The 115343-nt window shown below is 37.5% G+C and carries 118 protein-coding genes (1 of these 118 only partly in view); 73 read left to right on the forward strand and 45 right to left on the reverse strand.

Annotation, left to right across the window (positions count from 1 at the left end):
- The first annotated feature begins 111 nt into the window (after positions 1-111).
- The 4 genes from ACM40_RS17820 to ACM40_RS17835 all read left to right on the forward strand — a co-directional run bounded on the left by ACM40_RS17820 (position 112) and on the right by ACM40_RS17835 (position 3133).
- Positions 112-693: a nucleosidase gene (locus tag ACM40_RS17820; RefSeq protein ID WP_048504150.1), complete on the forward strand. Its 582-nt coding sequence runs from the start codon at positions 112-114 to the stop codon at positions 691-693.
- Positions 694-729: 36 nt separating this feature from the next.
- Positions 730-1524, forward strand: coding sequence for a helix-turn-helix domain-containing protein (locus ACM40_RS17825; protein WP_048504151.1), 795 nt, complete (start codon positions 730-732; stop codon positions 1522-1524).
- A 67-nt stretch (positions 1525-1591) separates the two neighbouring features.
- Positions 1592-2602 (forward strand): S41 family peptidase, encoded by a 1011-nt coding sequence (locus ACM40_RS17830; protein WP_048504152.1) that lies wholly within the window; start codon positions 1592-1594, stop codon positions 2600-2602.
- A 9-nt stretch (positions 2603-2611) separates the two neighbouring features.
- Positions 2612-3133, forward strand: coding sequence for a GNAT family N-acetyltransferase (locus ACM40_RS17835; RefSeq protein WP_048504153.1), 522 nt, complete (start codon positions 2612-2614; stop codon positions 3131-3133).
- 248 nt (positions 3134-3381) lie between these two features.
- Here ACM40_RS17835 and ACM40_RS17840 read toward each other — a convergent pair whose 3' ends face one another.
- Positions 3382-4479, reverse strand: a complete 1098-nt coding sequence (locus ACM40_RS17840; protein WP_048504154.1) for a TauD/TfdA family dioxygenase — start codon at positions 4477-4479, stop codon at positions 3382-3384.
- 216 nt (positions 4480-4695) lie between these two features.
- Here ACM40_RS17840 and ACM40_RS17845 point away from each other — a divergent pair, with 216 nt between their 5' ends.
- Genes ACM40_RS17845 through ACM40_RS17885 form a run of 9 tightly spaced genes read left to right on the forward strand, consistent with a single transcriptional unit; the run spans position 4696 to position 18398 of the window.
- Entirely contained in the window at positions 4696-6222 is a 1527-nt protein-coding gene (locus tag ACM40_RS17845) for a pyridoxal phosphate-dependent decarboxylase family protein (protein ID WP_053077128.1), read from the forward strand.
- On the forward strand, positions 6194-8620 hold the full coding sequence (locus ACM40_RS17850; protein ID WP_048504155.1) for a GNAT family N-acetyltransferase: 2427 nt from the start codon (positions 6194-6196) through the stop codon (positions 8618-8620). The genes ACM40_RS17845 and ACM40_RS17850 overlap by 29 nt, the downstream gene beginning before the upstream one ends.
- On the forward strand, positions 8613-9929 hold the full coding sequence (locus ACM40_RS17855) for a lysine N(6)-hydroxylase/L-ornithine N(5)-oxygenase family protein (RefSeq protein ID WP_048504156.1): 1317 nt from the start codon (positions 8613-8615) through the stop codon (positions 9927-9929). The genes ACM40_RS17850 and ACM40_RS17855 overlap by 8 nt, the downstream gene beginning before the upstream one ends.
- A gap of 6 nt (positions 9930-9935) precedes the next feature.
- Complete coding sequence (locus ACM40_RS17860; protein WP_048504157.1) at positions 9936-11750, forward strand: IucA/IucC family protein; 1815 nt, start codon at positions 9936-9938, stop codon at positions 11748-11750.
- Entirely contained in the window at positions 11747-13150 is a 1404-nt protein-coding gene (locus tag ACM40_RS17865; protein WP_048504158.1) for an MATE family efflux transporter, read from the forward strand. The genes ACM40_RS17860 and ACM40_RS17865 overlap by 4 nt, the downstream gene beginning before the upstream one ends.
- A gap of 1 nt (position 13151) precedes the next feature.
- Positions 13152-13397 (forward strand): acyl carrier protein, encoded by a 246-nt coding sequence (locus tag ACM40_RS17870; protein WP_048504159.1) that lies wholly within the window; start codon positions 13152-13154, stop codon positions 13395-13397.
- Between the two features lie 4 nt (positions 13398-13401).
- A complete protein-coding gene (locus ACM40_RS17875) occupies positions 13402-14790 on the forward strand; it encodes an AMP-binding protein (protein ID WP_048504160.1) in 1389 nt (462 codons plus the stop codon).
- Positions 14777-17215, forward strand: coding sequence for a TonB-dependent receptor (locus ACM40_RS17880; protein ID WP_083996899.1), 2439 nt, complete (start codon positions 14777-14779; stop codon positions 17213-17215). Before ACM40_RS17875 ends, ACM40_RS17880 begins: the two co-directional genes overlap by 14 nt.
- Position 17216: 1 nt before the next feature.
- On the forward strand, positions 17217-18398 hold the full coding sequence (locus tag ACM40_RS17885) for a PepSY-associated TM helix domain-containing protein (RefSeq protein WP_048504161.1): 1182 nt from the start codon (positions 17217-17219) through the stop codon (positions 18396-18398).
- Positions 18399-18490: 92 nt separating this feature from the next.
- Here ACM40_RS17885 and ACM40_RS17890 read toward each other — a convergent pair whose 3' ends face one another.
- Positions 18491-19987 (reverse strand): PLP-dependent aminotransferase family protein, encoded by a 1497-nt coding sequence (locus ACM40_RS17890; protein ID WP_048504162.1) that lies wholly within the window; start codon positions 19985-19987, stop codon positions 18491-18493.
- Positions 19988-20195: 208 nt separating this feature from the next.
- Here ACM40_RS17890 and ACM40_RS17895 point away from each other — a divergent pair, with 208 nt between their 5' ends.
- The 5 genes from ACM40_RS17895 (at position 20196) to bioA (ending at position 24991) form a co-directional block, all read left to right on the forward strand.
- Positions 20196-20819, forward strand: coding sequence for a hypothetical protein (locus ACM40_RS17895; RefSeq protein ID WP_048504163.1), 624 nt, complete (start codon positions 20196-20198; stop codon positions 20817-20819).
- Complete coding sequence (locus ACM40_RS17900) at positions 20812-21912, forward strand: aminotransferase class I/II-fold pyridoxal phosphate-dependent enzyme (RefSeq protein ID WP_048504164.1); 1101 nt, start codon at positions 20812-20814, stop codon at positions 21910-21912. Before ACM40_RS17895 ends, ACM40_RS17900 begins: the two co-directional genes overlap by 8 nt.
- Positions 21913-21997: 85 nt before the next feature.
- Complete coding sequence (gene bioD, locus ACM40_RS17905) at positions 21998-22612, forward strand: dethiobiotin synthase (protein ID WP_048504165.1); 615 nt, start codon at positions 21998-22000, stop codon at positions 22610-22612.
- Between the two features lie 2 nt (positions 22613-22614).
- Positions 22615-23607 (forward strand): biotin synthase BioB, encoded by a 993-nt coding sequence (gene bioB, locus ACM40_RS17910; RefSeq protein ID WP_048504166.1) that lies wholly within the window; start codon positions 22615-22617, stop codon positions 23605-23607.
- A gap of 73 nt (positions 23608-23680) precedes the next feature.
- Entirely contained in the window at positions 23681-24991 is a 1311-nt protein-coding gene (bioA, locus tag ACM40_RS17915; protein WP_048504167.1) for an adenosylmethionine--8-amino-7-oxononanoate transaminase, read from the forward strand.
- On the opposite strand, the gene ACM40_RS20315 is transcribed toward bioA, so the two are convergent.
- Positions 24909-25262, reverse strand: a complete 354-nt coding sequence (locus tag ACM40_RS20315) for a winged helix-turn-helix transcriptional regulator (protein WP_083996900.1) — start codon at positions 25260-25262, stop codon at positions 24909-24911. The genes bioA and ACM40_RS20315 overlap by 83 nt on opposite strands.
- Positions 25263-25354: 92 nt before the next feature.
- Between ACM40_RS20315 and ACM40_RS17920 the strand changes: the two genes are divergently transcribed.
- Both ACM40_RS17920 and ACM40_RS17925 read left to right on the forward strand, forming a co-directional pair.
- Positions 25355-26119 carry an MBL fold metallo-hydrolase gene (locus tag ACM40_RS17920; RefSeq protein ID WP_048504168.1) on the forward strand — a complete coding sequence of 255 codons (765 nt, stop codon included), beginning with the start codon at positions 25355-25357 and terminating at the stop codon, positions 26117-26119.
- 63 nt (positions 26120-26182) lie between these two features.
- Entirely contained in the window at positions 26183-26890 is a 708-nt protein-coding gene (locus tag ACM40_RS17925; RefSeq protein ID WP_048504501.1) for a DUF421 domain-containing protein, read from the forward strand.
- A 30-nt stretch (positions 26891-26920) separates the two neighbouring features.
- Here ACM40_RS17925 and ACM40_RS17930 read toward each other — a convergent pair whose 3' ends face one another.
- Positions 26921-28123: a CynX/NimT family MFS transporter gene (locus ACM40_RS17930; RefSeq protein WP_048504169.1), complete on the reverse strand. Its 1203-nt coding sequence runs from the start codon at positions 28121-28123 to the stop codon at positions 26921-26923.
- 73 nt (positions 28124-28196) lie between these two features.
- On the opposite strand from ACM40_RS17930, the gene ACM40_RS20790 reads away from it, so the two are divergent.
- Together ACM40_RS20790 and ACM40_RS20795 are read left to right on the forward strand one after the other, a co-directional pair.
- Positions 28197-28550 (forward strand): AraC family ligand binding domain-containing protein, encoded by a 354-nt coding sequence (locus ACM40_RS20790; protein ID WP_228376212.1) that lies wholly within the window; start codon positions 28197-28199, stop codon positions 28548-28550.
- 9 nt (positions 28551-28559) lie between these two features.
- The gene (locus ACM40_RS20795; RefSeq protein ID WP_228376213.1) at positions 28560-28979 is read left to right on the forward strand and encodes a helix-turn-helix domain-containing protein; all 420 of its coding nucleotides are present in this window, start codon (positions 28560-28562) and stop codon (positions 28977-28979) included.
- 66 nt (positions 28980-29045) lie between these two features.
- Here ACM40_RS20795 and ACM40_RS17940 read toward each other — a convergent pair whose 3' ends face one another.
- Complete coding sequence (locus tag ACM40_RS17940) at positions 29046-29390, reverse strand: mannan-binding lectin (protein WP_048504170.1); 345 nt, start codon at positions 29388-29390, stop codon at positions 29046-29048.
- A gap of 429 nt (positions 29391-29819) precedes the next feature.
- On the reverse strand, positions 29820-30422 hold the full coding sequence (locus ACM40_RS17945) for a Crp/Fnr family transcriptional regulator (protein ID WP_048504171.1): 603 nt from the start codon (positions 30420-30422) through the stop codon (positions 29820-29822).
- Between the two features lie 322 nt (positions 30423-30744).
- Between ACM40_RS17945 and ACM40_RS17950 the strand changes: the two genes are divergently transcribed.
- The 3 genes from ACM40_RS17950 (at position 30745) to ACM40_RS17960 (ending at position 34473) form a co-directional block, all read left to right on the forward strand.
- A complete protein-coding gene (locus tag ACM40_RS17950) occupies positions 30745-31353 on the forward strand; it encodes a hypothetical protein (RefSeq protein ID WP_048504172.1) in 609 nt (202 codons plus the stop codon).
- A gap of 215 nt (positions 31354-31568) precedes the next feature.
- Positions 31569-33374, forward strand: a complete 1806-nt coding sequence (locus ACM40_RS17955; RefSeq protein ID WP_048504173.1) for a hypothetical protein — start codon at positions 31569-31571, stop codon at positions 33372-33374.
- Positions 33375-33528: 154 nt separating this feature from the next.
- Positions 33529-34473 carry an aldo/keto reductase gene (locus tag ACM40_RS17960; RefSeq protein WP_048504174.1) on the forward strand — a complete coding sequence of 315 codons (945 nt, stop codon included), beginning with the start codon at positions 33529-33531 and terminating at the stop codon, positions 34471-34473.
- Positions 34474-34596: 123 nt separating this feature from the next.
- On the opposite strand, the gene ACM40_RS17965 is transcribed toward ACM40_RS17960, so the two are convergent.
- Complete coding sequence (locus ACM40_RS17965) at positions 34597-36444, reverse strand: chloride channel protein (protein WP_048504175.1); 1848 nt, start codon at positions 36442-36444, stop codon at positions 34597-34599.
- A gap of 237 nt (positions 36445-36681) precedes the next feature.
- Positions 36682-38280 (reverse strand): tetratricopeptide repeat protein, encoded by a 1599-nt coding sequence (locus ACM40_RS17970; protein ID WP_048504176.1) that lies wholly within the window; start codon positions 38278-38280, stop codon positions 36682-36684.
- A gap of 300 nt (positions 38281-38580) precedes the next feature.
- Between ACM40_RS17970 and ACM40_RS17975 the strand changes: the two genes are divergently transcribed.
- Complete coding sequence (locus ACM40_RS17975) at positions 38581-39009, forward strand: transposase (RefSeq protein WP_048504177.1); 429 nt, start codon at positions 38581-38583, stop codon at positions 39007-39009.
- Between the two features lie 12 nt (positions 39010-39021).
- The gene (locus tag ACM40_RS17980) at positions 39022-39342 is read left to right on the forward strand and encodes a helix-turn-helix domain-containing protein (RefSeq protein WP_048504178.1); all 321 of its coding nucleotides are present in this window, start codon (positions 39022-39024) and stop codon (positions 39340-39342) included.
- A 42-nt stretch (positions 39343-39384) separates the two neighbouring features.
- On the opposite strand, the gene ACM40_RS17985 is transcribed toward ACM40_RS17980, so the two are convergent.
- The 5 genes from ACM40_RS17985 to ACM40_RS18005 form a co-directional block, all read right to left on the reverse strand.
- Entirely contained in the window at positions 39385-40188 is an 804-nt protein-coding gene (locus ACM40_RS17985; protein ID WP_048504179.1) for an SDR family oxidoreductase, read from the reverse strand.
- A gap of 45 nt (positions 40189-40233) precedes the next feature.
- Positions 40234-41892 carry an FAD-binding dehydrogenase gene (locus tag ACM40_RS17990; protein ID WP_048504180.1) on the reverse strand — a complete coding sequence of 553 codons (1659 nt, stop codon included), beginning with the start codon at positions 41890-41892 and terminating at the stop codon, positions 40234-40236.
- A gap of 174 nt (positions 41893-42066) precedes the next feature.
- The gene (locus tag ACM40_RS20405) at positions 42067-42234 is read right to left on the reverse strand and encodes a lmo0937 family membrane protein (protein WP_040995092.1); all 168 of its coding nucleotides are present in this window, start codon (positions 42232-42234) and stop codon (positions 42067-42069) included.
- A 219-nt stretch (positions 42235-42453) separates the two neighbouring features.
- Positions 42454-42846: a DoxX family protein gene (locus ACM40_RS18000; protein ID WP_048504181.1), complete on the reverse strand. Its 393-nt coding sequence runs from the start codon at positions 42844-42846 to the stop codon at positions 42454-42456.
- A gap of 11 nt (positions 42847-42857) precedes the next feature.
- Entirely contained in the window at positions 42858-43835 is a 978-nt protein-coding gene (locus ACM40_RS18005; protein ID WP_053077135.1) for a polysaccharide deacetylase family protein, read from the reverse strand.
- 90 nt (positions 43836-43925) lie between these two features.
- Here ACM40_RS18005 and ACM40_RS20425 point away from each other — a divergent pair, with 90 nt between their 5' ends.
- Both ACM40_RS20425 and ACM40_RS18015 read left to right on the forward strand, forming a co-directional pair.
- Positions 43926-44768 (forward strand): AraC family transcriptional regulator, encoded by an 843-nt coding sequence (locus tag ACM40_RS20425; RefSeq protein WP_048504182.1) that lies wholly within the window; start codon positions 43926-43928, stop codon positions 44766-44768.
- Positions 44769-44809: 41 nt separating this feature from the next.
- Complete coding sequence (locus ACM40_RS18015) at positions 44810-45274, forward strand: NUDIX hydrolase (protein ID WP_048504183.1); 465 nt, start codon at positions 44810-44812, stop codon at positions 45272-45274.
- A gap of 4 nt (positions 45275-45278) precedes the next feature.
- Here the strand turns inward: ACM40_RS18015 and ACM40_RS18020 are convergent, their stop codons facing one another.
- Positions 45279-45770, reverse strand: a complete 492-nt coding sequence (locus ACM40_RS18020; RefSeq protein ID WP_048504184.1) for a hypothetical protein — start codon at positions 45768-45770, stop codon at positions 45279-45281.
- 131 nt (positions 45771-45901) lie between these two features.
- Positions 45902-46291, reverse strand: coding sequence for a Fur family transcriptional regulator (locus ACM40_RS18025; protein WP_048504185.1), 390 nt, complete (start codon positions 46289-46291; stop codon positions 45902-45904).
- An 88-nt stretch (positions 46292-46379) separates the two neighbouring features.
- Here ACM40_RS18025 and ACM40_RS18030 point away from each other — a divergent pair, with 88 nt between their 5' ends.
- Both ACM40_RS18030 and ACM40_RS18035 read left to right on the forward strand, forming a co-directional pair.
- Positions 46380-46718 (forward strand): MerC domain-containing protein, encoded by a 339-nt coding sequence (locus tag ACM40_RS18030; protein WP_048504186.1) that lies wholly within the window; start codon positions 46380-46382, stop codon positions 46716-46718.
- 118 nt (positions 46719-46836) lie between these two features.
- Positions 46837-48234 (forward strand): alkaline phosphatase, encoded by a 1398-nt coding sequence (locus ACM40_RS18035; protein WP_048504187.1) that lies wholly within the window; start codon positions 46837-46839, stop codon positions 48232-48234.
- A gap of 35 nt (positions 48235-48269) precedes the next feature.
- On the opposite strand, the gene ACM40_RS18040 is transcribed toward ACM40_RS18035, so the two are convergent.
- The 4 genes from ACM40_RS18040 to ACM40_RS18055 all read right to left on the reverse strand — a co-directional run bounded on the left by ACM40_RS18040 (position 48270) and on the right by ACM40_RS18055 (position 50211).
- Complete coding sequence (locus ACM40_RS18040; protein ID WP_048504188.1) at positions 48270-48878, reverse strand: DNA-3-methyladenine glycosylase; 609 nt, start codon at positions 48876-48878, stop codon at positions 48270-48272.
- 137 nt (positions 48879-49015) lie between these two features.
- Positions 49016-49582, reverse strand: a complete 567-nt coding sequence (locus ACM40_RS18045; RefSeq protein WP_048504189.1) for a ferritin-like domain-containing protein — start codon at positions 49580-49582, stop codon at positions 49016-49018.
- A 162-nt stretch (positions 49583-49744) separates the two neighbouring features.
- Positions 49745-49975, reverse strand: coding sequence for a hypothetical protein (locus tag ACM40_RS18050; protein WP_048504190.1), 231 nt, complete (start codon positions 49973-49975; stop codon positions 49745-49747).
- Between the two features lie 8 nt (positions 49976-49983).
- The gene (locus ACM40_RS18055) at positions 49984-50211 is read right to left on the reverse strand and encodes a hypothetical protein (RefSeq protein WP_048504191.1); all 228 of its coding nucleotides are present in this window, start codon (positions 50209-50211) and stop codon (positions 49984-49986) included.
- Between the two features lie 172 nt (positions 50212-50383).
- On the opposite strand from ACM40_RS18055, the gene xth reads away from it, so the two are divergent.
- Positions 50384-51157, forward strand: a complete 774-nt coding sequence (gene xth / locus ACM40_RS18060) for an exodeoxyribonuclease III (protein ID WP_048504192.1) — start codon at positions 50384-50386, stop codon at positions 51155-51157.
- Positions 51158-51163: 6 nt separating this feature from the next.
- Here the strand turns inward: xth and ACM40_RS18065 are convergent, their stop codons facing one another.
- From ACM40_RS18065 to ACM40_RS18075, 3 genes are all read right to left on the reverse strand, one after another.
- Entirely contained in the window at positions 51164-51775 is a 612-nt protein-coding gene (locus ACM40_RS18065) for an alpha-ketoglutarate-dependent dioxygenase AlkB family protein (RefSeq protein WP_048504193.1), read from the reverse strand.
- Positions 51776-51794: 19 nt separating this feature from the next.
- Positions 51795-52577, reverse strand: a complete 783-nt coding sequence (locus tag ACM40_RS18070) for an XRE family transcriptional regulator (RefSeq protein ID WP_048504194.1) — start codon at positions 52575-52577, stop codon at positions 51795-51797.
- Positions 52578-52661: 84 nt separating this feature from the next.
- Positions 52662-55553 carry an AsmA-like C-terminal region-containing protein gene (locus tag ACM40_RS18075; protein ID WP_048504195.1) on the reverse strand — a complete coding sequence of 964 codons (2892 nt, stop codon included), beginning with the start codon at positions 55551-55553 and terminating at the stop codon, positions 52662-52664.
- Positions 55554-55898: 345 nt separating this feature from the next.
- Between ACM40_RS18075 and ACM40_RS20665 the strand changes: the two genes are divergently transcribed.
- The 12 genes from ACM40_RS20665 to ACM40_RS20675 all read left to right on the forward strand — a co-directional run bounded on the left by ACM40_RS20665 (position 55899) and on the right by ACM40_RS20675 (position 67394).
- On the forward strand, positions 55899-56183 hold the full coding sequence (locus ACM40_RS20665; protein ID WP_040995064.1) for a bacteriocin-like protein: 285 nt from the start codon (positions 55899-55901) through the stop codon (positions 56181-56183).
- A gap of 167 nt (positions 56184-56350) precedes the next feature.
- Positions 56351-57028 carry a response regulator transcription factor gene (locus ACM40_RS18085; RefSeq protein ID WP_048504196.1) on the forward strand — a complete coding sequence of 226 codons (678 nt, stop codon included), beginning with the start codon at positions 56351-56353 and terminating at the stop codon, positions 57026-57028.
- 9 nt (positions 57029-57037) lie between these two features.
- Positions 57038-58324 (forward strand): sensor histidine kinase, encoded by a 1287-nt coding sequence (locus ACM40_RS18090; RefSeq protein WP_048504197.1) that lies wholly within the window; start codon positions 57038-57040, stop codon positions 58322-58324.
- Between the two features lie 155 nt (positions 58325-58479).
- Entirely contained in the window at positions 58480-59280 is an 801-nt protein-coding gene (locus ACM40_RS18095; RefSeq protein WP_048504198.1) for a CPBP family intramembrane glutamic endopeptidase, read from the forward strand.
- A gap of 180 nt (positions 59281-59460) precedes the next feature.
- Entirely contained in the window at positions 59461-60726 is a 1266-nt protein-coding gene (locus ACM40_RS18100; protein ID WP_048504199.1) for a TolC family protein, read from the forward strand.
- Positions 60727-60729: 3 nt separating this feature from the next.
- Positions 60730-61656 carry an efflux RND transporter periplasmic adaptor subunit gene (locus tag ACM40_RS18105; protein ID WP_048504200.1) on the forward strand — a complete coding sequence of 309 codons (927 nt, stop codon included), beginning with the start codon at positions 60730-60732 and terminating at the stop codon, positions 61654-61656.
- Between the two features lie 4 nt (positions 61657-61660).
- Positions 61661-64693, forward strand: a complete 3033-nt coding sequence (locus ACM40_RS18110) for an efflux RND transporter permease subunit (RefSeq protein ID WP_048504201.1) — start codon at positions 61661-61663, stop codon at positions 64691-64693.
- Positions 64694-64857: 164 nt separating this feature from the next.
- A complete protein-coding gene (locus tag ACM40_RS18115; RefSeq protein ID WP_048504202.1) occupies positions 64858-65442 on the forward strand; it encodes an HD domain-containing protein in 585 nt (194 codons plus the stop codon).
- A 47-nt stretch (positions 65443-65489) separates the two neighbouring features.
- Positions 65490-66266 (forward strand): phosphatase PAP2 family protein, encoded by a 777-nt coding sequence (locus tag ACM40_RS18120; RefSeq protein ID WP_228376214.1) that lies wholly within the window; start codon positions 65490-65492, stop codon positions 66264-66266.
- A 21-nt stretch (positions 66267-66287) separates the two neighbouring features.
- On the forward strand, positions 66288-66704 hold the full coding sequence (locus tag ACM40_RS18125; RefSeq protein WP_048504203.1) for an EamA family transporter: 417 nt from the start codon (positions 66288-66290) through the stop codon (positions 66702-66704).
- Positions 66705-67034: 330 nt separating this feature from the next.
- Entirely contained in the window at positions 67035-67193 is a 159-nt protein-coding gene (locus tag ACM40_RS20670; RefSeq protein WP_165579322.1) for a hypothetical protein, read from the forward strand.
- A 42-nt stretch (positions 67194-67235) separates the two neighbouring features.
- Complete coding sequence (locus ACM40_RS20675) at positions 67236-67394, forward strand: hypothetical protein (RefSeq protein WP_165579323.1); 159 nt, start codon at positions 67236-67238, stop codon at positions 67392-67394.
- Between the two features lie 235 nt (positions 67395-67629).
- On the opposite strand, the gene ACM40_RS18130 is transcribed toward ACM40_RS20675, so the two are convergent.
- The gene (locus ACM40_RS18130) at positions 67630-67980 is read right to left on the reverse strand and encodes a winged helix-turn-helix transcriptional regulator (protein ID WP_048504504.1); all 351 of its coding nucleotides are present in this window, start codon (positions 67978-67980) and stop codon (positions 67630-67632) included.
- Positions 67981-68068: 88 nt separating this feature from the next.
- Here ACM40_RS18130 and ACM40_RS18135 point away from each other — a divergent pair, with 88 nt between their 5' ends.
- Genes ACM40_RS18135 through ACM40_RS18145 form a run of 3 tightly spaced genes read left to right on the forward strand, consistent with a single transcriptional unit; the run spans position 68069 to position 69649 of the window.
- Positions 68069-68893 (forward strand): SDR family NAD(P)-dependent oxidoreductase, encoded by an 825-nt coding sequence (locus tag ACM40_RS18135; RefSeq protein WP_048504204.1) that lies wholly within the window; start codon positions 68069-68071, stop codon positions 68891-68893.
- Between the two features lie 10 nt (positions 68894-68903).
- Entirely contained in the window at positions 68904-69296 is a 393-nt protein-coding gene (locus ACM40_RS18140) for a DoxX family protein (protein WP_083996901.1), read from the forward strand.
- Between the two features lie 23 nt (positions 69297-69319).
- Positions 69320-69649, forward strand: coding sequence for a DUF2845 domain-containing protein (locus ACM40_RS18145; RefSeq protein ID WP_048504206.1), 330 nt, complete (start codon positions 69320-69322; stop codon positions 69647-69649).
- An 81-nt stretch (positions 69650-69730) separates the two neighbouring features.
- On the opposite strand, the gene ACM40_RS18150 is transcribed toward ACM40_RS18145, so the two are convergent.
- The 6 genes from ACM40_RS18150 to ACM40_RS18170 form a co-directional block, all read right to left on the reverse strand.
- Positions 69731-71959: a TonB-dependent receptor domain-containing protein gene (locus tag ACM40_RS18150; protein WP_048504207.1), complete on the reverse strand. Its 2229-nt coding sequence runs from the start codon at positions 71957-71959 to the stop codon at positions 69731-69733.
- 282 nt (positions 71960-72241) lie between these two features.
- A complete protein-coding gene (locus ACM40_RS20680; protein ID WP_165579324.1) occupies positions 72242-72403 on the reverse strand; it encodes a hypothetical protein in 162 nt (53 codons plus the stop codon).
- Positions 72404-72433: 30 nt separating this feature from the next.
- Entirely contained in the window at positions 72434-72604 is a 171-nt protein-coding gene (locus ACM40_RS20685; protein WP_165579325.1) for a hypothetical protein, read from the reverse strand.
- A 218-nt stretch (positions 72605-72822) separates the two neighbouring features.
- The gene (locus ACM40_RS18160; RefSeq protein WP_083996902.1) at positions 72823-73962 is read right to left on the reverse strand and encodes a serine hydrolase domain-containing protein; all 1140 of its coding nucleotides are present in this window, start codon (positions 73960-73962) and stop codon (positions 72823-72825) included.
- Positions 73963-74018: 56 nt separating this feature from the next.
- The gene (locus tag ACM40_RS18165) at positions 74019-75146 is read right to left on the reverse strand and encodes a P1 family peptidase (RefSeq protein WP_228376215.1); all 1128 of its coding nucleotides are present in this window, start codon (positions 75144-75146) and stop codon (positions 74019-74021) included.
- 139 nt (positions 75147-75285) lie between these two features.
- Entirely contained in the window at positions 75286-76170 is an 885-nt protein-coding gene (locus ACM40_RS18170; RefSeq protein ID WP_048504211.1) for an alpha/beta fold hydrolase, read from the reverse strand.
- 139 nt (positions 76171-76309) lie between these two features.
- Here ACM40_RS18170 and ACM40_RS18175 point away from each other — a divergent pair, with 139 nt between their 5' ends.
- The 4 genes from ACM40_RS18175 to ACM40_RS18190 all read left to right on the forward strand — a co-directional run bounded on the left by ACM40_RS18175 (position 76310) and on the right by ACM40_RS18190 (position 79000).
- Positions 76310-76753 (forward strand): Lrp/AsnC family transcriptional regulator, encoded by a 444-nt coding sequence (locus ACM40_RS18175; RefSeq protein ID WP_048504212.1) that lies wholly within the window; start codon positions 76310-76312, stop codon positions 76751-76753.
- 312 nt (positions 76754-77065) lie between these two features.
- Entirely contained in the window at positions 77066-77638 is a 573-nt protein-coding gene (locus ACM40_RS18180) for a Crp/Fnr family transcriptional regulator (RefSeq protein WP_048504213.1), read from the forward strand.
- A 37-nt stretch (positions 77639-77675) separates the two neighbouring features.
- Positions 77676-78149, forward strand: a complete 474-nt coding sequence (locus ACM40_RS18185) for a PaaI family thioesterase (protein WP_048504214.1) — start codon at positions 77676-77678, stop codon at positions 78147-78149.
- Positions 78150-78235: 86 nt separating this feature from the next.
- Positions 78236-79000: a creatininase family protein gene (locus ACM40_RS18190; RefSeq protein ID WP_048504215.1), complete on the forward strand. Its 765-nt coding sequence runs from the start codon at positions 78236-78238 to the stop codon at positions 78998-79000.
- A gap of 220 nt (positions 79001-79220) precedes the next feature.
- Here ACM40_RS18190 and ACM40_RS18195 read toward each other — a convergent pair whose 3' ends face one another.
- Positions 79221-80408, reverse strand: coding sequence for an MFS transporter (locus tag ACM40_RS18195; protein ID WP_053077131.1), 1188 nt, complete (start codon positions 80406-80408; stop codon positions 79221-79223).
- Between the two features lie 88 nt (positions 80409-80496).
- On the opposite strand from ACM40_RS18195, the gene ACM40_RS18200 reads away from it, so the two are divergent.
- Positions 80497-81342, forward strand: coding sequence for an AraC family transcriptional regulator (locus ACM40_RS18200; RefSeq protein ID WP_048504506.1), 846 nt, complete (start codon positions 80497-80499; stop codon positions 81340-81342).
- 807 nt (positions 81343-82149) lie between these two features.
- Here the strand turns inward: ACM40_RS18200 and ACM40_RS18210 are convergent.
- Positions 82150-83127, reverse strand: a complete 978-nt coding sequence (locus tag ACM40_RS18210) for a helix-turn-helix domain-containing protein (RefSeq protein ID WP_048504217.1) — start codon at positions 83125-83127, stop codon at positions 82150-82152.
- A 206-nt stretch (positions 83128-83333) separates the two neighbouring features.
- On the opposite strand from ACM40_RS18210, the gene ACM40_RS18215 reads away from it, so the two are divergent.
- The 4 genes from ACM40_RS18215 to ACM40_RS18230 all read left to right on the forward strand — a co-directional run bounded on the left by ACM40_RS18215 (position 83334) and on the right by ACM40_RS18230 (position 86384).
- Positions 83334-83963, forward strand: a complete 630-nt coding sequence (locus ACM40_RS18215) for a hypothetical protein (RefSeq protein WP_131705389.1) — start codon at positions 83334-83336, stop codon at positions 83961-83963.
- Between the two features lie 116 nt (positions 83964-84079).
- Complete coding sequence (locus ACM40_RS18220; RefSeq protein WP_048504219.1) at positions 84080-85345, forward strand: hypothetical protein; 1266 nt, start codon at positions 84080-84082, stop codon at positions 85343-85345.
- A gap of 232 nt (positions 85346-85577) precedes the next feature.
- On the forward strand, positions 85578-86000 hold the full coding sequence (locus tag ACM40_RS18225; RefSeq protein WP_048504220.1) for a transposase: 423 nt from the start codon (positions 85578-85580) through the stop codon (positions 85998-86000).
- A 57-nt stretch (positions 86001-86057) separates the two neighbouring features.
- The gene (locus ACM40_RS18230) at positions 86058-86384 is read left to right on the forward strand and encodes a hypothetical protein (RefSeq protein ID WP_048504221.1); all 327 of its coding nucleotides are present in this window, start codon (positions 86058-86060) and stop codon (positions 86382-86384) included.
- Between the two features lie 13 nt (positions 86385-86397).
- On the opposite strand, the gene ACM40_RS20920 is transcribed toward ACM40_RS18230, so the two are convergent.
- The gene (locus ACM40_RS20920) at positions 86398-86499 is read right to left on the reverse strand and encodes a hypothetical protein (RefSeq protein WP_083996911.1); all 102 of its coding nucleotides are present in this window, start codon (positions 86497-86499) and stop codon (positions 86398-86400) included.
- A gap of 264 nt (positions 86500-86763) precedes the next feature.
- On the opposite strand from ACM40_RS20920, the gene ACM40_RS18235 reads away from it, so the two are divergent.
- From ACM40_RS18235 to ACM40_RS18270, 8 genes are all read left to right on the forward strand, one after another.
- Positions 86764-87174, forward strand: a complete 411-nt coding sequence (locus ACM40_RS18235; protein WP_048504222.1) for a helix-turn-helix transcriptional regulator — start codon at positions 86764-86766, stop codon at positions 87172-87174.
- A 28-nt stretch (positions 87175-87202) separates the two neighbouring features.
- Positions 87203-88498 (forward strand): AbiH family protein, encoded by a 1296-nt coding sequence (locus ACM40_RS18240; RefSeq protein ID WP_048504223.1) that lies wholly within the window; start codon positions 87203-87205, stop codon positions 88496-88498.
- A gap of 120 nt (positions 88499-88618) precedes the next feature.
- Positions 88619-88945, forward strand: a complete 327-nt coding sequence (locus ACM40_RS18245; RefSeq protein ID WP_040995027.1) for an ArsR/SmtB family transcription factor — start codon at positions 88619-88621, stop codon at positions 88943-88945.
- A gap of 181 nt (positions 88946-89126) precedes the next feature.
- Positions 89127-89594 carry an SRPBCC domain-containing protein gene (locus ACM40_RS18250; protein WP_048504224.1) on the forward strand — a complete coding sequence of 156 codons (468 nt, stop codon included), beginning with the start codon at positions 89127-89129 and terminating at the stop codon, positions 89592-89594.
- A 111-nt stretch (positions 89595-89705) separates the two neighbouring features.
- The gene (locus ACM40_RS18255) at positions 89706-90284 is read left to right on the forward strand and encodes a YdeI/OmpD-associated family protein (protein WP_048504225.1); all 579 of its coding nucleotides are present in this window, start codon (positions 89706-89708) and stop codon (positions 90282-90284) included.
- A gap of 17 nt (positions 90285-90301) precedes the next feature.
- The gene (locus tag ACM40_RS18260; RefSeq protein ID WP_048504226.1) at positions 90302-90703 is read left to right on the forward strand and encodes a DoxX family protein; all 402 of its coding nucleotides are present in this window, start codon (positions 90302-90304) and stop codon (positions 90701-90703) included.
- 53 nt (positions 90704-90756) lie between these two features.
- The gene (locus ACM40_RS18265) at positions 90757-91314 is read left to right on the forward strand and encodes a DUF4256 domain-containing protein (protein ID WP_048504227.1); all 558 of its coding nucleotides are present in this window, start codon (positions 90757-90759) and stop codon (positions 91312-91314) included.
- A 290-nt stretch (positions 91315-91604) separates the two neighbouring features.
- Positions 91605-92105, forward strand: a complete 501-nt coding sequence (locus tag ACM40_RS18270) for a hypothetical protein (protein ID WP_048504228.1) — start codon at positions 91605-91607, stop codon at positions 92103-92105.
- A 68-nt stretch (positions 92106-92173) separates the two neighbouring features.
- Here ACM40_RS18270 and ACM40_RS18275 read toward each other — a convergent pair whose 3' ends face one another.
- Positions 92174-93205 (reverse strand): threonine aldolase family protein, encoded by a 1032-nt coding sequence (locus ACM40_RS18275; RefSeq protein ID WP_048504229.1) that lies wholly within the window; start codon positions 93203-93205, stop codon positions 92174-92176.
- Positions 93206-93290: 85 nt separating this feature from the next.
- Between ACM40_RS18275 and ACM40_RS18280 the strand changes: the two genes are divergently transcribed.
- Together ACM40_RS18280 and ACM40_RS18285 are read left to right on the forward strand one after the other, a co-directional pair.
- On the forward strand, positions 93291-93944 hold the full coding sequence (locus ACM40_RS18280) for a metal-dependent transcriptional regulator (RefSeq protein ID WP_048504230.1): 654 nt from the start codon (positions 93291-93293) through the stop codon (positions 93942-93944).
- An 81-nt stretch (positions 93945-94025) separates the two neighbouring features.
- Positions 94026-95315, forward strand: coding sequence for a hypothetical protein (locus ACM40_RS18285; protein ID WP_048504231.1), 1290 nt, complete (start codon positions 94026-94028; stop codon positions 95313-95315).
- A gap of 57 nt (positions 95316-95372) precedes the next feature.
- On the opposite strand, the gene ACM40_RS18290 is transcribed toward ACM40_RS18285, so the two are convergent.
- The 4 genes from ACM40_RS18290 to ACM40_RS18305 all read right to left on the reverse strand — a co-directional run bounded on the left by ACM40_RS18290 (position 95373) and on the right by ACM40_RS18305 (position 99684).
- Positions 95373-96548, reverse strand: a complete 1176-nt coding sequence (locus ACM40_RS18290) for an aminotransferase class V-fold PLP-dependent enzyme (protein ID WP_048504232.1) — start codon at positions 96546-96548, stop codon at positions 95373-95375.
- A gap of 70 nt (positions 96549-96618) precedes the next feature.
- Positions 96619-97758: a hypothetical protein gene (locus tag ACM40_RS18295; RefSeq protein ID WP_048504233.1), complete on the reverse strand. Its 1140-nt coding sequence runs from the start codon at positions 97756-97758 to the stop codon at positions 96619-96621.
- 27 nt (positions 97759-97785) lie between these two features.
- On the reverse strand, positions 97786-98688 hold the full coding sequence (locus ACM40_RS18300; RefSeq protein ID WP_048504234.1) for a TssN family type VI secretion system protein: 903 nt from the start codon (positions 98686-98688) through the stop codon (positions 97786-97788).
- 54 nt (positions 98689-98742) lie between these two features.
- A complete protein-coding gene (locus ACM40_RS18305; RefSeq protein WP_048504235.1) occupies positions 98743-99684 on the reverse strand; it encodes a type VI secretion system baseplate subunit TssG in 942 nt (313 codons plus the stop codon).
- Positions 99685-100059: 375 nt separating this feature from the next.
- Between ACM40_RS18305 and ACM40_RS18310 the strand changes: the two genes are divergently transcribed.
- The 4 genes from ACM40_RS18310 to ACM40_RS18325 all read left to right on the forward strand — a co-directional run bounded on the left by ACM40_RS18310 (position 100060) and on the right by ACM40_RS18325 (position 103317).
- Positions 100060-100851, forward strand: a complete 792-nt coding sequence (locus ACM40_RS18310) for a S1/P1 nuclease (protein ID WP_048504236.1) — start codon at positions 100060-100062, stop codon at positions 100849-100851.
- Between the two features lie 296 nt (positions 100852-101147).
- Positions 101148-102014 (forward strand): RNA polymerase sigma factor RpoD/SigA, encoded by an 867-nt coding sequence (locus ACM40_RS18315; RefSeq protein ID WP_002979276.1) that lies wholly within the window; start codon positions 101148-101150, stop codon positions 102012-102014.
- Positions 102015-102077: 63 nt separating this feature from the next.
- Positions 102078-102710, forward strand: a complete 633-nt coding sequence (locus ACM40_RS18320) for a hypothetical protein (protein WP_048504237.1) — start codon at positions 102078-102080, stop codon at positions 102708-102710.
- Positions 102711-102720: 10 nt separating this feature from the next.
- A complete protein-coding gene (locus tag ACM40_RS18325) occupies positions 102721-103317 on the forward strand; it encodes a hypothetical protein (protein ID WP_048504238.1) in 597 nt (198 codons plus the stop codon).
- Between the two features lie 6 nt (positions 103318-103323).
- Here ACM40_RS18325 and chrA read toward each other — a convergent pair whose 3' ends face one another.
- The 6 genes from chrA to kdsA all read right to left on the reverse strand — a co-directional run bounded on the left by chrA (position 103324) and on the right by kdsA (position 111831).
- On the reverse strand, positions 103324-104448 hold the full coding sequence (gene chrA, locus ACM40_RS18330) for a chromate efflux transporter (protein WP_048504239.1): 1125 nt from the start codon (positions 104446-104448) through the stop codon (positions 103324-103326).
- Between the two features lie 161 nt (positions 104449-104609).
- Entirely contained in the window at positions 104610-107384 is a 2775-nt protein-coding gene (locus ACM40_RS18335) for a multicopper oxidase domain-containing protein (protein WP_228376216.1), read from the reverse strand.
- A gap of 88 nt (positions 107385-107472) precedes the next feature.
- On the reverse strand, positions 107473-107946 hold the full coding sequence (locus tag ACM40_RS18340; RefSeq protein ID WP_048504240.1) for a DUF3347 domain-containing protein: 474 nt from the start codon (positions 107944-107946) through the stop codon (positions 107473-107475).
- A 115-nt stretch (positions 107947-108061) separates the two neighbouring features.
- On the reverse strand, positions 108062-108442 hold the full coding sequence (locus tag ACM40_RS18345; RefSeq protein ID WP_228376217.1) for an HYC_CC_PP family protein: 381 nt from the start codon (positions 108440-108442) through the stop codon (positions 108062-108064).
- Between the two features lie 196 nt (positions 108443-108638).
- Positions 108639-110843: a TonB-dependent receptor plug domain-containing protein gene (locus ACM40_RS18350; RefSeq protein WP_048504241.1), complete on the reverse strand. Its 2205-nt coding sequence runs from the start codon at positions 110841-110843 to the stop codon at positions 108639-108641.
- 178 nt (positions 110844-111021) lie between these two features.
- Positions 111022-111831 carry a 3-deoxy-8-phosphooctulonate synthase gene (gene kdsA, locus ACM40_RS18355; protein WP_048504242.1) on the reverse strand — a complete coding sequence of 270 codons (810 nt, stop codon included), beginning with the start codon at positions 111829-111831 and terminating at the stop codon, positions 111022-111024.
- Between the two features lie 120 nt (positions 111832-111951).
- Between kdsA and ACM40_RS18360 the strand changes: the two genes are divergently transcribed.
- From ACM40_RS18360 to budA, 3 genes are all read left to right on the forward strand, one after another.
- A complete protein-coding gene (locus ACM40_RS18360) occupies positions 111952-112854 on the forward strand; it encodes a helix-turn-helix domain-containing protein (RefSeq protein ID WP_053077132.1) in 903 nt (300 codons plus the stop codon).
- A 71-nt stretch (positions 112855-112925) separates the two neighbouring features.
- Positions 112926-113708 (forward strand): SDR family NAD(P)-dependent oxidoreductase, encoded by a 783-nt coding sequence (locus tag ACM40_RS18365; protein ID WP_048504243.1) that lies wholly within the window; start codon positions 112926-112928, stop codon positions 113706-113708.
- Position 113709: 1 nt separating this feature from the next.
- A complete protein-coding gene (gene budA, locus ACM40_RS18370) occupies positions 113710-114543 on the forward strand; it encodes an acetolactate decarboxylase (protein WP_228376218.1) in 834 nt (277 codons plus the stop codon).
- 57 nt (positions 114544-114600) lie between these two features.
- On the opposite strand, the gene ACM40_RS18375 is transcribed toward budA, so the two are convergent.
- Entirely contained in the window at positions 114601-115128 is a 528-nt protein-coding gene (locus ACM40_RS18375; protein WP_048504244.1) for a DUF1697 domain-containing protein, read from the reverse strand.
- A 113-nt stretch (positions 115129-115241) separates the two neighbouring features.
- Positions 115242-115343: the 3' portion of a hypothetical protein gene (locus ACM40_RS18380; RefSeq protein ID WP_048504245.1), read on the reverse strand. The gene runs 1386 nt beyond the window's last position; the window shows 102 of its 1488 coding nt (coding positions 1387-1488); the start codon falls outside the window, past its right edge — the gene reads right to left on this strand; it ends in the stop codon at positions 115242-115244.

The following is a 115343-nucleotide window of genomic DNA, read 5'->3' on the forward strand; positions in this document are numbered from 1 at the left end:
ACATAGAACACCTCCATTAGAGGTGTTTTGTTATTTAAACCCCGAATAATAAACGAAAGATCCTCCTATTTATCCATTCAATGCTTATTTTTGTTCAAATATTTATATTCCATGATAAAAATAAATGCTGAATCTCAATATCCCGTTTCAGAAACCCTGTTTGTCTTTGCTCTGGATTCAGAAGCAGGAAAAGCATTTGAGGGGAAAAATAAACTGGTAACAGGAATCGGGAAAGTGAATGCAGCCATAGAACTGACAAAAGAAATTCATACCAGAAAGCCAAAACTGATCATTAACCTTGGATCTGCAGGAAGTAAAAGCTTCAGTAAAGGCGAAGTAATCTGCTGTACAAAGTTTATCCAGCGCGATATGGATGTAAGAGGGCTTGGCTTCAGTCTTTACGAAACGCCACTGTCCGGAATTCCTCCTGTTCTGGAATACGGTCTTGAGATGAATGGCCTGGAGCAGGGAATCTGTGGCAGCGGCGACAGTTTTGAAATGAATCATTCCGAAACAGATTACAACATTGTAGATATGGAGGCTTATCCGCTGGCTCTTATTGCCCAAAAAGAAAATATTCCGTTTTTATGCCTTAAGTATATTTCAGATGATGCAGGAAGTGATGCTGCGGACGATTGGTCGGTTCAGGTACATCTGGCTTCTGAAGCGTTTAAAAAGATATTATTTTCATAGGATGATTTCTGCTTGAAATTTGAGATCGCAGTTCTTATGAAAGTTACCTTTTATCATCCCCTGCATCCTGTACTTCAAAAATATATTGAAGGATATTATTTTGTAGACAAGGATGACAGCCACCAGCCCGTAAGATACCTTACCTTTCCGGACAATTACTTTATTGTATCAGCCTGTCAGGACGTGTCTATTACTCAGGATAAGGGTTGGGTAGAGATTCACAGATCATTATCGGAAAACCTGGTGATTGATTTTGTTTCCAGATGCTCTGTTCCTACTGAAATTTGTTACCGGCAATCTGTAAACGAAGTTACGGTTTACTTTAAGCCATTGGGAATGTATCATTTTTTTGAGGTAGATGAAAGTTCAGCTTTAAAGGAAGTTCTTCATCTTTCAAATTTTAATGAAATCATGAATGCTGTTTTAAAAGAAAAGGATAGGAAGCAGCAAATTGAATTGCTGGAAAATTACTGGCTTTCAAAATTCCAACAGAAAAATCTAACCTTAGCCTACAATATTCTGGCTGATTTTGATACTGAGCTGATCATCGAAGAAATTGCTGAAAAAAACGGAATTACAAGACAGTATCTGAATAAAATTTCAAACCGATATCTGGGCAAACCCGCATCAGAATTCAGAAAAATCCAGAGATTCCGTAAAGTCCTGATTTCAAATAAAAAAACCAGAAACCTCACGGAACTTTCATATGAAAATCTTTTTTATGACCAGTCTCATCTTATTAAAGATTTTAAAGAACTAACAAAAATAAGCCCGGGAAAATTCTTTGAAAATGTAGATACGCAACAAAATAATATCTGGTTATTTATCTGAGTTTCCATTTTTACAATTTATATGATTTTCATTGAGATACTTTTGCTGAAACATTATGCCTGTTTCAATGAAAAAAATAATAGCCGGAGTTTTATTTTTACACTCCTTATTCTCTTATGCACAGAGAAACGAAAATACAGCGGTACTTGCTGACATCACAGAAAAAGTAAAGCAATATTACATCGATAAAGATGCCTACAAAAGAGTGGATTCTTTATTTCAGAGTGAATCTGGAAAAGGGACTTTTAATGATTTGAGCAAAAAAGATTTTGCAGCACTGCTCACTCAAAAGCTGCGGACTGATATAAAAGACAAACATTTCTTTGTTAAGTATCTTGAAAACTACAGTCCGGAAAAGCCAATCGATGAAAAGGAAAGAGAAAAGCAGGATAATTTTCACAACAGTCTTGAAAATTTTGGTTTTGAAAGTGTTCAACGTTTGCAGGGCAATATTGGCTATATAGATTTCAAAGGTTTTGCTCCCCCTGAATCCAGCGCAAAAACACTGGCCTCTGTAATGGATTTTGTGGCCAATACCCATTCCTTAATCATTGACCTTAGAGAAAATGGAGGCGGAGATAATGGAATGCTTATGCTATTCTGCAGTTACTTTTTTGACAAAAAAACGAACCTTTACACTACTTATTTAAGACATACGGGCCAGACGATACAAAATATAACACAATCTGAAGTTTCCGGACAGAAATACCTCCATAAAAATATTTATATCCTTACCAGTAAAAGAACTTTTTCCGCAGGGGAGGCAGTCGCTTACTTCTTACAGGAACATCAACTGGCCGAAGTAATAGGTGAAAAAACCGAAGGAGCCGCCAATCCTGTAGATCATTTTATCATCCAAAATCAATACTTACTGCTTGTTCCGGCAGGGAAAATTACTTCTGCCAGGAGTCATAAAAACTGGGACCATATTGGGATAACCCCTGATCAGGAAGTAAAAGCCGAAGATGCATTAAAGACGGCCCATCTTAAAATTTTAAAAAACATTTTAAAAACAGGAACAAAAACAGAACTGAGCATACCCCAAATAAAAAATCTTATTAATAAATTAGAACAATAAATACGCATTATGTCATCAATAACAATTTTGAAAGCTGGAATAAATGACCTTGAAACTATTCAGAATATTGGAATACAGACTTTTTCCGAAACCTTTTCCGAAAGCAACCCAGAGGAAGCTATGAAAAATTATCTCGAAAAAAGTTTCAGTACGGAAAAAGTAAAATCAGAATTGAACCACGCAGATTCCCATTTCTATATTGCATGGGAAGAGGACATTGCTGTAGGCTATCTCAAATTAAATTCAGGATCTGCACAAACAGAACTGCAGGATGATACGGCTATGGAAATAGAGAGGATATATGTTAAAAAAAGCCACCACGGTCAGAAAGTAGGGCAGTTGCTGTATGATCAGGCCTTGGAAACAGCAAAAAGTTTTAACAAACAATACCTTTGGCTTGGGGTCTGGGAAAAGAATCCAAGAGCGATTAGATTTTATGAAAAAAACGGTTTTGAAGTATTCGGAAGCCATACCTTCAGGTTGGGAGATGATGAACAGACTGATCTGATGATGAAAAAAATCCTGAAATAATTTAAAAATTAAATTTTTGTTGCTGAGTTTTTTGAAACATTAAGAACATTGAAGCAATTAAGGAAAGTTAAGATTAAAATCAGAAGATTTCTTAAGTATAGTATTTACTTAAAGCGAAGCTCACCTTAATAATCTTAAAAATTTATTAAATCTTAATGGTTTAAAAATAGTTTAATTAAAAAAATCCTTTTAAGCACAAGTCTTAAAAGGATTTATCATGATTGATTAATAAACGTTATCGAAATAATTTAAATATTTTCAAAGTTTTTTCCCAAATGTTCTTCAATCACAAAGAATGGGTCTTCAGTAAGCGTATGGGCTCTCATGTCCATTAAACTTACTTTACTCATCATACGGAGCATAATTCTTCTCTGGCAACGGTATTCCATCCCGTCAATGTTTCTCACGCCGGCACGAAAAGCTGATCTTCCGTGAGCACATAAATGATTATTGACCAATATAACATCTCCGGCCTGTGGCGTAAATCCTGAATAAATCAGATCTCTTGCCTCTTCCCAGAATTCATTCAGATGATATTGAGCATCATCACTTTGCTTAATGCTTGGATTGAATAACTGTTCTGCTGCGTCAAATCGCATGAAAGGAAGTTCATAATTCCCATAAAGAATGGCATCCAGCACTTCTTCTTCATCAGTTGCTGTTTCAAGATTGGCATCTTTTGGAATCTTGTACATGCGCTCAAAAAGAGGTCTGAATTTTTCACCGATAGATTCATGGGAACGAATGGAATACAAGGTAGAAGGTACCTGCTCTTCATTTCTGATATACATAAAGCTCAAAAAGTCAGCCTGATGTTTCAGAAAGGCATCTTCCGTATGCACATAAAGATCCGTTGAAGATCCTGATCCGGTCTGGGTTTCACGCATTTTTTCATCAGGGATGATTGCATGCATTAACCCACCGCCTTTACGCTGAGAATAATACTGTACCGGCTTCGATGGAAGCGCTCCATGCATCAAGGCACAGGCAAAACCGTAAAGATTGAACTTGGAATAATCTGCAGACTGCCAGTTGGCTGGGGTAGTACCGATACTTTCCTGATCAATATCCATCAATCCCCTGAATGCGATAGCTCCGTACTGATCTTTTGAAAAGTCGCTGGCAAAATCAGCGGCTATATGCAGAATTCTTTCCGGTAAAAAATAAGAGGCCAGCTGGTGAACATGGGTGATAAATTCCCTGTTTTCATAGCTGCCATATTTTCTCTCAAGATGCGCCGCTGCATCTTGTATCATTCTTCTTTCCTGAGAGGTAATCTCAATGATGGCGGGAAGCAGTTTTACCGCAGTAATACTGTCGTTATCTAAAATTTCTGGCGAATTCATTAAAAAAATATTTGGTGTGTGAATTAAATTTCTATATTTGTTTTTAATTATTCTAAATAACAATTGAAAGTTCAAATTTATGAATAATTTATCATCTACCAAATAAAAAGTAAAAAAATGTAAAAATTAAAAACTTGACTGTCAGGTATATACATCTATATATCATATCACTTTACACAACTTATTGATTTTAAAAACCACCTTAGAATACCTTATATGAACAACAATCAAATGCCCGTCGGAGACATCCTGGGCGCTTCCTTACCTCACATTTCGGGGAATTTTGGAAATATTTTTCATTCTGATAATTATGATCATTATCGTTCCGCTGTTAAAGAAACTTTAGATCTTGTGGGAACATTCCTTCACAGAAACGACAAACCCTTCAGCGGAATAGAAGCCAAAGAAATGAAAGGCATGGTACAGCAGATAGACCTTAATCAAAAACTGTCTTCTTACCAGGAACTTCTTCAGGAAGTAGATACTATATATGTAAAGCACGCTACTGCTTTTCACTTACCACAATATGTAGCACACCTTAACTGCCCGATCGTTATCCCAGCTCTTGCGGGAGAAATTCTTGTGAGTGCCATCAATTCTTCCCAGGACACCTACGACCAAAGCGCCGGAGGAACATTCATGGAAAGAAAACTGATCGACTGGACTGCTGAGCAGTTAGGATACAGTGCGGAAACCAGCGACGGTGTTTTCACTGCCGGAGGATCACAGAGTAACCTGATGGGACTTGTGATGATGCGCGACTGCTTTTCTCAGAAAAGATACAATCATAATATCAAATTAGATGGACTACCACAGGAAGCAGGACGTTTCAGAATCTTTGTTTCTGATAAATCCCACTTCAGCAACTTAAAGAATGCCTCAATTATGGGATTGGGCGAGAAATGCATCGTTAAAGTTCCTACGGACGACAGATTCTGTATGGATATCACTTTGCTGAAAAAATACATTAAGAGGGAAGAACAGCTGGGGAATATTCCTATTGGAATTGTAGCCACTGCCGGAACTACAGACTTTGGAAATGTAGATCCGCTGGAAGATATCGCCAATATTGCAGAGCAGTACAACATCTGGATGCATGTGGATGCAGCCTACGGATGTGCTTTGTTATTGAGCGAAAAATACCGCTATCTCCTGAACGGCATTGAAAGAGCGGATTCGGTGACAATAGATTATCACAAATCATTCTTCCAGCCGATCAGCAGCAGTGCTTTCATCGTTAAAAACAAGAGGGAGTTAAGAATCCTGAAGCACCATGCAGATTATCTGAACCCTGCCGAGATGGATGAAGAGGAAATTCCTGCACAGATCAACAAATCCATTATTCAGAGTACACGAAGATTTGATGCTTTGAAACTATGGTTTACTTTAAGAATGATGGGGAAAGAACAGCTTTCCGAGTATACAGATACTGTAATCGACCTGACTAAAGATGTAGCAGCAATGATTCAGGAAAATGCTGATTTCGAACTACTTTCCGATACAGACCTGAGCGTTCTGGTTTTCCGTTATATAAGAGAAGACATTGAAGATCTGAACGCTCTAAACCAATACATCAAAATGAAACTGTTCTACAGTGGGGAAGTGCTGGTTGCCAGTACAAAAGTAGACGGGAATTTCTACCTGAAATTTACTTTCCTTAATCCTATTACGACCACAGAAGACGTACATCAAATTTTAAACAAAATAAAAACTCATGGAGAAGACTTTGGTACAGAAGACTAAGTACACAAAACAGGCGCAGGAAATTACAGTCCGCATCCTGCTGAACGGAATGCTCCGTGAGCTTGGAAACGGAAAATTTTATCAGGGAGTTCCAAAATATGATACCTTAACAGCCAGTGCGGTGCAAAACAGTATTTATCCGCTCCACATCAGGTTTGACCTGAAAAAAAGCGAAGTTTTCTTATTTGCCCCTGTTTCCTATCGTTCCGAAAGTACTTTTCATAACTATGCAATGTCCTTATGGATTGTGGATCACAAAAATCAATCGGTTTCTGAAGCTGATATTGATCAATTGACCGCTTTGGTGTACCAGGAGCTTTCTGAAGGACCTACCCAACAGGGGCAGGAACTTTTCACCAAAAGAATTCAAAACAGCTTCAGGAATCTTCAGATGATCATGAACGAAGGATTAAAAGATAAAGATGCATTAACATATTCTTTCCTTGAATCTGAACAGCAGCTTCCTGTAGGTCACAACCTTCATCCTTTTACAAAAGCAAGAATGGGATTCTCCAGAGAGGAGCAGCTTCTTTACGGTCCGGAATTCAACAAAGGAATCCAGCTTGAATATTTTCTGGTTCATAAAAACTGTGTAAAAGAAAACTCAGTGCTGGATATTTCCTATGAAGAATTTCTAAAAACTCTGATTTCATTACCGGAAAACCTTGAAGAGAAATATCTGAATGAAGGCGAGTCTGTTTCAGACTTTTATACCGTTCCATGCCATCCGTGGGAAGCCAGTTATCTTTTATCTACGAAAGAAGGTGCAGAAATGGTCAGCAACCGTACATTAATCCATATCGGAGTTTTGGGAGAAGAATTTTATTCCACATCTTCCATCAGAAGCATGTACAGCGAGAATATTCCATGGATGCCTAAATTTTCGTTAAATGTCCTTTTAACGGGATCAATCAGAATCAACACCGAAAAAGATCTGGCCAGAGGCTATGCATCAGCACTATGGCGTAAGCATGCCGGAGCATCATTTGAAAAAGATTTCAATCAGTTCAGACTGCTTCTGGAACCAGTAACATTAGGCGTTTACCATGAAGATAAAAATATCGAGAGTCTTAATCTTCTGATCCGCGAAAATCCGTTTTCACCGGAGGACAAAATTGTGTTATTAGCAAGACTTTGTCAGGATGAGCCTTCGGAAGGACAGAGTTTTATCCAAAAATTCTTTACAGATGTTTCTGAGAAACTGGGAACAAGTCCTGAAGAATCGATTACCATTTGGTTTGCAAAATATATTCATTTGTTGATTGCTCCTTTAAACCATTTATACAGCCAATACGGCATGGCTCCTGAAGCACACCAGCAGAATCTTTTAATCCAACTTGATGATCAGTTGCTTCCGAAAACTCTTTTTGTAAGAGATGCACAGGGCTATTTATTAAGAGAAAGCGCAAGAGAACAATATACGGAGCTTTCCAAAGCATATCCTGAGATTGAAGATCTTTTCATCAGGGATGAACGTCTTTTAGATATTATATCTTACCATGTTTTGGTGAGCAATCTTTCAGCACTTATCACTTCATTAGGAAAGACGGGATGGGCGAAAGAGAGAACACTGATTAATATTCTTCACAACCAGTTTGAGCAGATTCATGAGGAAATGGCTTCTGATTTTACCCGTTATGCACTTGAAAACCGTCATTGGGGAACAAAAACCAATTTTAAGGCGGTTGCTAATAAAATTGACGGAATTACAAGCGCTGCAGCTATTTCTTACGCCAAAGTTCCGAATCTTCTTCATTATCACTATTTCTCTGATCAGCTGATTCATCCGAAAGGAAAAGAAGCTTTCTTCAAGCGTTATTTCCAGAAAGATGATGTCACGGTTACAATGAGACCCGTTAATCTTGATGAAGACCTTGAAATGCTTCATGAGTGGTTTAACCGTGAACACGCGATCAAAATCTGGCAGATGAACTGGCCGATTGACGAACTGGAAACCTATTACCGTTTAATGCTGCCGGGTGATGAAGCACACAGTTACATCGTCATGAGCAATGGTGAGCCTACATGTAATATTGAGGTATACTGGCCGTGCAGAGATATTGTGGGCGATTATTATGATGTACTGCCTACCGATTACGGAACCCATCAGTTTATCGCACCCACAGATCCGAAGAAAAAATACGTTTCTCCTTCCACCCAGTCTATGGTAGATTATGTATTTGCCCAGCCTGAGGTTGGAAAAATGGTAGGGGAAGGCTCGGTAGATTCTCTGGCGTCTATGATGAACAAGGCGCATGTCGGATTCAAGGTAGATAAAGTCATTGAAATGCCTCATAAAAAAGCCAATCTTAATTTCTGCTACAGAGAATGGTACTGGGAAAAATTCCCGCAAAACAAAGATGTAGAATTCACCGTAAAAATCACTGAACATGAATAACGACACTGTATATAACGTGATCGGAATAGGTATTGGTCCTTTCAATCTGGGACTTGCCGCTTTATCCAATCCGATTTCTGAATTAAAAACACTTTTCCTTGACCAGAGAGACGGTTTCGACTGGCATCCGGGATTGATGATCGACCACGTAACACTGCAGACGCCTTTTCTATGCGACTGTGTATCCATGGCAGATCCAACCAATCCTTTAAGCCTTCTGAACTATCTGAAAGAAACGAACCGACTGTATAAATTCTTTATCAGGGAAGATTTTTTCATTCCGAGAAAAGAGTATAACCGTTACTGCCAGTGGGTCGTAAGCCAGCTGCCGCAGTGCCGTTTCTCCACGCAGGTTGTGGATATTGTGTATGAAGACGGATTATACTTAATCACAACGGTTCACACCAAAACCCAAGAAACAGAAGTTTTCAGAACAGAAAGACTGATCCTAGGAACAGGAACACAGCCGCATATACCTTCATTTATTCCGAAAGAAGATTCACGTATTCTTCATACAAGCTCATATTTGTACCGCAAGGAAGAGCTTCTGGCACAGGGCAAGAAAATTGCGGTGATTGGTTCAGGCCAGAGTGCAGCAGAGGTTTTCTATGACCTGCTTCAAAGCCGCGATGAAGACACACAGTTGGGCTGGTATTCTCGTCCGGACCGTTTCTTCCCGATGGAATATTCAAAACTGACCTTAGAATTGACTTCTCCTGATTATGTAGATTATTTCTATGGCAGAGACGAATCGGCCAGAAAAACAATTTTAAGCAAACAGCAGGCACAGTTTAAAGGAATCAATTATGACCTGATCAATGAAATCTACGATTTTATCTACGACCTGAATATCGATAATGCTGATCCTAATCTGAAGATTATTCCAAACAGCCAGCTGGATAGAGTAGATAACAGCGATCCGAACCGTTTAACTCTTGAATTCACACAACTGGAGCAGGAAGTTCCTTACGAACAGGAAGCTGATTATCTGGTAGTAGGAACCGGATACCGTTACCATGAACCTGCTTTCCTGAAGAATATCCAGTCCAGAATTAAAAGAGATTCAAGCGGTTTATTTGCTGTGAACAGGAATTATTCTATAGATCATAACGGCGGCGAAATTTACGTCCTTCATGCGGAAGTACATACCCACAGCTATATTTCAACAGACCTTGGAATGGCTGCGTACCGTAATTCCTATATTATCAATGACATATTAGGAAGAGAATATTATAAGATCGAAAAGAAAATAGCATTCCAGGATTTTGACGTTGAAAAACATGCCGTGATGCCCACTGCGAAAATATAAGAGACAATGAACACCAATTTAAATAAAACAACCATCAGTCAGGAAATATGGCTCCAGGCCAACAGGGATCTTATGGCCAAAACCATTGCAGAGCTGATGCATGAAGAAAGGCTGAAACCTGTTGAAGTTCTTCAGGATGAACAGGGATTTACTGTTTTTAAGCTTGAAACAGGAATTGAAAATATAGAATACAGCTTCCGCGGACAGGAAAGAATGATGGATTACTGGCATATTGATAAAGACAGCATTCAGAAAATTACGGACGGCGTATCGTCTGTCGTTCTGAATATCCCTGAATTCTTCCTTGAAATGCAGACCGTATTTGATCTTGATGCCAATACTTTAGCAAGATATACCGAAGAATTGCTGTATACTTTATATTGTGATGCCTTAATCTTATCCAGAGGCGTGATGTCTTCAAAAGACCTGGCATCCAGCAATTACCAGACGGTAGAACACCAGATGACCGGGCATCCGTGGGTAATCGTAAACAAAAGCCGTTTAGGATTTTCCCCGACCGATCTTGAAACGTTTGCTCCCGAAGCAGCACAGGATTTAAAAGTGCTTTGGCTGGCTGCCCACAAAGAAAGGTCTGCTTTCCAGTCGCTGGAACATATTGACCAGGAAGAATTCTACCGTTCCGAAATGGGGAATGAATTATTTGATAAATTCCAGCAAAAGCTGATCAGTGAAGGAAAATCCGTTCAGGATTATAATTTAATTCCAGTACATCCATGGCAGTGGGAACATAAACTGAAGATTCATTTTGCAGGGGATATTGCTGGCGGTATTTTAATACTGCTGGGAGAAGGAAATGATATCTACAGCCCGCAGCAGAGTATCCGTACGTTATTCAATATTAATCATCCTGAAAAAAGATACCTGAAGACTGCTGTTTCTATTTTAAGCACGGGAAACATCAGGGGACTATCACCCAAACAGATGAAAATTGCTCCGGCTATTACAGACTGGGTAAAAGGCCTGATTAAAGATGATGCCTACCTGGAAAACAAAGGAACCATATTTTTAGGAGAAGAAGCTTCTATTGCCTATCTGCATCCCCAATACAGTGCCATTGCGGGAGTTCCTTACCAGTATAATGAATTTCTTGGAGCTTTGTGGCGTGAAAGTGCCTGCAAATATTTAAAAGAAGACGAAGAAATGTTCACCATGGCTTCACTGCTTTTTGTGGATCAGAATGGAGTTCCTTTGGTTCAGGCTTTTGCAGAACAGGCCGGAATCAGCATCCAGCAGTGGATTACAGATTATCTGGATGCTTATCTTACGCCGTTGCTTCACATTTATTACACCCATTCTCTTTGTGTAACGCCGCATGGAGAAAATATCATGGTCGTGTTAAAAAACGGAGTACCGCAGAGAATTGTCATTAAAGATTTTGTAGATGATATTGTCCTGACGACAGAAGCACGAGAAAAACTTCCAGATCATCTGGCAGACGGACTGATCCAGTCTTCTAACAAGGAAAATGTTCCGTTGTCTATTCTTCTGGGTGTTTTTGATGCATTCTTCAGATATTTATCCAATGTTCTGCATACGCATTCTAATTTTCAAGAAGAGACCTTCTGGACGCTTGTTCACGACTGTATAGAGAACTATAAAAACCATAATCCTCATCTGAATGAGCGGTATGAAAAATATGACCTGTATGTTCCTACATTTAAAAGGTTCTACATCAACAGTCTTCGTTTGAAAAACAACGGCTACAGTGAAAATAAAGCATTTGCTATTCCAAAAAAAGACGGTGCACTGCCGAATCCTTTGTATCAGATTGCGAATAAAAACTCTGTAGCGACGGTATGAGAAAGTTTCTGCATCTTGTAAAAGAAGGCTCTGTATTTGCATACGGAGCTATGGCGGGGGAAAAAGTCGAGCTTACTTCAGGCAGCATCAACCGTTCTATCTTCAGCCTTGCCATTCCTATGGTGATGGAGCTCGTGATGGAATCTGTTTTTGTCAGTATCAATCTTTTAATCATTGCAAGATTAGGAGATAAGGTCCTGGGCCTTGTAGGAATTGCAGATAACTATATCAATTTTGCCAATGCGATTGCCATTGGTTTGGGTATCGCTGCTGCAACACTGACGGCCAGGAGAGCAGGAGAAAAAGACAAGGAAGGTATGAGCCGGACTGCCCACTACATCATATTACTGGCTGCGGCTTTTGCTTTACTGATTGGTGGTTTGTCATTCCTTTTTGCAGGAGAAATCATCAATTTCCTCGGATTCAATACAGGAATCGTGGAGAACGGTCTTTTATTTTCAAAACTGGTCTTTTTAAGCATCGGTCTAGTAATTCTACGTCTCTCGATTAATGGATTGTTCAGAGGTGCCGGAGATGCGGATCTTGCGATGAAGTCTCTTTGGCTTTGTCATATCTCCAGTATGATCTTTGCAGTGATTCTGGTCTTCGGGTTAGGCTTTATTCCTGCTTACGGATTGATGGGACTGGCGTATGCTACCATTTTATCCAGATTAATGGCGGTTTTATACCAGTTCTTTATTCTTCTTACCCGCAGGACAAGTGTCAATATTCTTACGAAATTCCACGTTGACCTGCCTTTAATCAGGAAAATACTGAAAATTACTTTTGGCGGGCTGGTTCAGTACATTATTCCTGCTTCCAGCTGGCTGATCATGGTGAAGATTATTGCCACCTTCGGAACTACGGCACTGGCAGGCTATATTATTGCCCAGAGAATTGCCTCTGTTGCTACAATGCCTGCCTGGGGAATAGGAAATGCCGCCGGTGTTCTTACCGGACAGAATTTAGGAGCCGGAAATCCGGACCGCGCAGAAAAAACAGTATGGAGAGCCGGAGGAATCAATATGACATACCTGATACTTGTTGCCATATTCTGGCAGTTTGCTGCAGGTTATGTAGTGACTTTCTTCACTAAGGAAGCCGATGTAGCCCGATATGCCGTACAGTACATCCACGTGGTCTCTATGGCTTATCTCTTACTGGGCTTTACAATGGTGATCAGCCGTGCACTTAATGCTGCCGGCAATATTATGCAGGTAACGCTGCTGTACATGATCATGTTCTACGTTATTCAGCTTCCTCTGGCGTATCTGCTTGGTATAAGACTTCAGTGGGAACTGAAAGGAATATTTACCGCCATCGTTTCTTCGGAAATCGTACTGGCTGTTTTATTCTTAATGATCTTCAAAAATGGTAAATGGAAAACTATAAAAATTTAAAATGCACACAACAGACGAATTTTACGAAATTATCGCATCAGCAATCGCTGTGAAAAAGGAACTGGTAGATGAGAACTTAACGTATCAGGAAATCCCTGAGTGGGATTCCATGTCGCATCTGCTTATTGTGGAAGCTTTGGAGCAGTTCTACCAGGTTAAGTTTGACTTCAACGACATCCTTGAAATGGGAACCGTTGGAAAGATCCGCGAAAAAATGAAAAAATACGATGTACTCGTAGAAAACTAAGTATATGAAAATTTTAGAAAATGTAATTGCCAACAGGAACCTGTTGTTTACAGATGCTTCCAGCGGTGCCACCACGCCCGTTGGAACGCTGTACCGGTCTTTAGGCCTCAATCCTGTAGAAAAAGGATTGATCTTTTTGTACAATGACAACCAGCTGCCCAGTGTTGAGGTCCTTCTCAATTTCTATAGAACAGCTCATGCCATTGCTGTTCTGGGACAGAAGCTGCATCCTGAATTCAAAGAACGCCTGGAAGCAGAATACCGCCCGAAGTATATCTTTGACCCCTCAAGAGAAGAGGTTGAGGGATATGAACTGAAGGAATTCTCGGAAACGGTGAAGATCTTTGCTAAAAAAGATTATCAGCCGGAGGTGGTTATTCATCCCGAAATCAAGATCCTGCTGAGCACTTCCGGTACCACCGGAGTTCCGAAACTGGTCAAACTTTCAGATGAAAACCTTTATCAGAACGTCATCAGCATCCTTCAGTATATGCCGATCCAGGGAACAGATGTAGTTCCGCTTAACGTACCGATTAATTTCGTGTACGGTTTTTCAATTTTTACCACCAACTGTATGCGGGCGGGAAGAATAGTTTGTACGGACAAAGACATCATGCAGAAAGCTTTCTGGGACGAAATGGAAGAGTATGGCTACAGCACGCTTGGCGGTGTTCCTTACCTGTATGAAAACCTGAACAGAATTGGATTCTTCAGAAAAGATAGCGCCAGCCTGAGATACATGACTCATACAGGAGGCGTGATCAATGCTGAGTTGAGAAAAACTATTTTCAACTATTGCCATGAGTTTGAAAAACAGTTTTTTGCCCAGTACGGACAAACCGAAGCCGGCGGAAGAATGGCTTACCTTACCACAGACGGTCTTCTTGAAGAAGAAACTTCGATAGGAACTCCTGTACACGGCGGAAGCTTTGAAATTGATTCTGAAACCGACGAACTACTTTTCTTACATTCCAGCATCAGTGGCGGCTATGCCAATAAACTGGAAGATCTGGCTACCTATGAACAGCCTAAGCTTCTTCGTACCGGAGATACTGCCAGAAGGGGCCATAACGGACTGTACTATATTACAGGAAGAATCAAGAGGATTATGAAGCTTTTCGGGATCCGTCTCAACCTGGATGAGGTAGAATTTATCCTTAAAAATGAACTGGAAGGAAATACAGTGGTCTGTCTGAATGGCAATGACAAAAAGATCATTGTTCTGTATGACAACAAAGAGATAGACCCCCAGGTCATTAAGGAAATTATTAAGAATAAACTGCGCATCAATCCGCAGTATGTAAGCACCGAACATATAGAATCATTCCCATTATCACAAAACGGCAAAATCAACTATCCACTGCTTCAAAATTTACAGCATGAAAAAATTTAAAACCCCTATATTACTTTTATTACTTGTCAGCTTCCCGCTGTTTATTTCTGCCCAGCAGAGCGAACGTGTTAACGGGAAGATCATGCTGTCTGAAAAAGCGCCTGTAAAGAATGCACTTTTAAGGTTAGTGAATACACCTTATCAGGCCAAAACCAATAATTTAGGAGAATATCACTTTGATAATGTGCCACCGGGAGAATATACGTTTCAGGTGGTTTTGAATGATATTGAACTGATGCGTGAGCAGATCCGCATTGAAAAAGATGTCTTTGAAATTCCGGTTATTTATACCTCCCAGGAAAATAATGTCATAGAAGGAATCACAGTGTATGCCTTCAGCAGAAACAAATTTCTGGACAGAGACAGTATTTCAATCTCAAAAATGCCATTGAAAAATATAGAAAATCCGCAGTTCTATACAAGCATTAACCGGCAGATTCTGAAAGAGCAGCTTATCTATGATGTTTCGGACGCCCTGAAAAACGCTCCCGGTATTGTGAAAATGCAGGGAAGTGCAGGAAGAGCAGGAGACGGAAGTTTTTATTATAATTTAAGAGGATTTCCTACCAGGGTTTCTATGGTAGACGGAGTTCCTGCAACAACCAATTCAGAAATTGATCCTGCGGATATTGAACGTATCGATGTCATCAAAGGGCCTTCCGGAACTTTGTATGGCGGTGCGGTAAACTCTTTCGGAGGACTGATCAATGTAACGACCAAAAAACCAAAAGATTATTTCGGAGGAGAGGCTTCGTATCTTTTGGGAAGCTATAACCTGAACCGTGTGACTGCCGATATATACGGACCTATTACCGATTCAAGAAAAACACTGTTCCGTTTGAATGCCGCTTATCAGTATCAGAATGGATTCAGGGATTCTGAGTTCAGAAAATCTATGTTTGTGGCTCCTACATTCAGCTATCAGGTGGATGACAGGCTGAAATTCAGCCTTGGTGCACAGATTTATACCTATGAAGGAACGAACACCCCGATTATCTTTTTACCAAGAAACAGGCAATTCATCGCAAGAACTCCGGATGAACTCGGATTTGACTGGAAAAGGTCTTATTCCAATAATGACATGAGCCTGAAGGCGCCTTCCATTAATGTTAAAGCTGAGGTGAATTACAAAATTTCAGATCAGTGGAGCTCCCAGACTTTGGTCTCGAGAAATTATAGAAAAACAGAAGGCTTGTATCAGTATCAGTTTATGAGAGGAGCTACAGATAACCTTTTGGAGCGTAATGTACAGTGGCAGAACGGGGAAGGCGCGTCTACCAGCATCCAGCAGAATTTTAACGGAGAATTTAATATAGGAACCATTAAAAATAAACTGCTCGTGGGGTTAGATTATTTAAACCAGTCTCAGAATAATAACCTTTCTCCGATTGTTGTGTTTGATTATATTGACGGGAAGAATCCTACAGCACCAGTGGTAGCGCCTGTAACGGGAACATACGGTAATATTTCCAAAGATCTGGCATTGCAGAAAATTCAGACTTCTTCGGGAGCATTAGTGAGGAATACTTCATCAAGCAATATATATGGTGCTTACGTTTCTGATGCAGTTTATATTACAGACCGGTTGATTGCTTTGCTGAGCTTACGTTTTGATCATTATGAAAGTAACGGACAGCTTGACCTGAACACCAATATTAACACAGGAACATTCAACCAAAATGCATTGTCTCCGAAATTCGGTTTATCCTATCAGATTCTTAAAGACCATTTGTCAGCCTATGCCAACTATATGAATGGTTTTAGTAATGTAATTCCTGTTGCACAGCCGCTTGTAGACTATAGTGGAGATTTCAAACCGCAGAGATCCAATCAGTGGGAAGTCGGATTCAAAGGAAATCTTTGGAGAAACAAGGTGAATTTCACGCTTGGATATTATGATATTCTGGTCGATAATATGTTAAGAATCGAACCAATTGTCCGGGACGGAAAAAACTATAATGTAACGATCCAGGACGGAGAGCAAAGAAGTAAAGGTTTCGAAATTGAAACCATTCTGAACCCGATTCAGGGTCTGAACATTATGGCTGGATATTCTCATAACGACAGTAAGTTTGTAAGAGCTGCCGCTAATGTGGAAGGCCGCCGTCCGTCATCTTCAGGTCCTGCCAATGTATTCAATTCATGGGTGAGCTATGTTCTGCCAATCAAAGGGCTTTCAGGTCTTGGTTTAGGTTTTGGAGTCAACCGTGTGGGTGAGCAGATTACTGTAGATAATACCACTACCGGGCAATTTACTTTCCCGGCTTATACTTTAGTAAATGCTTCCGTGTCTCTTGAAAAAGAACGATACAGATTAGGATTTAAAATGAATAATTTAGGGAATGTACAGTATTTCGCAGGGCAGGGGGTGATAGTTGCCCAGATGCCGCGTAACTTTGTTGCGGAGGTAACTCTTAAATTTTAATATGAATTCTACACTGAGAAAGACAGCATATCAGTTACATCTATGGCTCGGACTAACGTCCGGGCTTATAGTTGTAATAATGGCAGCAACAGGATGTATTCTCGCTTTTGAAAAAGAACTGAAACATGCCATACACCCGGAGAAATATTTCGTTAAAACCATCAGAAAAGAAAAATTACCGTTTTCTGTCCTCAAATTAAACGCGGAACAGGCTCTGCCGGACAGTCTGAAAGTGAGCAGGGTAGAGATATCCTCGGATCCATCCGGAAGCTATGCATTCAGGTCATTAAAGATGAATGACGAAGCTTTCACTTACTGGGGCACTTATATCTATTATTACAGGGTGTATGTAGATCCTTATACCGGAAAGGTTCTTGACGTTGAAAATGCTAAAAATGATTTTTTTGAGATTGTCATGGATCTTCACCGCCGGCTTTTACTGGGTGAAAAAATAGGTAAGACCATTACAGGATATTCCACTTTGATATTGGCAATTATGCTGGTTTCCGGACTGGTGATCTGGTTTCCCCGCAAGATGAATAAGAAAGCCTTGAAAGGGATGTTTCTCATCAAAACATCCGCAAAATGGAAAAGAGTGAATTATGACATACACAATGTCCTGGGATTTTATGCAGTCGTCCCTTTACTTCTGATCACATTTTCCGCATTAATCTGGAATTTTGAAGGCTTCGACAAATGGGTTAAAAAAACGCTGAACGGAAAAGTAAAAACCGAACAGAAAGCCAAAAGCACCCTACCTGCCAAAAAGTTTTCAGACCCTAAAAATATCCTGGATTTGGTTGGAAACAGAGTAGAGAAAAGTCTGACAGATAAAAAATCAGCACTTATCAGCTTTCCCAAAACAGAAGAAGGAACTTATTATGCTGAGGTGACCTTCGGCAATAAGCAATACCAGAATGAACAGTTTAATTTTGATCAGTATTCTGGCAAGATATTAAAACATCAATTCTATAATGATAAGAATATCGGGTACGGTACTGCATTAAGAGCAAGAAATTATGATCTTCATATGGGAAGCATTTTTGGACTGTCCGGCAGGATCCTGTATCTCTTCGCAGGTATCATTGCAGCCTCACTTCCCATCACCGGATTCATCATTTATCTGAACAGAAAGAAGAAAAAACCGAAGAAAAAGAAAAGTAAAGCTGTCAATTTTCATTAGATTTAAGTCTCAACTGTTATATTCTTTCTCCCGCAGATTACACAGATGAATACTACGCAAACATTTGCCAGATCTGCTCAATCTGCGAGAGATTACTTATCATCAATAAGCTTTTTCACATTTTCCGCGAAAAATCCGATACTTCTTTCCATTTCATCAGCATTGAAATTTCCGAAACCCAACCGCATCGCAGTCAGATTTTTGGTTTGATAAAGCAGCGTCTTCGGAATAAAAAGATTATCCTTTGCACAGTTTCTGCTCAACTGCATCAGATTAATCGGTACATTCCATTCCAGCCAGAAAGCAAGTCCCCCGGATGGCTTTTGAAACCGAATTAACCCTTCTAAATGCTTGTCAAGAAGTTCAGCAAAATAATCCCGTCTTTCCTGATACACCTTCAGCGATTTTTTCAGATAACGGTGGATTTCGCCTTCTTCAATCATTTCTCCCAAGGTCCTCTCCATTAAAATATCACCCTGCCGGTCTATAATTCCGAGGTATTTCCGCATTTCAGCCATCAGATTTTCTGGAGCTACAATAAAACCCGTCCTGAATCCCGGAGCCAGAGATTTGCCGAAAGAGCCAATGTAAATCACCATTCCGTTGGTATCTGCACTTGCCAAAGGAAGAATCGGACTTTTATCATAATGAAATTCGTAATCATAATCATCTTCAAGGATTACAAAACCGTACTCATGGGCAAGATCCAGCAGCTCAAGCCTTCGCTGTGCACTCAATGCAACAGTAGTGGGATAGTGGTGATGTGGAGTAAGGTAAAGCATCCGGATTTTTTGTTTTTTACAGATTTCCCGGACACTGTCCACGATAATTCCTTCTTCATCAATAGGCATTGATAAGATGTTCACTCCTTTTTTCTGAAAAATCATATTGACAGAAAAATAACTCAGAGCCCCTACCAATACCGTATCGCCTTCAGAAAGCAGAATTTCGGAAACAATATAAATACTCATTTCAGTGCTTCGGGTAATAAGAAGGTTATTCTTTGAAATAGGCAGTCCACGGGACAGATTAAGATATCTCGAAAGATGTTCTTTAAAAAACTCACTGCCGTCGTGATTGTAATGGCCCAGCATTTTCTGGTTGGATTTCCTTTTAAGAATTGAGCTATAAAATCTCGAGTGCTGGCCGATCTGCGTCAGTCTGATGTCCGGAACTCCGTCATTAAAAATATATTCACAATCCGAATGCTCAAAAGGATTGTCTAAGATATTTGAACTTTTAAATGGAAATCCTGTCACCTGAGGATAATTCTGAAGATTGTTTTTTTCAAAATTTTTCACTTTCACAGGTTTCTCCTGATGTTCTCCGATGATAAAGGTTCCTTTGTTCGGAAGACTTTCCACCCAGCCCTGTGCGGACAATTCATCATAGACTGCAACAGCCGTATTCCGATGAATATCCAAAACCTCACTGAATGTTCTGGTTCCAGGCAATTTTGTGCCATAAGGCAAAAATCCTCTTTGAATAGCATTAATCAGTTGATTCGCAATCTGCATATAGATCGATGTTTCTGAATTTCTGTCAATTTCTATAAAACTTTCATAAGGAATTTTAACCGGACTATCCATAATATTAAAACTGGCACCTTTTAATGGTCCGGCAATATACTAATTTTGGAGTGAATAAAATTAAAGTTGCGGGTTACTGGTTTCGAGATACGCGTTATTTGATTCGGAGATTGGAGGTTTTAGCCTTCTTTTAAGCATTAACTCGAATTAATATTATCCCGTATCTCGAAACCCGAATCACGCAACTCGAACCAAAATTGATAAACCTATGGAATTTCATCAACTGCTTGAAAAAATTGTACAGGACAGCGCAACTCACGCCAAATGGCTGAATACCCTCTCGTTTATGGAAAATGCCGGTGCCAGGAAAATTTCCAGGTGCGAGCATCCGGTTTCCGTTACGCTGATACAGCTGAAACATGCTGCTGAAGAACACCGCCATGCTTACTATCTTAAAAAACAGATCGGAAAGATAGATCCGGAGATATGCACAACCTATGAGGCAGATGAACTTCTGGCTTCCATTGCCACCAGACAATATCTTCATTCCCTGGATATAAAGGCATGCAGGTATCTTCAGACTGTCTTTAATTTAAATAAAGAAGAGCTCAAATATGCAGCCTACCTTTTTGTGACCTATGCCATTGAAGTCCGGGCAGACGAGCTGTATCCGGTATATCAGGATATTCTGACTAAGCAATCTTCAAGGATTATGGTAAAATCTATTATTCTGGAAGAAGAGGGACACCTTGAAGAAATGATTAACCAGCTCAATGAATTTTCTGTGGAATGGCAAAAGCACGCTGAAAATATTTTGACTATAGAAAAAGAACTGAACAATCAGTGGATCAATGCTATAGCAAATGAAGTGTCACAATTGGATTATGCTTAAAAAATTCCGGGAAGCTCTTGACCGGAGAAAAGAAACCGGAATACTAAGAACATTAAAGCCTGAATTAAAAGGCATAGATTTTTATTCCAACGATTATCTTGGTTTGGCTAAAAATGAAGAATTGCAATGGCAACTGCTGAGCCATGTTCAGGAAAATCCTGCGTTACTCTCAGGAAGTTCAGGATCCAGGCTGATCAGCGGAAACAGCAGGATAGTGGCCGAAGTGGAGAACTATATTGCCCAACAGCATCAATATTCTGAAGCCCTGCTTTTCTACTCCGGCTACAATGCCAATCTGGCTCTGTTTTCTACATTACCAGACCGCCACGATACCATTATTGTGGATGAACAGATCCACCGGTCAGTTCATGACGCCTGCCGAATGTCCCACGCAAAAAAAATAAAATTCAGGCATAATGATCCTGATGATCTGGAAAATATCTTGAAAAAACAGTCCGGACAATGCTTTATAGCTATAGAAAGTCTTTATTCTATGGATGGGGATCTTGCTCCGCTTCAGGAAATAGCATCCTTAGCCAGAAAATACAATGCAGCACTGGTGGTGGATGAAGCTCATGCTTTCGGAGTTTTCGGATATGGATTGGTTGAAAATCACCAGCTGCAGGATGATGTTTTTGCAACTGTAATAACCTATGGAAAAGCTTTGGGAGCTCACGGAGCTGCTATTCTTTGCAATGCAACCGTAAAATCCTATTTAGTGAATTTTGCCTCGCCGTTTATTTATACAACATCCGCTCAGGACTTCCTGTGGCTAAGTATAAAGACAGGCTATGAACTCATAAACCAAAACCCCGGATTACAGGAAAAACTCTCTCAAAACATAAAAATCTTCAGAAATCAAAATATAGAAACCTCTTCTTCAGAAATGAGCCCGATACAAGCCGTAATAATTTCCGACAATCATCAGCTGAAAGCTTTACAGGAAGCATTATCTGCCAGAGAATTTCTGACCTATGCAGTCTACAGCCCAACGGTAAAAACGGGAACTGAAAGACTCAGGATATGCCTGCATAATTTTAATACTGAGCAGGAAATTGTTGAAATGGCGGGGATTATCAGAGGATTTGTTTGAAGGTGAAAAGGCTAAGGAAGCAAAGGCAAATAGGTTGATTTGCAAATTTGCGAATTCGCTTTTTTCACAAAACATATAACTTAACATGAACAAACTATTCATCACCGGTATAGGAACCGAAGTAGGAAAAACCATCTGCTCAGCTGTTTTGGTAGAATATTTTAAAGCTGATTACTGGAAACCTGTACAATCCGGAGATCTCGATTATACTGACAGCCATAAAATAGAATCCTGGACAGAAAAAACCATCTGTCATCCCGAAATCTACCGCCTTAAGCTCGCTGCATCTCCACACCAGTCGGCAGGGGAAGAAAATATTGAAATCAAGATTGAAAATTTTAAGCTTCCCAAAACAGATAACAGTCTCATTGTAGAAGGAGCAGGGGGACTTATGGTCCCTCTTTCTGACCATGTTTTCATGATCGACCTGATTAAAAAACTGTCACTTCCCGTTGGATTAGTGGTTCGGAATTATTTAGGGTGCATTAATCATACATTGCTCTCTATCATGGCATTATATCAAAAAGAAATTAAACTGGAATTCCTCATTCTGAACGGAACTTTTCCTCCGGATACAGAGAGAGTGATAACAGAATTTATAAAGAAAGAAACCAGGATTATCCGTATTCCTGAAATAGATCAACCTACAAAAAACAGCATTAAAGCTGCTGCAGAATATTTAACAAAAATAAATTTATGATAATGGATAAAAAAACAACCATCAGAAACAACTGGACAAAAGAAGAAATAGAAGAAATTTATCATCTGCCTCTTCTTGAACTGATTTACAAAGCATCAACAGTTCACCGTGAGTGGCATGACCCTTCAGAAGTACAGATATCAACATTATTATCGATTAAAACGGGAGGATGCCCTGAAGACTGCTCGTACTGCGGTCAGGCGGCTCGTTATCATACCAATATTAAAGTTCAGGCATTGCTTCCCACAGAAACCGTTATTGCCCATGCCCAAAAAGCCAAAGACAGCGGTTCATCCCGTTTCTGTATGGCTGCTGCATGGCGTGAAGTTCGAGACAACCGTGATTTCGACAGGGTAATCGATATGGTAAAAGGAGTCAATGAACTGGGACTGGAAGTTTGCTGTACCCTTGGAATGCTTACTGAAGAACAGGCTGTCCGTCTTCAGGAAGCAGGTCTCTATGCTTACAACCATAATCTTGATACTTCCGAACAGTATTATGAAGAAATTATTTCAACCCGGACTTTTGACAACAGAATCAATACGATCAATAACGTAAGAAAAGCCGGAATCACAGTATGCTCAGGAGGAATTATCGGGTTGGGAGAAACACACAGAGACAGAATTTCAATGCTTTTAACACTTGCAACGATGTCCAGACATCCGGAATCTGTTCCTATCAATGCACTGGCAAGGGTAGCAGGAACACCGCTTCAGGATAATGAAAAAGTGGATACCTGGGAAATGGTAAGAATGATTGCTACAGCCAGAATTGTCATGCCTTCCTCAATGGTAAGACTCAGTGCAGGCCGCATCGAAATGAACGAAACAGAACAGGCCTGGTGCTTCATGGCAGGAGCCAATTCTATTTTTACAGGAGAAAGGGAAACCTTACTGGTAACCCCTAATCCGGGAGTTTCCGAAGACATGCAGATGCTGGAAACCTTAGGGTTAAAACCAATGAAATCAGAAGTAAAATCAACCTGTAAAATATAAATAATGAATTTTTTAGCTTTAAGTTCACATATTTTGTCTTCAATTTCAATACTGATCTCTAATTTACTGGCCTATGTATAATTTAAAAGAGAGAGATAAAGCCGTCAACTGGCATCCTTACACGCAAATGAAAACAGCTGGAGACGCCATTCCTATTGTAAAAGGAAAGGGTGTTTACCTGTATGACGATGAAGGAAAAAAATATATTGATGCCGTTTCATCATGGTGGGTAACTTTACATGGACATGCCCATCCTTATATTGCCGAACGGATATCTCAGCAGCTAAATACTCTGGAGCAGGTTATTTTTGCGGGTTTTACCCATGAACCGGCTGTTCAGCTTTCAGAAAACCTTTTAGAACTGCTTCCGGAAAACCAAAAAAAAGTTTTTTATTCGGATAATGGCTCTACAGCAGTGGAAGTAGCGTTGAAAATGGGTATCCAGTATGCTTATAATCTCGGAAAAGAAAAAACAAAAATTTTGGCTTTCAAAGAGGCATATCATGGTGACACTTTCGGAGCGATGTCTGTGAGCGGAAGAAGTGTATGGACAAAACCTTTCGGAAGTATGCTTTTTGAAGTGGTTTTTATTGACACTCCCAATGCTGAAAATATTGAGCGCCTGAAGGCTGAAATTGAAGATATAGCAGAGGAAACGGTGTGTTTTATTTATGAGCCGCTGGTACAGGGCGCAGCCGGAATGCTGATGTATAAGGCTGAACATCTTGACGAACTCATGAAATTCTGCCGGAACAAAGAAATACTGATGATTCAGGATGAAGTTTTTACAGGTTTTGGAAGAACAGGAAAATTGTTTGCAGCTGATCATCTTACCGAAGCACCGGATATCATGTGCTTTTCAAAAGGACTGACCGGAGGAACGATGCCTATGGGAATCACTACTTGTTCGCAGATGATTTTCAATGCTTTCCTGTCGGACGATAAGTATAAAACCCTGTTTCACGGTCATTCTTTTACTGCAAATCCTCTGGCCTGTACCGCAGCACTGGCGAGTATGGAGCTTTTGTTAAAGGAAGAAACATTAATTTCCATTGATCGTATCAGTAGTCAGCATACAGATTTTATCAAGGTTCTGGAACAGCATCCCAATGTTAGAAATGTCCGTCAGACCGGAACTATTCTCGCTTTTGAGTATAAAACAGAACAAAATACCTCTTATTTTAATGAAACCGGAAAAATTCTCTATGATGAATTTCTGCAAAGAGGAATTATTATACGTCCGCTGGGAAATATCATTTATCTGGTTCCGCCGTATTGCATTACTTCAGAAGAACTGGATTTTATTTACCAGACGATTCTTGAAGTTCTGAGCCTGTTCGGCGAGCCAGCCCATTTCCCCATTGATGCAGCTGATCGAGGATAGGTCCCAATTCGCGGGCCTTATCCGTAAGCTTGTAATAAACTTCCGGAGGAAAATTGTAGACTTCAATCCGTTGGATCATATGGTTTTCCTCCAGCTGTTTGAGCTGTTCCGAAAGTACTTTCTTTGAAACCCGAGGCATATTTCTCCACAATTCTATAAAACGGACCTCGTCTTTTTCAAAAAGATTCTGAAAAATCAATGGCTTCCATTTTCCGGAGAGAATATCCAGACTTCTTCTGAGCCCGCAGTTTTTAAATTCTTCAAAATTCATCCTTTATAAAATATTTATGGTTAACCTTTTGGTAACCGTCTATTATTTAGCCTTGATTGAGCCATAGCTTTGCAAGCACAAAAGTATACAAAATGAAAATAGAATTATGGCGCAATGCCACATTGCTTCTCCAGATCGGAGGAAAAAAGATTTTAATCGATCCTATGCTTGGAGAAAAAGGTTCTTTAGGGAAATTTCCGATGACGAGTGACGAATCGGAGAACCCTCTGGTTGATCTTCCGTTCAGTGAAAAGGAATTAAAAGATAAACTGTCAACAATTGATGCTGTGGCTGTCACTCACCTTCATCCGGATCATTGGGACGAAAAAGCTATTGAGCTTCTGGATAAAAATATTCCGCTCATATGTCCGGAAAGTATTGCAGATCAGATTTCACAATCAGGATTTACCAATATTATTCCTGTTAAAAATGCTGTTACATGGGAAAACATCAACATTTCTATAACGGAAGGTCGTCATGGAACCGGAGAAATAGGAGAGAAGATGGGAGTAGTGAATGGATTTGTGTTTAAAACGGAAGAAAAAAGTATATACATCGTTGGAGACAGTATCTGGTATGAAGGTATTGCCGCCGAAATCGAAAGACATCAGCCTCAACATATCGTAGTGGCAGGAGGTGCTGCAACCTTTGTAGTGGGAGATCCTATAATAATGACCAGCCCGGATATCGTCAAGGTTTGCAGGCATACGCCGGACGCTTCTGTTTGGGTGACTCATCTTGAGGCAGTGAGCCATTGTAAGGAAAACCGCTCATTTATTCAGGATAAAATCAATGAAAATAATCTTCAGGAAAGATGTTTTATTTTGCAGGACGGAGAGGGCCGCTCTCTTGACTGATTAGAAAGCAAATTCCTTTCCTAAATGGCGTATTTTTTGGATGTTTTTTGAAAATTAATGTCTATGAAGCCACTGTTTCTTTTACAACTTAACTGGAAAGAATTATTTCTGGGCCACGAAGAATGGTCCTTTCTTTTAGAAATTATTCTCCGTACTGCCATTATGTTTCTTGCTATCATCATAGGACTCAGGGTTTTGGGTAAAAGGGGAGTGAAGCAGCTTTCTATTTTCGAGCTGGTAGTGATCATAGGGCTGGGTTCTGCTGCTGGAGATCCGATGTTTAATAAAGATGTGGGAATTATTTCTTCCATCCTTGTTTTCATAATCATTATTCTATTATACAGCATAGTCACTTATTTCATTGGTAGAAGTAAAAAATTTGAAAAGCTGGTGGAAGGAAGTTCCATCTGCCTCATCCGGAATGGTGAATTTTCCATTGATAATTTTAAAAAGGAAAACCTGGGCAGCGATGAATTTTTCGCAGAGCTCAGGCTGAAGGGAGTTTCACAGCTGGGACAGATAGAAATGGCCATTGAAGAGATTTCCGGTGAGATCAGTGTATTTTACTATGAGGATGAAAAGGTGAAGCCGGGTCTTCCTATCATGCCTGATTCACTAAAAAATCCTTTGAAAAATATACAGAAAGACGGTTTTTATTCCTGCACTTTCTGTGGCCATACAGAATCAAAAACCGGAGGAAATGCCGGAAACTGTTCCAAATGTAAAAAAGATGAGTGGGTGGAAGCCAGTAACAGGAAAAGAGTAACATAAAGGCTATGCTTGAACATAGCCTTTATCATTTTAATCTTCCACACATTTATTTCTGGCTGCTTTCATTCCAAAATAGAACATCAGGACCACAGCAACACTTAAGAAGCCAAAAGAACTTTTCCACGAAATGTCCCAATCATGCAGTTTTCCAAAAACCGGCGGACCGAACGCAGCAATAAGATAACCTACAGACTGAGCCATTCCGGATATTTTCACGGCATTGGCACTGTTTTTTGTCCTGGTTGAAAAGAAAAGAATGGATAAACTGAAAGACAGACCATTAGAGATGCCGATAATTACAGCATTAACGTAGATCCATTGAGTCTGCAGCCCAATAAACATCATGGTACTTCCCAACATTAATGTACAGATGAAAACGATAAGAACCCGCTGATCCTTCATTTTACTGGCAATAATTGGTGCAGAGAAAGCAATTGGGATCATGGTGATCTGAATAACAAACAGCACCCAGCCTGAGCTTTCAACCTGCATATCAGAATCAGTTAAAAAAGAGGGCAGCCAGGCCATCATGCAATAATAAAACAGCGACTGCAGCCCCATAAACAGGCTGATATTCCAGGCCTGTGCAGATCTGAACATATTAAAATCTGAGACGCTTAATGCTGTTTTTGACTGATTTTTATTCTTCTTATTAAACAACAGCTCAAGAACAAGAACAAATAAACCAAGTCCGGCAATCACCAGCCATATTCCAAGTGAACCGCGCCACCCGAAACCTGTCCATTCTCCAATTCTTACACTGAAACCTGAAGCCAGCGCAGCAGTAAGATTCATAGAGACCGCAAAAATTCCGGTCATCAATCCTATCTGCTTGGGAAAATTATTTTTAATATATCCCGGAGTTACCACATTCCCGATACAGATTCCCAGACCGATAAAAACCGACCCTGCAAACAGCATCCAAAGAGATCCTGTGATCCTCAGGAATAATCCGAAGCTCAAAATAATTAAGGAATACATCAGAAAGCTGCTGATACTGAACCGATGTGAAAACCTGCTGACAAGGACAGAGCAGGTAGCAAACATAAACAGTGGGATAGAAGTGAGCAAGCTGACCTGAAAACTGCTCAGTTTCAAAGCTTCCCGTATATCACCTAACACAGGAGAAACAGCTATAATAGGGGATCTCAGATTGCTGGAAACCAGGATTACAACCAAAACATTAATCAGCATTAAAACGTAAGAAGCGTTTTTTCTTGTTTGATTCTTCATTATATAATTTATTTATGGCAAAATTAATTCAGCTCTTTTGTTTAATTTTGCCAAAGTTTTAACTTAAAACGACATGAATCCACATAATTCTATAGATCTGGACAGCCTCGAAAAGCCTTATTTTGTATGGTTTGAGGAAAACTGGCGACATGACGACATCCTTCATTCCCATGAAAAAGGCCAGCTGGTGTATGTAGAAAGTGGATTCCAGTACATTACAGTAGATGGAAAAATGTATTTGCTTCCGCAGAATCATGCTGCATGGATTCCTCCCGGTGCCCTACACAAAACCAATTCGCATTCGGAGAAGATCAAGCTGATGATTATGTTTGCAGAAGTGGATAAAGACAGTTCTTTTCATCTTGAAACCAATGTTTTTTCAGTTCCTCCTGTTTTAAAGGAAATGATCAGGTATTCGGAAAGATAGTCAAAAAATATGGAGAATAATCCTGATGAAATGCTGTTTTTGAAAGCACTTTTCAATGAATTGCCCCAATTTGTAGAACATTCTTTGAAACTTCACATTAGTCTTCCTGCAGATAAACGGTTGTCTCAGCCTATTGGTTATCTGCACAATCATTATCATGAAGAAGTGAAAATAGAAGATCTGAGTGAACTCTCCAACCTTTCCTTACGAAGTCTGGAACGGATCTTTAAAAAAGAAACCGGTATGACTTTAAGTAAATATCAGCAGATTCTGAGAATCATAAAAAGTCTGGAACTCCTGAGTTCGGGAGATCTTACTATTTCTGAAACAGCGTATGAAGTAGGGTATAAAAGTGTTCAGGCTTTTACAAGAAGTTTCCAGTCTGTGATGCAGTCGAGGCCTACGGATTTTATAAAAACCATCCAGTAAAAATTATTATCAAAGCAAAAAAATCTCCAGGTTTCCCCGGAGATTTGTATTCATCTAAAATAAATTCTAGAACTTGAATGTGCATCCGCAAACGCTCATCTTGCCTTCAACGACTGTTGTCCACTGCCCGTTCCAGGTACCGCCGTAAGAAGCACAGATGGAAGGGCATATTTCCTTGGCATCTTCGTTGCTCCAGATAGGTCCCGCCAAAACGTCCAGCGTATATTCTGTACTTCCGGATGGCTGTGTATCGTATTCAACTTCGATAACGCTCATCTGACCTTCGACAATAGTGCTCCATTGTCCGGTGAATTTTCCTAAATGTGCCGCAGCAATACGGCCTCCGATTTTTTGTGCTTCGTCATTGCTCCAAAGTGGTCCTGCAATGATGTTGATTTTGAATGTTGACATGGTGTAATGTTTTTAAATTGTTTAACATTACAAAGTTGTCACTTTAAAGAGATATACGTTAGAGTAGAAAGTACCAAATTCATCTTTCCGTATTTTTACCTACCACACGGTCCGGTCATATAGAGCATAAAAAAGGCCTCCTAGAGGAGACCTTAAAAAAACACAAATGATGAAAAAAAATTATTTCGATCCACAAATATAAGTAAAATTTATATTATGTAAAACATTCAATAAGCACAAATTTTAAAAATTTATTAAGTCCAGTTATAAATAGGATCCCAGTTAATAGTATTTTTCTAACCATTTATGGTATTTATTTATGATCATACTTTATCATAAAATGATAAAAAAGTGTATATATTTAAAAGAGTATAAATATGACTAATGAGTGTTTCCGTTAATTATAGATACTCATTCAACAAGTACAGATCAGTAAAATATCTTACCGTTCCGGATTCTTACCGCTTTTTCTTTTTCCATTTTCTTTACAACCCTGATAACAGTTTCTACACATAAACCGGTAAGGGAAGCCAGATGCTGTCTGGTAAAAGGAAACTGATAAGAATATTTATCGGTAAACTGGTTATAGGATTTCAGGCATTCCATTACCCGTTTTACCTTGGTTCCGGGATCGGGCGAGGCAAGATTGCTCAGCATCACATGCCTGTAATGCATCCTTTCTGCAGTATAGCTGTAGAGTTTTAGGAGCAGATCGGGGGAATTTCCGACGAGTTCCAGGAATTTATTTTTATCTAACCTGATAATCTCACAATTGCCCATTGCTACTGCATTAACGGCATATGGCTTATCCGTAAAAAGAGAGCTTTCTACAAGGCAGTGGCCGTCAAAGGGTACACTATGTATTATTTCACGACCATTTTCAAAATAGTTATTGATCTTTACAGTTCCGGATCTGATTTGAAAATAATATTTAGGATAATCATTTTCTTTAAAAATAACATTATTTGCTGTATAATTCATCAGTTCCGCACCTGAGGAAAATAAAAGTTCTTCATCTATTACCATAAGCATATCTACAACTGTTCTTGAGTTACAAAAATAAATTTAAATTAGTTTGATCTTTACAATTTTTTATTCAAAAATAATTATTACTTCAAAAAAAAGCGATAAAACTTTAAAATTTAAACAAATTCATAATAAATATTCACCAACATGACTCCAATCATAAAATAGGCCACATATTCCCCTTACTTTTGGTAAAGGAAAATAACATTCCCCATCAATACATTACGTTTTAACATTGACCTCTCAACCGAGAGGTTTTTATTCATCTTATGACCCCGCTCATAAAGAGATTCTCACGGTTTTTATAACTTAGTCTAAAATCTCTACAATGAAACCAAAGCAGATCAACAGAGTTGCACAGCAGCAATCGGGCGGATTTCATGACACAGAAAGCCAGAAGGAGTTTGAGCCGGCTCTTCTTCCTCTTAAATTTGATATATTAAAACAAAGATTTTTCTCTGTCAGTAAATGGCAAAGCTATTGCGGTGAAGGGTTTGCATCATTTAAGCTGTATGATTCCTATGGAAACGAGACAGAAAGAGCCCCTCAAAAAGGAGATTTCATGAGAATTGATATTCCCGGACCCGGAGATACCGAAGCAAAAGGATACGATTGGGTAGAAGTTACCGATATCTGCTTTCAGGAAGATAACTTTTCTGAAAGTATCATCATCACATGTAACCCTTCCAGAAATCCACAAAATAAAAAGAACAGACATATTGCCCATTTTTACAGCTCCAAAGCATCCTCTTCCTTTATGATTTCCAGGACACCCACTCACTTGAAAGCAGCGGTTTACGGAAGGAATGAGACTCCCAATTTGAATGCCGGATTTATTGACATCATCAGGAATCTTATGGTAGCCGTAGGAGGAATGATGGGAATATCGAAAATACAATGGAAAAAACTTTCAGATGGTTTTCTTGATTTCGAATAAGTATTAAGTTTTTCTCCCTTACTATATTACTGGGAATGTCAAAAGAATGACATTTAACATATTTCCCATATTATAAGTATTATTTAATGCATAGCTAATATTAAAATGATAAATTTAGGTCAATTAAAATTTTAAACTGAAATACCCACCGGTGTGGATAAGGTATTCCGGGATTTTTAATTCATTCGTTACGAAAGAATTTTTATCAAAATAAAATGACACATAAACCATTACACAATTTCCATATTCCGGTAATGGGACTGGCTTATACCATAGACAGCCCGATCCGTGTTGCCCAATATGGAATTTCTTCCGTTATTTCCATCATTGACGATGAAATCCTGGAAAAAATGAAAAACTTCTATAATAAGAAATTCAATCTTGATTATTTAGGAATTTCCACAAAAACTGAGGACTACAGGGCGAAAAGAATTACAGCTTACCTGGATATGGTAGATGATATCGTGAATGAAAAATTTGAATCATTCAAACAGGAAATCATCAGAAACAAAGAGGCATTAAAGAATTTCATGGCCATTCTTCCCAATACTTCAGACCTGAAAAGCGGATTGCAGAATTTGATGAATCAGAAGGAGAATTTAGGTTCCGGCATCAAAAACTTTATTGAAACCAATCTGAAACCCGGAAGTATCGACGTCAATATCATGACGAAAGTTGATAAAGATAATTATAAAAAAGACGAACAGCTTCCTGTCATATTTAATGATGCACATGCTTCGTTGCGTGGTTTTGCACAGAGCAAGCTGTCTTCTTCAATGGTACTTTCTGCGGGAATGAATCCGCGCCTGTACAGCTATATTGAAGAATTTGATGACTTTTTCCCTGACCGGAACGGAATTCTAAAAAAGAAAATCATTCTTAAGGTCAGTGATTTCCGTTCAGCCATGATACAGGGAAATTTTTTGGCTAAAAAAGGGCTTTGGATCTCGGAATACAGAATTGAATCCGGACTGAACTGTGGAGGGCATGCATTTGCCACGGAAGGAATGCTGCTGGGGCCTATCATGGAAGAATTTAAGCAGAAAAAGAACGACCTTATCCAGTCTGCCCATGCTTTAATGGTCACTGCACTGGAACAGAAAGGAAAACATGTGATTTCTGAACCCCTTGAAATGAAAATTACCGTTCAGGGAGGCGTAGGAACTTCTGAAGAGCATGAGTTTTTACTTGAAAATTACAATGTAGACAGTGTGGGATGGGGATCTCCGTTTCTTTTAGTTCCAGAAGCGACCTCTGTAGACACCGAAACCAGAAACCTGCTTTTAAAATCTAAAGAACAGGATTTTTACCTGAGCAATATCTCACCTCTGGGCGTTCCTTTTAATACGGTAAAAGGAACCTCTAATGAGATTCTGAAATACCAGAAAGAAGCTGCCGGAAAATATGGAAGCTCATGCCCGAAAAAATTATTGGCCCTGAGCAAAGAATTTTCACCGCAGGGAACCTGTACAGCCTCTAAAAAGTATCAGGACATCAAGTTAAAAGAACTGGAGGCTGATCATGCACTTACCGCAGAAGAATTTTGTAAAAGAAAAACTGAGATTACAGATAAGGCCTGTCTGTGTGTAGGATTGGTCAATGCTGCTTACATGGAGCATAATCTGGATATAAAAGGAGAAAAGCAGGGAGTGGTGATATGTCCGGGACCTAATCTGGCTTTTTTTGATAAAGAAGTTTCACTTTCAGAAATGGTAAGGCATATCTACGGGAATACCAACATTCTTCCTGATAACCAACGTCCGAATATGTTCATCAACGAGCTGAAAATGTATGTTGATTATCTTAAAAAAGAAATCGGCAATTCTTCGGTACAGGTTACCAATGCCCAAACCAAAAAATGGAATTCCTTCAAAAAGAATATCCTTGAAGGGATTGATTATTATAAAAACCTGTTTCAAACATCCACTTTCTTTAAAAGCAGATTGAAAACCATAGAACTGCAGCTGCAGGAATATAAACTGATGCTTACAGCCATTGAGATTCCTCAGGCTGAAAAGTAACGGTATTTTTTTAGATTGATAGATAAACAGCTTTCGTTATGAAGGCTGTTTTTTATTTATAATACCTATAAAAGGTATGCTTATTTTGAATCTGAATCCTCCCTGATATTCCCTACCTTAGATACTTCTTAAAAATTTTAATTCAATTTATTTTATGGAAAAAAGAAAGATAAAAAATACCGATTTGTCGGTAGCTCCTGTCAATTTTGGAGGAAATGTTTTCGGATGGACACTTGACGAGAAACAGTCTTTTGATATATTGGATCAATTTGCAGATGCAGGATTCAATTTTATAGATACTGCAGATGTTTACTCATGGTGGGTTAACGGGAAAGGAGGGCAGTCCGAGGAAATTATCGGAAAATGGATGAAAAGCCGTTCCAACCGCCAGAATATTGTTCTGGCCACCAAAGTAGGAGCCCAAACCGAAGAACATGGCCTGGATATCAGCAAAAAACATATCCTGAAATCTGTAGATGAATCTTTACAAAGACTTCAGACTGATCATATTGATCTCTATTATACTCATTATGATGACAATACGACACCAATAGAGGAAACTCTTTCTGCATATGATGAAATCATTAAAGCAGGAAAAGTAAGGTATATTGCGGCTTCCAATCTATCTCCCGAACGTCTGAAAGCCTCATTCGAAGCCTCGGAAAAATATAGTCTTCCAAAATATGTTGCCCTGCAGCCCCATTATAATTTAATGGAAAGAGAAGGTTTCGAAAAAAATTATGCTCCGCTTGTAGAAGAATTCGACCTTAGTATATTTCCGTACTGGTCATTAGCTGCAGGTTTTCTTACCGGAAAATACCGGACCGAAGAGGATTTGGGTAAAAGTCAGAGAGGTGAAGGCGTAAGAAAATATCTGAACCCGAAAGGCCTTGAAGTACTGAAGGCTCTGGACCAGGTCAGTGAAAAGCATCAGACCACACAGGGAACAGCTGCTTTGGCATGGCTTCTGGCCAATCCTCTGATCACGGCACCAATAGTAAGTGCAACGAGTGCTTCTCAGCTTGATACTATATTCAAGGCTCCGAAACTGGTTTTGGATCAGGAAGATATTGAACTGCTTAATGAGGCAAGTAAATAGTTCCTTTCTCATACAAAAAAAAATATCCGCCCGGTTTTGCTGAGCGGATATTTTTTTTGACTATTTTTTTAATGATCGATGTTATAAGCTCTTTCAGATTTATTAATGTTGAGCTATAGAAATTTAATCGGAATATTCTTTTAAAAGCTGTCTGTAGCTCATCAGGATAGAAGATTTTGATATAAACCCGATAAAATCATTATTTTCACTTGTTACCGGAAGGTTCCATACCCCAGTGTCATCAAAAACCTGAAGAATTTCCAAAGGCTTATTTTCTCGGTGAATAACTGCTGGCGGGGTTTTCATAATCTGGGAAACCGTCATTGAGCTGTCTGTTTCTTTATTGAAAAGATAAGGACGGATGTCATCCAAAGTCAGGATACCTTTCAGTTTTCCTGCTTCATCTGTAACTGCAAAAATATTTTTATTTCCGTTTTTTACCTGTTCAAATAATTCGGTAACCGAAGCATGCTCATTAATCGTTTCTGAAAATCGGTCTATGAAATCTTCTGTTTTTAAAGCAAAAAGCAGGTTGGTATCGTGCTGTTTGGTCAGTATTTTTCCCTGTTCAGCCAAAGATTTAAGCTCGGGAGAGATCGGGGAGAACCATTTCGCAATAAGATAGGAGATAATAGATACAATCATCAGCGGAATAAAAAGATCGTATCCGAAACTGGATTCGGCAATCAGGAATATGGCTGTAAGAGGGGCATACAGTACACCACTCATTGCACCGGCCATCCCTACAAGCACGAGATTCGTTACCGGAACGTCAGTAAACCCAATATGCTGGCAAACCAGAGCAAATAAATATCCAACTGTGCCACCGGCAAAAAGGGAAGGGGCAAAATTACCGCCATTACCTCCGCTGAATATGGTAAAAGACGTAGCAAAAGCTTTTAAAAGACACACCAAAACCAGGAATATAATAATGGTCCAATCACCGATCTCAAAATACCTGAAAAAGCTGTTTCTGATAATAGCATTGGTGCTGCCGTTGGTAAAAGCCTTCACCGTTTCATATCCTTCCCCGAATAACGGTGGAAAGAGCACACAGAGCAGCGACAGCACCAATCCGCCAAACATTGCTTTTCGCATCCTTGAAAGTTTAAGCTCTTTAATGAAATGCTCAACCTTTTGGGAAATGACCACAAAATAGCGGGCATACAAGCCTGTTACAATTCCGAGAATAAGATAATAGGGAACATTTTTATAATTAAAAGGATCTCTGGTATAAAACCTGAAAAGTACGTCTTCCTGAAGCAGAATTCTGGATAAAAGACTTCCGCACACCGCAGCCACTACCAAAGGTATAAAGTCTGTAAAAACTACACCTGTCAAAAGAATTTCAAAAGCGAACATAATCCCGGCAATCGGAGCATTAAAGGCCGAAGCAATCCCTGCGGTCGCACCTGCAGCCAGCAAGAGTGTCCGTTCTTTGTAGCTCAGCCTGTAGGTCTGCGCATAATTGGAACCGATGGCAGCCCCGGTAACGGCAATGGGACTTTCCAATCCGGCAGAACCTCCCAATCCTACGGTCACAGCACTCTGGATAATCTGGGAATACATTTTCACAGAAGCTACAATACTTGAATTCTGGGCAATTTCGTATAAAATGGCACCGATTCCTTTTCTGTCCTGCCCTTTGAATAGAGTAAGCACAATAGATGTGGTGAGCACAATCCCCAGAAACGGAAAGACAATATAGAACAGGATCTGGTATTCAAAATGAACCTTATGCGTAATAAAATTGTGAATGGTATGGACAAGAGTTTTCAGGACCACTCCGGCAAGCCCCGCCGTACAGCCTACAAGGATCCCGGAAAGCACCAGAAATTGGTTCCTGCTGAGCCTGTTATTCAGCCAGTGAAGGATGAGCTCATAGCTCCGGGCCTTTTCCAGCCCGTATTCCTGAAAGTCTCTTTTAAATTTTAGAAAGCTTAAATACTTCTTTTTGTTGTGAATCTTCACCTGAAAACCAATTTTAAAACTGTGATGGTTCCGTAAATTTATGAAATATCTTGATAAGGATTTAGTATTTGGCGGCTATAAATTGATTGATTCCAAACATAATGTATTGAAATTAAGAACATTGAAGTATTATAAATATTTTTTAATAAAATTTCGTTTTCAAAATTTATAAATTCAGCTTTGATTTTCTAAGGATTAAACTTCTACAGTTCTTCTATGCAGCAATCCGTAAATACACTAGGTTGCTGATTCTAAACGGTCTTTTTTCAGGTTATTGATAAAATAGGACGGACTTACACCTGTTTCTTTTTTGAAGATAACAGCAAAAACTTCTCTTGATGAAAATCCACAGGCTTCAGCCAGATAACTGATCTTATATTCTCTGTAAATAGGGTTTTCATAAAGCTTATTGATGATATAATTGATCCTGAGACCGTTGATATAATTATTGTAATTGTTTTCTTTATACTGTTTGATAATTTCTGAAAGATACCGTGTATTGGTATTCAGATCGGTGGCAAGAGAAGTGAGACTGAGGTCTTTTTTAATGAATTTTTGTGATTTTTCAAATTTTTCCAGCTTGCCCAGGATCATTTTCACTGTTTCATCTGTAATGGTAATGCTTTTTTCAGATGACACTTCCAGCTGCGTATTTTGTATCGGACTGCTATTGTTTTTGTTCAGCGTATTAATAACAGCTTCATAATTTTCGTGAAGTTTTTTCTGGTTTCTCTTCCAAAACAGTATCCCGCCTGCCACAAGAAGAATAATAACGGTAAGACTGATCATCAGAATTTTCTGAATGTTACCTGTATGAGCTTTTCCCTGTTCGTCCATTATTTTTTTTACGGGCGTGTTAATGGTTTTCTTCTCTTCATTCACCAGGCTGTCATTGAGCTTTGTGTAAAGATTCATGTATTCTTTTGAAGCTTCTTTATTTCCAAGTTCTACATATGACTTAAAATTAACTTCATAAATATCTCTCCTGATATAGGGAATACTCATTGATTTTTCCAGTTGTTCAGCTTTTTTGCCGTACTGTACCGCCAGATCATATTTTTTCTGATCATAATACAGCCAGGCATATTCATTTAAAATCGTACATTCCAGGTTTTTGGGCACCTTATAATCATTATTCTGAGCTATTTTTAGTGCCTTTTCAAAATAATTTTCAGCATCGTTGATCCTTTTGGAAGCAACGCTTGTCATTCCCAGATTCATATAAGATAAAACCAGAAGAAAGTATTTTTTTGATTTAAAATCTTTGCTATTTCCAATATGAACCGCACTTTCTAAAGACTTTTCCTGATAATGTATAACCGAATCCAATGGTGCTTCCACATGAGCCAAATAACTTCCTATACCTGTATATATTAATGATTTGAGATAATTCTTAGTGTCAACAGTTGATACTTTTTCAGCTATTTTTAAAGCTTTTCTAAACTCTGCAATACTTTCATTGTTAAAACCCAATTCCGTATAGGATGAAGCTCTTAGCCTATAAGTATTGGCCAGTTTCGCATCAGACCTTGTTTCAAGAGCAAGCTTTTCTGCTTCTGTACTGAGCTCAATTACTTTTTTGTAATTTCCTATATCATAATATCTGGCCATCAGGATAGAACCGCTTTCCAAGATTCCTTTTGTATACCCGTTTTTTTTAGAGACACGATAGATCTCATTGGAAAGGGTGATAGATTTTCCTATATTGTTTTTTGCTAATTCTTCAGCACGGATAATTTCGGCATCAATTTGTGAGTTTGTGAGAGGCCCGGAACCTAGTTGAGCATTAAAAAGCCCGAAAACCAAACAGGGCAGAAGTAAAATAGTATTTTTCATTATTGTGTTTTGAAAAAGTAAATTAAGTACAATATTAACAATTACAGTTTAATAATAGTGTTAGTTTTTCAGAATTTATATGATTAATTAATTTTTTAAACTTACTGAATTTTAATTGTTTAAATTCAATCAACAGCTTTTAATTCTGCAGGTTTTTAAGTTTGATAAAATATCCTGAAATAGCTGTTCTTTTTTCAGAAATCATTTCGCTTGGTACTTTTCTTTACCGGGTTAAAAGCTTAATATTACTATTCTGAATAATAAAATTCCTTTAACCGTAAAAAACACAAACAGAAATATATGGATCTAAAAAACCTGAATATTGGGGCAATGATAAAAGAAAAAGTAGCTCAAAGCGGTATAGAAATGTCCCGGATATGTAAATTTCTCAACTGCAAGGAAGAAGATGTTATGAAAATGTATGATTCTCCTTCTTCTGACACAGAAATGCTGTTGCGGTGGTCCAAGCTTCTACAGTATGATTTCTTCAGGCTCTATTCACAGCATCAGATTTTGTATTCGCCCCAGTCTTCCATGAACTATATCCAAAAGAAAAATATACCGGATTCATTGCCGGATTTCCGTAAAAACCTTTATACCAAGGAAATCATAGAATTTGTTCTGGACAAGATCAGAAAAGGGGAAATGACAAAATCAGGTGTCATTTCTGAATATAAAATTCCCAAAAGCACCTTATACAAATGGCTGCATAAATACAATATGATGTAAAGTGAAAATACAATGAAAAATATCCCTGATTATAAAAGAATATACACAGACCTTATCAATGAAAGGTATCCTGAAAAAAAAGAAGCATTCAAAGCCATACTTTCCCAAAAGGATTTGTCCCTGCTTGATGTGATCAAATGCAGTACTATTCTTACGGATGTAGAAGATAAAAATGCCGTTACCTTTAATCAAAGGCACCGCTGTTTTGACCGGCAAACCATCATTGAAATACTGGACTATCAAAAGGAAAATGGTTATAACAATACCCAGCTCGCAAGACATTTTAAGCTGAGCAGAAATACCATTGCAAAATGGAAAAAGAAATTCATTTAAAAATAAAAATAACCTCTCATTTAGGAAGTTTTGTTATTTTCGCTAAACTACTTTTGCTTTACGTACAATTTTGGTCAAGAGATTCGGGAAAAATCTTTTAAGATAGGTTCCCAATACTTCCTGTCCACCTATGGAAGCCTGGTTTTTCTTTTTTTCTATCGCTGAAAGCATTTTCCGGGCGAAAACATCAGCAGGCATTCCTTTCTTGGTGGCATCATCCATAGTACCCTGCAGGGAGCCATTACCGGTCACTGCATTAATGGAGATATTGGTCTGGACAAATCCTGGACAAATGATCGTCACTATGATATTCCTGGTATACAATTCGGCACGCAGGCTGTCAAAAAAACCATGGAGTGCATGTTTTGCAGCAGCATAACTGCTTCGCATAGGTGCTCCGAAAATACCCATCAGGCTGGAAACTACAGCAATATGTCCGCCACCGTTTCGGATCATGTAGGGAAGAACAGATTTGGTAAGAGCTACCGTTCCTATAAAATCAATATCCATTAAACGTTTATCCACTTCTATATCAGTTTCTATAGCCAGTGAACGCTGGGAAAGCCCTGCGTTATTGATCAGAATATCTATTTTTCCAAATCTGTCTACAACTTCTGCCACAACATCCGGCATTTTTTTGTAATCCTCCAGATCCAATGGTAGTACAGTAAAACGGTTGGCCTCAAGCCCTGCTTTTTGGGCAACAGCATCTAACTGATCTTTATTTCTTGATGAAAGAATGATTTTTGCACTGCTTTTTATTGCCAGTTCGTTAACCAAAGCTTCCCCGATTCCTGAGGAAGCTCCTGTAATCCAAACTACTTTATTATCGAAATAACTTTTCATCCTTGTTTTTTTAGTGTTTGCTTCTTAATTTTTAAAATTCATCATTTAAATTCCTGCTATATATTTTCCGGCTTTCATTCCGGAAAAGATACAGCCTCCAAGAAATGTTCCTTCCAGCGCACGGTAGCCATGCATTCCGCCACCGCCGAAGCCGGCAGCTTCTCCTGCTGCATACAGCCCGTCAATTACACTATCATCATCTCTCAGAACCTGTCCGTTAAGGTTGGTTTTAATCCCTCCCAATGTCTTCCGGGTAAGAATATGAAGCCGTACGGCGATTAAAGGTCCGTTTTTAGGGTCCAGTATTTTATGCGGAGCTGCTACACGGCCTAATTTATCTCCAAGATAATTCCTTGTATTCCTTATATAATTTACCTGTGTATCTTTTGAATACTTATTGTCAAGCTCACGGTCTCTGGCCTCTATCTGTTCCTTTATTTTATCATAGCTCAAATGATGGGCACCGGAAAGTTCATTCATTCTTTCCACCAGGTTTTTCAGATCATCTGAAACTATAAAATCTTTTCCATGTTCTTTAAATGCTTCTACAGGTCCCGGTGCTTTTTTACCAAAAATCCTGCTCAGAAAAAGGGCATAGTCCTTATTGGTAATATCCGGATTCTGCTCTGACCCGGAAAGGGCAAATTCTTTTTTAATGATTTTCTGGGTCAAAATAAACCAGGAGTAAGAAAATCCTGTATCCTGGATATGCTTCAGGGTTCCCAAAGTATCAAACCCCGGCAGGAAAGGAGCGGGGAGACGGTTTCCCTTGGCATCGAACCATAAAGAAGAAGGACCGGGCAGTATTCTGATGCCGTGTTTCGGCCATATCGGGTTCCAGTTCTGTATTCCTTCCGTATAATGCCACATCCTGTCCGGATTGATGATATGTGCTCCTGAGTTTTCGGCAATACCGATCATTTTTCCGTCCACATAGGCAGGTACGCCGCAGACCATATTTTCCGGAGCTTTTCCTAATCTTTCCGGCCAGTTTTTTCTTACGAGCTCATGGTTTGCTCCTATGCCGCCAGATGCAATGATGACGTGAGAAGCATGATATTCAAACTGTGCTGTGACGTTTCTGTTGGTTTCGGCACCTCTTTCTTTATCATCATTCTCAAGGATATTACCCCTGAGACCTTTGATTTTGCCGTTTTCTATGATCAGCTCAGTTATCCTATGTCTGAATTTCATCTGTAAAAGCCCATTTTCTTTTGCTTTGTAGGCCTTATCTACAAATGGTTTTATTACACCTGTTCCTGTACCCCAGCTGACGTGGAAACGTGGTACGGAGTTTCCATGGCCGGTTGCTGATCCGTCACCACGTTCTGCCCATCCAACCATGAACATGAACTTAATCCCCAGCTTGGAAACATAGGCATATTTTTCATAGGCTGCAAATTTCAGATAAGCTTCCGCCCATTTTCTGGGCCAGTAATCTTCTTTGCGGTCAAAACCTGCTGTACCTTTCCAATCCTGGAGAGCCAGCTCATAAGAATCCTTAATTCCCATTTTGCGCTGCTGGGGCGAGTTAATCAGGAACAGACCTCCAAATGACCAGAATGCCTGGCCTCCTATATTCTGTTCCGTTTCCTGATCAAGGAGAAGTACTTTTTTCCCCGCATTGGTAATTTCCATAGCTGCGGTAAGTCCTGCTAATCCTGCACCCACGATAATAGCATCAGGCTGGAATTCTTCTTCCATGGTATTGATTTGCTTTGGTTGATATTGAATTATTTACTATATTAAATATATAAAATATTTCATATCCGGATGTTGGAAAATTAATGCACCGTAATTTGGCTATGGCAGAATAAAAAAACAGGTCAGAAAAATTATTCCTGACCTGTTTTTATGTAAGCAAGTTTCAATTTTTTATCAGAGAGGTCTTTTACCTGTAATGATATTGTAAAGTATCACAATAATGGCAATTACCAAAAGTACGTGCACTAAGTAACCGGTACTGATTCCCGGCACAACACCTAACATTCCAAGAAGCCAAACAATAATACAAATGACAGCGACTAACCATAATAAATTTCTCATGACTTTAAATTTTTAATGTTATTTTCTCATTTAATACATATTCTGTGCCTTTATGCAATAAAGTTGTCAATAACATCTAAAATGTGGTATCTATCCTCTATTTGCAATGAAAATAAATTCTGTCAATAATAGGATTATTAAAATCAATAACAATCTCATTTATAATGTATTAAAAAAACAGAATAAAAACTAAAAGCTATAGAATTTGAAATCTACCTTTTATAAAGTTTTCCGGTCCAGGGCATAGCAGTTATCTTCTGCTTTACTGATCAGGATATAAAAGAAAAGGGCATAGATCATTTGTATTCCCATCGCTTCCCAGTTTTCTACGGTGCTGCTTCCAAAAAGAAGCATGATGATAAGTCCGGCCCCTGCCATGCTTGCCAGGCGGGTCTTAAAGCCTATAATAAGAAGACCACCAATCATAAATTCCAAAAAAGGGAGAGCTGTACTGAACAGGTGCACAAAGGGTTGGGGCAGCCAGCTTTTTTCAAAACTTTTTGTCATTCCTTCAGCAAAAACGGAAAGTTTAGGAATTCGGGCAAGACCGTGTCCCAGAAGATTTACTCCCATGGATATCCGTAAAAGGAAATAAGCTATATTTTTATTCATAATATTTATTTTTAGTTATTATATTTTTCTTCGCTGTTATCTATAGGGGTTGCAGGATCATTAACCACCATTTTTGCGATATCATCCTTACGCATAAAAACGACTCCCTGCTTTTCTTTAGTATATCTGATAAATTCTTCCATAGCATGAACCATTGCAGGAGTTCCGCCGATCCTGTCATGGAAACTGATGCTCATCATTCTTCTTTTGGAAGCCCCTTCTTCATACAAGCGGTCAAACTCAAATTTCAGCTGCGTGAGAAACTGATCCGGGCTCCAGTGTTTCCCTTCAATGTTTACAATATCATTATTTCTGAGGGTATAAGGAATCACAACAAAATTTTTCCCATTAACCTTGGTAATAACAGGCTCGTCGTGACTAAGGTCATCTATATGATAAAGGAAACCAAGCTCCTGCAGGACCTTTAAAGTATTAGGGCTTCTTCTGAGCCAGTTGCAGTTGTAGCCTAAAACTTTCTGTCCTGTAATCTTTTCAACTGCGTCTGCACCGTCTTTTACAAAGTGCAGTTCATCGGTATAGTTTTTATTCCACTGGTTGTCCCAGGCAAAGCCGTGGCCAGCTATTTCATGACCTCCATTGGCAATGGCTCTGGCAATTTCTGGGTATTTTTCAGCGGCCGTCCCAACAACATGGGAAGTCACTTTTATATCATACTTTTTCCACAGATCCAGCATACGGTAAATTCCTTCGTTCGCGCCATAACGATACCAGCTTTCTGCAGCAAGATCCGGCTGTCCTTTGGGAAGGGGAGTTCCGCTGAAAGGACTTTCTGCACCTTCGGGCTGGCCTCCGGTTTCAAACTGCATGGATACCGAAATAACCAGGCGAGCACCGTTGGGCCAGTATTTTTTGGATATTGATTCTGTCTTTTCAGATTCTTCATTGGTGCCTTTCCTGTTCTTTTCGATACAGGAAGCCAGCATCATTACGGATGCGATCAGGAAGGCAGATGTTTTTAAATGCTTCATTTTAAAAAGTTTTGTTCTGCAAAATTCATCAATATACGGCTGGATTATATTGTAAAAATTTATGCTAAATTTGTAAAAATCCATTCATCCATGAAGCGTATTGTTAATTTCAGTTCTTTCAATGTTTTCAGTATCGAGAAGGAGATTTGGGATATAGAATATCATAATCACAATTTCTACGAGCTGATTATCATAGCAAGCGGAAAAGGCACCCATCACCTGAACGGAGTTACATTTGCCTATCAGAAAGGAGATGTTTTTCTGCTAAGACCCAGCGATGCCCATGAATTTTCCATAAAAAGAAAAACCAGGTTCATTTATATAAAATTCACAGAAAATTATATCTGGGAAAGCCTTCATACCGATAAAAAAACTGAGCTCAATAAAGTAATCCGTCTGATGATGGAAGACAGCTCTTTTGTTTATGAATCGGCCATCAGCAACAAAGCAGACAGGGAACACATGCTGCAGCTTGCCGGAATCCTTCTTTATGAATTTAATAATAAAAGTATCTACAGCAAAGAAACTTCAGCAGATCTTTTCTCTGCAATGATCACCATTCTGATCAGAAATACAATGAACAGCGGAGGAAAAGAGCGGATATCGAAAGGAACCAGCCAGGCTGAAAAAATTCTTTATTACATTACTGTGAATGCAATGGATGCCGATAAAATGAAGCTCGAAAACCTTGCGAAAGAATTCACTCTTTCTCAGAATTATATCAGCATTTACATTAAAAAACAAACCGGATTTTCCATACAGCAGCACGTGATGCATCAGAAAATAAAGGCTGCAGAAAAGCTGTTAAAGCAGAGTAATTATAATATCAATGAAATTGCCGATCAACTTGGATTTAATGATGCCAGCCATTTTAATAAGATCTTCCGGAGTTATAAAAATATGCCGCCATCATTATTCAGGAAAAATAACTAACTCTCTTTCTATTATTATGCTTAAAATCTTATCTTGAAGCTATGAAAACAAGTGCAGGCATCTTATTATATAAAAGGCAGAAAAATAAATTATATTACTTCCTGGTTCATCCTGGCGGGCCTTTTTGGAAAAATAAAGATATCGGGGCATGGTCTGTCCCGAAAGGAGAAGTGCAGCCAGATGAGGATGCTCTGGACCGGGCTTTAACTGAATTCAAGGAGGAAACCGGGCAAATCATAAAGGGGAAGTTCACGGCTCTTACACCGGTTAAGCAGAAAGGCGGCAAAACTGTTTATGCCTGGGCTCTGGAAAGTGACATGGAAACATCCGGGCTTTACAGCAATACTTTTCAGATGGAGTGGCCTCCAAAATCTTCCAAAATGATCGAAATTCCTGAGGTAGACCAATGGGAATGGTTTGAATCGGAAGAAGCTCAAAAAAGAATCAATCCGTCACAGGCTGCCTTCATCTCAGAATTGGAAGAATTACTGGATAAGCAGGAATAAAATTCTATTTTTTAATCCCGATAGATTTTAAAGCATTTACCGTAAGATAGATGTCATCGAAAACAGTGAGGGCTTCGATGTATGCAAAAGCTGTTGACAGCAAATCATTTTTATTAAAAGAAATTTCGATGGCCTGGTCATAGGAAGCTACAATCCTTACCACAGAATATCCGTTGTAAGCAATGGTAAAGCCTTCAAACAGACAGTTCCGTTCCGCTTTCTGATAGGTGGTATATTCCTCAAATCCAGTGGTATCATTTCTTTTTACATTATTATGATCAAGTGATTTCCAGGAGGTGTAATTCTTCGGTTCTTTCAATACATTTCCCTGTGGATCTACGGGAACAAACATTCCAAGAGTCAAAGGTTTTCTTAGAAGATTGGCATAGTTTTTCATCAGACGCAAAGTCTGAAGGTCGGCATATCCTTCGTTAGAGTAGTACTCAATAACAAAATCTGTCATCGGAATCAGCTTGTGGGAAGCTTCAGTCGGCATAATTGGTGTTTTCTTTTCTGAAAATAAAAATAGTACTTTTATTTGCTTTTCCAAACATTAATCTACTTCATGATACAGGAAGACTGATGTGGAAGATTTTAGATTTCCGGAAAGCAAGCCATATTAAAGTCTTAAGCTCCGGAACATTTCGGGCATATCCCGCTCACTATAAAATTATATTCCTGTGCTATGAAGCCGGAAGGCAGGCTGATATCAGGAACTGCATTTTCAATACATGTTACGGAATGGCACTCTTTACAGTTAAAGTGAACATGATTGTGAGCGTGTTTTTCTGTACTGCATTTTCCGCTGCATCTGGCAAAATTTACAACTCCGTCTATATTCACAATTTTATGAATGAGTCCTTCATTTTCCAGCCTTTCCAGCACTCTGTAAATGGTCACCCTGTTGCAGAGATCACCCAGTTTTTTCTGAATGTCGGGTTGGGAGAGCGCTACGTCAGAATGATTGATGACATTTAAAATTTCAGTTTTGGCCTGGGTATTTCTGATCTGTTTCATTTTTAAATGCAACAAAGTTGCTTTAATTAAAATTTTATCTATACTTTTGCAACAAAGTTACAATAAGAAATTTAAATCCCGATCTTTTATGAAATCAAAAATTCTTGATGCTGTAGCAATTTCCGCAGCAGTTCTGTGCCTTATTCACTGTATTGCTTTTCCGCTTCTGATGATCATTCCTTTGGGCATATCCCACAATCCGTTTATAGACCTTACCTTTCTTATTATTGGTGCCGTAGTGGTATACAGAATTACGAAAAATATGACCTGGAACTGGCTAAAATTCCTGTTCTGGATTTCCATCGCCCTCATTGCTGTCTCCGTTGTGGCAGACCTGATTTTTGAAATTCATATTCCACTGATTTATGCAGGAGCAGCAGGATTAATTACAGGTCATATCCTTAATTTCAGGAATCATAAGCATTAACAATTTCTGCAGATTTAAGCAAATAGTACAGTTTAAATGAAAATTCACAATTAATTAATGCAACCTTGTTTCTTTAATTAAAATTACCCTCTAACTTGCCCTACGAAATTTTACCAAGATGAACAGACGTAAGTTTTTAAAAGGCTCAGCATTGCTGTCCGGCCTGCTGACTTTAAACCCGGTTGACTTTTTTGCCAACGGAGTAAAAGAAATTCCTGATCCAAAAAAGAAGGCAAAAAACATTATTTTTATGATCAGTGACGGAATGAGCTCCGGAACTTTGGCCATGGCCAACCTGTATTCTCAGAATATTCTGGGTAAGAACGGAAACTGGATGAACCTGTATCTTGACAATAAAGTTTCCCGGGCATTGATGGATACTGCTTCCGCAAGTTCAATTGTTACGGATTCTGCAGCAGCCAGTTCGTCTTTCGGAGGAGGATACCGGGTAAAAAATGGTGTTCTTAACATTGGAACCAATGGGGAAAAATATGTCCCGATCTGGCAAAAATTCAAAAAAGCAGGAAAAAAAACAGGCTGTGTAACAACGGTAACGATTACCCATGCCACTCCTGCGGGCTTCTGCGTAAATTCCGACAGCCGAAATGCGGAAAATGAAATCGCGGAAATGTATGCTGAAATAGGTTTTGATGTCATGATGGGCGGCGGGGATGAGTTTTTTAATCCTTTAAAAAGAGAAGATAAAAAGGATATTTATGGCTTATACAAACAGAAAGGCTATCAGGTTCTTAAAAACAAATCTGATCTTAAGAAAGCGGAAAAGGGTAAGAAAGTTCTGGGAATATTCAATTCCGGGGCTTTACCATATTCTATTGACAGAAAAAATATTCCTGAGCTGCAGCAAACCCCATCCCTTGCTGAGATGGCTCAAACTGCAATAGATCAAATGAAAGATCATAAAGAAGGTTTTGTTTTACAGATCGAAGGCGGAAAGGTAGACTGGGCTGCGCATGCCAATGATATTTCGGCTTTAATTCATGACCAGCTTGCTTTTGATGAAGCGATAAAAACGGTCATTGATTTTGCAGAAAAAGACGAGAATACGCTGGTAATCATTACTACAGATCACGGCAATGCCAATCCCGGAACAATTTACGGTGCTGATGCTACCCAAAATTTTAACAGCATTGCCAATTATAAGTTTACCAACGAATATATCCTGAATGCTATTCATTCAGATTTTAATCTTCAGCAGATGAAAGACTGGATCTTTGAAACCAATCAAATAAGTCTTGCCGATGATGAAGCGAAACATTTGCTTAGCTTTTATTCGGGGCTTGAGAAGCAGGAAACGGGAATTTACAATTACAAAAAACTTCCTTTCAAAGCCTATTCGGAAATTCAGAAAAAACATAATTCTGTCGGCTGGATCAGCATGGACCATTCCGGGGATTATGTGGAAGTTGCAGTTTACGGCCCGGGGAAAGAGCTTTTACCCCCTTTTATTAAAAATACGGATCTGCATTATCTGATGCTGAAAGCGGGACAGATATAAATAAGCAAACTTTAAATGAATCAAAAACAAAGTGATTAGGACTTCGGTTTGCTTACATACTTATTTCCTTTTACATAAAAACGCCATGGCAGCAAGGCATCTTCCTGGGCATACACAACCCCGATTCTCGGACCGGCTACAATGGTTTCAGGAGAATATCTGATACCGTGGTCTTCAATCCATATTTCATTTTCAGTCAGATCTTTTTTATTGAAGGAACGGTCAATGCCTAAAGCTTTAGCCGCTGAGCCCGGTCCTGATGAAATAGCCGGTTTGGAAGCAGGCATATTACGCCTCAGTTCCATAATATCAGATCCGATTAGCGGTTCTACAGCCCTCACCAATACAGCATGCGGTTCGTCTTCAACAGAGCTTACAATGTTAAAAAGATGATGAATCCCATAACATAAGTAAACATATGAAACACCGCCGGGATGGTATAATGTTTCCGTACGGCTGGTACGGCGGCCTCCGTAAGCATGGGAAGCTTTATCCAATACCCCGAAATAGGCTTCAGTTTCAACAATAACGCCTGCCGTAACATCCCCGTCAATTTCGGTAAAAAGTACTTTTCCTAAAAGATCTTTGGCCAGAAACAGGACATCCTGATTGAGGTAATAGGAAAGGGGAAGCTTTAGTTTCATTTTTTGATCAGACTTAAAGTTACTGCAAAGGTAAACATCTGCATTTTATAAAAGCAATAGATCAGCGTCAGAATCAAGATTTTTAAAAGCATAAAAAAAGCCCTTTGACAGGGCACTTTTATATATTGCTGTAAGAATTATTTTGCTTTACTGTTAATGGCTGTATCAGCAATTTTAGTTAACAGCTGATCACATTTTTTTTCTTCATTGAGAGTGGCCAGAAGGTTCTTTAAGCAGTCTTTTTCTTTAAGAACTTTGGCATATGCGGCGAGTGAGCCATAAGTGGCAATTTCATAATGCTCTACTTTTTGTGCAGCCGCAATAATACCGGCGTCTCTTACGGGTCCGGCTTCTGTTTCTTCCATGATGCTTTTTCCTTCATCCAGCAATCCCTGCATGGCATCACACTTTTTAGCCTGGGCTTTTTTTCCAAGAGAAGCGAAGCATTCCTCAAGTCTTTTTACATGAATTTCCGTTTCATTCAGATGCTGTTCGATAGCCGATTTCAGTTTTTTGTCAGTAGCATTCTTATACATTTTAGGAAGTGCTTTTACAAGCGCTTTTTCTGCCCAATAGATATCTTTCAGAGAATCTTCAAACAAATCTTTCAATTGTTTGGCGGCATCTTTTTTAGCGGGAGTTTTTGCTGCTTTTTTCGCTACAGTTTTCGACGTTGCTTTTCTTGTTGTTTTTTTAGTTTCCATAATAATATAATTTAGTGTTGGTTTTTATCCTATGGTAGCTGCAATTATAGGACCAGCCTGTAATTTCGGGTATTCGTGTGGTAGCGGGGAAGAAGTATTCAGATCTCCGGCAGATAATTTTCCATGATGAAAATGAATGTCCGCTAAAGAGTGGGAGAGTCTTTAATCTTCCTGCTCTTTTCTGAAACTTACGACTTCGTAATCATCATTTGAGCTGTACTTTTTACAGCTGCTGTCGTTAAAATCATCAGGATTCTTAGAGAAATCCTCAATGTATTTTGCACTTTCCCCGGTATCAGTCGGTGAAATAATGATATGATAATTCTGGATAACGGATTCATCCGCTTTTTTTACAGCTTCTTTTTTATATTCCAATGCTTCAGTATATTTCATAAGATATTTTATTTTTCGAAAATTAATCTGCCGTCGAAAGGTTCGCTCCATTTTATAAAAATCTGATCGTTCAGCCTGGTAATCATGGCCTGAATGGTTTCATATTCGCCGTTTTCTTTTTTTCTTTCAACGGTGAGATTGGATCCCTGACCGATTTCCTTAATGGTAAATTCTAACTGATACTGGTTTTCATTATTCAATACGAATTCCGCTTTTGTAAAATTTCTATTTAACATGGGATAAGGTTTTATTTTTAGCATAATGAATAAATTATGCCAATATAAATCTGAAATTAATTTTAATTTAAAAATATATTTTTTACTTTCATAATATTATATTGATGATCAGTATGATGGAATAGTTATTGCCTTATGGAAATTACAATACAGCCCTTTAAATCAACCCAACATGAAAATAGCAACCTACAATGTGAACGGAATCAACGGTCGGTTACCGGTTTTGCTGCAATGGCTGAAAGAAGCGCAACCTGATATTGCCTGCCTTCAGGAATTAAAGGCTCCCCAAGAACGTTTTCCTTTAAAAGAAATCAATGCAGCAGGATATGAAGCTATATGGCACGGACAGAAAAGCTGGAACGGAGTGGCTATTCTTGCCAGAGGTCTGGAAATTACGGAAGTTCAAAGAAGTTTACCCGGAGATCCGGAGGATGTCCAGAGCCGTTATTTAGAAGCTATTATTGACCAAATGGTGATATGCTGTCTTTATCTTCCCAACGGGAATCCTTATCCAGGTCCTAAATTTGATTATAAACTGGACTGGATTAAACGTTTGAAAAAGCGAACCAATCAGCTTATTAAAATGGAACTGCCCGCCATACTCATCGGGGATTTCAATATTATTCCTGAAGCAAGGGACGTCTATAAGCCTGAACGCTGGGAAAATGATGCATTATTCCGGACAGAAGTCAGAAAAGCCTACAAAGAATTATTAAATAAAGGGTGGCTTGATTCTATACGGACTTTATATCCTGATGAAACGATCTATACCTTCTGGGATTACCTGTATAAAGCCTATGACCGCAATGCAGGGATAAGACTGGATCATATTCTTTTAAGTCCGTACCTTCATTCTGGCTTGCAATCGGGAGGAGTTGACAAACATGTCCGCGGATGGACGAAAAGCAGTGACCATGCTCCTGTATGGATTCAACTGGAAAAGTAAAACACTTTATATTTCATGAACCATCCGGAAAGTAAGGTTGATCCTTGGTTTCATCGCTTTCACAGATTTAGCAATGCGGTGTTCCCAATTTTCCTGCAGATCACCTTTCATAATCAGCAATGAACCATGCTGAAGCGGTAGACTGTATCTGTTCTGATGCTGGTCTGCTTTCCGGAAATCAAAGTTTCTTACCTGCCCAAGGCTTATAGAAGCAATAACAGGCCGGTTCCCCAGTTCACTTTCCTTATCGCGGTGCCAAGCTACAGAATCATTTCCGTCCCGGTATAAATTCAGCAATACAGAATTAAACTGATAGCCGGATGATTTTTCTATCTGCTGTTTCAAAGCGAACAATTCCGGCAGCCACGGATTAACATTAAAGGAATTTCCGCCCAGTTTGTATGCTTTGGTTTCATCGCCATACCATGCCGTCAGTCGGGGTGTCAGGACTGTTTTATCATACATTTTCTGGGTTCTCTGCTTCCACGGAACGGTATGAAGAAGGAGCTCCTCAAGTTCAGAAGCTTTGTCTCCGGGCAGGAAATGCGGGGTATATTCAAGCAGTTCCTCCGGAAACCGGAAGTATTCGTCTGCATTAAATAAACTTAGCTGATCCATACCTTTTTACATTATATTCTTAAGATTTACGGCGACCGGACATTTTTTTATCAAGCTGTTTTATATCCTGTTTCAGTTCACGGAACATTTCTTTAAAATTATAGTTGTCATAATCTCCGGGTTCAAAATCTTCCGGGAAAATCCCTGATGCATACTGCCAGATCTCAACAATTTCTTCAGATGGAATGTCATACGGTTCGTAGAATGAATTGTCTGCACTTACACAGATGCTGTTTCCTTTTCTTTCTTTAAAACGCTTATAAGTAATTCCGTCATTTAAAGTGATGAAAACGTAAGTTTTTCCGGGTTTAAGCTCATCAATTCCCTCTACATATTTTCCTACAATGTAGGAACCGTTTCTAAAAGGCGGCATAGAGTCTCCGTCTGCGGGGAATGCCCTGTATTTGCCGTTAGTCAGGAAAGGCAAGGCAATTCTCTGAAGGCTTTCTATATATCCAACGTCACTGTATCCTTCAAGATATCCCATCGAGGCTTTTTGCGGAATAATTTCTATGGTATCATTTCCCAGGTCATCTACGGCTACCGGCAGTACAATTCTGTTATCCGGAAGCTTCAGCATGTCTTCTACAGGGTATTTGCAGATATCTACAGAAACCAGCAGATCAATACTTACATGGAAGTATTTGGCTATTTTTACAAGCAGCCCGATAGGCGGCTCAGAAACTCCATTTTCATATTTGGAATACCGTACACGGGAAATGGCAAGTTCATTAGCTACAGATTGCTGGGAGAGACTTCTTTTATCTCTTAAGAAGCGAAGATTATTTGAGAAAACCGACATTGATACAAAATATATCAACAAAAATACAAATTCTGACTAAAAAACACCTCTAATTTATAAGATAAAACCTGTTATTTTGTCTAATTACTTCTCCTTAAGCTCTTTATTGATGCGGTTTTCTGCATTTTTAGCTTTCTGTTCCTGGGCTTCTTTTTCTTTTCGCTGCTGACGCCTTGTTTTCTTTTCGGCACGTCTTTCTTCACGGATCACTTTATTGGATTTTTTATTGTATAAAGCATCGATGATTCCCTGTCCGGTTTTACTGAAGATTTTAATTTTCGGCTTGGCATGGGTTCCGGTTACCACAACAGGAAAACCGATCCACCCGCCCGGAGGCAGTCCAACTCTTATTCTTAAGTCCAGCAAACCGTTGAAGCTTGTTGTTCCGCTTATGGAAGGTCTTAAAACAGATACTTTAAAGGTAAACTTATCAACATGGATCAGGTTGTTCCTGATATGGGTCTCGATGTTTACCCCTTTCATATCCGGATTATCAAATGCTTTCGCCCCGATATTATCTCCTACGGCAGAAAGCATTTTTAAATTCTTTACTTCCACATCACGGAGGTTAACAATTCCACCGCCTTCCAGAGACGGATAAATCGGGCTCATATTTTTATCAAAATCACCTTTCAGCTTATAATCTAGTGAGACGATTCCTTTCACATTTTTTGCTGCAGTTACCATTTCACGAACCATATCAATTTCTTTATAAGCCCGCTGTACATCAAAATCCTGGACTTTAAGGGATATATCATAATTAGCAGTAAGAGGAGATTCGTCCTGATAACGGGCATCTATATTCATGCGGCTTCCGATGATATCAAATGAAGTATTCTTAAGGTACACCTGACCTGTATTCACAGAGGCATTTCCTTTAAGATGATTGAGAGCCAATCCTTTGAATTCAACTTTTTTTGCATCGGCTTCAAGGGAAACATCAAGGTTTTTAGGAATAATGACAACTCCGCTGCTTTTCGGATTTTCCACTTTTGCATATTCCACTTCGATAGATTTATCGGTATTATCACCGTTTTTAAGAGCCATAAATTCATCAATCAGGATATAATTGGACCTGAGTCCGAATTTTCCGTGAAGGGTTCCTTTTCTTTCAATGAAATAGTTGATGGTATTTAAGAGATAACCGTTTAAAGCAAAATCAGATTTCCCATAGGTAGCAAAGAATTTTGTGAACCACATTTTTTCGTTCTCAAACCTGAAGTTTCCTTCCCTGATAAAAAATGATTTCGGGAGGTATTCTGTCGTTGCCTTAATATTTTTTAAAATCAGGGTTCCTTTGTTATCAAGCTTGCTATACTGGCCTTTAGTGGCATAGCTCTGCCGTCCGTTTAAGGAAAGATCTGCCATAATCAATCCGCTGATATCGAATCCCTTTTTAGCAAAAACTTTATAAATTCTTCCTACGTTTAAAACTCCTTTTGCCCGGACTTTATACAAGAGGTCTTCAAAATCCTGCAGATCAGCATTCACAAAAACAGGATTCCCTTCAAAATCGAAACTGAAAGGATCCAGTTTAACGCCTAAACTCCTGAAAGTACCGCCAGTATTGACAATATTGGCGATCAAACTGATGTTTTGGATAGGGTTGGGATAATACTTTGTTTTAACCAGACCGTTTTTAAGGTGAAGATATCCATTGGTTTTCGGGAATAATTTTTTGTCTAGGCTGAATATGCCATTAGCTTTAATATTGGTATCCATTAGTCCACGGATATCAATATCTTTCAGACCCAGGGCCTGATCAAGCGTCTGAAGATCCACAGCTCCTTTTATATCGGCATTGACCTGCATTTCGTTCAGGCCTTTTGTTTGTACGTAAGCCCGGAAATTATTATTGGGCCCCAGATCAAAGCTCAGTTTTTTCAGATCTATGCCTAGCTGGTTGGTATCCAGCGAAGGCAGGTCTATATTAAGATCCATATTAAGGTGGTTCATCGGAACGGGTGCTTTTCCGTTGGATACAAAGCCGTTTTTAACCAGAAGGCGCACTTTGGCTCTTGGCTTAATTTTTTTCGGCTCGCTGAATCTTCCTTTAATATGAAAGTAGAGATCACTGTTGCCTTCAATTTTGGTGTCTTTTGCCCAGTCCAGATATTGCGGAGGGAGGACGGAGATCATTTCCCGGATGGTGGTATTCTCAGAAGCCGCCTTGATGTCCATATTATATCCGTCTTTCAAAATACTGATAAAACCAATAAATTTTAAAGGAAGTTCATTGATTCTTAATTCATTTTTTTTCAGGACAAAAGTCAGGGCATTGGTATTGATTCTGGTGATCAGGTCCGCATGTAAAGTTTTCTGTTTGGCGTAATAGATCCTGTTCAGGCTGAAATCTACTTTATCGATATCAAGATTGGTCTGAAGATCGAAAATATCCTGGCTAAGGCCTCCTTTTCCGGTATAGTTCAGGCCTTTGGCATCAACAAGAACCCTGGCCGAGTGGTCATTATATTTTATATTCCAGTTTTTAAATTTAATAAGATCCAGCTTTATAGAGGCTCCGGTTTCTGTACCGTCTTTGGGTTTTCCTGAAGGTTTTGAAACATATACATTATAATTGGCTTCTCCTTTCGTGTTGACGAAAACATTGGCATTGGCATCGGTTACATAAATTTCATCAATTTTTACTTCACGGTTGAAGATCAGGTTTTTCAGGTTAATTCCTACAGCTACTTCTCTTGCTGTGAGTAAGGTATCATTTTGGAAAGGTTTTGAGCCCTGTAAAACAAGGTTGTCCACAGAAACTGTAAGGGAAGGGAAGTGCCGGAAAAAAGTAAGGTGAGTTTTCTTGTAATCTAGTTTTCCTGCAAGATGTTTATTGGCAAATATTTTTACCTGCTGAGAAATGGTCCCTGGAAAAAGAATGGGAAGAATAAACATTAAAAACAGAATTGATGCTATAGAAATTCCTGTCCATTTCAGAATCTTCAAAATTATTTTTTTAAACCTTTCCATGAGTCATAATTTTGGTTGTTATTCTTATTACATATTTGATAACAATAATTAATTATTCTCAATCTAAAATTAAGCCATTTAAGTAATTTCAGGGGTTACAACTCCTTTTCAATATTAAATTAATTTTATCTGAAACTGAATTTAGGAATCCAACGTTTCGGAAACATCAATGGTAAAAGCACCATTAATTCCGAAAATAATCCGGTTTTTAAAATAATTACATATATATTAAATAACCATTATGTTAATTAAATATAAATTAATAAATATTTTTTGTTACAATTATCATTTCATATTATAATTATTCATAAATTAGTGATGTAATAATCATAAAATTTTATTATCATGAAAAACTTAAAAAAATTGAACAGAAACGAATTAAAAACTATTTCAGGTAATGGTATCTTCGATAACATCGGTGGTGTTATTGGCGGCCTTGGTGGAGTAGTTACCGGAGCAGTAGGTGGCGTGGGCACTATCGTTGGTGGTGTCGTAACCGGTGTAGGCAATACCGTTGGTGGTGCAGTAAATGCTACAGGGCAACTCGTAGGTACTACATTGTGCAATGTACAGTGCGTGATCAACGGGGTAGTGCATATCCAGTTGCTTTCATGCGGATCTACCTGCTAGAATAATTCGCAGTAAAAGTATAACCGCTCTTTTCAGAGCGGTTTTTTTTATGGATTCTAAAGGCTTAATTTTAGTTACAATTATGATACAGGCAGAAAAATACGCATCTGTTCATTTTTATCTGTCAATTCAGAATTTCTTCAAAATTGAATATATAAATTAGCAACATGAAAATCCTCATCATTGAAGACGAAAAAGAACTTGCAAAAAGTATCTCCGAATATCTTTCCGGAGAAAGCTATCTGTGTGAGTTTGCAGCCACATTCGGTGAGGCGATGGACAAGATAGAAGCTTTTAACTATGACTGTATCTTGCTTGATATTATGCTTCCGGGCGGAAACGGACTTACCATCCTGGAAGAGTTGAAGAAACAGAATAAACAGGATGGCGTCATCATTATTTCTGCAAAAAATGCTTTAGATGATAAGATAAAAGGCTTGCAATTAGGTGCCGACGATTATCTTACCAAACCTTTTCATCTTTCCGAACTGATGGCCAGAATTTATTCTATCATCCGGAGAAAACAGTTTAACAATTCCAATATTATAAAGCAAAATGAACTGCAGATTGATCTTTTAGCTAAATCTGTAAGTATCAATAATAAAATGATCATCCTTACCAAAAAAGAGTTTGATTTACTCATCTATTTTATCGGAAACAAAAACAAAGTAATCTCCAAAAGTACACTGGCAGAGCATCTTTCCGGCGATTTTGCAGATATGCTGGATAATCATGATTTTGTATATGCCCATGTAAAAAATCTAAAGAAAAAACTGTATGATGCAGGATGCGAACATTACCTGAAAACAGTATATGGAACCGGATATAAATGGGAAAGCAATTAAAATCTACCAATGAAACCATTATTAAGCAAAACAACAAAGCCGTTTATTATTTATGTCCTGATTATTCTGGTGATAAGTATTCCGGTATATTATTTTGTGGTAGATACGATATGGAAAGGTGAACTGGATGAGCATAATACAACCATAGCAGAAAAAACAGCTTATGAATTTAACAGCCTCAAGCTTTCTGATACAGAACTAGAAAAAAGTATTGCTCTTTGGAATAAAATCCAGCCGGGAACGGATATTGAGAAAATTCCGTTCAATTATTTAAAGAAAGACTCATTTTTTACGGTTGATAAGAAAAATGCCTTTACTCCCAAAACAGAAATAGAACGGTACAGATGTTTAAGAAAAGTAGTCTATATCAACAAAAAGCCTTTTCTTTTTACCATAGAAACCAATATTGAGGAATCTCATGAAACCGTTACTGCAATTACTTTAATAACCATTTTTTTCTTCATTCTTATTGTTGTAGGATTATTATTTTTAAATAAAAAGCTTTCAACATCGGTATGGCTGCCGTTCCGGAATACTTTGGATCAGCTTAAAACATTCAACCTGAATAAGCAAACCAAAATTGAATTTGGCAAAACAGATATTACAGAGTTTAAAGAACTCAATCAATCGTTGGACAAGCTGATTGAGCATACTGTCTCAGCATTTAAAACTCAGAAAGAATTTACTGAAAATGCCTCTCACGAATTGCAGACTCCTTTGGCAATTCTAAAGAATAAGCTGGATATTTTACTGCAAAATGAAAGCCTAACCGAAAAACAATACCAGATTGCAGAGGAAATGCATCGGGCATTAACAAGAAGTTCCAGAATCAACAAGAATCTTCTGTTATTGGCCAAAATTGATAACAGCCAGTTTGAAAAAACTGAAGCCATCCGGTTCGACGAGCTGCTTCACCAAAGCATGGAGATATTCCGGGAACATTTTGAGCAGAAGAACATTTCTGTAAAAGAAAATATTTTACCTGATATACAGGTATACGGAAGCAGAAGCTTAATAGAAGTTCTGATCAACAACCTGATCCTGAATGCAATCCGGCATACTCCAGCTGATGGTGTGATTTCAATTACTTTGGGAAATTCATCATTTGAAATAGCCAATTCCGGAACAGAAAAATTAAATACAGATTTACTGTTTAAAAGGTTTTCGAAGCTATCGACTGACAGTAACGGCAGTGGTTTGGGATTGGCCATTATTAATGAAATAGGTAAATTCCATGACTGGAAAATCAATTATCAATTTGAAAATAATTTTCATGTTTTTTCTGTAATGATCTAAAAATTCAATCCTTCAATTTAATCAACAGTCTGAAGAAATTAATTGATTAACTTTACGAAGAGATAAGACTGCTTTATTTGATATTGAGACTGAAATCCAGACATATTAATGAATTAAGATGCTATAAATAATTATTTTACAAACCTAGATTCAATATGGAAGATAATAAACCAAATTTCCGGAAAGAGAAGGTTCAGGCTTTTGCCAAAGTATTGTTATTTTATGTCTGTACTATAATAATATTGATTTCAGCATCACAATTCACAAAAGAATTATCAAAACCAAAAGGTGACTTATTATCTATTTTCATAGCAGTATTAGCAACATTTTTTCTTACATTTTTATTTGTAAAATGGGATAAGATTAAACTTTCCGACATTGGATTAAAACCCGGGATATTAACGCTCAAAAGACTTTTTTCCGGATTTATAATAGGTTTATTACTGGCAGTCCTCCAGGCTTTGATCGTAATGGCTTTCGGACATCTGAAATTAATAATGACTTCCGGTTTCAATTGGGGAACCATTGTTTTTTCTTTATTTTTTTATCTGCTTATAGCAGTTCGTGAAGAGCTGGTTTTCCGATCTTATTTACTGAGAACATTAGATCATAAATTTAAAGCCACATTCGCATTATCTGTCATGATTATACTGTTTATTCTTGAACACATTGTATCCGGTATGAGTTGGAAAATGGCAATCGTTGGTTCCGGATTAGGAGGTTTACTATTTGGAGTTGCCGCATTAAAGACAAAAGGAATTGCCTTACCGATTGGCCTTCATACAGCATGGAACTTTGGACAATGGATGACAGGTTTTAAAAATCAATCCGGAATTTGGAATGCGGTTGTTGATAAAGGATATGAGATTCAGACAGAAAATGTAGGATTAGCAGCTTTTGTATTGCTAATGGTTTCTACTACTTACATTTTATCTTCCAGAAAAATAGTTCTTTAAAATAAGACGCTGAATAAAGAGCTAATAAATTCAAAATTGAGCTTCATTTTTACCCCTTAATACTACCAACTTTGAACAGCTGTCAATCCTCTTAAGTCTGTATATTAATTACGGATACTTCTAATCTATTCTAAATTTCTACAAAATCAGGTCCCATTTTTACCGGATAATTTATAGAATATGGATTCCTTGCGTGCCTGTCTCATTCAAAGTTTTTTGTTTTCGACTCTGCTTTTCAGTGGTTTTACCATAAAGGCGCAGTCAAAAAACACTTTATCATACTTCCTTGAAACAGCAAAAACAAACAGTCCGGTTTTAAACGATTTCAACAACCAGATGATGTCCAATCGGATAGACAGTTTAAAACTAAGAGCAACTTACGGTTTTATTGTCACCGGAGAAGGAACTGCAGGTTATGCTCCTAATATAAAAGGGTGGGGGTATGATAATGCACTGACCAACGGGCAATCTCTTTTTGCAGGAGTACGGGTTGCCAAAGAATTTATCAGCCGGAATAATCTTAATACAAGACTTGCAGGCATCAATGCAAGTATAGCGCAGGTTTTAGCTCAGAAAAATATCAGCATTCAAACGCTGAACAAGCAAATTACAGATCAGTACATCGCAACTTATGCAAGTCAGCAGCAATATAATGTAAGCAAGGAGATCATTCATCTGCTGGACCAGGAAGATATCGTCCTGAAAAAGCTGACACAGGCTGCTGTTTTCAAACAAGCCGATTATCTGACATTTAAAGTGACTCTTCAACAAAATCAATTGACACTGGAGCAGCAAAAAGCCGACTGGCAGAACAATTATTCTCTGCTGAAATATTTATCCGGCATTGTGGATGATACTTTTGAGCCTGTTGAAAAACCATTATTCAGTGAAACGCTGAATCCTGCTTCTTTTGATCAAAGTATTTATGCCAAAGCTTTTCAGGCTGACAGTTTAAAACTGGCCAATAACGCAGAGATCATTCAATATGATTATAAGCCTAAGATCACAGCTTTTTCAGACAGTGGTTATCAGTCTTCGTTTACCACAACTCCTTATAAAAATTTTGGAATGAGTGTTGGCATTGGTGTCACTATTCCAATTTACGACGGACACCAGAAAAAAATGCTTTTACAGCAGAATCAGCTATCACTGCAAACCCGCCGGAAATATCTGGAACAGACCCAAAGACAATATCAGCAGCAAATTTTACAGATTACCAACCAAATAGAACAATATGACAGAATGATCAAGACTGCCAACCAACAGATCATTTATGCCAAAACCCTGGTTGAAGCCAATGCAAAACAGCTTCCTACGGGTGATGTAAGAATGGTCGACTTTATTTTATCCATTAATAATTTACTCAGTCTTAAAGGAAATATCATTCAGTACACTACCATATTATTTAACCTGAAAAATCAGCTGCAATATTTAATCATTCAATAAATCATGAAAAAAATAATCGCCTTTATCATACTGTCACTTATTGTTCTCAGCTGTAACAAAACACAAGAAAATGTTCCTGCAGCTTCTGAACCTGATGCAAAACCCAGGACACTTGTCACAGTAGCTTATCCTTCCGATACCGCTCAGCTTAATAATACAATTACGCTCAATGCAACTGCAACCTATTTATTGAAGTCTGACGTAAAAGCCAACAGCACAGGTTATATTACAAAAATGACCATTAAACTGGCGGATCATGTAGGAAAAGGAAATATACTTTTCGGATTACAGACCAAAGAAGCCAGGGCGTTGGGAAATACAATTAATAAATTGGATCAATCCTTTCGCTTCAATGGAACAACGACAGTAGCAAGCCCTGCAACAGGATATGTTGCCATGGTGAACCATCAGATCGGTGATTATGTGCAGGATGGGGAAGTATTGGCAACTATTACAGATGCAGCCAGTTTTGGTTTTGTGGTAGATGTGCCGTATGAATATCTTCAAATTATAAAAAACAAAGGCTCTTTACCGATTACTTTGCCTGACAATACGGTTTTGCAAGGAAAAATCGCAAAAGTAATGCCTTCGGTTGATGCTGTTTCCCAAACCGTGAAAGTTTTATTACAGGTTGCCAACAGCAGCAATATTCCTGAAAACCTGATTGGTACGATCAGCTTTTCCAAAACTTCCGCTTATGGACTTTCTGTTCCTAAAATGGCGGTTTTAAGTGACGAAACCCAGTCTTCTTTTTGGGTGATGAAATTAATTAATGATACGACAGCCGTAAAAACAGACATTACAAAAGGGGTAGAAACCGATCAATATATTCAGATAAAATCGGGTAATTTAACAACAAAAGACAAAGTAATTGTTTCAGGAAATTTCGGATTGAGTGATACTGCAACTGTAAAAATACAAAAGCCATAACTTTATGAAAAAGTCATTTTTTGTAACCTATAAAAGCCCTTTGCTGGTATTGATTTTCCTGATAGTGGCGGGCGGAATTTATTCTTATACTAAAATCCAGTCAGCTTTATTTCCGCAGATTACTTTTCCCAAAATAAAAATCATTGCAGATGCAGGGCAGCAGCCGGTCAACCAGATGACAGTAGGAGTTACCAAAGTCCTGGAAAATGCCGTAAAAAAAGTGCCTGATCTACAGGTTTTAAAAAGTACAACCAGCCGGGGCAGCTGTGAAATTTCTGCTTTCATGGACTGGAATGTGAATGTAGATTTAGCTAAACAGCAAATAGAAAGCAGTGTAAATGAAGTTCGAAACCAATTACCGCCGGATATTAATATTTCCGTTGAAAAAATGAATCCATCGATTCTTCCGGTAATGGGCTATTCGCTGAATTCAACTTCAAAAGACCCGATTGAGCTGAAACAACTGGCACTTTACACGATCAAACCTTTTCTTTCACAGGTTCCGGGTGTAAGTGAAATAAGAATTATCGGCGGACAGGACAAGGAATTCCGTGTTGTAATGAATCAGGCGATGATGGCGAGACTGGGAATTACACCCGCTTCTGTTCAGCAGGCAATTAATAATACTAATTTTATTAAATCAAACGGATATTCTTCAGATTTCAGGTATCTCTATCTGACACTTACTGATGCCCAGATCCGTAACGAAAGGCAATTGAAAAATCTTGTCGTGAGCAATAACGGAACCCGGATCGTTTTGTTGGGCGATATTGCCCAAATCAATGTTCACAATGCAAAACAATATATAAAAGTCAATGCTAACGGACAGGAAAGTATCCTGATCGCAGTGATACAGCAGCCCGATGCGAATGTGGTGGATTTAAGCAAAGCAATGGAAGCAAAAATTGCCGAGCTTCAAAAAATACTTCCGAAAGATATCGTACTAAAACCTTATTATGTTCAGGCAGATTTTGTGAATGATTCTATTAAAAGTGTTACGGATGCTTTATGGATAGGACTGGTCTTGGCGATTATCGTTGCAATTATTTTTCTTCGTTCGTGGAAGGCAAGTGCGGTTATTCTGATTACGATTCCCATTACATTAAGTCTTACAATGCTTGTGCTGTATACCATAGGGCAGACGTTCAATATTATGACATTGGGAGCCATTGCCGCTGCCATCGGATTAATTATTGATGATGCGATTGTCGTCGTAGAGCAAATCCACCGGACACATGAGGAGCACCCCGAAGAATCTTCCAGGATATTGGTACAAAAAGCAATCAATTACCTTTTAAGAGCAATGGTAGGTTCATCACTCAGTACAATTGTGATTTTTCTGCCTTTTATGCTGATGAGCGGTGTTGCAGGAGCTTATTTTAAAGTAATGACAGACACGATGATCATCACCCTAATTTGTTCTTTTTTTGCAACCTGGATATTATTACCCATTGTTTATTTATTACTTTCTTCCGGAAAGAAAAAAGAAAAAAACCTTCAGCATCACGATGTAAAGGAAAGAAAATGGGTAGGCTTTTTTATCAGAAAACCATTGTACAGCTACTTGTTTATTGGGTTGCTTATCATTCTTACAGCGATAATTCTTCCAAATATCAGCACCGGATTTCTTCCGGATATGGATGAAGGAAGCATTGTTTTGGATTATAATTCACCTCCGGGAACATCCCTTGAGGAAACAGACAGGGAGCTGAAGGAAGTGGAAAAAATCATCACTTCAACCCCTGAAGTTCAGGCGTACAGCCGGAGAACCGGAACTCAAATGGGTTTTTTCATCACAGAACCTAACAGAGGTGATTATTTAATTCAACTTAAGAAAGATAGAAGCAGGACCACGAATGAAGTTACCAATGATATCCGTGCTAAAATTGATGCTTCAGGATTGCCATTAACCGTAGATTTTGGACAGGTGATTACCGATATGCTGGGCGATTTAATGAGCAGTGTTCAGCCCATTGAGATTAAAATTTTCGGGACAGACCAGAAGGTTATTGAAGAGTATTCGAAAAAGGTTGCTGATATTGTAAGCAAAGTTAACGGAACAGCTGATGTTTTTAACGGAATTGTCATTGCAGGTCCATCAATGGTTGTGACACCTAAACTGTCTGTTTTAGCACAGTATAATATTTCTCTGCCGGATTTTCAGAATCAGCTGCAGGCTAACCTGGACGGGAATGTAGCCGGAAACATCTTTGATAATGTTCAGTACACGCCGATACGGTTATTATACAATGAAAAAAGTAACCAGTCTCTAAGCGACATCAACAACAGTATGATTGCTTTACCCAACGGAACACTGAAACCCTTAAGTGAATTTGCAAACGTAAACGTTACCACTGGTTCAGCAGAAATCAACAGGGAAGATCTGCAGACTTTAGGAATCGTAACTGCAAGACTGGATAACGGAAATCTGGGCGGAACAATTCAGGAAATTCAGAAACAGATCAATCAGAAAATTAAGTTGCCGAGTGGATATTCTGTAGTATATGGAGGTGCTTATGCTGAACAGCAGCAATCGTTTAAAGAACTGTTGATTATTCTGCTGGTTTCCAGCCTGTTGGTATTTTCAGTGATGTTATTTTTATTCAGAAATGTCCTGGTAGCCCTTATCATTTTATGTATTTCTGTATTAGGTCTTTCAGGCGGTATTTTACTATTGTATCTAACCAATACTCCTTTGAATGTCGGGAGCTATACAGGACTCATTATGATGGTCGGAATTATTGGTGAAAATGCAATTTTTACCTACTTGCAATTCCACGAAAGCCTGGCGGATAAAACCAAAGAAGAAGCTGTGATCTACGCAATCAGTACCAGACTCCGGCCCAAATTAATGACCGCTTTAGGAGCCATCATCGCATTAATGCCACTGGCACTGGGAATCGGAACAGGAGCGCAGATGCACCAGCCATTGGCTATTGCCGTTATCGGTGGTTTCATCGTTGCATTACCGCTTTTGCTGATTGTTTTACCAACGTTACTAAACAAAATCAATTTAAAAGAAGAAGAAAAATCCTGAACTAAACCCAATATGTGAAAATGTATGCTTCAGGATTCGAAAATTCAAAATTTCTTCTAAATCATTCTTCAGTATTGTATTAGAAATTAAAATATAATTAAAAGGATTTCTCAATACAGGCGATAACGCTGGGGTAAAGCTATAAGTTTTAAAATATAATAGCCATGGATAATTTAATTGAAGCTGTCAGGAACTATGTGATCGTTTTTCTTTCGGAAAATCTTTCAGATCAGCTTTCTTTTCACAATATCGGACATACTTATGAAGTGGCGGATGCCGTACGCGAAATCGGTTTGCAAACATGCCTCTCTGAAGAGGAAATGCTTATCGTACAGGTTTCAGCATGGTTTCATGACTGCGGATATGCCAATACCTACATCGGCCATGAGGATGAAAGCAAAAAATTGGCAATGAATTTCCTGAAAAAATTCGGATCTGATGAAAATTTTATTGAAGCTGTTTTAAGGTGTATCGAATCTACTAAATATCCTCCACAACCTGCTTCTTTACTGGAAAAAGTAATGTGCGATGCAGATATGTATCATTTAACCAAAGCCAATTATGCAAAATATAGCAAAGCTATAAGGCAGGAATTTGAAACCTATCTCGGGCTGGCTTATACAGATGAAGAATGGCAGATGAAAAATTATCAATTTCTTACTGAACATCAATATTTTACAGATTATGGAAAGAAAATCTTAAGCCGGTTTAAAGATGTTAATATTCAGTTGTACCAATATTTAAAATAAAATTCAGTCACATTATACTTATTATGATACCAAAACATTATAAAAAAATGGTTCTCAGTTTTCTCGTTTTAATTTCATCTTACGGGAAGCTGGCTGCACAAAGCAATAGTGACAGCATTCAGACTCCTGAGGTTATAAAAGAAAGTACTGTTATATTAAATACTGAAAAAGAACGTTTTAATTATAAAAGACTGATCATTCCCGGCGCGTTTATCGGTTATGGAATTGCCAGTTTAACGGTGAAGGATTTAAAACGGCTGAACTTTTCTACCAGGGATGAAATTAATGAACATCGGCCTGATCATATAAAACTGGACAGCTATACCCAATTTGCCCCTGCAGCTTTGGTATATGGCCTCAATGCCGTTGGTGTGGAAGGAAAACATAATTTCAGAGACAGAACGATCATCTACGGAACATCCATGCTGATTACCTCTGCCATTACCATTCCTTTGAAGCATATTGTAAAAGAGGAAAGACCCGATCAGTCGAATAATTTATCTTTTCCTTCGGGTCATACGGCAATAGCTTTTGCTTCTGCTCAGTTTATGTTCAGGGAGTATAAGGATACGAATTTTCTGCTGGGAATTTCCGGGTATTCCCTGGCTGTTTTTACAGGAATCTACAGGATGCTCAACGATAAGCATTGGGTAGGGGATGTGGTAGCAGGAGCCGGGTTTGGGATTCTTTCAACAGAACTGGCTTACTGGTTGTACCCAAAAATTAATACTATGCTGGGCGGTAAAAACAAAAATACGGCTACCATGGTAATGCCTTATTATCAGGATAAAAGTATAGGGATTGGTTTAGTGAAAACTTTTTAGATAACCTCAAAAACTAAGGATATGTGGTTCTATTATGCATTACTTTCGGCTTTATTTGCGGTATTTACAGCTATTTTTGCTAAAATGGGAGTGTCCAATATCAATTCCAATCTTGCAACAGCAATCAGGACAATAGTTATTCTTGTGATTGTCTGGAGCATTGTTTTTGTAAAGGGTGAAGCAAAGGAAATAGGTTCATTATCAAAAATCAATATTATTTTTCTTGTTTTATCGGGCGTTGCAACCGGCTTGTCGTGGTTATTTTATTTTAAAGCTTTACAGATCGGAAAGGTTTCCCAGGTTGCAGCTGTAGATAAGTTGAGCGTGGCCATAGCCGTCATTCTGGCAGTATTATTTTTCAAAGAAACATTAACACTCAAAACTGCAATTGGAGCTTTATTAATTATTTCCGGAACTATTTTATTTGCGTTAAAATAAGTATTTGTTATCCCATATTATTTTAATCATTATCCTTCTTTGCCTGTATAAATGATTTAAAAGATGTTTCAAAATTCACAAAAAAATATTTCACATCTTAATAATTTTAAGCATAATAAGAATATTCAGTGTAAATTAAAATCAAATGCTTTTTAATTGATATTTTTTTTAATTAATTTAATATAAAATAACATTTTTAACATTGTATTTATTTGATAATGAGCAGTTAATATTAATAAATTTCTCTTTCTAAAGTGAAATATTTTATTAATTTAGCTATAACAAAGCTTTGTGATTCTTTAAATTATTATTAATCAAAAAAAATCATTCATGAAAAAATTAGAAAACAGAAAAGTTCTTTCAAGAGAACAACTGAAAACTATTGCCGGTGGCGATAAAGGTGTTTGCATATTAGCAAGTGGCGGATACGTTATGAGAGACTGCAATATGAAATGTCCGGATGGAGGACGTCCTGTTTGCCCTGCTTAAGTAATTATCCCTTTTAAAAACAACTAAACTAAAAAGATCAATATGAAAAAATTAGAAAATAAAAAAGTTCTTTCCAGGGAAAAATTGAAAGAAATTTCAGGAAACGGAATTAGCTTCCAATGCACTTATAAATGTTGTGACGATAGCTCATTACCATTATGTCCCGGGTTTCAATGCCCTGCAGTAATATGCCCTAAATAATCTAATTATTATTACAGGTATAGTGCTAATTTTATGCTCATTAAGGAGTATTCACTTCTGAATCAATGAGCGTTAGAACAACCAAAAAACAGGTTATATTAAGCTCTCAGTAAATAATATATTTACTGAGAGTTTTTTAATGAAATTATTACTTCTTTGATTGTCAACCTGAAAATAACCCGGTAAAAACAAGCAATTACCTGAAATTATAGTATTTATAGTTTATGAGTTATATCTATTCATTTCTGTATTTTTTCCCCCAGTGTCTTAGGGTTATCAGCACATCCTGAAGGCTCCTGCCTTTATCACTGATGCTGTAATGAACCCGGGGTGGCACCTCTTTATAATCTTTCCGGATAATAAGTCCTTCGTCCTGCAATTCTTTAAGCTGTTTGATCAGCATTCTTTCTGTAATGTTATGCAGTTTCCCTTTTATTTCAGAATAACGGAGTTCATCATTATCCAGCAACGAAGCCAGTATGCCCACTTTCCATCTACCTCCGATAACTGTTAGGGTATAGAACATCCCGCAGTTTTTAATAAGGTCTGTTTCGTTTAAAAAATTTGTTGAATTTTCTTTTCTCATATTCATGGGTGGGTACATACAATTTTGTAGGTACTTGTTTATGGTAAAGGTATAAAATATTTTTGTTCATATATAAAACAAAATTAAAATGGGACAAAAAGTATGGCTAATTACAGGAGTTTCCAAAGGATTTGGAAAAGAGCTTTCAAAACAAATCCTTGAAGCCGGGGATATTGTTATAGGAACTGTGCGGAATGAAGAGGATCAGCAGGCCTTCGACAATAACGTAAACGCAAAATCTTTTATTATTGATCTTGCCAAAACAGAGCATATTGATTCGCTTATTAGTAAGATCATTGAACAATACGGTCAGATTGATGTTTTGGTAAACAATGCGGGTTTCGGTGTATTTGGAATGATTGAAGAGTTTGAGGAACAGGAGATTATCAGGCAATTCAATGTCAATTTCATGTCTGTATGGAAACTTTGCCAGGCCGTCATTCCATATATGAGAAATAAAGGCCAGGGAGTGATTGTGCAGCTTTCTTCAAGGGTTGGTATTACAGCAGGTATTGGGAATGGTATTTATGCTGCCAGTAAATTTGCTCTTGAGGGAATGAGTGAGTCACTTGAACAGGAAGTGAAACCATTTGGTATAAAAGTATTGCTGGTAGAGCCTGGAGCTTTGCGCACTGATTTTTTTGGTGGATCTGTACATTATGCCCGGAACGAATTCCCTTTATATGCAGAAAAATTAGGGGATATAAGGATAAATACAAAAAAGATCAACGGTAAGCAACCCGGTAATCCTGTTGCCGCTGCACAGGCCATCATCAGGGCTGTAAATAATGATGTTCCAACCTTCAGGTTACCTCTTACAACGGGTACTATCGAAACTATGAAAGCTAAAATTGCTGATTTACAGAATTGTATAGCATTAACTGAGGAGATTGCAATAAGTGTGGATTATTAATGACTGAACAATGAAAATAACTTTTAAAAATATTCTGTACTGGGCTTTGTACATAGGATACCTGTATATCATAGTACCATCATCACTGTTTAAAATTTTTCAACGCCCCGCGATGATGCAAAGCATGGAATCATTAGGTTTTAACAAAACATGGACTCTTGCCATCGGAATTGCCGAAGTGATCGGAGTTGCTCTAGTGGTTTTGGGACTCTACAGGTCTCCATTCAGAACTATAGGCATATTATTTCTGTTTCCTTTTGCGATTGGTGCCTTTACTACTCACATGGCACATCAGGAATACCATCATTATGGGCATTCACTCATCATGTGTTGCCTTTCTGCAATCCTTTTATTTTTAGACAATAGGATTAAAATAAATCTTTCCAGTACTAAAAAATTATAAAGAATACATCCAAAGTAGTTTATATGAACGTGTTAAAGTTTAAATTATTAGCATTAATTATAACAGTTATAATGTTAATTTCCTGCTCTTCAAGAAGTAAATTCACCTCTGAATCATTGAGCATTGGAATGACAAAAGAACAGGTTATATCAAAATTTGGAAAACCCTATAAATCTTCATTTACAGAAAATAAAGAAGCCGGAGAAATTAAAGAATCTTTATACTATAAAGAAAGTTTAAATATGGGAAATAGATCAATAACAAATATTTTAACTTTTAAAGGTGGAAAATTGGTTTCTCTTGAACAAGGGCAGGAATCTGAGAATAATTCTCCGGTTATAATTCATCCCTAATCAAATGCTTACTGTAAAAAGAAAATTGAATAGTAACTCTCATCAAATCTGAATCCCATTTAGATTAACATAACAATTTTATTATTTTGTTCTGTTTTTGATTTCATCAGAAGCATTATTGAAATCACGTATTTTTTCAATTTTTTTGTTTCCGAAGTTATAAGAGATAGAAATATTTAATTGACGTGGATAGTTATAAATATTGATATAATTGTAGTTTCCGTTTTGTTGCGGATCATCAATTATAACCCTATTGGTATTTAAAACATCATAAACAGTGGCTGCAAAGGTCCAGTCATTCCATATTTTTTTGAGCCCTATTTCCAAACTGCCGAGAGGCCTTAACTGACCCAGTTCTATCTGGTAATTGCCAACGTACCAATAGTTAATACTGGCAAACCATGTTTTAGCCTGATCAAGTCTTATATTATTATTAGTTGAAATGGTTATTCCATTTGATTTTCTGGAATTAATATATGCCGGAAACTTTTCACCTGTTAACGGATCCGTATCAATACTTCCATCATTAATATTATGCTGTAAACCAATACTTACATTGGTATTCCAATACTGTTTAAAAAATGATTTCTGGAAACCGATTGTAAAATTGAATTCTTGACGGTTGCCAAAATTGGTTCTTATATACCTTAATACATTTACATAGCTGCCGTTATTTTCAATTATTCCCTGCAAAGGTATTTGCAGGATAACATCTTTATAATATTTATGACCGACAATGAAAAAATATGAATTTTTGAACATATAATTAAGTTCCTGGGAATAAACTGCGGAAGCTTTCATAAACGGATTATTCTGAACATAATTGGTTTCCGTTAAATAAGTTCTTACAGGGTTTACTTCCCAAAATGAAGGTCTTTTCATACGGCCTGAAAAAGAATATGAAAGATTATGATCTTTATTGATAGAGTAGTTCAGGTTTAGGTAAGGTAAAATATTATGATAGTTTCTCGTAAGATTTTTTAAATTGTCATCCTGAGCGTTATAAGAGTTTCCTTTATTTTGTGTTAATTCATAACGAATTCCGGCTTTTGCAGAGATTTTATCGTTTACTTTTTTTTCAACAGTCAAATATCCTCCGTAAATATTCTCCAGATAAAAAAAATGATTTGGATTTCTAACTGCTACACCGGTAGCCAATTGATATAGACTTGTTTCTGTATCATTATCTGTTTTCGTATAGCTGTAATTTCCTCCAAAAGACAGTGTGAAATTATTTTTAAATTTCTTATAATAATCTACCGTTACAGAAAAACTGTTAATAATCTGTGGTGTTTCCTGAATAATCTGGCTTATATCTTCTCCCGTATTTCCATTGGAATCTGATGCTGATGTCGTATTGAGGCCATTCTGTTTTTTTCTGAAGTTTAGATAGGCTGCATTTAGATTTAATTTACTGCCGATAGAATCCGTTTTTAATTCATAGTTTAAATTGACAGAATTATTATAAGATTGGGCGTTTTCATGATTTATGCTTCGGTTGTAAGAAGTTTTCCAGACAGTATCATTTAATACATTTACAGTGTTAAATAAATTGGTAACCGAAGTGAAATTTTTGTTATACCAGTTATTATAGCTCAATGCAATGCTGCTTTTGTCATTTAAAGCATAATCTATATTCAGATATCCTCCATAGTCCTTGTTTGGAATAGATACGGTTCCTTCTGAACGATTTGAAGCTATATTGCTGCCATTTTCCAATATATAATACTGCCGTTTGGTGTTTTCACTACTATTAAAACTTGAATTAATTCCGAGATTATTTTTTCTGTAATTGATAGAAAATCCCATTCCCGGATTGTTATAATATCCCTGATTATTGCTCATTCTTAAGCTTCCGTTCAGGCCATTTTCTGTTATCTTTTTTAGAATAATATTAATAACCCCATCTGAAGATTCAACTTGAAATTCGCTGCCGGGCATCGTAATAATCTCTATTTTCTGTATGCTTTCAGATGGCATACTTTTTAAAAAGGCTGCCAGAGCATCAGCATCCATTTGATTTTTTTTACCATTGATATAGATTACAGCATTTGATTTTCCGGCAATCCGTAAAGTTTTATCATCCATTGATGAAATCAGGGGAGTTTCTTTTAAAAGACTAAAGACCGTGGTCCCTTTTGCTGCCGGGGAAGCTCCTACATCATATATAAACCGGTCATTTTTTCTCTGGAATTTATTTTTTTTCAGTACAATTTCATTTATTTTCTTTGTTGCTGCTGTATCTTTTTTTTCTTGTGCAGTTACAATTGTTCCGCTCAGTACAATGATTAAATGGATCAGACGTTTCATATATTTATGTTTTTTAATTTATGTATTACAATGTAGCTTGTTATGCAATATACATGTATACAATTCATGAATTAATCATGAATCTATTTAGATAAGACATTCGAGATATCACAAGTATTACATCGCGAGCCAAATAGTACTGCAGATATCCTGAATTATAATGAGAAAAGCTATAAACAGAAACCCTCTCAATTAGAGCTATATGCAGAATGTGTATATACAATCAGCCCGGATAGATTATCTGTTTATCCGGGCTGACTGAAGTTTAAATAAAATTAATCCTTAAGCAGGACATATAGGATATCCTCCGTTGGGACATTTTAATGTACAGTCCCTTAGAACATAGCCACCATTGGAAAGTCTGCAGACTCCCTGTACATTACCTCCGGCAATGCTTTTCAATTGTTCTCTGGAAAGGCTTTTTTGGTTTTTTAAATTTTTCATTGTAATATTTTTGGTTAAGAAATATGTTAATTATTGTGGGCATACCACTGCCGGGCATGCACTAAGGCTTGGGCACCGGGGGATTCCGGCAGGAGGGCAGCATTCATATGAACATTCTTTGATAGTGATATTCATTCCATTGCCCATTACATTTTTTAAATACTCTCTTGAGAGTGCTTTTCTGTTTTCTGTTTTTTTCATTTTAAAAATTTTAGGTTAGTTATAATTTATATGATTGATGAATAAGTACTTATTTTTTCTATCATGTATTTTGATCTTTTTGGAGATTTGATTCGAACAAATAATCAATACCGTTGGAGTAAAGATCATATTATAATTGATTAATAATGCTTTACTTTCTAAAGAATAAAGGCTGAAAAAACTTTGAATCAAATTTTTTACTACCAGATCTATAAAGATCAGAACAATAAGTTGAAAGTATCTTTTGCATTAAGTAATGCAACTACCTTTGGAGACCATGTATTGAGAAGTATACATACCGTCACTTTTTGCTTTGGAAAATAATAGGATTTACCGCCAAAGCCAAATACATGTCCGTCATGTCCAAGGGCCACTCCCTGGTTGGTATCCAGTTTCATTAATCCCAATCCATATTGTTTATTGTATTTTAAGTCTGGTTCCAGGCGGTCAGGGTCATTATCCACAAAAGTCTGAAGCAGCTGCATTGAAGCAGAAGAAAGTATTTTATTCGTTAACAGGTTCTCCACAAATTGGGCTACATCAGAAGATGTTGAAATCATTCCGCCGTCAATTGCTCCTTCACCTCCGATTCCGTTATTATCTATATGGGTTACTTCAGTCAATGGCTCATTAGCAGTTTCAGCATAATAGGAGCGGGTGAGCTGATCCGGAAGTAGAGTACTTGCTGTCGTATTTTTCAACCCCAGGGGTTTGATTATTTTCTCACTGATTACCTGATAGGAAGATTTTCCCGTTACTTTTTTTATAATCAGGGAAAGCAGAAGATAATTGGAATTGCTATAATATCCTTTTCCAACCGGATCATCGGCAGGTTTATCATAGATCAGCTGAAGAGTCTGCTCTGCGGAATAATTGACAATACTCCCGTCAAAAACACCGGGGGCGATATCCTGTAAATAATTCCGGATTCCTGCTCTGTGATTAAGGCACTGCTCAATCGTTACCTCATTGGCATTGGCAATACGGTCTGTAATAGTGTGAGGAAGATATTTACTGATTTTATCCTTGATATTCAAAAGGCCTTCTTCCTGCAATTTCAGAATAGTTGTAGAGGCAAACATTTTGGTCATGCTTCCGATGCGGAGTCTGCTATCAGCAGACATTTTGATACCTTTTTCCCTGTCGGCCAGTCCACCGGAACCTGTCCATGCTCCTTCGGGGGAAATTACTGTAATGCTGACACCTACAGCACCGGCTGCTGTAAACTGATCAACGATACGCTGGTATTTTTTTGCATTCGGGTGCTCGGCGGGTACATCAATAGACTGATCATCCCTGCAGGAATTCATTGTAACAAAAACAGCAGTCAGAACTGTTAGAAACCATAGTTTTTTCATAGAAAAATTTTAATGAGTTAGTATTAAATTAAACTGAAACAGATAAATTTTTCTCCTTATGGTATTCTTTTATATTTTCTTAAGATATCAATCACAGGCTGATGGGGAAGGGCATAGGATTTATTTCCATTGACTCCTTCCATGGTTTCGGCGGCGATCATGGCATTAATGATAGACTCTTCGACAGCTTGTACGGTTGCATCAAACAGAGGATCAATCAGATCATTGGGAAGCATCTTCACTTTCGAAAAATCTTTTCTCTGAAAAGCTGTGGGATTGGCTGTTGAAAAGGCAATGAAAATGTCTCCTGAACTGTTCATTCCATAGCCGCCTACATTCCCGATTCCCAGAGGCACCCTTGATGCAATACGTTTTAATTGATGGGGTAATAACGGCGCATCGGTTGCAATCACCACAATAATGGAACCGTCACCTTCCTGCCGGTAAGACTGTGAAGGCAGTTTTAATTCGCTGCCCACCGTATGCTCCAGTTCTTTTCCTACAGGTACACCTGCAATCTTCAGAGATTCTTTTCTTCCGAAATTAGCCTGTACCAGAGCTCCAACGGTATAAGTAGAATCTCCGGTCTTCACAATCCTTGATGACGTTCCGGTTCCGCCTTTAAAACCAAGGCACATCATTCCTGTTCCTCCGCCAATGTTTCCTTCCTGGATTTTACCTGATTTTGCACTATTTAACGCTTCGTAAACATTGCTTTCTTTTACCTGGAAACCATAGATGTCGTTTAAAAAGCCATCATATGTTTCAGCCACTACAGGATAAGTGTACCACCAATCTTCTTTATACCAATGTTCTTTCACAAACCATTTAAGAACAGCATCTCTCACTACTCCCACACTATTGGTATTGGTAATCATTATAGGAGTTTCTAAGAAACCAGATTCCGTTATCCAGGTAGTGCCTGTCATTTCTCCATTCCCGTTCAGTGAGTACCAGTTGGCAAAAACAGGATTATTATTCCGCCCTCTTGGTAAAATAGCTGTAACTCCTGTCCGGACAGGCCCTTTCCCGATTGTATTTTTACCTTTCCCGGAAATAATTGTACTATAACCTACTTCAACTCCCTTTACGTCCGTTATAGAATTAAATGTGCCAACGGTTCCGCTAAATGGAATTCCTATATCCCTGGCCCGTAATTTCTGTCCAAATGTTAAACTTTGCATATATATTAGTAAAAAAGAGAATATTATATTTTTCATAATTATCAGTTATAGAAGGCGATCAGGCAGTATGAGATGTCCTTTGAAAGCTTCTATATTAAAATTAAATTGTTGATTTTTAGTTAATTATTGCAATAATTATTTAACCGAGAAACGTTAAGAGTTCTTTTATAAATGCCGCCGGATTTTCTTCAACTACCCAATGTGCTGTTTTAGGAATGCGTACTGATGTAACCTTCTCTGCTACTTCTTCCATCATTTCTTTCATAAAAGGTCCACTTGTACTTATTTCTCCTCCAACGGCCAGAACGGGAATAGTTAGTTTCCCATTTTTGGCCAAGCTTTCTTTATTGTCCACTATATCTTGGTCAAATGCCCGGTAAACTTCCAATCCGGCTTTCATAGCACCGGCTGAAGAATATGCCTGACTAAAAACATCCATATCAGTTTCATTAATAGCAGCTGTATTATAAATGCGATAGTTGAAAAAGTAATGTAAATATTGCCGTTCACGATCAGCAATCAGCATTTCAGGCAGGTTGTGTACGTTATGAAATGCAAAATGCCAGACCCTGTGGTCTGTTCTTATTTTATCAAATATTTTTGTGCCGGGCAAAGGAGCGTCGATGACCACCAGCTGAGATACGGATGTACGGTATTCTTGTGCATAAGCATACGCAATCATTAATCCTATATCATGTCCTATAAGGACTACAGGGGTTTGTATCTTAAGGTGTTCCTTTAACAGATGGTGAATATCGCTGGCCATAGTGCGTTTATCATATCCGCCCGCAGGTTTCCAGGAATCTCCGGCTCCGCGGTAATCCAAGGCAATGACACGAAATCCCCGATTAACCAATACAGGTATTATAAATCGCCATTCCCACCATGTTTGCGGAAAACCATGTATCAGAACAATTATATTCTCTCCATTTCCCGCTTCTGCATAATGTATACGTAATGTATTACTAATGATAGCCATTCCGTGATTCAAGCTAACATCATCAGGTAATTCTTTATCTTTCATATTCTTAATAGGTATGTTTCAGCATTAAATTTTTATATTTACAAAGATCTGATGAGGACATTTAAATCAGACTATCATTTCGATAGAAGTAGCTGCTTCAAACTTTCGAATCAATGTTTTTTAATTATTTTATTTCGATATGCAATTAGATAAACTACACTACGCCATTTTAAACGAACTACAATTAAAGGCCAGAGCGAGTAATGCTGAAATAGGTAGAAAAATAGGACTTACAGCTCCGGCTGTTGCAGAACGTATAAAAAAGCTGGAGGAAGCAGGGATAATAAAAGGCTACGCTGTTGTTGTGGAATATACAGAATTGCAATACACACAAAATGTCTTAATTGCAATAAAATTACACCCCAATATTATGATTATGTCCTTTTTAAAAGAAACTCAAGAAATAGAAGGGATTGTAAAAATGGTACATACTACAGGAGATAATTGTTTCTTTTTACATATGTTTGTGAAATCTACACAAGAGATTACTTTAGTCCTGGATCGCTTGAGTAAATTTGGCAGGACAACAACTTATTCTATTCTGTCAGTGCCTATTGATCACAAACCAATTACTCTTAAGTAGTGTTGACCCCCATGTAAGAAATAACACAAAATGAGGCCAGTGATTTACAATAATTATTTAATGTATAAAATTGAAGATTTGTACCTTGTTTCCGCACCATGACAAAGCCTCGAAATGATGTTTTAAATTGAATATAAAAATCTCAAAAAACAATTATTTCCAATAAGCTCAAATTAATGGGCTCCCATTTCTGGGAATCGTTCCTGCGATAAAAATTTCCATACATTTGCAAAACTGTTCGGAAGTGCAGCAGTTTATTTAATACAGTGTCTGCGTTTAGTTTAATGCATTTTATGCCAAAATAATTGACAAATGAAAAAAATTAAGGACATCGTAAAAAAGCTGAATCTGGATGAATCGTTTTTAATTGATTTTGAAATGGAAGCAGAAACTTTGTACCTCGCAAAGAAGGAAATGTTTGTTAAAGAAGGCAGGTCTTGTAAATATATTGGAATTGTCAAAGAGGGAGCCCTATATGCTTTTACTTCTAAAGAAGAAAATCAAGTTGTGCACGATTTATACTTACCAGATTCCTTGATTACATATTACCGAAGCTTTTTAACGCAATTGCCTGCAAATGGTTCTATTCAAGCAGCTGAAGATTCTGTTATATATGCTTTTTCATTTGAAAAATACCAGTCTTTAATAAAATCAATAGCATGGCTAAAATTTTTCAAATATGTAGCTGACAGCTTATTTATCCGTAAATGTGCCCGTGAAAATTCATTCATGAAACTTTCCGCCCCGGAGCGTTACAAGCAGCTGAGGACTCTACATCCCAGGATAGAACAAATTTTTCCGCAATACAAAATAGCGTCTTATCTGGGTATAAAAGCTGAAACACTATCCCGGATTAAAAGTCTTGACCTACATCAAGAAAAATAGAATCAAGAAGGGGTAAATTTGTAGGAAACCTCGATTTATGAAACAGATACCTGTATTGGAATACTTACAAATGTCGATTGATGGAAAATCAATTACTGATTATAGTACCTTTCAAGAATATCCGACCGCTATTTCAAAAACATTAAAAATCACTATTTCACATATTGCTTTAGGAGAAGCTAAAACAGAGATAGAAGCTGATGCATTATTGCATGGAAACCAACAGGGCACTGTGCATGGAGGGCTGCTATGTGAATTGGCTGATTCGGCTATCGGAACAGCACATTCTACATTAATACGAGAAGGAGAAAGCTTTACAAGCCTGGAGCTAAAAATAAATTTTTTCAGACCAGTTTGGAAAGACAAATTAACGGCATATGCAAAACCAATACAATCTGGGAAAACAATAACGGTTTATCATTGTGAAATTACAAATAGTGAAGGCAAAATCATTGCATCAATAGTCAGTACCGTAATGACATTAAGAGGAGAAAAAGCAAAAGGCCGATAGAAACAGAGAGGCTTGATGAGATTCACTATCCCTATAAGGGGGTACTCCAAATTCAATATAGTTTTTTTTACATTAAGTATTATAACATGATTAGACCCTATATTTTAGCTGAAACAAATTGGAAGGATATAAAACATACAGATTATGATTTAGCCATCCTACCATGGGGAGCAACAGAAGCACATAATTATCATTTACCCTATGCCACAGATATTATTGAAGCAGACAATATTGCTGCAGAAGCGGCTAGAATTGCATGGGAAAGCGGAGCAAAGCTTATCGTTTTACCTACCATCCCATTTGGAGTAAATACGGGCCAGGCTGACATAAAGCTCGATATGAATATTTATCCCAGTACACAATTGGCAATATTGTCCGATATTATTGAAGTCCTTCAAAGAGCCGGAATCAATAAACTTTTAATTTTAAATAGTCATGGCGGAAATGACTTTAAATCAATCTTGAGAGAAGTTGGTTTAAAATATCCAAAAATTTTTCTAAGCACTTGCAATTGGTTTCATGCATTAAATAAAAAAGATTTTTTTGAAAACGAAGGTGACCACGCCGATGAAATGGAAACAAGCCTGATTTTATATCTTACTCCCCATTTGGTTCTTCCTTTAGAAGAAGCAGGTGAAGGTAAAGAGAAAAAACATAAGATAAGAGAGTTTTCAGAGGGGTGGGCCTGGGCTGAGAGAAAGTGGTCACAAATTTCTGAAGATACAGGTACGGGTAATCCCAAGGCATCTACGAGAGAGAAAGGTGAAGAATTTTTTAAAGCAGTGACAATAAAAATATCTGATCTATTAATTTCATTATCAAGAGCTGATATAAACGATCTGTATGAATAAATAAAATATATAATAGTCTCTCTTTCAGAAAGATTAGTTTAGAAGAAATAATATATAAATTAGGAAAGTAGGAGAGCCATCTTGATTTATAAGTATTACTTATGACTTAGTTCCTATATTAATCACTCTGTTTTTCAATGAAAATCTAAGAATTGAGATTGCCATTCCACTATCATTGCTTGTATCAGGCAAGGTTACCAATGAAAGAGCTATAAAACATTTAGCTATGTTTACATGCAGATGCTACATGTTTCAATTGTTTTGCTTCCTCATTTTCCGTAATATTTTTCGGAAAAGTCACAAAGCTCAGAATAAATGTCACTGTCAAAAGTAAAACACTCACCCATAAAACATACTGAACTCCGTAATAGGCACTTACTATCCCGCCAAGAAATGCACCTAAGGAAGTTCCAATGTTAAAAGATGAAGTCAATAAACTGTTAACAAATTCCAGTGCATGATGCGGAACAGATTGTGTAGTCCGGATATTTGAAACCAGAAATCCTCCGGTATGGATCATTCCCCAAAAGGATATGATGATGACCATGGGCATAAATATTCCCCCAAGGTAATAAGCTAGAATCTGCACTGTTACTAAGAGAATTAAAAACAGTCTTGCTGTCATGAGCACATTGCGATTCAAAGCAATTCCCATAAGCCAATTCCCTAAAGTTCCCATACCACCGAAAAGGAGGAGCATCATACTGATCTGGGCACCATCCATCTTTGTAACCTGTTCAAGGAAAGCAGTCAGGTAGGTATAGCTGGCAAACATCGCTGCCAGTGTGGTAATGCTAGAAATCAGATTGAGCCACAAAAGAGGGCTTTTCAATATGGCTAACTGATTCTGTGTGGATTTTGTGTGATTTGCCGGAATAGAGGGGATGAAGAGCAACAGGCCGATAAAGGCAATCAAACTTATGGCACTGCTAATAAAAAATGATGCCTGCCAATGATGGAAGAGGTCCACAGCATAGGTCGTTAAGGGAATACCGAACACTGTGGCTAAGCTTAATCCCAACATTACGGTAGATACCCCTTTTGCTCCTTTTTCTTTGAATGCAATGGCAATAGAAATATTCCAGAACAGAGGATGCAATATCGCCGGTAATATCCGGGCGATCATAAGCGTCGTGAAATTGGTGGAAAACGCAGAAATTAAGTTAGAAAGAACAAATATACTCATGACCAGGCACAGCAATAACTTTCGGTTTACTTTGGTGGTAAATGAAGTAATAAAGGGGGAAGAAATGGCTACAGTAATCGCAAAGGCACTAAGCAGCCATCCCGCGGTATCGATTGATACACTGAACTGCCGGCTAATAGTGGGCAGGATACCAACTATCCCAAATTCAGTGGTAATAATGCCAAAAGCCCCCAGTGCCAGGACATAGATTGATGTTTTCATGAATGCTTACAATTTTGATGTAGCAAATTTGAACAGAAAAATTTAAAAAAATCAGTATATTTTAATGATAAATGGGTATTTTTATGCTATGAAAAGAGAAAATATAGATCAATTGGTAAAGGTAGAGTACCGTCAGGCCGCGAACTGTTCCTTAAAAGACAACCAATTCTCCTTTTTTCAGATTGTCTATGTCATTTCAGGAAAAGGATTTCTTAAGATCAATAACAATATGGGCTCTTACAATGAAGGAAGTCTTATTCTCCTGACCCCTAATGACCAGCATTATTTGGAAATTGTTGAAAAAACAGATCTTTTGCTCGTGAAGTTCAGTGAACGGTATGTAAAAGAGTATAAGTGGAATAGTATTAATTCGATGGAGTGCCTGTTATATGGTGCTTCCTTTCTGTCTGGATGTATTTTACAAAATAAGCCGGACATCATTTTGGTTGATTCAATCGTAACCTCCTTGCTCCATGGTCTGAATCATCCTGATCTCTACCATGAAGAACTGACTCTGCATTATGTGAATGCATTGATCGTGATAGCAGCCAGAAATATTTCAAAGATGAGAGCGGAGAATGTAGCTTCCAATGCTGATAAAAGAGTATTGGATATCATTAATTATATCCAGGGAAATATCCATGATCCGGCATTGTTGAAGGTTTCTGCGATATCTCAGAAATTCGGATTTTCTGAAAGCTATCTTGGGAGTTACTTTAAAAAGCAATGTGGAGAAACCATACAGCATTTTATATTGAATTATAAAATGAGATTGATCGAGCATCGGCTTCTTTTCAGTGATATGCGGATCAATGAAATTGTAACTGAATTTGGTTTTTCAGATGAAAGCCATCTGAATAAGTTTTTTAAAAAGCAGCATAATATGAGCTTGACGGAATTTAAAAAGACAAAAGGGCTTAAATCCATGAATTAAATACTTTATTAAAAATTCCAATAGACATGCAATTAATTCATTAATAAATATAGTAATAATTAATAGGAATAAATATTCAATCATGAATTACAATTTAACATAATATAAATTATAGGATTTATTTAAATCAGCTCATTTTAAGAAAATACCCACCAATTAGGCACAAACTTCTTCTCCAGATGCTATTTTACAACTTTTAAAATTTTTGTTTTGTTATACAACGCTCAAGAATCAGAATCTGTAAGTCATACAAAATATTGATCTGAACATCTATGAATAATATTGCACATAAAATCCATTTCCAGGCCTTATATAGTTTTACGGATTTTTTTTCATCTACAAGCCAGTCTAGCTCGCCAAAATTTTCTGATTTTTTTTTAAACAATACAAACGGCCAGTTCCTATAAAATTCTGACCATACAATTTATTCTCTGAAAATAATACTCAGTCAAATAATTAAATATAAATATGCATGAATTTTATAGTCTGCAGCTTTGCTATAAAATTTTGTAAAAGATTATATCTCTTGTATTACCTCCAGAATATACAGTTTTTATTACAGATCTTTATATTATGTTAAATTGAATAAATTGCCTGTTAGCAAATTTCTGAAAATAACTTTATTCTAAACATTAGAACTGCCTATTTCTAGTATTGCAAATCATTCACAAAATTTTCCGGTAAAATCTAAATTTTAATTTTTTCGATATATTCAGGTTTCCATGCACAATAACCGCTCCCCTGCCTCAAATACAAAGTGCTGATTTTCAGAAGAAAAACTATAGTCAAACACCTATTTCAAAACGGTTACTTATCTGCAATATTTTGCTTTTGGATGTATTCACTTGGAGTCATGCCTACAAATTGTTTAAAAGCTTTATTGAAGGTAGATTGGTTGGTAAATCCTGCTTCAGTATAAATGTACATAAGGGTTACTTTTTCCAGATTGCTTCTTGAAATCAGGTCTTTTACGTAATTAATTCTATGGGAGTTGATGTAGGTATTGAAGTTAGAATATCCCTGTAATCTGATTGATTTTGAAATATAGTTATTGCTGATTTTCAGAATGGTAGATAACATTGAAATATTAAATTCCGGATTAGTAAAGTGTTTATTGGTAACTATCTCATTTTCAATTTTTTCAAATAATGGTTTTGCAAAGGGCATTTCTTTTTCATCTACCGTAATAGGAAGTGTGATCCGCTTCCTTTTTTCTATAATCGAAAGTAGTTCCTGCTCCCTTATTTTATCTTTATAGTAAATGAACAAATAAACAATTACAATATTAAATCCAAAAGTAAGCAGGTCATTATACCGAAAAATATTTTCATAAGATTTTACCATAGTATGAAGTGGAGCAATATCACCCGTAAAAATGGCTACAAATGCGATAAACAAGGTATAAACTGAAAAAAAAGAACCTTCTTTTTTATCAAGAAAAATGTATGCCCCCAGCGGCACAGGAACCAGCCAGCAAAATTGAAAAATAGAATATTTCCAAAAATAAAGGATAATAAAATAAATATAAATGGGCGCAACAATAAGATAGCCCCGCACTCTATTTTCTAAAGAAAGTGACGGAAAAAAAGTATTGAATACATATACATGACTTAGCACTGCAACAGCCCCACCCAGACAATAATATCCGAACAATTTTTCTTTTACGATGAAAAAGTATATGAATGTGAATAATAATAAAATAACCCCCATCAGATAATTATATCTTATGGAAAGCTCTTCTTTCAGCCTCAGGATCTCCTGCTCTCTTAGTACTGTATTATCCATTTCTTATGGGTTATTTGAGCTTGAACACCAATGAAAAATGATTACCAACTTATATAACACACTGAATTCCATGGTTTTAATTTCATTTTCTATTGACTGACAATGATATTGATCAACCTTCAATTTAAAGTGATTTTTCATTGATGACTAAGGCCTTTTTAGTCTTCAATCTGCATTTATGCATATAATTTTGCTGCGAAATACAAATGATGAAAACTTTCGCAACCATAAAAAAAAATATTTTAATACATGTTCTCACATTGGGAACTGTATATACTTATGGTATGCTTCCACTCTATAATCATAATCAAATCGAATGTGGCAAAAGTAACAAAAAAAACAAGCCGGCTTTAATTTTTGTATCAGAAGGAAATTATATTTTCAATAAAGATCAATTGCATGCTGCTGCAAAAGATTCATTTCCTGTTTCAATGAAGGCCGAAGAAACAAGAACAGGCAAACCCCTTTTTGTTTCGGAAGAAACCATACTCCATAATCCACAGAATATTTTCATTGGTAAAGAAACGAAGAGTCAGCTAATAAAGATTATTGCTAAAAAATCATATAAAAAATCTGTTAAAGTAAATAAAAGCGAACCTGCTCAACCCATAAGCCTTTACTTTACATGGAATAATGGCCAAAACCACTTTATTCTGGCTTCGGATGGCAAATCCTGCATTTGTTCAACACACAATGATCATCATAAACAGCTGATAAACGCGAACCGTTTCAGCCTTAATTCTTTTGTTTTTTCAAAAGACGAATTATCAGAGTATAATTCTCATATGGTATCCCATTACCATACAATAATCTTCAGCATCCGTCCTCCGCCTTAAAAAAACAGGTTCCGGAACGCTGGTTAAAAAGTTACGGGCCAACATGTCCATTCAAAAAACAAATAACAACAAAATATAGCATTCTGCTATTCAATCCATTTTAAAATAAAAAACAAATGAAAAAAAATATATACACAGCAATAGCCTTGACAGTATCTTCCTTAGCCTTCTCTCAGGTAGGTATTAATACACAAAATCCACAAGGAATTTTCAATATAGATGGCGCTAAAAATAATGCGGCCACAGGTACTCCTACTGCCACACAATTAGCTGATGACTTTATTGTTACCGCATCAGGATCTACAGGTATCGGTGCGGCTCCCGACGCATCTGCTTTGCTGGAGCTAAATGTAAGCCAGTTAGCATCCGGAAAACAAAAAGGTTTTTTAGCACCAAGAGTCGCTTTGACGGCATATAATGATGCAACTACAATCCCAAGTCCTGCAACAGGATTATTAGTATACAATCTTGGAACTCAAGCTTCCTTTACCTTTAAGGGATATGTATATTGGGACGGCTCCCAATGGAAACTTTTGGATGGGCGCTCACTATATCCGGGTACCATTGGAGCCTTAAGATGTGCCGATGCTAATCTGAATCCGCTGACTTATACAGCCGGAACTCCATATAATGGGGTAATGACTGTGCCTTATACCGGAGGAAACGGAGGAATATACGGAGCACAAACTATAGGACCTGTAAACGGACTTACAGCGACGCTTACACAAGGTAATTTTGCACAAGGTTCCGGTACTTTAAACTATACAATCTCCGGAACTCCAACGGTATCCAGTCCCATTACCACAACATTCCCTCTTTCAATCGGAGGACAGAGCTGTAGTGCTACAGTGGGTCTTGGAAAAGTACTTGCTCCCGGAGAGTATCAGTTCTTTACTTATACAGTCCCAGCAACATATGTTGGATTATTGAGCACTTATATCGGAGGTAGTTATGATGCTATTTTAGGACAAAAGGTAAGACTGGATTGTAATTTTACCAGCAGTTCTAATGCAGGTTCCGGTGCAGTTACCTACAACCCTCGTTTGGTCAATATCTCTACTTCTAACATTAAATTGTGGTATGCAGCACTATCGAGTGTGGACCGTTTCCGCCGTTCGAATGTTTTATTAGCTCCCGGAGGGTATATGGAGACTGATAACGGAATTTATCTTAACTGGGGAGACAATATGAATAGCAGTTCAGTTCCTGTATTAGCGACCAGCTCCAGTGATGATTCCCAGGAAATAGAAACAGTGGACTTAATTGTAGATGGAATCTGGTACAGAATAATCGTTTTTGTTTCTGTAGATAACCTGAACGATACGGATCCTACCAACAATATCCGACGTGTCTTTATGACAGCACAAAGAATGTCAAGTTAAATGATTAATAGAATGCCCCCATTTCTACTCTTAAAAATACACAAATGATGGGAAAGAATCAATGGGGGCATCTTTTATTCATAAAAAGAATTTAATTACAAAACTATAAAACTAACCAGGCAGCTGTTCATTTTTATTATTAAGCTTATATGACTTTTTCATTATCTGCATTTTGCTGCCTGGTTTTCTTTCTAAGAAGAAAAATAAATCTAAAATATCTAAAAACACAAATATGAATTTCAAAGACATTCATATCGGACAAATGATTGAACAAAAAATTATAGAAAGCAAAATAGATTCACAACGCGTATGTAATTTTTTGAAATGTACCGAAGAAGAAATTAAACAAATGTATCGGGAAAAGGTCCTTGATACGGAGACCTTATTGAAATGGAGCAAGTTACTGGAATATGATTTCTTTCGCCTTTATTCGCAGCATCTTATCCTGTACGCACCCCCGGCCGCTAAACACAAGGCAGGAAAAACAAACCTTCCTATGTTCCGTAAAAATATATATACCAAAGAAATCATTCATTTCATACTGGAACAGATCAATACAGGAGAGATGGCCAAGATTGATGTGGTAAGAGAATACGGAATTCCAAAAACGACACTTTACAAGTGGCTAATAAAGCATAGAGAACAGGCAGAATAGTTTAGTCCACTCTTTTAAATACAACAAATATCGTTGAATCTAATATGATACCCAGCTATGAAAAATCATCCTAACTATAAAAACATTTATTCTGATATTGTAGCCAAGAAATTTCCGCATAAGCAAAAAGAATGTGAAACTTTGCTTAAGATGAACAGGCTATCGTTTTTGAATATTATTGAGCTGAATACAATAATATTTGGCACATCTGATATACAAACCGAAAACTTTAATCAGAAACACCGTTCTTACCAAAAATCTGACATTCTGAAAATATTGGAATACCAGAAAAAAAACAGGCTTAATAATATCCAATTGGCCAATCATTTCAAGCTAAGCCGGAACACCGTTACCAAATGGAAGAAAATGTTTTTGGAAAACTAGGGCAACCCACAAATTATGCTTTTTTCAATATAATCTGGTTTCTGGACACAATAACCGCTACCCTGTCCCCTGCTTCAAAACCACAATCCTGAACCCATTTTCCGGCAATCCTTATTTCCGGAAAGAAAACTTCATTGTAGTATGCCCGTGCGAAGGATTACGGAAAACCTTAAGATTCCGGCTGCGGAAAAGCTTATATTTGTTTTGAGAATTGATCTTTCTTTTCATCACTTGCTGTTTTTTCTGCAAACCAAAGAATATCCAACAGTATATTCCAGTTTCTGAAAGGATATTTTATGAGAAATGAAGGATATTTTAGAATATAATTTATTTATCCGGGAGCTTTATTTTTCTCTCCTAAAACTTTATATTTGTTATTATGACTTACACAGATATGCAAGATAAAAAAATACATCAGGGCCGAAACATCAAACGTTTCCGCGAAATGCTGGGCATCAAACAGGAAGCACTTGCCCTGGAACTGGGCGACGACTGGAACCAGAAGAAAATTTCCCTTCTTGAACAAAAAGAAACCGTAGAAACAGATATTCTGGCCCAGGTTGCCAAAATCCTGAAAGTTCCTGCCGAGGCGATTGAGAATTTTGATGAAGAACAGGCGGTGAATATTATTTCTAATACATTTACAAGTAATGATACATCAACTTTAAATGCTATTAATGTACAACCTACATTCAATCCTCTTGATAAAATGGTTGAGCTGTATGAGCGTATGCTGGAGCAACAGAAGGAAATGATCGAGAAGCTGGAGAGGTTGATTGAGAAAGATTAACTAAACAACTTCACGGAAACTAATAACTATGAATCGTATAATATTAATTGGGAATGGTTTTGACCTTGCTCATGGAATGCCAACAAGCTATGGTAATTTTATTAATGACTATTGGGGAAATAAGAGAAAAGAGATTTGGAATGGCAAATACAATGATAAAAAATTTGAAGATGACAACATCATTCTTGATGGGGTACCATCAATTCCATATTCAGAAGTTACAACGAATGAATCTGAGTACAGCAAACTATTAACAATTTTAAAACACTATAAAGCCAAAATAAAATATAAAAATAATTTTCTTAAAACATTAACGGAAAGAAATCATTCTCTTAATTGGGTTGATATTGAAAAGGAATATTATTCTTTACTAAAAAAGAGTTACAAAGATTTTTCAAAACCTCGATATAGTATAACCGATTTGAATAAAGATTTTGGTGCTATTGAATCTTTATTAGAAGAATATCTCACAAAAGTACAAAAAGAATTTTCTACAAGCTTTCCCAATACTAAAGACAAAAAGAATTTTAAAAGCCTTGTTTATAACGTAATATATGCAGATTTTAAATTCAAGGAATTTTCAGAGTCATCAATTAATCAACTAACTGAAATTGAATTTCAAAGAGTTAATAATTATGTTAAAGATATTGAAGAAGAAAAAATATCAATTCAAGATTTGGAATTATCAGAGAGAGACATTCGACTTTATCAAGCTTTAATTGGTATCAAAGATAAGAGACAAAAAATTAAAAGAATATTAAAATCTGATAGTGCGCCGAATTATTTTCGTCATAGGCCAGAAAATATATTATTTTTAAACTTTAATTATACATCGACTGAGACTCATTATGACAATCCTCCAACTGATTCTGAATTTGAAAATGATATATCTAAGGATGTAATACATATTCATGGGGTTTTAAATAATAAAACAGATAATAAAATCATATTTGGCTTTGGAGATGAAATAGATAAAGATTACTTAGAAATTGAAGATCTTGATGACAATGAATATCTACAAAATATAAAGTCAATGAAATATCTTGAAAGTGATTCCTATAAAAGGCTACTGGACTTTATAAATTCAAATAATTATCAAGTTTTTATATTCGGCCATTCTTGTGGAATTTCAGATAGAACTTTACTAAACACACTATTTGAGCATAAAAACTGTAGTTCTGTAAAACCTTATTATCGTAAAAAAGATGATGGAACAGATAATTATAGTGAAATGATAAGAAATATTTCTAGAAACTTCACAGATAAAGCTTCAATGAGAGACAAGGTTGTAAATAAAGAATATACCGAAGCGTTATTTAAATAATTGAAATAGAGAACTTACCGTTCTCTATTTTTATTTTAATAAACTTATTTAATAGATTTTGTCTTAAAAAATTGCGTAGTCAAATAACTTCATTTAAATTTGTAGTCAAATAACTACACAATGAATTTAAGAAGAGATGTATTTCAGGCTATAGCAGACCCTACCAGAAGATCTATCCTGATGCTGGTGGCAGCACAATCCATGACTGCCGGTGCCATAGCTTCCAATTTCGATACCGCAAGACCTACCGTTTCCAAGCATCTTCAGATCCTCACAGAATGTGAACTGCTGAGATCTGAGCAGAACGGCCGTGAAATTATTTACCACCTCAATCCCAATAAAATGAAAGAAATAGCCGATTTTATAGAACCTTTCCGCCAAATGTGGGACGAGAAATTCAATAAGCTGGAAAGTGTAATGAAAGCCTACCAGAACAAAAATTCGTGATCCGAGATACGGGTTATTGAGATTCGTGGTACGGGTTCCGGGATGATAAATAAATGGCAGTTTAAAATCTCAAAATCCTCACCTACAAAATTATCCAAACCCCTTAACCCGAAACGCGTAACAAGTATCAACCCCTCAAACTCTCCCACTCTAACACTCTCAAACACCAAAACCAAAAAACATGGAACTTAAAACAAAAATCCACGCCGAAGACGGCAAACAGGAAATATTCATCACCAGGGAATTTGATCTTCCGGTAGAACTGCTTTTCAAGGCATATACAGAAGCAGAACTTTTCGAACAATGGATGGGAACCAAAGTGACCAAGTTTGAAAACAAACCACACGGAAGTTACCGTTTCGAAACCTCGAATCCTCAGGGAGAGGTGGTGTTCAGCGCTAATGGAACCATTCATGAAATCGTTCAGGATGAGAAAATTATAAGGACTTTCCAGATGGAAAATACGCCCTTCCCTGTTCAGATCGAATTTTTAGAATTTGAAAAGCTTACAGACAGTACCAGCAAACTTACTATCCAGACCATTTATAAATCGGTAGACTTCAGAGATCAGCACCTGAAAATGCCGTTTGCTCAGGGAATCAATATGGCGCATAACCGTTTACAGGAGGTATTAGGTAGTAGTTTATAGGTTGCAGGTAGCAGGTCTACAATTATGGAAATAAAAAAAACTTGATTTCATATCCTAAACTCCCATAAACTCTCCCACACTCTCACCCTAAAACTCTCAAAACCCAAACCCATGAATACAAAAACAGACTTCTTCTTCAACGAACCCAGCCAATGGCAGGCAGCATTTGAAAAACTAAGAGCAATTGCCCTGAGTACAGAACTTACGGAAGATCTGAAATGGGGATGCCCTTGCTATACCTATGAAGGGAAAAATATTTTCCTGATCCACGGTTTTAAAGAATATTGTGCCCTCCTGTTCTTTAAAGGTGCCCTGATGAAAGACCCGGATCATATTCTCATCCAGCAATCTAAAAATGTTCAGGCTGCAAGACAGATCCGCTTTACAGATGTACAGCAGATTAATGATCTTGAAGACATTCTCCGGTCCTATATGTTTGAAGCTGTTGAGATTGAGGAATCTGGAGCTAAAGTTGGAATGAAGAAAACCAAAGAATTTGAAATGGTTGAAGAATTTCAATTCAGACTGGATCAGGATCCGGCATTGAAAGAAGCTTTTGAAGCATTAACTCCAGGTAGGCAAAGAGCTTACTTGCTCCATTTCTCATCTGCTAAACAATCCAAAACACGGGAAGCCCGCATCGATAAATGCATTCCGGAAATTTTTGAAGGAAAAGGATTAAACGACTAATACTAAAACTATATAATATGGAAACACAGAACAAATCTCAAAAAAGAAACAAGATCATTTACTGGATCTTCACCTTATGGATGGCCTTGGGAATGGTATCCACAGCCATTGTACAGCTTATGAAAAATAAAGACGAACTTGCCAATTTTACCAATCTCGGCTATCCTTCCTACCTGATGACCATTATTGGAGTCTGGAAAATCCTTGGCGTTATCGCTGTTCTTATTCCAAAATTTCCGTTACTGAAAGAATGGGCCTATGCAGGGTTTTTCTTTGTCATGTCGGGAGCATTGGTTTCACACATTATTGTTGGCGATACTGCCGGACGAACTTTGCCAGCTCTTTTATTATTGGTTCTGGTTGTTATTTCATGGTATTTCAGGCCTGCTGACAGGAAAATTTCTATGATTAACCATTAAAATAATTGTGAAAACTTTAATTTTAAATAATCAAACCACTTAATAATAATGCTATGAGCAAAAAGAAACTGTCAGCGGAGCAAAGCACAGAGCTTTTAAAAACCCTGAAAAACCGTTTTGAAAAAAATATAAACCGCCATAAAGGTTTAGATTGGGAAAAAATCCAGGCAAAACTGGAAAAAAATCCCGAAAAACTCTGGTCACTGCACGAAATGGAAGTAACCGAAGGCGAACCGGATGTGGTAGACTATGATAAAAAAACAGATGAATACATCTTTTTCGACTGCTCCCCGGAAAGCCCGAAACGCAGAAGCCTGTGCTACGATTACCAGGCCTGGAACGCCCGTAAAGCCAACAAACCTGAAAGTAACGCCATCGATAAAGCTGCGGAAATGGGCATTGAACTATTAACGGAAGAACAATACCGTCATCTTCAGGAACTCGGAAAGTTTGACCTGAAAACTTCAAGCTGGATAAAAACGCCTGCCCATATCAGGGAACTTGGAGGTGCTGTTTTTTGTGACCGCCGCTACAATACGGTTTTTATGTATCACAATGGCGCGGATTCTTATTATGCAGCCAGAGGTTTCCGGGGAGTTTTGAAAGTGTAGATGCTGATTTGGTTCGGGTTTCCGAGATTCGGGTTTTGAGTTGAATTTGAGCATTTAATCAACTACATTCTTTCATATGAACGAGTTACAAGCCACCAAAATAAACCCAAACATCTGCTCAATCTGCCCTATTTGCGAGAGATAAAAAGAACTAACTGTCAAAACCAAACAGATTATTTTTTTTTAATATTTTTAAATAACACATTATTTATATCCTTTATTCTTTCATATCTAAATACTATTATTAATTTAGTACGCAGAAATTTGAATTTAATATAACAACTTTGGGTATGAAAAAATTAATCTTACTGGGCTCGTTATCTGTTTTTCTTATGAACTGTAACAAAAAAACAGAAACTCCTGCTCCGAAAGTAGTAAGCGACACAACCGCTGCAGAAGAACCTGTGGTAGATACATTAGGTCCAAAATCATTCTGTTATTTAGGGGTTACCGGAAAAGACAGCGTTTTTGCATCTATCGATGACAATCTGGGAACTATTACAGGAAAATTAGCTTATAAAAACAGTGAAAAAGACAGTTCCAAAGGAGATATTACAGGTTTTAAATCCGGCGATACTCTTAAACTGACGTATGAATTCCAATCCGAAGGAACGAAAAGCAAGAGAGATATTTATTTCATTCAGAAAGATAATATTTTAACGGAAGGAATCGGGGATCATAAGGAAGAAGACGGCCAGTCCAAATATGCTGATGAGAAAAAGATCAGCTATAAAGACGGACAAAAACTGGAGCCTGCTGACTGTAAAGTAGTTTCAAAGGCTTTAAAATAACTTAAATCACTTACTGAAATAAAAAAGGTGGCTGAGAATCTCGAAGCCACCTTTTTTATTACTTTCCGTTAGAGTTCTCTCTCAATAATCTCTATAAAACGCTCTACCGCTTCATCTCCCGTATTCCAGGAAGTAATAAGACGAATGGCAGAAGATTTTTCATCTATTTTTTTCCAGACGAAAAAGTCAAAATTTTCAGATAGAACTTCAATAAGCTCATTGGATATAATAGGAAATATCTGATTGGTATAGGTGTCAGCAAGAAACTGTACTCCCCTTTCCTTCATTGCATTTTTAATCTTCATCGCCTGAATATTGGCATGCTTCGCTAGGTCAAAATACAGATCATCTTTCATCAGCTCCATAAACTGAATACCAAGAAGACGGCCTTTTGCCAATAATGCTCCTTTTTGCTTGATATTAAAGGCAAAATCCGGCTGTAGATCCTTATTATTGATGACAATGGCCTCTCCTATCAATGCCCCGTTTTTTGTTCCGCCCAGATAAAAAACATCCGTAAGTTCCGCTACTTTTTCCAGCGTAAGATCGCTGATTTCGGAAGTTAATCCATGTCCTAACCTTGCCCCATCCATAAACAGATACAATCCTTTTTCCCTGCAGAAATCTGAAAGTTTTTCCAGCTCTTCAGCCAGGTAAACTGTTCCCAACTCTGTAGAATTTGATATATAAACCAGCTTCGGCATTACCTGATGCGGAATATTGCTGTGATTTTCAAGAACAGGAATAATATCTTCCGGTCTAAGCTTTCCGTCTGCCGTTTCAATGCTTAAAACTTTGTGTCCTGTAGCTTCAATAGCTCCCGTTTCATTATTAAGAATATGTCCCGGTGCTGCAGATATCACACATTGATAAGGCCTTAAAATTCCTGAAATCACAATAAGGTTAGCCTGTGTTCCCCCGGAAACCAGAAAAACTTCAGAATCCGGGCTTTTTATTTTTTCTTTGATCAGTTTCTTTGCCTGCAGAGAATATTCATCTTCGCCGTATCCGGCCTGCTGTTCAAAGTTTGAGTGTAAGAGTGCTTGTAGAATATTCGGGTGACATCCCTCAGAATAATCGTTTTTAAAAGAAAATTTCATAGAGTAAAATTAAAAAAAGTTAAACTAATAAGGTCTTATTTTACATAATATTTTGTTAGATTTGTAATGAAAATCATCTAACATTTTGAGAACAACATTAACAGAAGAAAATTATCTGAAGGCTTTGTTTCATTTAGTTGACAATGAAGGGAAAGTGACGATCAATGAGCTCAGCAAATTTCTAAATGTAAAAATGCCGAGCGTCAACAACATGATGAAGAAGTTTGCCGAAAAGAAATGGGTAGTCTATGAAACCTATAAACCTCTGTTAGTAACAGAAACCGGAAAGCGTGAAGCTGCACTGGTAGTTCGTAAACACAGGCTTACTGAAATGTTCCTGGTGAAAAAGATGAATTTCGGCTGGGAAAATGTCCATGAAATTGCGGAACAGCTGGAACACGTTCATTCACAGATATTTTTCGACAAAATGGATGAAATTCTCGATCATCCTAAATTCGACCCGCACGGAGAACCTATTCCGGATAAAGACGGGAATATTATTTCACAGGACCTGCAAAAACTGAGTGCCTGTACAGTTGGAGAAACGGTTACATTTGCTTCAGTCACCCTTTCAGATGATGGCTTCTTAAATTACCTGAATGAAAGAAAATTGCTGCTGAATACTAAGATCAAAGTCATTAAGATTGAAGAATTCGACAAATCCATGACCATCCAAATCGGAAATACCAAAGAAGTTCTCAGCAGAAAAGCTACGGAAATTATTTTGGTGAAGAAATAAGTAAACTTTCATTCTTCGCAAATCTCAGCAATATTTATGCATGGCTGCAATACATAAATTTAAATTTTACATAAACTAATAATGAAAACTATTCTGCCAACGGCAATCATTCTGGCATTTTTTAATACAACAAAAGCTCAAAAAATATTTACTTCTGATATCGATAACTTTTGGACCGCTTATGATCATATCCGGAAAACGGAAAACGATAAAAAAGAAGTTCTGGAAACCTATTTTCTGAATAAAAAAACGGGAGGATTAAAGGATTTTATGGAAATCAAGCAGTTTAATGAAGACGATTATCTGACCGTAATTGAAAAATATCCTCAATTCTGGAATTCTATTCGTAAAAACACTTTGATTGACAGTAAAAAAATCAGTTCAATTAACAAAGCTCTGAAAAAACTAAAAGTGCTTTATCCCAACAATTCAAACGGAAATATTTATTATACCATCGGCGCTTTAAAATCAGGAGGAACAACCTATAATGAAGATCTGTTTTTGGGAATTGAAAAAATTGTAGGTGATAAAAATACGGTAGTTTCGGAATTTGATAATGAAAACCTTCAAAAAATGTTTTTGTATATCAATAGTTCACAGCTGGAGCAAATTACCATTCACGAATTTATTCATACCTTTCAAAAAGCTGGTGAAATCAGCGTACTGTCGAAAGCCATAAATGAAGGTTCCTGTGATTTCATTGCAGAATTGACAATGAACAAAAAGTTCTCTTCACAATATATGGATTATGGGTTTAAAAATTACGATACGGTAAAATCTGAATTCAAAAATGAAATGTTCAGCCGTAATTTTGGAAATTGGTTTTACAACAGTAATACGAGTAAAAATCCCGATTTAGGCTATTTCGTAGGGTATGTTATTTCTAAGAAATATTATGACAATTCAAAAGATAAAAAAGAGGCAATTAAAGACATCATCGAATTGGATTTTAATAATGAAGAAGCAATTCTTCAATTTGTAGAAAAATCAAAATTCTTTGAAGACAGCACTAATATCAGGGAATTAAAATCTACCTATAAAAACAATCAGCCAAAAATTGTCCGGATTATCGAATTTGAAAATAACAGCCAAAACGTAGATCCAAAAATAAAACAAATCCAAATTGTATTTTCAAAGCCAATGAATGAAAACGTTTCTATTAATTTTTCAAAATTTGGCAAAGAACATTTTCCATTAAAAAAAATTGCAGGTTTAGACAACACAAAAACAATCCTGATACTTGAAACCGTTGATTTAAAACCTGACACTGAATACGATTTTTACGTAACAGACAGGGGTACCAAATCTGAAGATGGCTATCATTTTCCAGAGCAGGAATATAAGGTGTCATTTAAAACTGAAAAGAATTAGCTTCTGTATAAGGATAGAATCACAACTGGTGGCTTCGGGAGCCTCAGCCACCAGATCCTAATATTCCAGCATTCTCACAACTTTCTCAATTTCTTCAGAGGTATTGAAATAATGCGGCGACAGCCGAATGGCCCTGTCGAGACCTTTCATGGTAAAATCTATCAGAGCATTACTTTTATTGCTTACCGAAAAGTATATGCTATTCTCTTTTAATATTCTGTATATGTTTTCAATATCACCATTCTGGTCAACAAAAGTTACAATACTGCTTAAATTCTGACCCCGATCCAGAACTCTTAAGCCGTTGTTAAGCAATCCGTTTCTTAAGGTTTCTGCCAGTTTTTTATTGTAATTCTCAATATTCTGCAGCCCAACTCCATTGGCATAACGTAAAGCTTCTGTCAATCCTAAAAATGAACTGATGGAAGTTTCCCAAAGCTCAAACCTTTTTGCAGTTTTAAGCAGGGTATAATCATCAAAATCTGTCCATTGTGCCCCATTCATATCCAGAAATACCGGAGCCATATTTTTTGCCAAAACCCTGTCTGAAACATATAAAAATCCTGTTCCTCTGGGCCCGCGCAAGAACTTCCGGCCTGTAGCGGTAAGAAAATCACATCCTATCTTTTCAACGTCTACAACAAGCTGACCTACAGACTGGCAGGCATCAACAAGGTACAATACATCATATTGACGGCAGATCTTCCCTACTCCTTCCACATCCTGGATCAGTCCTGAATTTGTCGGAATATGGGTGACTGCTACAAGTTTCGGATTATATTTTTTAATCAGGTTTTCAAGGTCTTCCAGGTCTAATTCATGATTGGAAAGGTTTTTAACCCTCTTCAGCTTCACTCCTCTTTTTTTCTGCAGTGAAAAAAAGGCCATCTGATTCGAGACATAATCATCATTGGTCGTAATAATAACATCTCCATCTCTGAATTCAATACTGGATAAAGCCTTTGCGTAAGCGTCCGTCGAACTTACTGTAAAAGCAATATTATCCGGTTGAGTATTAATCATTTTGGCTGCTTCAACGTAAAACTGATTGAGCTGTTCCGATTTCCTGCCGGCAGATTCATAAGCACCATGCTGTTGTTCCAGAAGAATATGATCTGTCATCGTTTCAGCAACGATCTTTGGCATTAGCGATCCTCCTGCACTGTTCAAAAATATTTTATCCGTACAGCCGGATGTCTCCTGTCTGATGGTATTGAAGTCTATTTTATCCATTTTGGAACTATTTTAACGCATAAAAAATCCCGAAATTTCAAGTCCGGGATTTATATCTTTATTTGTCTTATTAATCTAAAACACTCCAGCCTCTCTTCGGATTTGTGTTTGAAGAAACTTCCTGTTCGTTAACAATAATGTTTTCTTTTCTCTGACCAATGTAGTCAAGTTCGCTTAATTTAGAGAAAATAATCTCTAAGCTTCGTAACATTTGCTGAATGTATAATAAGGGTTCTCCACAGTTGTGATGATCATAATTGGTTTCCGCTACAATAGAAAGCTGGTTGAGTAACGTATGAGGAGCAATTTCACTCCATTCCAAACTGTAATTCAGCATTTCTTCCAGTTCTGCAGGTACCAGAAGCTGGGTGGAGTTGTAAAGGTGCAAAGCAAGTTTGGCAAATGACTCGATTAAAAATACCGGCGGCTGCCATGGAATAATATTTCTGAACTGGAAATACATATCCCCGAATGTATTCACCATGGTAGTACACAAAAACTTAACGTTTTGTGCCAATGCTGTATTCTGATTTTTATGAGACGCTTTCTGTATGATCTTGAATGCATACTGCTGCAGATTTCCAATAGATTTTGCATAGCTGCTGTAGTAATCCAGTAAAGCGGGATGACTCTGGATAGACGTACAGGGAGGGATAAAGTTAGTGTCTACCTGCGCTATATTGGCTCTTAAATCCACTTTCCCGATAATAAGATAGTTTCCTCCGGAATAGCTGCTGTTCAGCGAAGTAACAGGAAGGAGCTCAATATGGTGGTTCGGCTGCGCATTAGGATGACGAGGCGGAATTTCTTCAGGATCTATATCTCCAAAAGGCACCTTATCAAAAGGATTTACAGAGATCAGGATAAAGTATTCACCGTCTGCCTGCTCTTCGTTCATAGATCTTGCAAGAGATTTCACGCTTACTCTCCGGTCCGTAAGATCTATGCGGTAACCGGCCATGGTAATGGCGCTGCATCTTTTAATGACTAGCTGTACATCATTGGTAGCGGTATTATGAACATCAAAGATGGTTTTGTCCGTAAATTCGTTGGAAATAGGCAAAAGCCCGTAATTATATGTAGTGATCCCCAATGAGCTGGAATCTCTGATCGTGTCAATTAAAAAATTATCCTGATCATTAAGGTGTCTCTGGGAAACTTTCATCCCGTCTACCCAATTGATCGCAAAATGCTTAATAGGCTGTATCATATTTAATACTTTTTAAATTTTCTGTGATTATGATTTTTTCAATACTCCTTCTTCCTCATGCTGAATAACCCTTTTGCAGATCACCACTTCATTTTCTGAAATGCTGTTCGAAGAGATATCCTGGTCGAAATCAATATATTTTCTAAAACTGAAAAATGATTTTTTGGTGTAAAAAATCCAGTAATAAGGTTCTTTTTCTGCATCCGAAAGGTGAATGATAGAGTTCGGGTTTTTATGGTTGTAATCGTCGACTACCCTGTAAAACCAGTCTCCGAAAGTAACCCCTGTCGGAAGTGTCTTTGCTTTGATCCTGAATCTGTTGGCATCTTCAAGGTTCTTGCTTAATTCTACGTTTAATACCATTAATCTGTCGAAATCTACCCCTTCAAAATCCGGAAGTTTCTGGTCCGGAGAATACCTCCATGTTTTGTAAATATCAAAAGGAATGCTGATAAACTGAATGTAACAGTAATAAAAAACCATCGGAACAAGAAAGATCACCATGCTTGTAGCAGCCATTACCGCGTATCCTTGTCCTTTGCTGATCCAGTTAAAGATCAGGGTAAATAAATATCCTCCGAAAGCAATACACGTTAATGACAAAATAGATTCAAATAAGATACTCATTCCTACAGAATCAATATGCTTTCTGAAATACCTGTGCATGAGATTCACATGAATTATACCAAAAATAAGATAAATCACCTGTGCAATAAGATACCAGTACGGATTAAAAAGATTTCCTGCAAAACCAAAGATTCCCGGTAAAGCCAGGCATAAACTGCAAAGAAGAACGTATATGATAATTACTTTAATTTTGATCGCAGGCTTGTTTCTTCTGATAATCCCCAGAATAAACATCATGATCACTGCGATTAAAGGCATTAAAATATACCTTAAAAAAATACCTTTTACTGAAGAAATTTCCATTAGTTTTTTTTCAAATTTATACTTTGTTGGTAGCTGTAAATATAATAAATTATTTTAGAGGAATGTAGAGTATCCAAGCCGGCTAGCATTTCTTTCATCATCTTCCAGGCTGAAGGAATATTCTTCTTTCTCTGTAATAAAATTTTCTTCCACGTCTACCGTTACCGGAAGAAAATAGTCATATAAGGCCTGCAGAATATTTCTGAAAGGACTCCCGGAAATATACTTTTTCATTTCCGTATAAGGAATCGGGCCAATGTTCACTACCCAGTTTCTTTGTCCGTCCATATGCTTTCCGCTGGGAATATAGGTAACGCCTAATTTTGAATTTCCCAACAGCATTGAATCGTCATTCCTTTCTATCCTGTCAATAATATTCGGTGCAAAAGTAACTTCTACAGGCACCTGAAGAAAAGCTGTCATGCATCTTTCAAACCATCTTTTATCTCCTCTGATCTGATGAAAAAAAGGCAAAATATAGATGAAAATATAAGCATTCTGCTTGTCAAGCATTTTGATAAGCGGCCAAAGCTCGCTTACCGTTTCCAGAAGAGTGTCCGTCCCGCTGGAAATATCGAATTCAGACTCTTTAAGCAGGGAGCTGATTTCGGTAAAAAATACTTCCAGCTCAAAAGGCCGGAAAAATTTCCGGGCATCCTCTTCTACTTTTTTCTGCTTACGGATTTCCCGAACCACAGAATCTACATTCTTTCTTGAAGCTCCCAGCGACGGCGGATGAAACAGCCCTTCGGGAAGATAATCGTAAATCCCTTCTCTGTAGGTTTCTATAGTGAATACTTCTTCATCAAATCCCAAATAACTGCTCGAAATACTTTTGATATCCTTAAGATAAGCACGGTCATTAATCCCGATCCGCTCTATAAATATATTGCTTACCGCACGATGGTATTTCAAAAGATTTACCGCTACGGCTTCAGCTTTGAAGTCGGTCTGCAGTTTATTGTAATACATGTCTACAATATTATTCTCATACATAGTGTTTGCTGTGATTATGACTTGTAAAGATAATATATCTCGTAAGTTTGAAAAAATAATTTGGCTATAATTTTATTCTAAAAATACTAATTTATTGACAGTAAAAGGAATATTCTGTGACAAATTCCGTAAAAATACGGTGAACAGCTCCATTCCTCAGGTTTTATTGTTTTAGCTCAAATGAAATTTATCATCTGATATGGAGAGTATTACAATATTTTTTCACCTATTTTAAGTGCTATGCGAAAATTTTACCCAAGCACTTTTTTATTTAGATTAAGTTTTATTAACATATATCGCAGAAGAATTTCATCATAATTGGCACAGGTTCGAAAACCGGTCCGTATCTTTGCAGCTTGTAAAATGTTATTTATAATGAAAAGTATTTATTCTAAAATTCTGATTTTAGCATTCATTTCATCTTCACTTTATTCTTATGCATGGGGATTGACGGGACACCGTATTATTGCAGAGATTGCAGAAAATCACCTGTCCGGTAAGGCAAGAAGGGAAATAAGAAAAATAATGGGGAAAGAACGTCTTGCCTATTGGGCCAACTGGCCGGATTTCATCAAATCTGACACTACCGGTGTCTGGAAAGAAGCTTCATCATGGCATTATGTAAACGTAGACCCTCAGGCAAACTATAAAGCATTTGACCAAAAGCTGAAAATGCAGGCGGGGCCTAGTCTTTACACACAGATTAACACTTTGTCCAGCCAGATCAAAGACGAAAAAACTTCTGAAAAAGACAGAAAAATTGCACTGATCTTCCTTATTCATATCATGGGAGACCTGGCGCAGCCTCTACATGTAGGCCGTGCAGAAGATCTTGGCGGAAACAAAATCAATGTAACCTATTTTGGAGATAAAACCAACCTTCACTCCGTATGGGACGGGAAACTGGTAGATTCACAAAAATACAGCTATACCGAATATGCAGGTCTTTTAGACATCAAATCCAAAGATGAAGTAAAGCAGATTCAAATGGGAACTGTAGAAGACTGGCTATACGATTCTCACAAAATTGCCAATAAAATCTATGCTCAGACGCCAAACGATTCAAAATTATCGTACGAGTATCAGTATAAATTCAATGATACACTGGAACGACAGCTTCTTTACGGAGGTCTAAGGCTGGCAAAACTGTTGAATGATTTGTTTTAAGGGTTGATGATTGCTGGTTATCAGTTGATGGCTTGTCGAAAATAATAAAGCGGGACTTCGGTTTCGCTTTTTTGTTTAATGTTTAATGTTTAATGTTTAATGTTTAATGTTTAATGTTTAATGTTTAATGTTTAATGTTTAATGTTTAAAATTACTCTGTAAGTTTTAAAACTTTTTTTTGATCTTGATTTTTTTTGACCTCTCCCCTAAATTTAAAAAATAATTAAAACTGGTGTAACCTTTTTACCACTTCATACGTATAATATATAGTAACTCTTTTTTGAGGATAAAAATAGATGAGACAATTAAAAATCACTAAGCAGGTAACCAACAGGGAAACTGCTTCATTAGACAAGTATTTGCAGGAAATTGGTAAAGTGGAACTGATCACTGCGGACGAAGAAGTAGAATTGGCACAAAGAATACGTGCGGGCGACAGAGCAGCACTGGAGAAATTAATCAAAGCCAACCTTCGTTTCGTAGTTTCTGTATCCAAGCAATACCAAAATCAAGGTCTTTCTTTACCCGATTTGATTAATGAAGGTAACTTAGGACTGATGAAAGCGGCAAAAAGGTACGATGAAACTAGAGGTTTCAAATTTATCTCTTACGCGGTATGGTGGATCCGTCAGTCAATTTTACAGGCTTTAGCTGAACAGTCCAGAATTGTAAGGCTTCCTTTGAACAAGATTGGATCTATCAACAAAATCAATAAAGCATACGCTCACCTTGAACAGGAAAACGAAAGACCACCTTCCCCGGAAGAATTGGCTGAAGTTCTTGACATGAGCGAGGAAGATATCAAAGAATCTATGAAAAACTCCGGAAGACACTTGTCTATGGATGCACCTTTAGTAGAAGGTGAAGATTCTAATCTTTATGATGTATTGCGTTCAGGAGAATCTCCAAGTCCGGATAAAGATCTGATGCTTGAATCTCTTCAGATTGAGATCGAAAGAGCATTGAATACTTTGACTCCAAGAGAGGCCGATTTGGTAAGATTATACTTCGGACTGAACGGAAAACACCCGATGACTTTAGAAGAAATCGGTGAAACTTTCGATCTTACCAGAGAGAGAGTTCGTCAGATCAAAGAAAAAGCGATCAAGAGATTGAAGCACAATACCAGAAGTAAGATTCTGAAATCTTATTTAGGTAAATAAAAATTTATCGCAATAACGTATGCGGAGCCTGGTTTCAGGCTCCGTTTTTTTTATATTTGAATAATGGAAGAAAATAAATTTATACAAATAATAGAAAGTAATTCAGTTGCTTTAGCTTCTGATTTAGTAGAAATCTCATTAGATTCTTTTATATCCAACGAAACACTAAAAGATATTCCGGTTATTGGAACCATTACAAAATTGTTAAGTATTGGATATTCTATTAACGATAAAATTTTTATACGAAAATTAATACGTTTTTTAAGTGAATTGAATGGATTAGAACAAAATTTTATTTTAAAAGAAATAAAGTATCTTGATGATTCTAGTGAATACAATCATAAAGTTGGAGAAAAGCTATTAGAATTAATTACTAGAATAGATTCTGAAGGCAAACCTGAAATTCTCGGAAAATTGTTTAGAAATTTTATTATGAAAAATATAAGTCAATATGATTTTCTAAAGTTATCGGATATAGTTGAAAAAGTATTTTATTATGATTTAATTTTACTTAAAGAGTGCAAAAATGATAAATTTTATATCAATTTAGATGAAGAACTTTATAACTTCGGATTAATTGAAGGAAAAGGAATGGGAACGTTTAATTCTAATGATGAGGAAAGAGCAGAATTTGAAAAGACAACTTATCTCATTACTGAGAGAGGTAAGAAGATTTTAGAATATGGACTGAAATAAATATCATAATATGAAAAAGATACTTTTTACTGCAATTTTAGCTTTATCTATAATTTCCTGCAAAGAAAACGAATCCGGAAATGCCGGCGCAGTAGAAAATGCTGTTGATGATACAAATTCCTCCATCAAAGGTTCTTTTGAGAGTGGTCGTAGTGAGAATATGATTGATAAAATTTATTCCGAACTTGCCAAAAAAGATAAAAACCTTAAAGAGCTGGATGAAAAACTTGTCAAGCTTAACGAAGAAAGCAGAAAGGTCCTTGCAGCCTATGATGAAATACTCAATAAATCCGAGTCCTTCTATCAGGACGCTCATTTTCAAGCTACAAGTGTTAAAGATTCCCTTTTAAAACAGCATCTGGAAAAAGAAATCACAATAAGCTCCGATAGCTACAATCAGAAAATCAGCAAAGTAAAAGAACTGATCGACAAAGTGAATACAAATAATGATCACATCGCTAACCTGTACACGGCATTCAAAATCAGAAAAACACTTCCCGAAATTGAAAAATACCAGAATGCTCATCCTCTGAAAACAGACAATCTGGAAAGCTTTATCAAGAAACAGAATGTGTTATTGGATGAATTGAAAAAGCTTAGTGAATAAATTCAATTAGAACAAATTCAATACGTATCCCAAAGATGATCCCAATACAACAATCCAGACACTATTGATTTTTTTAGAGCGGATACTTAATAACAGACATATAACTGCTATAAGAACTGCCCGCCAGTCGCTAATGCTTTCTTTTGCCATTACATAGCAAACGGAAACAATTATTGCTACAGATGCTATATTCACAGCATCGAGGAATCTGGAAAAAATACTTGAATTCCGTATTATTTTTACCAGGGGATTTAATAATGCTACAAATATAAATGACGGCAAAAAAATACCTACCGTAGAAACAGCCGCTCCCGTCCAGCCGTTGATCTGATACCCGATAAATGCAACCGAAGAAAATACAGGGCCCGGTGTAAACTGTCCCACAGCAATTGCATCTATGAACTGCTGTCTCGTCAACAGTCCTTTTTCTACCAGTTCGGCATCCAGAAAGGCAAATAATACATACCCGCTTCCATATAAAATAGCTCCTATTTTAAGAAATGTCAGTAACAAACTTACATTAGTAGCTGAAAGTATATTGAAATCTGAGATCTGTAATATGCCAAGAGGTAAAAAAGAATTGATTGTTTTCCTGTTTGAAAACAATGATAATCCCATAGCTAATAGCCCCGCACCAAATAACAGCAATATTTCATTGATACCTATTAAAGCCAACACCAGTACCGTGGCACCTATAACTCCAAGCTGTATATTTTTTAATGATTTTTTTGCCAGTGGTAAAATGGCTATCAGAATAATTGAAATAATAGCAGGTTTAATCCCATAAATAAAGGGTTGAAATTCTGGCAGCTGTCCATATTCTTTATAAAGCCATGCAAAAAATAACGTAATAATTACTGCCGGAAATATAAAGCATAATCCTGCCACGATCAAACCTCTCCAGCCAGCTCTGTCCTGCCCTATATGCATGGCCATTTCGGTACTGTTGGGCCCCGGGATAAGATTTGTAGCTCCCATCAGGTCCAGGAAATGCTCTTCAGTCATCCACTTTCGTTTAGCAACCACTTCCTGCTGCATCATAGCTATATGTGCAGACGGACCACCAAATGCAGTAACTCCCAAAGTAATAAAAACACGTGCGAGTGTCTTCAGTTCATTATTTCTGTTCACAGCCTATAAAGATTCTTATCTATTGAAAAATCACACTCCTAAAAAGCAGCAAAAGAACGAAGCGATTTTGTCTGAACCATCCTGCCAATCATAATTTATACAAAAATATATTATATTTAAATACGGAAATAAAAAAGGAACCCGAATTGGGTTCCTTTTATCTAATAGGTCAGGGTAAGTCCAGCTCCCCATCCCATTTCATTATCATAATTTCCTGAAACGGATAGCCATTTCTGTAAAATATATCTCAATCCGGTTGAGAATTCTCCGTCAGAATTCAGAGAAAAATTTCCTCTTATTCTTCTGGAAATCGGAATATCTTCCCTGCTCAGCTCCAATAGGACCTTTCCGTTATGGTCCACACTGGCATCAGCTGTTATCAGCATCGGCAAAAGATACTGTACCCCAACCATGAAGGCGTATTTGCCTTTTGAAGCTTTCTGCTGGCCAAACCATGTTTTCTTACCTTGGAATTTCATTCCCATATCTTCTGCCATCTGACGTTCCATGATCTCATGGTTATTCTGAATCCTGACTCCTGTATATGGAAGTGCCCACTGGAATTTACCCAGAAATCTTCCCACTTTCATACTCCCTTCAAAATGATCAAAATCCCAGTTGGAATGGAACTCATTCAGGTTCGCCCATCTTGGCCCGAACATCGTCATGGTTTCTGCATGTATTTTATTGCTTGCCACGTCCAGCATAGCCATTGAGCTGATCATCTGATTGTCTTTCAGAAAGTTTTTCCAGGCCAGTTTTCTGTCTGGCAGCTGTGGATTGGGTTTTGAATTCTCATAGCTGAAAATTCTTCCCATTCCTGCCATCATATGGTATAAAATATGACAGTGAAAAAACCAATCACCATCCTGGTTAGCTGCAAATTCAATAGTATTGGTTTCCATCGGCATGATATCCACTACATTTTTCAGCGGAGAATATTCTCCTTTTGAATTGATCAGCCTGAAATCATGACCGTGAAGGTGCATCGGATGACGCATCATGGAATTATTATACATGGTAATTCTCAGGATTTCTCCTTTTTTAACAAGAATCTTATCTGTTTCAGTTACTGTTTTATTATCCAGTGTCCACAGATACTGATTCATATTTCCCTCAAGCGTAAATTTAAGTTCTCTGACATTTTCACCGGGAAGAATTGTTTTTTCAGGGGATTTTAACAGATTGTATGACAGTCTTTTGATTGATTTTTCCTCTTTCATATCCATTCCGGAATGCTGAGAATGATCTTCCTTCTTCTCTTTGTCATCTTCTTTCGTTTTGATTCCCATCATTTCGTTCATATGTTTCGCCGTCATCTTTCTCTGGCTTTCAGGCAGTTCAGGATACATTACTTCATTCATGTCCATCATCTGGTTACCCATCGTCATATTCATCGGCTTCATATTCCCACTCATTTCCATCATTCCGTTCATCATTTTCATTCCCTCAAACAGCATCAACCTCGGCAGGTTCGGCGCTTCTACTTTTTCACCGGAACCCAGCCATAATGAAGCATGTCCTACCCTGTCTTCCGATGTGGAACGGAACTCAAAGCTTTTATTTTCGGGAATAGTTACTTCAATATCATACGTTTCGGAAACTCCTATGATGAGACGGTCAACTTCTACCGGAACCACATCATTTCCGTCATTTCCCACTACTTTTATTTTTCCGCCTCCGTAATTCAGCCAAAAATAGGTGGATGAGCCGCCGTTGGCCACCCTCAGTCTTACCTTATCTCCAGCTTTCAGATTGGAATAATCAGAGCTTGGAAGACCGTTGATAAGGAATTTATCATAGTAAACATCGCTTACATCCATGGCTTCCATTCTTTTCCATTCATTCAGGGCTTTTATCCCGAAATTTCCGGATTTGATAGCCTCCCAGTAGCTTTGTACCGCATTTTTTTTGATGGCGTACCAGTCTGTATTGGCCATATGAAGCCTTCTTGCAATCTGCATCGGGTCTTCATCGCTCCAATCGCCTAATAATACAGGAAGTTCTTTGGTATAAGCCGGTTTGGGCTCACCTTCTCTTTTATTGAATACCAAAATACCGTTCATACCAATCTGTTCCTGCAGGGCCTCGTGGGAATGGTACCAATAGGTTCCGTTCTGAGATACTCTGAACTTATATAAGTGTGTTTCTCCAGGTGTTACAGGTTTTGTGGTGAGATAAGGAACGCCATCCTGCTCATTGGGAAGAATCACCCCATGCCAGTGAAGTCCTGTATTTTCTTTGAGCATATTGTGAAGATAAATCTCAGCCGTATCCCCTTCCGTAAAATATAAGGTAGGCGCCTGTAGTTTTCCGTTAATCGCAATTGCTCTTCTGTTTTTTCCCGTGAAATTAACGATCGTATCTTTTACATACAGATCATACCTCACAGTTTTACCGCCGAATGTCACTTTCCCGTTTTCAGAATTTCTTTTGAATACAGATTCATCCTTTTTTGGTTCTTCTGCACCTGTATGCTGATGATCTTCTTTTTCTACCAGCTCCATTCCGCATTTCGGGCATTTCCCCGGTTTGTCTGAAGTGACTTCCGGATGCATAGGACAGGTGTAAATAGTTTGAGTTTGAACTTGATGATCGAGCTTTGTTTCAGGTATGATCTTTCTAACCTCTGCAACTTTTGATTTTGGATTAACTTTAGCGGTAACCTCCGGTTTAGATTTAACTTTATTTATTTTAGGCTTAATTTCTGTTGCTTTATGTATTGTTTTGGGCTCAGGCTTCGCTTGTGGCTGTGCCGTAACTTTTGGTTTTACCACAACGGTTTTCTTTACCAGCGTCATTTTGCATTTCGGACAGTCTCCAGGTTTTGAAGAGACTACCTCGGGATGCATTGGACAGGTATAATAGGTTTTCGTTGCTTGGGCAAAAGTAAAAACAGTAAACAAAAGCATCAGAAACATGATTATTTTTTTCATAATATTCTGAACTTTTAAAAGATGTACAGCTTAAATCAAATTAGAGCTTAAGCTATACAACCTATTGTTTTATAATAAAATATAATACTTATTTTATTTCCGACTTTACACTTCCGCAAGAAAGCATGGATTTTCCATAGTATGGATTCAGGATTTGTTTTTCGTCACTTAACCAGCTTGAATCTGCCATCGGACAATACTGTACATAAACCGGTTTTTCTGAAAGCTTAAACTCTTTTGTCAAAGCGATCATATTCTCGGAAAGATTGGAAAAGGTTTCTCTTTGCGCTGTAATATCTCTTGCATCAGAAATTACTGTAGCATCTTTTCTTAAAATATTCAGATTTCCTTCCGAAACCGATTTGTAATCAACAGTTGAAGCCGTTTTGATGAATTCCGCCGCTGCTTTTGAACTTTTATCTGCATCATCAGAAGCTAAAGCAGCTTTAATGGCGATATAGTTCTGGTACAGTTTTGAAACCTGGGCATCTTTTTTAGACTGTGCAGAAAGTGAAATAATAGAGAATAAAGAGAATGCTGCTGTAATGATATACTTTTTCATTGTTTTAAATTTTAGAATTAATTTTTTAATAAAGAATAATTGAAACGCATAATGCGTTGAACCCTGTTGACTGTGAAAGCGCAATCATCTGACTGAACCAGACAACGGACGGTTTTTAAATTCTAAAATTACAATGGTTGATATAAATAGGAACCGGCCTGTATTCTGGCGGACCGTTGATTTTTATCTGGGTAAATTTTGAAGCTGAAAAAGATTTGTCTATCAAGAAAAATTCATGCTGTATGAATGCTGGGGCGATCTGGCTTGAAAAGTCGATCTTAAGCAAATCCGATTTCTGGGAATCATCTACTTTTACAACTTTGATTTCGGTTTTACAACATCCTTTTTTTTCTTTAACACCACATTTTCCACATATATCGGTGGTTTTCTGGCTTATGGAAACAAATTCCTCCATACAGAAATGTACACTGAAAGCTGCTCCGGAAGAAAATCCAAAATAGAAAACAGAGAATAATATGGCAAGAATCTTTTTCATTGATAGAGCAAAGTTAAAAATATCTCTGAAACCTGTGTTATAAAATTCTGTGTACTTGTTATAAAATTCAGCAAAATAAAAAAGCTTCTGAAATTTTCAGAAGCCTTTTCTATTCTCTCGCTGATTTTGCAGATTGAGCAGATTTTTACTCTTGAGTTATTAACTAATTTCTAAAATCTAATTTCTAACCTCTATTTTACAGTTTAAATTCAAGTTTTACATTGAAGAAGCGCCCTGTAAGACGCACCGGAACCGGATACATTACACTTGAATTGTAATCCGTGATCCACTGGTTGGCCACCGTGTTATTAATATTAAATGCATTGAAAACCTGAACTCCTAAGGTTAATTCCTCAAAATTACCCCAAAAACCGTAACGCTTTTTCTTGTCTTTGGAATCAATGAATACTTTTGAAAGCCCTAAATCGACTCTTTTATAAGCAGGTAATGTTCTCTGATACTGGTAAGGATCGGTAAAAACAGGTGCCCCGTTCGGAAGTCCCATAGCGTATACCAAAGTAAGGTTGACACGCATAGACGGGAATTTCGGCATATAATCCTGATAGAACATAGCAAACCTGAATCTCTGGTCGGTAGGTCTCGGAATATTTCCTCTTCCGTCAATATTTTCATAGACTCTTGCATAGCTGGCAGACAGCCATGAATCTACACCCGGAACAAATTCCCCAAACAATCTTGTATCAATACCATACGCATATCCTGAAGCATTATTTTGACCTGAATAGCGGATTCTTACGTTATCCATATAATAAGGAATCAGGTCGTCCATCTTCTTATAATACGCTTCCGTAGTCAACTTGAACGGTCTGTCGTACATATAGAATTCATAGTCGTGACCAAGGATCAGCTGCATGGAACGCTGAGATTTGATATTGGAATTAAAGTTTCCGTCCAGATCTTTGATTTCTTTATAGAAAGGTGCCTGGTAATAAATCCCTCCCGAAAGCTTGAAGAGCATATCCGAATCCCAGTCAGGTTTTATGGCAAACTGGAATCTTGGTGAAAAGATAGTTTCTTTATTAAAGCTCCAGTTGGAAACCCTGGCTCCTGCATTCACGAATACCTTACTGGCTCCCCAGTAAAATTTCTGGGAATACTGCGCATAGGCAGAAAGTCTTGAAGGTTCTATTTTATTTTTCCCGGCAATCTGATAGAAAAGTTCCAGGTCTCCTGATTCCCCGGTTCTCGGATCATCAATAGGCCGCGGAATACTGTATCCTGAAGAGTCTACCAACTTCCATTCGTTGGTATTATCACTCAGGTTTTCTTTTTCATATTTAACGCCTACTTCTATATCAGTATTGATATTTGGAGAAAATTTTGCTCTGAACTGGGTTCCATAAGTTCTCACAAACAGATCGTTTCTGGCGTGTTCTATCTGTCCGCCCCCATCAAAAGAAGGAACCGGATCGCCTGTTATAGGATCAAAAGTCTGGATCTCATAGCTTGAAGCGATAGAATAATATTCTTTTTCCCTGTTCTGATAGGCAAAACTGTCCAATGTAAACTTCCACTGATCTGAAGGTTTAAAGTTCAGGGAGAAAGTTCCCATCATATTTTTATACATATCCTGCTCCTTTCCGCCATAGCCGATATTAACTGTAATCGGCTGCTGAAGGCTCCCGAAAGTTACACTCTTGGCTTTCGGAACCATTTCATAATCATTCTTGGAGTAATATCCAATGAATGACATGGAGAATTTATCGCTGAGATGATAGTTGATGTACGACTGGAAATCCCAGTAAGTGGGGTTAAAGTCCGTATCCTCGTTCAATGTATTCAGGACAAGGTTGGTATTCCTGTATCGCCCTGAAAACAAAGCGGTCAGCTTTTTATTTTTTGATGCCAGACCTGCTGTCAGTCTTCCTCCTATCAAACTGGCTTCTCCCGAAAGTTCAAATTTTTCAGGTTCACGGTAGTAAATATTGAGTGCCGACGACATTTTATCACCATATTTCGGCTCAAATCCTCCGGCAGAGAAGTTGACCGTCGAAACCATATCAGGATTGATAATACTCATTCCTTCCTGCTGGGAATTCCTGATCAGAAAAGGTCTGTAGATCTCAATATCATTGATGTAGATAAGGTTTTCGTCATAGTTTCCGCCACGTACCATATATTGTGAAGACAGCTCGGTATTGGAGTTTACAGAAGGAAGTGTTTTAAGAATACCTTCGATTCCTCCTCCTATGGAAGCAACTCCTTTAGCGTCCTTTGCTGAAATTTTGACATTGGTAATGTCGTTCGTTTTTCCGACAACTTTTTTCTGGAAAACGACTTCCTCAATATCGGTTACTTTATCTGCCGTATCTCTTTTTCTGTTTTGAGAGAAAATAAGCATGGGAACAATAAGGCTCAACGGTAAAACTAGTTTTTTCAAAAGAAATGCTTTAAAATTTCAAACGTGAATATATAAATTTTATTTTAACTTATTTAAACTTTATTTAACATTTCGAATCCAGAAAGTTAAAATCATCCAAATATCATATTTAAAAAAAAATTTCCTTTCAATATAACATCCGGAAAGCAATTCTTGAATTTAAATAAGCCTTAAAAAATTATAAAATTGCTTCTCTGACTCTTGTTAATTTTTGCAACAAATCTTCCAGTAAATCCAATCTTAGCATGTTGGCCCCGTCCGACAAAGCGGTTTCCGGTGTAGGATGGGTTTCAATGAAAATCCCGTCTGCTCCTACAGCAATACCTGCTTTAGCCACGGTTTCGATAAGATCTGGTCTTCCGCCTGTAACGCCGGAGCTTTGGTTAGGCTGCTGCAATGAATGGGTAACGTCCAAAATAACAGGTGCATATTCTCTCATCGTAGGAATCCCTCTGTAATCTACGATAAGATCTGTATATCCGAAAGAATTTCCTCTTTCAATGATAGCTACTTTCTGGTTATTGGAATCTGTGATTTTCTGAACGGCAAATTTCATGGATTCAGGGGAAAGGAACTGTCCTTTTTTCAGGGTTACGCATTTTCCGGTTTCTGCTGCAGCTATCAAAAGATCGGTCTGACGCACCAAAAACGCAGGAATCTGAAGCACATCAACATATTGTGCGGCTAAAGCTGCATGTTCATTTTCATGAATATCTGTTGTCGTAGGAATATTAAAGGTCTCTCCTACTTTTTTAAGAATTTCAAGGGATTTTTCTTCACCGATGGTTGTAAAAGAGTCTACACGGCTTCTGTTAGCTTTTTTAAAGCTTCCTTTGAAAATATAGGGAATATTGTATTTGTCTGTTAAGCTGATTACTTTTTCTGCAATTCTCAGTGCCATATCTTCGCCTTCAATGATGCACGGACCGGCAATAAGGAAAAAGTTTTTTGAATCTTTGTGTTGGATATTATCTAAATACTGGATCATTTTTATTTTGATTAAAAAGTTCAGTAAAAATACTTATAAAGTTTCAGAATCGAAAATTATTTGAGGGCTTTAACCATTCCTGGTTACGGGTTGTGTTTTATTATTTTATACCTTTATCCTATGAAAGCGAGAGAAACTTTGAAAGAATTTTATGATCTGCACGGAAGAGAGCATGATCAGTATAGTCAATGTAACGTCTACCGCAGAGAAGATTTTGAGTGCAGCAAAAGCTTAAAACCTGTTTACCGCAGAGATTTCTATAAAATATCAATGATGTGCGAAGGAACAGGAATATTGAGCTATGCTGATAAGTTTATCAGGATCGACAGACCTTCTATTGTATTTCTCAATCCGATGATTCCCTATTCCTGGGAACCTGAATCTTCAGTACAGACCGGCTATTTCTGCCTTTTTACGGAGGAATTCGTAAGCCAGGAACTGAAAAGTGAAAGTTTATCACAATCACCTCTGTTTAGAGCAGGCGGAGATCATATCTTTTTTCCGGATGAAGCCAGTGTACAGCTGTTGAAAAATCTCTATGAAAATATGCTGAATGAAGCTCATTCGGATTATGATAATAAGCACAGCCTTCTCAGAAATTACATACAGATCATTATGCATGAGGCAATGAAAATGCAGCCGCCACAAACGTATGGCCAGCATTCGAATGCTGCGGAACGCATCAGTACTTTATTTTCAGAGCTTCTGGAACATCAGTTCCCGGTTAGCCAAAATAATGCTATGCTATTAAAAAATGCAAACGAATTTGCCACACAGCTCAATATACATACCAACCACCTGAATAAGGCGCTTAGAGAAACAACAGGCAAAACGACTTCAGAATGGATTGCCGAACGGATCATCAAAGAGGCAAAATCCTTATTACAGTTCAGCAACTGGAGTGTCAATGAAATTGCTTATTCTCTGGGGTTTGAACATTCTTCCAATTTTATTATTTCTTTCAAGAAAAGGATCGGAGATTCTCCCAATCAGTTCAGAAAAAGAATTCTTTCCAAATCATAATCTTTGATTTGTTCTGCATAATTATTCTATAGCGGTACAGACGAACTTTGTGTCATTCTAAATAACGAATTATGACACATCCTACTTTTCAGGGAAAAACAGCATTAATTACGGGAGGCACGACAGGTATCGGCCTTGCCGCAGCAAAATTATTTTTAAAAAACGGTGCACAGGTGGTTATTGCGGGCCGCAGGGAGCAGCAGGGAAATGATGCTTTGGAAATACTGCGCGCCATAGGTCCGAATGTACATTTTGTACAGACAGATGTCTCAAAAAGCGATCAGGTTCAGCATCTGATTAATGAAACCATCAGGCACTTCGGGAAACTGGATATCGCATTCAATAATGCAGGAATTGAAGGGCAGTTTTCAAGCATTGATAACACTTCTGAAGAAGAATTTGACAGAGTAATGAATATCAATACCAAAGGCATCTGGCTGGCCTGCAAATATGAAATTGAACAGTTTAAAAAGCAGGGAACCGGCGGAGCAATTGTCAACACCTCTTCATGGCTGGCCAGAGGAGCATCTTCCGGCTCGGCAGTGTATTCGGCAAGTAAAGCTGCAGTAGACGGGCTTACAAAGGCTCTGACGGTTGAAATCGCATCTGAAGGCATCCGTATCAACAACATTCAGCCGGGATACATCCGTACTCCCATGTTTGACAGGTTTTTTCCGGGAGAAAATGCTGAAGAAGCAATAGAGCCATTTAAAAAGCATGCTCCGATAGGACGTTTTGCCGCTCCTGAAGAAGTAGCAGAACTAGTTATATGGCTAAGCAGCTCCGCAGCTTCTTTTGTAATGGGCGAAAGTATCCTGGTAGATGGAGGTTTGGCTATTGGAGGACAGCGATAAAATGAAAAATATCTTTTATCTCATTGTATGGGCAGCAAGTCATCACTTCAATGCACAACAGACGAACAACAACAATTCCTTACTTAAAAATATAGCAACGGATCATCCAATGAAATCGGTGAAATACAATCAGCTTTATCAGCATGGAATTGCTGATGCATTTATAGGTGGACTTTACAAGGGAACCCTTTCGCTTGAGAATTTAAAATCAAAAGGTGACTTCGGCCTGGGAGCTCCTGATATGCTGGACGGAGAGCTTACCCTATTGGACGGACAAGTATACCAGACAAAAGCTACAGGCCAGACTGTTATTCCCGCAGATCAGTTTAAGTCATCTTTAGCTTTTGTAACGTTCTTCAAGCCTGATCGTGTCTTCACTATTAAAAATAAAGTGGATCATCAGAAGGCTTTGCAGGAAATAAATAAAATTCTGCCAGGTGAAAATGCAATGTTTGCCATTAAAATAACAGGAAAGTTTGCTTATGTGAAGACCAGAGCTTTTCCTCCTGTAGAAAAAGAGCCGTTTCCTACCCTCACTTCTATTGCTGACAGGCAAAAGATCTTTGATTTTTCAAATACTGAAGGTACTCTGGTTGGTTTTTATCTCCCTGAATATTTAAACGGAATTAATGTCAAAGGCTTTCACTTTCATTTTATTTCATCAGACAAAAAAAACGGTGGACATGTGCTGGATTTTGAAGGTGAAAATTTAAAAACAGAAATAGCTCCGTTAGAAAGTTTCAGATTGGAAACTTCAGGAAATAAAGATTTTCAGAATTTTCAATTTGAGACAAAAAATAATGAATCCCTTGAACTTCTGGAAAAGAGAAAATAGTTTAAATAGGTTTTAAATTTTGAGAAACAGGTTTTATTATTGTATAAAACCTGTTTTTTAATCCATTTTTTTCAAAATCTTCTCAAAAGTATTCATATTCCGGCTGGTGAACTGATCTTTAAGGCTCTTTTTACCTAAAACCTTTCCAAAAGAAGAATCCAGCGTATTTCCTTTTGGGACCTGCCAGTAAAATATATCTTTGACAATCACTGCTTTTTCGTTTTCGGTTTTGGAAGCAGCTTCAAATTCTGCCATCAGAACATTTTCCACCCCGGGATTTCCTACAAAAGCATATGTATGCAAATCATTATTTTTTTCGAAGGGAACGCTATTCCAGAAGACTTGTGTTTCTTCCTGAGATTTTATAAATAAAAATGCTTCATAAGAAAAATGATCAGACATCGCCTTTTCTAAAATTTTCTTCAGATCTGCAGTCTTCTTATCAGAAGAAAATACAATATTTCCTGAAGCCAGTATTGAACTTACGTCCTGCATACCCGCTTCTTTAAAAACCTGGCATACATCAGCCATTTTCATATTGGTTCCTTTTACGTTCACGCCGCGGAGAAAAGCACAGTATTTCATTTTTTAGGGATTAGGTTATAGGTTTGAGGGTATTAGGGTTTGAGAGTAATAGAGTTTGAGGGTGGTTGTTTCTTTCTCTACAAATTTTTTAATGCTTTAATTCTTTAATCTTTTTAATTAATCCTTACATATAAATTATAATCTGTTCCTGACGGTTTAAAATGGTAGATTTTTTCTAAGATTTTATTGTCGCTTTTCAGGTGCTCCTTTATCCT

The organism is Chryseobacterium sp. BLS98, from assembly GCF_001045445.1.
Classification (GTDB): Bacteria; Bacteroidota; Bacteroidia; order Flavobacteriales; family Weeksellaceae; genus Chryseobacterium.

Excerpts from the sequence above, each read along its gene's own strand:
- ACM40_RS17820 (WP_048504150.1), top strand. The coding sequence starts at position 112 with ATGATAAAAATAAATGCTGAATCTCAATATCCCGTTTCAGAAACCCTG.
- ACM40_RS17825 (WP_048504151.1), top strand. The coding sequence starts at position 730 with ATGAAAGTTACCTTTTATCATCCCCTGCATCCTGTACTTCAAAAATAT.
- ACM40_RS17830 (WP_048504152.1), top strand. The coding sequence starts at position 1,592 with ATGAAAAAAATAATAGCCGGAGTTTTATTTTTACACTCCTTATTCTCT.
- ACM40_RS17835 (WP_048504153.1), top strand. The coding sequence starts at position 2,612 with ATGTCATCAATAACAATTTTGAAAGCTGGAATAAATGACCTTGAAACT.
- ACM40_RS17840 (WP_048504154.1), bottom strand. The coding sequence starts at position 4,479 with ATGAATTCGCCAGAAATTTTAGATAACGACAGTATTACTGCGGTAAAA.
- ACM40_RS17845 (WP_053077128.1), top strand. The coding sequence starts at position 4,696 with ATGAACAACAATCAAATGCCCGTCGGAGACATCCTGGGCGCTTCCTTA.
- ACM40_RS17850 (WP_048504155.1), top strand. The coding sequence starts at position 6,194 with ATGGAGAAGACTTTGGTACAGAAGACTAAGTACACAAAACAGGCGCAG.
- ACM40_RS17855 (WP_048504156.1), top strand. The coding sequence starts at position 8,613 with ATGAATAACGACACTGTATATAACGTGATCGGAATAGGTATTGGTCCT.
- ACM40_RS17860 (WP_048504157.1), top strand. The coding sequence starts at position 9,936 with ATGAACACCAATTTAAATAAAACAACCATCAGTCAGGAAATATGGCTC.
- ACM40_RS17865 (WP_048504158.1), top strand. The coding sequence starts at position 11,747 with ATGAGAAAGTTTCTGCATCTTGTAAAAGAAGGCTCTGTATTTGCATAC.
- ACM40_RS17870 (WP_048504159.1), top strand. The coding sequence starts at position 13,152 with ATGCACACAACAGACGAATTTTACGAAATTATCGCATCAGCAATCGCT.
- ACM40_RS17875 (WP_048504160.1), top strand. The coding sequence starts at position 13,402 with ATGAAAATTTTAGAAAATGTAATTGCCAACAGGAACCTGTTGTTTACA.
- ACM40_RS17880 (WP_083996899.1), top strand. The coding sequence starts at position 14,777 with ATGAAAAAATTTAAAACCCCTATATTACTTTTATTACTTGTCAGCTTC.
- ACM40_RS17885 (WP_048504161.1), top strand. The coding sequence starts at position 17,217 with ATGAATTCTACACTGAGAAAGACAGCATATCAGTTACATCTATGGCTC.
- ACM40_RS17890 (WP_048504162.1), bottom strand. The coding sequence starts at position 19,987 with ATGGATAGTCCGGTTAAAATTCCTTATGAAAGTTTTATAGAAATTGAC.
- ACM40_RS17895 (WP_048504163.1), top strand. The coding sequence starts at position 20,196 with ATGGAATTTCATCAACTGCTTGAAAAAATTGTACAGGACAGCGCAACT.
- ACM40_RS17900 (WP_048504164.1), top strand. The coding sequence starts at position 20,812 with ATGCTTAAAAAATTCCGGGAAGCTCTTGACCGGAGAAAAGAAACCGGA.
- bioD (WP_048504165.1), top strand. The coding sequence starts at position 21,998 with ATGAACAAACTATTCATCACCGGTATAGGAACCGAAGTAGGAAAAACC.
- bioB (WP_048504166.1), top strand. The coding sequence starts at position 22,615 with ATGGATAAAAAAACAACCATCAGAAACAACTGGACAAAAGAAGAAATA.
- bioA (WP_048504167.1), top strand. The coding sequence starts at position 23,681 with ATGTATAATTTAAAAGAGAGAGATAAAGCCGTCAACTGGCATCCTTAC.
- ACM40_RS20315 (WP_083996900.1), bottom strand. The coding sequence starts at position 25,262 with ATGAATTTTGAAGAATTTAAAAACTGCGGGCTCAGAAGAAGTCTGGAT.
- ACM40_RS17920 (WP_048504168.1), top strand. The coding sequence starts at position 25,355 with ATGAAAATAGAATTATGGCGCAATGCCACATTGCTTCTCCAGATCGGA.
- ACM40_RS17925 (WP_048504501.1), top strand. The coding sequence starts at position 26,183 with ATGAAGCCACTGTTTCTTTTACAACTTAACTGGAAAGAATTATTTCTG.
- ACM40_RS17930 (WP_048504169.1), bottom strand. The coding sequence starts at position 28,123 with ATGAAGAATCAAACAAGAAAAAACGCTTCTTACGTTTTAATGCTGATT.
- ACM40_RS20790 (WP_228376212.1), top strand. The coding sequence starts at position 28,197 with ATGAATCCACATAATTCTATAGATCTGGACAGCCTCGAAAAGCCTTAT.
- ACM40_RS20795 (WP_228376213.1), top strand. The coding sequence starts at position 28,560 with ATGGAGAATAATCCTGATGAAATGCTGTTTTTGAAAGCACTTTTCAAT.
- ACM40_RS17940 (WP_048504170.1), bottom strand. The coding sequence starts at position 29,390 with ATGTCAACATTCAAAATCAACATCATTGCAGGACCACTTTGGAGCAAT.
- ACM40_RS17945 (WP_048504171.1), bottom strand. The coding sequence starts at position 30,422 with ATGCTTATGGTAATAGATGAAGAACTTTTATTTTCCTCAGGTGCGGAA.
- ACM40_RS17950 (WP_048504172.1), top strand. The coding sequence starts at position 30,745 with ATGAAACCAAAGCAGATCAACAGAGTTGCACAGCAGCAATCGGGCGGA.
- ACM40_RS17955 (WP_048504173.1), top strand. The coding sequence starts at position 31,569 with ATGACACATAAACCATTACACAATTTCCATATTCCGGTAATGGGACTG.
- ACM40_RS17960 (WP_048504174.1), top strand. The coding sequence starts at position 33,529 with ATGGAAAAAAGAAAGATAAAAAATACCGATTTGTCGGTAGCTCCTGTC.
- ACM40_RS17970 (WP_048504176.1), bottom strand. The coding sequence starts at position 38,280 with ATGAAAAATACTATTTTACTTCTGCCCTGTTTGGTTTTCGGGCTTTTT.
- ACM40_RS17975 (WP_048504177.1), top strand. The coding sequence starts at position 38,581 with ATGGATCTAAAAAACCTGAATATTGGGGCAATGATAAAAGAAAAAGTA.
- ACM40_RS17980 (WP_048504178.1), top strand. The coding sequence starts at position 39,022 with ATGAAAAATATCCCTGATTATAAAAGAATATACACAGACCTTATCAAT.
- ACM40_RS17985 (WP_048504179.1), bottom strand. The coding sequence starts at position 40,188 with ATGAAAAGTTATTTCGATAATAAAGTAGTTTGGATTACAGGAGCTTCC.
- ACM40_RS17990 (WP_048504180.1), bottom strand. The coding sequence starts at position 41,892 with ATGGAAGAAGAATTCCAGCCTGATGCTATTATCGTGGGTGCAGGATTA.
- ACM40_RS20405 (WP_040995092.1), bottom strand. The coding sequence starts at position 42,234 with ATGAGAAATTTATTATGGTTAGTCGCTGTCATTTGTATTATTGTTTGG.
- ACM40_RS18000 (WP_048504181.1), bottom strand. The coding sequence starts at position 42,846 with ATGAATAAAAATATAGCTTATTTCCTTTTACGGATATCCATGGGAGTA.
- ACM40_RS18005 (WP_053077135.1), bottom strand. The coding sequence starts at position 43,835 with ATGAAGCATTTAAAAACATCTGCCTTCCTGATCGCATCCGTAATGATG.
- ACM40_RS20425 (WP_048504182.1), top strand. The coding sequence starts at position 43,926 with ATGAAGCGTATTGTTAATTTCAGTTCTTTCAATGTTTTCAGTATCGAG.
- ACM40_RS18015 (WP_048504183.1), top strand. The coding sequence starts at position 44,810 with ATGAAAACAAGTGCAGGCATCTTATTATATAAAAGGCAGAAAAATAAA.
- ACM40_RS18020 (WP_048504184.1), bottom strand. The coding sequence starts at position 45,770 with ATGCCGACTGAAGCTTCCCACAAGCTGATTCCGATGACAGATTTTGTT.
- ACM40_RS18025 (WP_048504185.1), bottom strand. The coding sequence starts at position 46,291 with ATGAAACAGATCAGAAATACCCAGGCCAAAACTGAAATTTTAAATGTC.
- ACM40_RS18030 (WP_048504186.1), top strand. The coding sequence starts at position 46,380 with ATGAAATCAAAAATTCTTGATGCTGTAGCAATTTCCGCAGCAGTTCTG.
- ACM40_RS18035 (WP_048504187.1), top strand. The coding sequence starts at position 46,837 with ATGAACAGACGTAAGTTTTTAAAAGGCTCAGCATTGCTGTCCGGCCTG.
- ACM40_RS18040 (WP_048504188.1), bottom strand. The coding sequence starts at position 48,878 with ATGAAACTAAAGCTTCCCCTTTCCTATTACCTCAATCAGGATGTCCTG.
- ACM40_RS18045 (WP_048504189.1), bottom strand. The coding sequence starts at position 49,582 with ATGGAAACTAAAAAAACAACAAGAAAAGCAACGTCGAAAACTGTAGCG.
- ACM40_RS18050 (WP_048504190.1), bottom strand. The coding sequence starts at position 49,975 with ATGAAATATACTGAAGCATTGGAATATAAAAAAGAAGCTGTAAAAAAA.
- ACM40_RS18055 (WP_048504191.1), bottom strand. The coding sequence starts at position 50,211 with ATGTTAAATAGAAATTTTACAAAAGCGGAATTCGTATTGAATAATGAA.
- xth (WP_048504192.1), top strand. The coding sequence starts at position 50,384 with ATGAAAATAGCAACCTACAATGTGAACGGAATCAACGGTCGGTTACCG.
- ACM40_RS18065 (WP_048504193.1), bottom strand. The coding sequence starts at position 51,775 with ATGGATCAGCTAAGTTTATTTAATGCAGACGAATACTTCCGGTTTCCG.
- ACM40_RS18070 (WP_048504194.1), bottom strand. The coding sequence starts at position 52,577 with ATGTCGGTTTTCTCAAATAATCTTCGCTTCTTAAGAGATAAAAGAAGT.
- ACM40_RS18075 (WP_048504195.1), bottom strand. The coding sequence starts at position 55,553 with ATGGAAAGGTTTAAAAAAATAATTTTGAAGATTCTGAAATGGACAGGA.
- ACM40_RS20665 (WP_040995064.1), top strand. The coding sequence starts at position 55,899 with ATGAAAAACTTAAAAAAATTGAACAGAAACGAATTAAAAACTATTTCA.
- ACM40_RS18085 (WP_048504196.1), top strand. The coding sequence starts at position 56,351 with ATGAAAATCCTCATCATTGAAGACGAAAAAGAACTTGCAAAAAGTATC.
- ACM40_RS18090 (WP_048504197.1), top strand. The coding sequence starts at position 57,038 with ATGAAACCATTATTAAGCAAAACAACAAAGCCGTTTATTATTTATGTC.
- ACM40_RS18095 (WP_048504198.1), top strand. The coding sequence starts at position 58,480 with ATGGAAGATAATAAACCAAATTTCCGGAAAGAGAAGGTTCAGGCTTTT.
- ACM40_RS18100 (WP_048504199.1), top strand. The coding sequence starts at position 59,461 with ATGGATTCCTTGCGTGCCTGTCTCATTCAAAGTTTTTTGTTTTCGACT.
- ACM40_RS18105 (WP_048504200.1), top strand. The coding sequence starts at position 60,730 with ATGAAAAAAATAATCGCCTTTATCATACTGTCACTTATTGTTCTCAGC.
- ACM40_RS18110 (WP_048504201.1), top strand. The coding sequence starts at position 61,661 with ATGAAAAAGTCATTTTTTGTAACCTATAAAAGCCCTTTGCTGGTATTG.
- ACM40_RS18115 (WP_048504202.1), top strand. The coding sequence starts at position 64,858 with ATGGATAATTTAATTGAAGCTGTCAGGAACTATGTGATCGTTTTTCTT.
- ACM40_RS18120 (WP_228376214.1), top strand. The coding sequence starts at position 65,490 with ATGGTTCTCAGTTTTCTCGTTTTAATTTCATCTTACGGGAAGCTGGCT.
- ACM40_RS18125 (WP_048504203.1), top strand. The coding sequence starts at position 66,288 with ATGTGGTTCTATTATGCATTACTTTCGGCTTTATTTGCGGTATTTACA.
- ACM40_RS20670 (WP_165579322.1), top strand. The coding sequence starts at position 67,035 with ATGAAAAAATTAGAAAACAGAAAAGTTCTTTCAAGAGAACAACTGAAA.
- ACM40_RS20675 (WP_165579323.1), top strand. The coding sequence starts at position 67,236 with ATGAAAAAATTAGAAAATAAAAAAGTTCTTTCCAGGGAAAAATTGAAA.
- ACM40_RS18130 (WP_048504504.1), bottom strand. The coding sequence starts at position 67,980 with ATGAGAAAAGAAAATTCAACAAATTTTTTAAACGAAACAGACCTTATT.
- ACM40_RS18135 (WP_048504204.1), top strand. The coding sequence starts at position 68,069 with ATGGGACAAAAAGTATGGCTAATTACAGGAGTTTCCAAAGGATTTGGA.
- ACM40_RS18140 (WP_083996901.1), top strand. The coding sequence starts at position 68,904 with ATGAAAATAACTTTTAAAAATATTCTGTACTGGGCTTTGTACATAGGA.
- ACM40_RS18145 (WP_048504206.1), top strand. The coding sequence starts at position 69,320 with ATGAACGTGTTAAAGTTTAAATTATTAGCATTAATTATAACAGTTATA.
- ACM40_RS18150 (WP_048504207.1), bottom strand. The coding sequence starts at position 71,959 with ATGAAACGTCTGATCCATTTAATCATTGTACTGAGCGGAACAATTGTA.
- ACM40_RS20680 (WP_165579324.1), bottom strand. The coding sequence starts at position 72,403 with ATGAAAAATTTAAAAAACCAAAAAAGCCTTTCCAGAGAACAATTGAAA.
- ACM40_RS20685 (WP_165579325.1), bottom strand. The coding sequence starts at position 72,604 with ATGAAAAAAACAGAAAACAGAAAAGCACTCTCAAGAGAGTATTTAAAA.
- ACM40_RS18160 (WP_083996902.1), bottom strand. The coding sequence starts at position 73,962 with ATGAAAAAACTATGGTTTCTAACAGTTCTGACTGCTGTTTTTGTTACA.
- ACM40_RS18165 (WP_228376215.1), bottom strand. The coding sequence starts at position 75,146 with ATGCAAAGTTTAACATTTGGACAGAAATTACGGGCCAGGGATATAGGA.
- ACM40_RS18170 (WP_048504211.1), bottom strand. The coding sequence starts at position 76,170 with ATGAAAGATAAAGAATTACCTGATGATGTTAGCTTGAATCACGGAATG.
- ACM40_RS18175 (WP_048504212.1), top strand. The coding sequence starts at position 76,310 with ATGCAATTAGATAAACTACACTACGCCATTTTAAACGAACTACAATTA.
- ACM40_RS18180 (WP_048504213.1), top strand. The coding sequence starts at position 77,066 with ATGAAAAAAATTAAGGACATCGTAAAAAAGCTGAATCTGGATGAATCG.
- ACM40_RS18185 (WP_048504214.1), top strand. The coding sequence starts at position 77,676 with ATGAAACAGATACCTGTATTGGAATACTTACAAATGTCGATTGATGGA.
- ACM40_RS18190 (WP_048504215.1), top strand. The coding sequence starts at position 78,236 with ATGATTAGACCCTATATTTTAGCTGAAACAAATTGGAAGGATATAAAA.
- ACM40_RS18195 (WP_053077131.1), bottom strand. The coding sequence starts at position 80,408 with ATGAAAACATCAATCTATGTCCTGGCACTGGGGGCTTTTGGCATTATT.
- ACM40_RS18200 (WP_048504506.1), top strand. The coding sequence starts at position 80,497 with ATGAAAAGAGAAAATATAGATCAATTGGTAAAGGTAGAGTACCGTCAG.
- ACM40_RS18210 (WP_048504217.1), bottom strand. The coding sequence starts at position 83,127 with ATGGATAATACAGTACTAAGAGAGCAGGAGATCCTGAGGCTGAAAGAA.
- ACM40_RS18215 (WP_131705389.1), top strand. The coding sequence starts at position 83,334 with ATGATGAAAACTTTCGCAACCATAAAAAAAAATATTTTAATACATGTT.
- ACM40_RS18220 (WP_048504219.1), top strand. The coding sequence starts at position 84,080 with ATGAAAAAAAATATATACACAGCAATAGCCTTGACAGTATCTTCCTTA.
- ACM40_RS18225 (WP_048504220.1), top strand. The coding sequence starts at position 85,578 with ATGAATTTCAAAGACATTCATATCGGACAAATGATTGAACAAAAAATT.
- ACM40_RS18230 (WP_048504221.1), top strand. The coding sequence starts at position 86,058 with ATGAAAAATCATCCTAACTATAAAAACATTTATTCTGATATTGTAGCC.
- ACM40_RS18235 (WP_048504222.1), top strand. The coding sequence starts at position 86,764 with ATGACTTACACAGATATGCAAGATAAAAAAATACATCAGGGCCGAAAC.
- ACM40_RS18240 (WP_048504223.1), top strand. The coding sequence starts at position 87,203 with ATGAATCGTATAATATTAATTGGGAATGGTTTTGACCTTGCTCATGGA.
- ACM40_RS18245 (WP_040995027.1), top strand. The coding sequence starts at position 88,619 with ATGAATTTAAGAAGAGATGTATTTCAGGCTATAGCAGACCCTACCAGA.
- ACM40_RS18250 (WP_048504224.1), top strand. The coding sequence starts at position 89,127 with ATGGAACTTAAAACAAAAATCCACGCCGAAGACGGCAAACAGGAAATA.
- ACM40_RS18255 (WP_048504225.1), top strand. The coding sequence starts at position 89,706 with ATGAATACAAAAACAGACTTCTTCTTCAACGAACCCAGCCAATGGCAG.
- ACM40_RS18260 (WP_048504226.1), top strand. The coding sequence starts at position 90,302 with ATGGAAACACAGAACAAATCTCAAAAAAGAAACAAGATCATTTACTGG.
- ACM40_RS18265 (WP_048504227.1), top strand. The coding sequence starts at position 90,757 with ATGAGCAAAAAGAAACTGTCAGCGGAGCAAAGCACAGAGCTTTTAAAA.
- ACM40_RS18270 (WP_048504228.1), top strand. The coding sequence starts at position 91,605 with ATGAAAAAATTAATCTTACTGGGCTCGTTATCTGTTTTTCTTATGAAC.
- ACM40_RS18275 (WP_048504229.1), bottom strand. The coding sequence starts at position 93,205 with ATGAAATTTTCTTTTAAAAACGATTATTCTGAGGGATGTCACCCGAAT.
- ACM40_RS18285 (WP_048504231.1), top strand. The coding sequence starts at position 94,026 with ATGAAAACTATTCTGCCAACGGCAATCATTCTGGCATTTTTTAATACA.
- ACM40_RS18290 (WP_048504232.1), bottom strand. The coding sequence starts at position 96,548 with ATGGATAAAATAGACTTCAATACCATCAGACAGGAGACATCCGGCTGT.
- ACM40_RS18295 (WP_048504233.1), bottom strand. The coding sequence starts at position 97,758 with ATGATACAGCCTATTAAGCATTTTGCGATCAATTGGGTAGACGGGATG.
- ACM40_RS18300 (WP_048504234.1), bottom strand. The coding sequence starts at position 98,688 with ATGGAAATTTCTTCAGTAAAAGGTATTTTTTTAAGGTATATTTTAATG.
- ACM40_RS18305 (WP_048504235.1), bottom strand. The coding sequence starts at position 99,684 with ATGTATGAGAATAATATTGTAGACATGTATTACAATAAACTGCAGACC.
- ACM40_RS18310 (WP_048504236.1), top strand. The coding sequence starts at position 100,060 with ATGAAAAGTATTTATTCTAAAATTCTGATTTTAGCATTCATTTCATCT.
- ACM40_RS18315 (WP_002979276.1), top strand. The coding sequence starts at position 101,148 with ATGAGACAATTAAAAATCACTAAGCAGGTAACCAACAGGGAAACTGCT.
- ACM40_RS18320 (WP_048504237.1), top strand. The coding sequence starts at position 102,078 with ATGGAAGAAAATAAATTTATACAAATAATAGAAAGTAATTCAGTTGCT.
- ACM40_RS18325 (WP_048504238.1), top strand. The coding sequence starts at position 102,721 with ATGAAAAAGATACTTTTTACTGCAATTTTAGCTTTATCTATAATTTCC.
- ACM40_RS18335 (WP_228376216.1), bottom strand. The coding sequence starts at position 107,384 with ATGAAAAAAATAATCATGTTTCTGATGCTTTTGTTTACTGTTTTTACT.
- ACM40_RS18340 (WP_048504240.1), bottom strand. The coding sequence starts at position 107,946 with ATGAAAAAGTATATCATTACAGCAGCATTCTCTTTATTCTCTATTATT.
- ACM40_RS18345 (WP_228376217.1), bottom strand. The coding sequence starts at position 108,442 with ATGAAAAAGATTCTTGCCATATTATTCTCTGTTTTCTATTTTGGATTT.
- kdsA (WP_048504242.1), bottom strand. The coding sequence starts at position 111,831 with ATGATCCAGTATTTAGATAATATCCAACACAAAGATTCAAAAAACTTT.
- ACM40_RS18360 (WP_053077132.1), top strand. The coding sequence starts at position 111,952 with ATGAAAGCGAGAGAAACTTTGAAAGAATTTTATGATCTGCACGGAAGA.
- ACM40_RS18365 (WP_048504243.1), top strand. The coding sequence starts at position 112,926 with ATGACACATCCTACTTTTCAGGGAAAAACAGCATTAATTACGGGAGGC.
- budA (WP_228376218.1), top strand. The coding sequence starts at position 113,710 with ATGAAAAATATCTTTTATCTCATTGTATGGGCAGCAAGTCATCACTTC.
- ACM40_RS18375 (WP_048504244.1), bottom strand. The coding sequence starts at position 115,128 with ATGAAATACTGTGCTTTTCTCCGCGGCGTGAACGTAAAAGGAACCAAT.